General features: G+C 36.1%; 96 protein-coding genes, 1 pseudogene and 2 riboswitches (2 of these 99 running past the window's edge). Of the genes and pseudogenes, 81 read left to right on the top strand and 16 right to left on the bottom strand.

Annotation, left to right across the window (positions count from 1 at the left end; all coding sequences use genetic code 11):
* The 8 genes from D9842_RS16480 to D9842_RS16445 all read left to right on the top strand — a co-directional run.
* Positions 1–580 carry the 3' portion of a lysozyme inhibitor LprI family protein gene (locus D9842_RS16480; protein WP_121663439.1) on the top strand. It extends 65 nt beyond the left edge of the window, so 580 of the gene's 645 nt are visible here — the last part of the coding sequence; its start codon lies beyond the left edge, outside the window; its stop codon occupies positions 578–580.
* 149 nt (positions 581–729) lie between these two features.
* Positions 730–1,044: a hypothetical protein gene (locus D9842_RS16475; RefSeq protein ID WP_121663438.1), complete on the top strand. Its 315-nt coding sequence runs from the start codon at positions 730–732 to the stop codon at positions 1,042–1,044.
* 28 nt (positions 1,045–1,072) lie between these two features.
* Positions 1,073–1,558: a nitroreductase family protein gene (locus tag D9842_RS16470; protein WP_121663437.1), complete on the top strand. Its 486-nt coding sequence runs from the start codon at positions 1,073–1,075 to the stop codon at positions 1,556–1,558.
* Between the two features lie 50 nt (positions 1,559–1,608).
* On the top strand, positions 1,609–2,241 hold the full coding sequence (locus D9842_RS16465; RefSeq protein WP_121663436.1) for an O-methyltransferase: 633 nt from the start codon (positions 1,609–1,611) through the stop codon (positions 2,239–2,241).
* A 166-nt stretch (positions 2,242–2,407) separates the two neighbouring features.
* A complete protein-coding gene (locus D9842_RS16460) occupies positions 2,408–2,803 on the top strand; it encodes a hypothetical protein (protein WP_121663435.1) in 396 nt (131 codons plus the stop codon).
* Position 2,804: 1 nt separating this feature from the next.
* Positions 2,805–3,473: a PspA/IM30 family protein gene (locus tag D9842_RS16455; RefSeq protein WP_162987462.1), complete on the top strand. Its 669-nt coding sequence runs from the start codon at positions 2,805–2,807 to the stop codon at positions 3,471–3,473.
* A 260-nt stretch (positions 3,474–3,733) separates the two neighbouring features.
* The gene (locus D9842_RS16450) at positions 3,734–5,170 is read left to right on the top strand and encodes a glycoside hydrolase family 1 protein (RefSeq protein ID WP_121663433.1); all 1,437 of its coding nucleotides are present in this window, start codon (positions 3,734–3,736) and stop codon (positions 5,168–5,170) included.
* 181 nt (positions 5,171–5,351) lie between these two features.
* Positions 5,352–6,212 carry an EamA family transporter gene (locus tag D9842_RS16445; protein ID WP_121663432.1) on the top strand — a complete coding sequence of 287 codons (861 nt, stop codon included), beginning with the start codon at positions 5,352–5,354 and terminating at the stop codon, positions 6,210–6,212.
* A gap of 69 nt (positions 6,213–6,281) precedes the next feature.
* On the opposite strand, the gene D9842_RS16440 is transcribed toward D9842_RS16445, so the two are convergent.
* From D9842_RS16440 to D9842_RS16430, 3 genes are all read right to left on the bottom strand, one after another.
* Positions 6,282–7,184: a D-alanyl-D-alanine carboxypeptidase family protein gene (locus D9842_RS16440; RefSeq protein WP_121663431.1), complete on the bottom strand. Its 903-nt coding sequence runs from the start codon at positions 7,182–7,184 to the stop codon at positions 6,282–6,284.
* Positions 7,185–7,306: 122 nt separating this feature from the next.
* Positions 7,307–8,032, bottom strand: a complete 726-nt coding sequence (locus D9842_RS16435) for a sensor histidine kinase (protein ID WP_162987461.1) — start codon at positions 8,030–8,032, stop codon at positions 7,307–7,309.
* A gap of 358 nt (positions 8,033–8,390) precedes the next feature.
* Complete coding sequence (locus tag D9842_RS16430; protein WP_121663429.1) at positions 8,391–9,074, bottom strand: response regulator transcription factor; 684 nt, start codon at positions 9,072–9,074, stop codon at positions 8,391–8,393.
* Positions 9,075–9,350: 276 nt separating this feature from the next.
* Between D9842_RS16430 and D9842_RS16425 the strand changes: the two genes are divergently transcribed.
* From D9842_RS16425 to D9842_RS16390, 9 genes are all read left to right on the top strand, one after another.
* Positions 9,351–10,847: a methyl-accepting chemotaxis protein gene (locus D9842_RS16425; protein ID WP_257535888.1), complete on the top strand. Its 1,497-nt coding sequence runs from the start codon at positions 9,351–9,353 to the stop codon at positions 10,845–10,847.
* Positions 10,848–11,093: 246 nt separating this feature from the next.
* Positions 11,094–12,245 carry a glucosaminidase domain-containing protein gene (locus D9842_RS16420; protein ID WP_121663427.1) on the top strand — a complete coding sequence of 384 codons (1,152 nt, stop codon included), beginning with the start codon at positions 11,094–11,096 and terminating at the stop codon, positions 12,243–12,245.
* 129 nt (positions 12,246–12,374) lie between these two features.
* On the top strand, positions 12,375–13,400 hold the full coding sequence (locus tag D9842_RS16415) for a threonine aldolase family protein (RefSeq protein WP_121663426.1): 1,026 nt from the start codon (positions 12,375–12,377) through the stop codon (positions 13,398–13,400).
* Positions 13,401–13,526: 126 nt separating this feature from the next.
* Positions 13,527–14,435, top strand: coding sequence for a nuclease-related domain-containing protein (locus D9842_RS16410; RefSeq protein ID WP_121663425.1), 909 nt, complete (start codon positions 13,527–13,529; stop codon positions 14,433–14,435).
* A gap of 550 nt (positions 14,436–14,985) precedes the next feature.
* A complete protein-coding gene (locus D9842_RS25985; protein ID WP_162987460.1) occupies positions 14,986–15,162 on the top strand; it encodes a hypothetical protein in 177 nt (58 codons plus the stop codon).
* 635 nt (positions 15,163–15,797) lie between these two features.
* Complete coding sequence (locus D9842_RS16405) at positions 15,798–16,511, top strand: 2OG-Fe(II) oxygenase (RefSeq protein ID WP_121663424.1); 714 nt, start codon at positions 15,798–15,800, stop codon at positions 16,509–16,511.
* 212 nt (positions 16,512–16,723) lie between these two features.
* Entirely contained in the window at positions 16,724–17,377 is a 654-nt protein-coding gene (locus D9842_RS16400) for a 2OG-Fe(II) oxygenase (RefSeq protein ID WP_121665098.1), read from the top strand.
* 191 nt (positions 17,378–17,568) lie between these two features.
* Positions 17,569–18,411, top strand: a complete 843-nt coding sequence (locus D9842_RS16395; protein WP_121663423.1) for an aldo/keto reductase — start codon at positions 17,569–17,571, stop codon at positions 18,409–18,411.
* 188 nt (positions 18,412–18,599) lie between these two features.
* On the top strand, positions 18,600–19,517 hold the full coding sequence (locus tag D9842_RS16390) for an aldo/keto reductase (protein WP_121663422.1): 918 nt from the start codon (positions 18,600–18,602) through the stop codon (positions 19,515–19,517).
* A 150-nt stretch (positions 19,518–19,667) separates the two neighbouring features.
* Here the strand turns inward: D9842_RS16390 and D9842_RS16385 are convergent, their stop codons facing one another.
* Positions 19,668–20,606, bottom strand: a complete 939-nt coding sequence (locus D9842_RS16385; protein ID WP_121663421.1) for an EamA family transporter — start codon at positions 20,604–20,606, stop codon at positions 19,668–19,670.
* 109 nt (positions 20,607–20,715) lie between these two features.
* On the opposite strand from D9842_RS16385, the gene D9842_RS16380 reads away from it, so the two are divergent.
* The 8 genes from D9842_RS16380 to licT all read left to right on the top strand — a co-directional run bounded on the left by D9842_RS16380 (position 20,716) and on the right by licT (position 30,674).
* Entirely contained in the window at positions 20,716–21,609 is an 894-nt protein-coding gene (locus tag D9842_RS16380; protein ID WP_121663420.1) for an AraC family transcriptional regulator, read from the top strand.
* A gap of 399 nt (positions 21,610–22,008) precedes the next feature.
* A complete protein-coding gene (gene sda, locus D9842_RS16375; RefSeq protein ID WP_162987459.1) occupies positions 22,009–22,179 on the top strand; it encodes a sporulation histidine kinase inhibitor Sda in 171 nt (56 codons plus the stop codon).
* A 144-nt stretch (positions 22,180–22,323) separates the two neighbouring features.
* Complete coding sequence (locus tag D9842_RS16370) at positions 22,324–23,052, top strand: LytR/AlgR family response regulator transcription factor (protein ID WP_121663418.1); 729 nt, start codon at positions 22,324–22,326, stop codon at positions 23,050–23,052.
* 190 nt (positions 23,053–23,242) lie between these two features.
* Positions 23,243–25,129 carry an ATP-binding protein gene (locus D9842_RS16365; RefSeq protein ID WP_121663417.1) on the top strand — a complete coding sequence of 629 codons (1,887 nt, stop codon included), beginning with the start codon at positions 23,243–23,245 and terminating at the stop codon, positions 25,127–25,129.
* A gap of 167 nt (positions 25,130–25,296) precedes the next feature.
* Positions 25,297–25,941 carry a histidine phosphatase family protein gene (locus D9842_RS16360; protein WP_121663416.1) on the top strand — a complete coding sequence of 215 codons (645 nt, stop codon included), beginning with the start codon at positions 25,297–25,299 and terminating at the stop codon, positions 25,939–25,941.
* A gap of 271 nt (positions 25,942–26,212) precedes the next feature.
* Positions 26,213–28,111: a beta-glucoside-specific PTS transporter subunit IIABC gene (locus D9842_RS16355; protein WP_121663415.1), complete on the top strand. Its 1,899-nt coding sequence runs from the start codon at positions 26,213–26,215 to the stop codon at positions 28,109–28,111.
* A gap of 71 nt (positions 28,112–28,182) precedes the next feature.
* A complete protein-coding gene (gene ascB, locus D9842_RS16350) occupies positions 28,183–29,604 on the top strand; it encodes a 6-phospho-beta-glucosidase (RefSeq protein WP_121663414.1) in 1,422 nt (473 codons plus the stop codon).
* A gap of 239 nt (positions 29,605–29,843) precedes the next feature.
* Entirely contained in the window at positions 29,844–30,674 is an 831-nt protein-coding gene (gene licT, locus D9842_RS16345) for a BglG family transcription antiterminator LicT (RefSeq protein WP_121663413.1), read from the top strand.
* Between the two features lie 36 nt (positions 30,675–30,710).
* On the opposite strand, the gene D9842_RS16340 is transcribed toward licT, so the two are convergent.
* On the bottom strand, positions 30,711–32,105 hold the full coding sequence (locus tag D9842_RS16340; RefSeq protein ID WP_121663412.1) for an amidase: 1,395 nt from the start codon (positions 32,103–32,105) through the stop codon (positions 30,711–30,713).
* 327 nt (positions 32,106–32,432) lie between these two features.
* Here D9842_RS16340 and D9842_RS16335 point away from each other — a divergent pair, with 327 nt between their 5' ends.
* The 46 genes from D9842_RS16335 to D9842_RS16115 all read left to right on the top strand — a co-directional run bounded on the left by D9842_RS16335 (position 32,433) and on the right by D9842_RS16115 (position 91,309).
* Complete coding sequence (locus D9842_RS16335; protein ID WP_121663411.1) at positions 32,433–34,262, top strand: assimilatory sulfite reductase (NADPH) flavoprotein subunit; 1,830 nt, start codon at positions 32,433–32,435, stop codon at positions 34,260–34,262.
* A gap of 27 nt (positions 34,263–34,289) precedes the next feature.
* Complete coding sequence (gene cysI / locus D9842_RS16330) at positions 34,290–36,008, top strand: assimilatory sulfite reductase (NADPH) hemoprotein subunit (RefSeq protein ID WP_121663410.1); 1,719 nt, start codon at positions 34,290–34,292, stop codon at positions 36,006–36,008.
* Positions 36,009–36,218: 210 nt separating this feature from the next.
* Complete coding sequence (locus D9842_RS16325; RefSeq protein ID WP_121663409.1) at positions 36,219–37,196, top strand: ring-cleaving dioxygenase; 978 nt, start codon at positions 36,219–36,221, stop codon at positions 37,194–37,196.
* 155 nt (positions 37,197–37,351) lie between these two features.
* A riboswitch (cyclic di-GMP riboswitch) is annotated at positions 37,352–37,436 on the top strand.
* 58 nt (positions 37,437–37,494) lie between these two features.
* Positions 37,495–38,553 carry a GGDEF domain-containing protein gene (locus tag D9842_RS16320; RefSeq protein WP_162987458.1) on the top strand — a complete coding sequence of 353 codons (1,059 nt, stop codon included), beginning with the start codon at positions 37,495–37,497 and terminating at the stop codon, positions 38,551–38,553.
* A gap of 63 nt (positions 38,554–38,616) precedes the next feature.
* Complete coding sequence (locus D9842_RS16315) at positions 38,617–39,456, top strand: undecaprenyl-diphosphate phosphatase (RefSeq protein WP_121663407.1); 840 nt, start codon at positions 38,617–38,619, stop codon at positions 39,454–39,456.
* A gap of 84 nt (positions 39,457–39,540) precedes the next feature.
* Positions 39,541–40,767 (top strand): MFS transporter, encoded by a 1,227-nt coding sequence (locus D9842_RS16310; RefSeq protein WP_121663406.1) that lies wholly within the window; start codon positions 39,541–39,543, stop codon positions 40,765–40,767.
* Between the two features lie 123 nt (positions 40,768–40,890).
* Positions 40,891–42,285, top strand: a complete 1,395-nt coding sequence (locus D9842_RS16305) for an aldehyde dehydrogenase (RefSeq protein ID WP_121663405.1) — start codon at positions 40,891–40,893, stop codon at positions 42,283–42,285.
* A 36-nt stretch (positions 42,286–42,321) separates the two neighbouring features.
* Positions 42,322–42,495 (top strand): hypothetical protein, encoded by a 174-nt coding sequence (locus D9842_RS25980; RefSeq protein ID WP_162987456.1) that lies wholly within the window; start codon positions 42,322–42,324, stop codon positions 42,493–42,495.
* Between the two features lie 2,940 nt (positions 42,496–45,435).
* Positions 45,436–46,194 carry a hypothetical protein gene (locus D9842_RS16300; RefSeq protein ID WP_121663404.1) on the top strand — a complete coding sequence of 253 codons (759 nt, stop codon included), beginning with the start codon at positions 45,436–45,438 and terminating at the stop codon, positions 46,192–46,194.
* 12 nt (positions 46,195–46,206) lie between these two features.
* Positions 46,207–46,626, top strand: a complete 420-nt coding sequence (locus D9842_RS16295; RefSeq protein ID WP_121663403.1) for a hypothetical protein — start codon at positions 46,207–46,209, stop codon at positions 46,624–46,626.
* Between the two features lie 37 nt (positions 46,627–46,663).
* The gene (locus tag D9842_RS16290) at positions 46,664–46,843 is read left to right on the top strand and encodes a Fur-regulated basic protein FbpA (protein ID WP_121663402.1); all 180 of its coding nucleotides are present in this window, start codon (positions 46,664–46,666) and stop codon (positions 46,841–46,843) included.
* Between the two features lie 239 nt (positions 46,844–47,082).
* Positions 47,083–47,625, top strand: coding sequence for a glycerol-3-phosphate responsive antiterminator (locus tag D9842_RS16285; protein ID WP_121663401.1), 543 nt, complete (start codon positions 47,083–47,085; stop codon positions 47,623–47,625).
* Positions 47,626–47,825: 200 nt separating this feature from the next.
* The gene (locus D9842_RS16280; RefSeq protein WP_121665097.1) at positions 47,826–49,487 is read left to right on the top strand and encodes a glycerol-3-phosphate dehydrogenase/oxidase; all 1,662 of its coding nucleotides are present in this window, start codon (positions 47,826–47,828) and stop codon (positions 49,485–49,487) included.
* A 53-nt stretch (positions 49,488–49,540) separates the two neighbouring features.
* A complete protein-coding gene (locus D9842_RS16275; protein WP_121663400.1) occupies positions 49,541–50,473 on the top strand; it encodes an alpha/beta hydrolase in 933 nt (310 codons plus the stop codon).
* A 149-nt stretch (positions 50,474–50,622) separates the two neighbouring features.
* The gene (locus D9842_RS16270; RefSeq protein ID WP_121663399.1) at positions 50,623–51,822 is read left to right on the top strand and encodes a GAF domain-containing SpoIIE family protein phosphatase; all 1,200 of its coding nucleotides are present in this window, start codon (positions 50,623–50,625) and stop codon (positions 51,820–51,822) included.
* 12 nt (positions 51,823–51,834) lie between these two features.
* Entirely contained in the window at positions 51,835–52,254 is a 420-nt protein-coding gene (locus tag D9842_RS16265; RefSeq protein WP_121663398.1) for an ATP-binding protein, read from the top strand.
* 1 nt (position 52,255) lies between these two features.
* Positions 52,256–52,621, top strand: coding sequence for an STAS domain-containing protein (locus tag D9842_RS16260; protein WP_121663397.1), 366 nt, complete (start codon positions 52,256–52,258; stop codon positions 52,619–52,621).
* Positions 52,618–54,309 carry a methyl-accepting chemotaxis protein gene (locus D9842_RS16255; protein ID WP_121663396.1) on the top strand — a complete coding sequence of 564 codons (1,692 nt, stop codon included), beginning with the start codon at positions 52,618–52,620 and terminating at the stop codon, positions 54,307–54,309. The genes D9842_RS16260 and D9842_RS16255 overlap by 4 nt, the downstream gene beginning before the upstream one ends.
* Positions 54,310–54,453: 144 nt before the next feature.
* Positions 54,454–54,867, top strand: coding sequence for an ATP-binding protein (locus tag D9842_RS16250; protein WP_121663395.1), 414 nt, complete (start codon positions 54,454–54,456; stop codon positions 54,865–54,867).
* Positions 54,868–54,870: 3 nt separating this feature from the next.
* On the top strand, positions 54,871–56,334 hold the full coding sequence (locus tag D9842_RS16245) for a PAS domain-containing protein (RefSeq protein ID WP_121663394.1): 1,464 nt from the start codon (positions 54,871–54,873) through the stop codon (positions 56,332–56,334).
* A gap of 11 nt (positions 56,335–56,345) precedes the next feature.
* Positions 56,346–56,621 carry an STAS domain-containing protein gene (locus D9842_RS16240; RefSeq protein ID WP_121663393.1) on the top strand — a complete coding sequence of 92 codons (276 nt, stop codon included), beginning with the start codon at positions 56,346–56,348 and terminating at the stop codon, positions 56,619–56,621.
* 210 nt (positions 56,622–56,831) lie between these two features.
* The gene (locus D9842_RS16235; protein WP_257535885.1) at positions 56,832–57,284 is read left to right on the top strand and encodes a chemotaxis protein CheX; all 453 of its coding nucleotides are present in this window, start codon (positions 56,832–56,834) and stop codon (positions 57,282–57,284) included.
* Positions 57,285–57,312: 28 nt separating this feature from the next.
* Positions 57,313–57,672 (top strand): response regulator, encoded by a 360-nt coding sequence (locus tag D9842_RS16230; RefSeq protein ID WP_098799710.1) that lies wholly within the window; start codon positions 57,313–57,315, stop codon positions 57,670–57,672.
* 362 nt (positions 57,673–58,034) lie between these two features.
* Positions 58,035–58,475 (top strand): chemotaxis protein CheW, encoded by a 441-nt coding sequence (locus D9842_RS16225; RefSeq protein WP_232273812.1) that lies wholly within the window; start codon positions 58,035–58,037, stop codon positions 58,473–58,475.
* Positions 58,476–58,495: 20 nt separating this feature from the next.
* Positions 58,496–61,054: a chemotaxis protein CheW gene (locus D9842_RS16220; protein ID WP_121663391.1), complete on the top strand. Its 2,559-nt coding sequence runs from the start codon at positions 58,496–58,498 to the stop codon at positions 61,052–61,054.
* Positions 61,055–61,100: 46 nt separating this feature from the next.
* Positions 61,101–64,823, top strand: coding sequence for a methyl-accepting chemotaxis protein (locus D9842_RS16215; protein ID WP_257535884.1), 3,723 nt, complete (start codon positions 61,101–61,103; stop codon positions 64,821–64,823).
* A gap of 115 nt (positions 64,824–64,938) precedes the next feature.
* Positions 64,939–65,745, top strand: a complete 807-nt coding sequence (locus D9842_RS16210) for a CheR family methyltransferase (protein ID WP_121663390.1) — start codon at positions 64,939–64,941, stop codon at positions 65,743–65,745.
* Positions 65,746–65,749: 4 nt separating this feature from the next.
* Entirely contained in the window at positions 65,750–66,787 is a 1,038-nt protein-coding gene (locus D9842_RS16205) for a protein-glutamate methylesterase/protein-glutamine glutaminase (RefSeq protein ID WP_121663389.1), read from the top strand.
* Positions 66,788–66,829: 42 nt separating this feature from the next.
* The gene (locus D9842_RS16200; RefSeq protein ID WP_162987455.1) at positions 66,830–67,171 is read left to right on the top strand and encodes an STAS domain-containing protein; all 342 of its coding nucleotides are present in this window, start codon (positions 66,830–66,832) and stop codon (positions 67,169–67,171) included.
* A gap of 96 nt (positions 67,172–67,267) precedes the next feature.
* Complete coding sequence (locus tag D9842_RS26560; RefSeq protein ID WP_306821489.1) at positions 67,268–69,340, top strand: response regulator transcription factor; 2,073 nt, start codon at positions 67,268–67,270, stop codon at positions 69,338–69,340.
* Between the two features lie 129 nt (positions 69,341–69,469).
* On the top strand, positions 69,470–70,570 hold the full coding sequence (locus tag D9842_RS16190) for a DNA alkylation repair protein (RefSeq protein WP_121663387.1): 1,101 nt from the start codon (positions 69,470–69,472) through the stop codon (positions 70,568–70,570).
* Positions 70,571–70,994: 424 nt separating this feature from the next.
* Positions 70,995–72,191, top strand: coding sequence for a coiled-coil domain-containing protein (locus D9842_RS16185; RefSeq protein WP_121663386.1), 1,197 nt, complete (start codon positions 70,995–70,997; stop codon positions 72,189–72,191).
* Positions 72,192–72,415: 224 nt separating this feature from the next.
* Positions 72,416–73,606: a GTP-binding protein gene (locus D9842_RS16180; RefSeq protein WP_121663385.1), complete on the top strand. Its 1,191-nt coding sequence runs from the start codon at positions 72,416–72,418 to the stop codon at positions 73,604–73,606.
* A 27-nt stretch (positions 73,607–73,633) separates the two neighbouring features.
* Positions 73,634–73,783 carry a 50S ribosomal protein L33 gene (rpmG, locus tag D9842_RS16175; protein ID WP_098799083.1) on the top strand — a complete coding sequence of 50 codons (150 nt, stop codon included), beginning with the start codon at positions 73,634–73,636 and terminating at the stop codon, positions 73,781–73,783.
* A 186-nt stretch (positions 73,784–73,969) separates the two neighbouring features.
* Positions 73,970–74,153: riboswitch (cobalamin riboswitch) on the top strand.
* Positions 74,154–74,267: 114 nt separating this feature from the next.
* The gene (locus tag D9842_RS16170) at positions 74,268–76,094 is read left to right on the top strand and encodes a DUF4430 domain-containing protein (RefSeq protein WP_121663384.1); all 1,827 of its coding nucleotides are present in this window, start codon (positions 74,268–74,270) and stop codon (positions 76,092–76,094) included.
* A 108-nt stretch (positions 76,095–76,202) separates the two neighbouring features.
* Positions 76,203–77,006: a DUF4430 domain-containing protein gene (locus tag D9842_RS16165; protein ID WP_232273890.1), complete on the top strand. Its 804-nt coding sequence runs from the start codon at positions 76,203–76,205 to the stop codon at positions 77,004–77,006.
* Between the two features lie 6 nt (positions 77,007–77,012).
* On the top strand, positions 77,013–77,900 hold the full coding sequence (locus D9842_RS16160) for an energy-coupling factor transporter transmembrane component T (RefSeq protein ID WP_121665093.1): 888 nt from the start codon (positions 77,013–77,015) through the stop codon (positions 77,898–77,900).
* Positions 77,873–79,522 (top strand): ABC transporter ATP-binding protein, encoded by a 1,650-nt coding sequence (locus D9842_RS16155; protein ID WP_121663382.1) that lies wholly within the window; start codon positions 77,873–77,875, stop codon positions 79,520–79,522. Before D9842_RS16160 ends, D9842_RS16155 begins: the two co-directional genes overlap by 28 nt.
* Positions 79,504–80,193: an ECF transporter S component gene (locus D9842_RS16150; RefSeq protein WP_232273817.1), complete on the top strand. Its 690-nt coding sequence runs from the start codon at positions 79,504–79,506 to the stop codon at positions 80,191–80,193. Before D9842_RS16155 ends, D9842_RS16150 begins: the two co-directional genes overlap by 19 nt.
* Before the next feature lie 257 nt (positions 80,194–80,450).
* Positions 80,451–81,593 (top strand): histidine kinase N-terminal domain-containing protein, encoded by a 1,143-nt coding sequence (locus D9842_RS16145; RefSeq protein WP_121665091.1) that lies wholly within the window; start codon positions 80,451–80,453, stop codon positions 81,591–81,593.
* Positions 81,594–81,792: 199 nt separating this feature from the next.
* On the top strand, positions 81,793–82,674 hold the full coding sequence (locus D9842_RS16140) for a 6-phosphofructokinase (protein ID WP_121663381.1): 882 nt from the start codon (positions 81,793–81,795) through the stop codon (positions 82,672–82,674).
* Entirely contained in the window at positions 82,671–84,683 is a 2,013-nt protein-coding gene (gene tkt, locus D9842_RS16135) for a transketolase (RefSeq protein ID WP_121663380.1), read from the top strand. The genes D9842_RS16140 and tkt overlap by 4 nt, the downstream gene beginning before the upstream one ends.
* 95 nt (positions 84,684–84,778) lie before the next feature.
* Complete coding sequence (locus D9842_RS16130) at positions 84,779–85,723, top strand: DNA-binding transcriptional repressor DeoR (RefSeq protein ID WP_121663379.1); 945 nt, start codon at positions 84,779–84,781, stop codon at positions 85,721–85,723.
* Positions 85,724–85,790: 67 nt separating this feature from the next.
* The gene (locus tag D9842_RS16125; RefSeq protein WP_121663378.1) at positions 85,791–86,315 is read left to right on the top strand and encodes a type 1 glutamine amidotransferase domain-containing protein; all 525 of its coding nucleotides are present in this window, start codon (positions 85,791–85,793) and stop codon (positions 86,313–86,315) included.
* 1,331 nt (positions 86,316–87,646) lie between these two features.
* Positions 87,647–88,045 (top strand): GNAT family N-acetyltransferase, encoded by a 399-nt coding sequence (locus D9842_RS16120; RefSeq protein WP_121663377.1) that lies wholly within the window; start codon positions 87,647–87,649, stop codon positions 88,043–88,045.
* A gap of 234 nt (positions 88,046–88,279) precedes the next feature.
* Positions 88,280–91,309, top strand: coding sequence for an efflux RND transporter permease subunit (locus D9842_RS16115; protein WP_121663376.1), 3,030 nt, complete (start codon positions 88,280–88,282; stop codon positions 91,307–91,309).
* Positions 91,310–91,388: 79 nt separating this feature from the next.
* Here D9842_RS16115 and D9842_RS16110 read toward each other — a convergent pair whose 3' ends face one another.
* Together D9842_RS16110 and D9842_RS16105 are read right to left on the bottom strand one after the other, a co-directional pair.
* Positions 91,389–92,450: a sugar ABC transporter substrate-binding protein gene (locus D9842_RS16110; RefSeq protein ID WP_121663375.1), complete on the bottom strand. Its 1,062-nt coding sequence runs from the start codon at positions 92,448–92,450 to the stop codon at positions 91,389–91,391.
* Between the two features lie 27 nt (positions 92,451–92,477).
* Positions 92,478–94,187 (bottom strand): methyl-accepting chemotaxis protein, encoded by a 1,710-nt coding sequence (locus D9842_RS16105; protein ID WP_121663374.1) that lies wholly within the window; start codon positions 94,185–94,187, stop codon positions 92,478–92,480.
* Positions 94,188–94,472: 285 nt separating this feature from the next.
* Between D9842_RS16105 and D9842_RS16100 the strand changes: the two genes are divergently transcribed.
* Positions 94,473–96,524: a methyl-accepting chemotaxis protein gene (locus tag D9842_RS16100; protein WP_121663373.1), complete on the top strand. Its 2,052-nt coding sequence runs from the start codon at positions 94,473–94,475 to the stop codon at positions 96,522–96,524.
* Positions 96,525–96,594: 70 nt separating this feature from the next.
* Positions 96,595–96,672: pseudogene (locus D9842_RS26350) on the top strand (YjcZ family sporulation protein); the annotation flags it as partial.
* Positions 96,673–96,810: 138 nt separating this feature from the next.
* On the opposite strand, the gene D9842_RS16090 reads toward D9842_RS26350, so the two are convergent.
* Positions 96,811–98,718: a LysM peptidoglycan-binding domain-containing protein gene (locus D9842_RS16090; protein ID WP_162987454.1), complete on the bottom strand. Its 1,908-nt coding sequence runs from the start codon at positions 98,716–98,718 to the stop codon at positions 96,811–96,813.
* Between the two features lie 148 nt (positions 98,719–98,866).
* Here D9842_RS16090 and D9842_RS16085 point away from each other — a divergent pair, with 148 nt between their 5' ends.
* From D9842_RS16085 to copZ, 3 genes are all read left to right on the top strand, one after another.
* Positions 98,867–99,157: a DUF3817 domain-containing protein gene (locus tag D9842_RS16085; protein ID WP_121663370.1), complete on the top strand. Its 291-nt coding sequence runs from the start codon at positions 98,867–98,869 to the stop codon at positions 99,155–99,157.
* 126 nt (positions 99,158–99,283) lie between these two features.
* Positions 99,284–99,610 (top strand): metal-sensitive transcriptional regulator, encoded by a 327-nt coding sequence (locus D9842_RS16080; protein WP_121663369.1) that lies wholly within the window; start codon positions 99,284–99,286, stop codon positions 99,608–99,610.
* 13 nt (positions 99,611–99,623) lie between these two features.
* Positions 99,624–99,830, top strand: coding sequence for a copper chaperone CopZ (gene copZ / locus D9842_RS16075; protein WP_121663368.1), 207 nt, complete (start codon positions 99,624–99,626; stop codon positions 99,828–99,830).
* Between the two features lie 44 nt (positions 99,831–99,874).
* Here the strand turns inward: copZ and D9842_RS16070 are convergent, their stop codons facing one another.
* From D9842_RS16070 to D9842_RS16050, 5 genes are all read right to left on the bottom strand, one after another.
* Complete coding sequence (locus D9842_RS16070) at positions 99,875–100,534, bottom strand: PspA/IM30 family protein (RefSeq protein ID WP_121663367.1); 660 nt, start codon at positions 100,532–100,534, stop codon at positions 99,875–99,877.
* Positions 100,534–101,022 (bottom strand): hypothetical protein, encoded by a 489-nt coding sequence (locus tag D9842_RS16065; RefSeq protein ID WP_121663366.1) that lies wholly within the window; start codon positions 101,020–101,022, stop codon positions 100,534–100,536. Before D9842_RS16065 ends, D9842_RS16070 begins: the two co-directional genes overlap by 1 nt.
* Positions 101,023–101,226: 204 nt before the next feature.
* Entirely contained in the window at positions 101,227–102,579 is a 1,353-nt protein-coding gene (locus D9842_RS16060) for a sensor histidine kinase (RefSeq protein WP_162987453.1), read from the bottom strand.
* A gap of 16 nt (positions 102,580–102,595) precedes the next feature.
* The gene (locus D9842_RS16055) at positions 102,596–103,270 is read right to left on the bottom strand and encodes a response regulator transcription factor (RefSeq protein WP_121663364.1); all 675 of its coding nucleotides are present in this window, start codon (positions 103,268–103,270) and stop codon (positions 102,596–102,598) included.
* 91 nt (positions 103,271–103,361) lie between these two features.
* Positions 103,362–104,654 (bottom strand): MFS transporter, encoded by a 1,293-nt coding sequence (locus D9842_RS16050; protein WP_121663363.1) that lies wholly within the window; start codon positions 104,652–104,654, stop codon positions 103,362–103,364.
* Positions 104,655–104,806: 152 nt separating this feature from the next.
* Here D9842_RS16050 and D9842_RS16045 point away from each other — a divergent pair, with 152 nt between their 5' ends.
* The 3 genes from D9842_RS16045 to D9842_RS16030 all read left to right on the top strand — a co-directional run bounded on the left by D9842_RS16045 (position 104,807) and on the right by D9842_RS16030 (position 109,664).
* The gene (locus tag D9842_RS16045; RefSeq protein ID WP_121663362.1) at positions 104,807–105,589 is read left to right on the top strand and encodes a GNAT family N-acetyltransferase; all 783 of its coding nucleotides are present in this window, start codon (positions 104,807–104,809) and stop codon (positions 105,587–105,589) included.
* Between the two features lie 655 nt (positions 105,590–106,244).
* Positions 106,245–108,140 (top strand): endonuclease MutS2, encoded by a 1,896-nt coding sequence (locus D9842_RS16035; RefSeq protein WP_121663360.1) that lies wholly within the window; start codon positions 106,245–106,247, stop codon positions 108,138–108,140.
* Positions 108,141–108,335: 195 nt separating this feature from the next.
* Positions 108,336–109,664, top strand: coding sequence for an FAD-dependent oxidoreductase (locus D9842_RS16030; protein WP_121663359.1), 1,329 nt, complete (start codon positions 108,336–108,338; stop codon positions 109,662–109,664).
* A gap of 40 nt (positions 109,665–109,704) precedes the next feature.
* Here the strand turns inward: D9842_RS16030 and xylE are convergent, their stop codons facing one another.
* Positions 109,705–111,105 carry a D-xylose transporter XylE gene (xylE, locus tag D9842_RS16025; RefSeq protein ID WP_285842938.1) on the bottom strand — a complete coding sequence of 467 codons (1,401 nt, stop codon included), beginning with the start codon at positions 111,103–111,105 and terminating at the stop codon, positions 109,705–109,707.
* Between the two features lie 481 nt (positions 111,106–111,586).
* On the opposite strand from xylE, the gene fumC reads away from it, so the two are divergent.
* Positions 111,587–112,972 carry a class II fumarate hydratase gene (fumC, locus tag D9842_RS16020; protein ID WP_121663357.1) on the top strand — a complete coding sequence of 462 codons (1,386 nt, stop codon included), beginning with the start codon at positions 111,587–111,589 and terminating at the stop codon, positions 112,970–112,972.
* Between the two features lie 45 nt (positions 112,973–113,017).
* Here fumC and D9842_RS16015 read toward each other — a convergent pair whose 3' ends face one another.
* Together D9842_RS16015 and D9842_RS16010 are read right to left on the bottom strand one after the other, a co-directional pair.
* Entirely contained in the window at positions 113,018–114,343 is a 1,326-nt protein-coding gene (locus D9842_RS16015; RefSeq protein WP_121663356.1) for a sensor histidine kinase, read from the bottom strand.
* Complete coding sequence (locus tag D9842_RS16010; protein WP_121663355.1) at positions 114,340–115,014, bottom strand: response regulator transcription factor; 675 nt, start codon at positions 115,012–115,014, stop codon at positions 114,340–114,342. The genes D9842_RS16015 and D9842_RS16010 overlap by 4 nt, the downstream gene beginning before the upstream one ends.
* A gap of 305 nt (positions 115,015–115,319) precedes the next feature.
* Between D9842_RS16010 and D9842_RS16005 the strand changes: the two genes are divergently transcribed.
* Positions 115,320–115,343, top strand: the start of a protein-coding gene (locus tag D9842_RS16005; RefSeq protein ID WP_121663354.1) for a S1C family serine protease. Its footprint extends 1,209 nt past the window's final position; 24 of the gene's 1,233 nt are visible here — the first part of the coding sequence; its start codon is at positions 115,320–115,322; its stop codon lies beyond the right edge, outside the window.

The raw sequence follows: 115,343 nt of genomic DNA, 5'->3' as shown, positions 1-115,343 counted from the left end.
ATCTGATCAAAGTGAAGCACCGACTAAAGAAAATGAAGAAATTAAAGCTGATAGTAATGAGGAAACTCAATCCAATGAGGAGGATAACTCGGAAAAACATAATGATATAACAGAAGAAAGTAATACTGAAGAAACAGATACTACTATGGATAAGGATTCGCAGCAAGCAGACGAGGATGAATCAAAAGACAAAAATGTAAGTGAAGAATCAGATGTGAGTGAAGGAAGTAAACAGAAATACTTAGATAAACTCAGTAGCATAGAAAAGGCAGCAACAGAAATTAGGAATGACAATGATGGCTCAACATTCGGAATGAGGAAATCACAAGAAGAAATCTTGGAAAAGTGGGATCAAGCTTTAAATGAGATCTATCAGGTTCTAGAAAAGCAGCTACCAGCGGATGAGATGGAAGAACTCCGACAAGAACAAAGGAAATGGATCACACTTAGAGATGAAACAGCAGAAAAAGATGCAAGTCAATTTGAAGGGGGAACGATGGAGCCACTGGAATATACAGCTTCCCTAGCAGGTACTACTAAAGAAAGATGCTTTGAATTGGTAGAGAACTATATGAAATAATTGACTTCTTGAATCAATCTGAATTTAATTCAGGTTGATTTTTTTATTTCAAATGAAGTTTAGAAATAGTTTGACAATTCGCATACATTTGTATACATTTAACATATAGATATAAAGTATACAAAAGTATACAAAGGAGTGATTAATTGTTGAAGGAGTTTGATGGTCATAAAAAAGGTGAAAAACATAGAGGTGGTGGCCATAAAGGAAGGCGACATCATTCTGGCGCCCAAACCTTTCGTAGAGGTAGGGCCCTTGAGTTTTTAGAAAGATTACATGTAAAACGTACTACATTAAAACAACAACTAGATGCACCGGAATTTCAGGAAATAAGGCAAGTTGTTCTTGGAGAATTAAAAGCAATTGAGTTAACGATTGATGAGTATACTAGACATTTTGAACTTCATGAAGATGGAAAATTAACACATCACAATACGGATATTAATGAAGAAAATAAAATTTAACAAGCAGATACAAGGAGGAACATATCTTATGAACACATTAGAAACAATTTATTCTCGCCGCAATATCAAAAGTTTTAAATCTGATCCTATTAATATGGAACAGCTTAGCAAATGGCTGCAAGCAGGCACTATGGCTCCGAATCACAAAATGACGGAACCGTGGGAAGTGTATGTGGTTGGTCCTGAAACAAGAGAAAAACTAAATCACAAAACAGATTTCTTTCATGCTCCAGTTGTGCTTGCTATTCTATCAAAACACGGGAACACAAAAGTGGAAACAGTAGAAAATGCGCTTGCTACTGCCTGCTTTGTTCAGAACTTTAATTTAGCCGCATGGGAAGAAGGAGTAGGAACATTTTGGTCTTCCATGGGAAATGCTCAGAAAAACCGTGATATTCTCGGAATTTCGGATGAATATGATGTTATTGGGGTGTTTGGCGTAGGATATCCTGAGGAGATTAACGAACCAAAAGAACGAACATCAATCGAAGAAAAAATAAAACAACTACCATAATTTTATTTATTGATAGAGTGTTCAAATAATCTGAACTCTGGAGGAAACATATGAAGATAGAAGAGTATATTCAATCTTTATTTACGAAGGATGATAGGATTTTAGATGAAGTTTTAGAAAGTATCCAGGCAAACGGTATGCGGAATATATCTGTTCCACCGGAAATTGGAAAGCTTCTTACATTGTTAGTGAAAATTTCTGGAGCAAAAGAAATATTGGAGATTGGAGCTTTAGGTGGATATAGCGGAATCTGTCTTGTTCGTGGTCTTGGAGAGGATGGACAATTAACCTCTCTAGAATTAATGCAAGAATATGCTGAATTAGCACATAAAAACCTGAAAAAAGCTGGATTTGGTGATCGTGTTACATACTATACAGGTGAAGCTTTAAAAAGTTTAGAGCAGCTTGAAGCGGATCAAAAGAAGTATGACTTCATATTTATCGATGCTGATAAGCCAAATTATCCGAATTATTTAGAAAAGGCATTGCGATTAGCTAATCCGGGTACACTAATAGTTGCTGATAATGTTCTACAAAGAGGAAGGGTTTGTGAGGAATCTAGTGAAGACCCGCGTATAGAATTTATTCGTGCATTTAACGAGAGAGTAGCAAATGATCCTAATTTGGAATCAATCATTCTCCCGATCGGTGATGGACTATCAATTGCTCGGGTAATACAATAACATAAGTGCTTGATAAGGATACCTGTCGGTTATTACCGGTGGTATCCTTTTTTTGTTTGTGGGCTCTAGTCAACTTGGATTTTGATAAAAAAGGATTAGTCCTTTCACCGTATTTTCACCAAACTCTACTAAACTAAAAACATCGTAAGTGAAAGGAGGAAAGAAAATGAAAAAAACAATTTTCTGGGGTGCGCTCATGACTCCAATGGTTTTAGGAATCTATTTTCTACTAGGAGGATTTAGTAGTGCCATGGCAGCTGGTGGACCGCATGGACATGGCCCAGGAAGAGTGGGGCCGCGAGAGGGCTTCGGAGGTGGTCAAATGATGAACGTACCACATCACGGAGGGTTTTCTTGGCTAGGATTCCTTATATTCCTGATTATTGGACTAGCTGTTTTGGTTCTTTTAGTAAAATGGCTCAGAAAAAAATCAAAAGCATCTTCTATGCAACAGCTAATTGATACATCTTTAATGAGTTCACATAAACCGGTTAGGAACCAAAATCACAATCTATTAGATCAATGGGAAAATACTGTAACAACTAAAAAGGAGAATGAATAATATGGGTATTTTTAAAAGAATTAAAACAATTGCAAAAGCAGATATTAATGCGTTACTAGATGGGATGGAAGATCCTATTGCGATGTTAAATGAATATTCAAGAGAGATGGAGCAAGAAATGGCAAAAGCTCAGAAAGCTCTTTCTCTCCAAATTTTTGTGGAGAATAAGCAAGCTGCACTTATTATGGAAACAAAACATTTAGTGGACAAGCGTGCGAGACAAGCAAAGCTTGCCATTCAACATGAAGAAAATGCAATGGCTAGATTAGCTGTCCAAGAAAAGTTGCTACATGAAAACCAATTAAGCCTTTATCAGCTGCAATTCGAAGCAATTAAAGGACAAACTCACATTCTTAACGAAAAATTACAAGAGCTGCAAGAAATCTATAACGAGCTACAACATAAAAAAGTTTTACTAGCTTCACGTGCTAACGTTGCACAATCCCTTCAACAAATTCAACATGCAACTGCTTCTTTTAAACAGGATAATATTGTAAGAGGAGTAGCACGTGCGGAAGAACGTATTTTACTAATGGAAGCAGAGGTACAAGCTGGCACTCAGTTTGCAAATCCTATGGCTGTGCATGATACAGCTTATCGTAACTATATTAATGAAGAAGAAGTAAGTCGAGAACTCGAAAAGCTAAAAAGTGAAAAAGAGTCAGTATAAATAAGAAGAATGGAAGCACTAGCTAATCTAGATTTGGTGCTTCTTTTTCTATCTTGAAAGGAGAATGTTGAAGGAAAGAAACACAGTGTAACATATACGTAACAAATACCATTTTGCGTAAAAAAATACTTTAACCTGCTCTTTCATTTACTCGTTTACTTTAAGTAGATAGAATTCTCTTATACTCTTCTTTCTAAGGAGAGTTAAATTATTCTAAATAGCTAATAGTAGTAATGGAGTAAATTCTGGAGGTAATCAAAATGAGTAAAAATCAATTTCCTGAAGATTTTTTATGGGGCGGAGCAACAGCTGCTAACCAAATAGAGGGTGCATATAAAGAAGGTAATAAAGGATTAAACGTTGCAGATGTTCTACCAGGTGGGAAAGAGCGTTATAACTTTCTATTCAATCCTGGATTTGATTTTGAAATACATCCTGATTCATATTATTATCCAAACCATGAAGCGATTGATTTTTATCATCGTTATAAGGAAGATATTGCGTTATTTGCAGAAATGGGCTTTAAAGCATTTCGTATGTCAATTGCCTGGACGCGTATTTTTCCAAATGGTGATGAAGTAGAACCTAATGAAGAAGGCCTGGCATTCTATGATCGAATCTTTGATGAGCTGCTTAAATACGGAATTGAACCGGTTGTGACGATTTCTCATTATGAAATGCCTCTTCATTTAGTAAAGGAATACGGTGGTTGGAGAAATCGTCAAGTTATAACCTTTTTTGAAAGGTATGCTAAAACAGTCCTTACTCGCTATAAAGATAAAGTAAAGTACTGGATGACCTTTAATGAAATTAATAGTGGCTTGGTTATGCCAATTAATGGTCTAGGGTTTGCGATTCAAAACGAAGAAGACCAATATCAGCCTACCTTTCAGGCCTATCATCATCAATTTGTGGCAAGTGCCATTGCCGTTAAAGCATGCCATGAAATCATTCCTAATTCGCAAATTGGTTGTATGATTCTTTTTGCACCTGTTTATTCTTTTGATAGCAATCCCCAAAATGTTATGTACTCTCTACAGGAAGAACAGCTATTTAATTATTTTTGTGGAGATGTACAGGTTCGTGGCGAATATCCAGCGTTCATAAAGAGATATTTTAAAGAACATGATATAAAATTGGATATTCAAGATGGAGACTTGGCATTATTAAAGGAAGGCGTCGTTGATTATGTTGGCTTTAGTTACTATATGTCACGAACGGAGAAAAAAGTGAAGAGTGACGAGGAGTCATCAGAAGGAAATGTAATCGGTGGAGTAAGAAACCCATTTTTAGAGGCTAGTGACTGGGGCTGGGAAATTGACCCTGAAGGTTTACGTATTAGTTTAAATAAATTATATGATCGTTATCAAAAGCCGTTATTTGTAGTAGAGAATGGATTAGGAGCTTATGACAAAGTTGAAGAAGACGGCTCAATTCATGATGATTATCGAATAGACTATCTTCGTGAGCACATTAAAGCAATGGGTGAAGCAATTGAAGACGGTGTTGAATTAATGGGTTACACGAGCTGGGGCTGCATTGATATGGTAAGCATGTCTACTGGTGAGTTTTCAAAGCGTTATGGCTACATTTATGTGGATAAGCATGATGATGGTAGTGGGACGTTAGAACGGAAAAAGAAAAAGTCTTTCTTCTGGTATAAAGATGTGATTGCGACGAATGGAGAAAAACTTTAATTTACTAGTGGAATTTGAAGTAATGATAAAGATAGAGGTCCTTGGTTACTCGACCAAGGGCCTTTTTAAAAGCGTGCGTATACTACGCCGCTTTTTTCATTATTATGAAAGCATGGAATTATAGTAAAGAACAGTTTTTTTCACATAATAAGAGAAATGAAAAGAAAAGAAGGGTCAAAACATGAGTGTTACCTTAGCGTTACTTGCAGCCTTTTTTGCTGCCCTTACAGGGATATTAGCGAAAATTGGTATGGAAAATGTAAATTCCAATTTAGCAACAGCCATCCGTACGATTATTGTATTAATCATGGCTTTTCTTATTGTCTTGATAACAGATCAGCTAGATTCCATCACAGAAATCTCTACGAAAGCACTAATTTTCATTTTATTATCAGGTTTTGCAACCGGTGTGTCATGGTTGTTTTTCTTTAGAGCACTCTCAATGGGTGATACTTCGAAGGTGATACCAATTGATAAATCGAGTGTAGTATTAACAATCATTTTATCTATCCTCATTTTAGGGGAGAAGGCTGTCCCAAATATTATGGTGGGGGGAGCATTAATCGCGATTGGGACATTTGTGTTGATTGGTAAAAGTGAAGAAAAGAAAGGTATTACAGGATCACACACTTATATTCTGTATGCGATTTTAGGAGCTGTCTTTGCTGCATTAACCGCAATTTTAGCAAAAATCGGAATTGAAGATGTAGATTCAAATGTTGCTACCTTTTTAAGGACAATCGTTATTATGGTGTTCTCATGGGCAATTGTATTCTTTCAAGGTACTCAGAAAAACATGAAAACAATCTCTACTAAGGGCTATCTATTTTTAGTTCTATCAGGTATGGCAACAGGCTTTTCATGGCTTTGTTATTTTGGTGCCCTAGCAATCGGAAAGGTTTCGGTAGTTGCTCCGATTGATAAATCAAGTGTTGTGATCACGATGATTCTAAGTTTTGTGATTTTAAAGGAGAAAATAACAAAACAGAAGGTAATAGGAGGTATTGTGATCACAATTGGGACAGTTTTTTTGATTTTCTAAATGAAGTAGAAGTGTTTTTCAGGAGTATTTAGACATAGAAAAGAGGGGGAATCCCCCTCAAGAATGTTGTTATAATGTTGAATCAAAACCACTATTTAATAGCACAATTGAATCATTCCAAACACTTTCTTTCGTTGAATTGAGAATTACAGCAATCAATTCTCTTCCATTCTGTTCAGCAGAGGAGACTAGGCAATAGCCGGCCTCACTTGTATATCCTGTTTTTATTCCATTTGCACTTTTATAATAAAAAGGGCTTGAAGGATCAATAAGCTTATTCGTACTTTCGTAAGTTAAGGTTGGGTCTGAGAATTTCTTCTGACTAACGAGATTCTCGAACCGATCATCGTTCATGGCAGCTCTTGCAATAATAGCTAAGTCATGTGCAGTTGAATAATGATTCGGATGATGGAGACCATGTGGATTCATAAAATTTGTTTCCATTGCTCCTAGTTCTTTTGCTTTTTCATTCATTAACATCGTGAAATAATCGATGGCTGATTGTTCTGATACAAACGAAGAAGCTGAATGTTGTTGGGCGATGTTAATGGCAATTGTTCGAGCTGCATCATTACCAGAAGGAAGCATTAAGCCCGCCAACAATTCCCGTAATGTTAGTGTCTGTCCTTCTCTCAACCAAGCTGTACTTTCCCCTTCTTCTTTTAAGTTTACTTCGTTTCCTACTATGATTCTTTCATCTAAATTTCCGTTCTCAACTGCAAGTAACGCAGTCATGATTTTCGTCGTACTTGCAGGGTATCGTTTTTTACGATCATTCTTGGCAAAAAGCACCTCTGAATTAGCTTTATCGATTAAGATGGCAGCATCAGCACGAATGGAGCTGTCTAATATAATTGAATTTCCTAAGTAAGTTTGTTCTTTTTGAACAAACTCGTTGGCATGATTTCCTTGATTCAAGACGAAGAAGAAAATACATAAAGATAGTATGATAACATATAATTTTTGAATCATGATTCTCACTCCTAGTAAAATAAAGATAGTTTTACACTATCAATACTTTCTAAAGTGGAGTAAAAGGAAACCTAAAGAAAACCTTAAGATTTATAAAAAGCCATGTTCGTTTTAGAAATGGCTTATTTTGGTAATTTAACCACAAATATTGTTTCTTTTTCATTACTTGAAACAGAGATGTTTCCTCGGTGAAGTTCAAGAATTCCTTTTGCAATGGCTAAGCCTAATCCTGATCCTCCTGTTGTCTCAGATCTTGATTGCTCTACACGATACAAACGGTTAAATAAAAGGGGGATAGCTGCTGTAGGGATTTTCTCTCCAACATTCTTTACTTTAACAACAATTGAAAAGTCTAATTCTTCTATCAGCAAATGGATTGTTTGTCCATTCTTTCCGTATTTTATAGCATTAGATATGAGGTTTTCAAAAACTCTCATTAACTTTTCGGGATCAGCGTTTATGATTATTTTTTCGGATGTGCTATTTAGAAATATCTCCATATTATCTTTCCGGAGTTCTGGATAAAACTGAGCTGACAGTTGCTGAAGAAGCTCAATTAAATTGAAATTTTGGATATTCAATTCAAGATCTTGATTATGGATTTTTGTATATTCAAACAAATCATTTACCATTTTGTTCAGTCGTTGTGATTTTTCAAACGCAATATTTGTATAATAACGAAGCTCAACTTCATCCTTATAACTATCTTCTTCAATTAATCGCAAATAACCTATTATGGATGTTAGGGGTGTTCGTAAATCATGAGACACATTTGTGACTAGTTCATTTTTTGATGTAATAGCTCTTCGTTCCTCTTGGATTAAAGAAGCTAATTTATCCTTCATCATGTTTATGTTTCTTGCTAACAATCCAAGCCCGTTTCGGCTTTTAACCGGAAGTGGAATTTCAGGAAAATGACCCTCAGAAAGATGTTGAACTGATTGGTTAATATTCTGAAAGTATAGTGAGAAATTATATAAATATAACAAATAAAAAAGAATGAAAGAACAGAACATGGTAACTATAAATAAAGGGAAAACACCAATATCAATATAAAGATTAGCAATAAAATAATTGATCTCAGGTGGTAGCGGTATTCTAAAATAGAGATACCTAGCGAAATAAAGTAATAGAAAGGTTAGAGTAAAAGAACTGAAAAGGCTATAAATTAGATACTTGACTAATGTGTTAAAAATGGAAAATTGCCTACGCATCAATTTTATACCCTACTCCCCAGATAGTTTTTATTAATTTATATCCTAACTCCCGTTCAAGTTTTTCCCTTAAATTACTCATATGTACCATTACTGTATTATTGGAAGAATAATATTTTTCCCTCCAAACAAGTTGATAAATTTCTTCACCGCTATATACTCTTCCTAAATTTGTTACCATTATTAAAAGGATATCAAACTCTTTTGACGTTAGCTGAATGGGCTTATTTCTTACTTTTACGGTATGAAAAGTTTTATTTATTTCTAATGCATCAACTTTAATCATGTTGTTTTTTTCGTCATCACTTTGATAGAAATAGGCCCTACGTAATAGGGTTTTAACTCGTGCTATTAATTCCAAAGGATTAAACGGCTTTGCGACATAATCATCGGCCCCACTCATTAATCCTGTTATTTTATCCATATCTTCCGTTTTGGCGCTAATCATTAATATGGGAACATGGTAGGTTTCCCTAATTGCCCGACAAACCTCGATACCATCTACTTCAGGCATCATAACGTCTAAAACAATTAGATCAATCTCCTCCTGGTGAAAGATATCTAAGGCATCCTTGCCATTGTAAGCTCTTATTACTTTATATCCTTCATTTTGTAGATAAAAGGATATTAACTGAACGATTTCTTTGTCATCATCCACAACTAAAATTTGCCTCAAGTAATACTCCTCCCTAGTTTTAAAATGTTTCTATTCCTTACAGTATATAACATATAGTTAATTAGCAATATATGGAGGGAATATGTAGTTTTTTTGTTTACTAGGTTCGATGAGATGACTCTAGTAAGAGTAATATTGAACTTAGTAAATGAATAACCTCTCATTGATTTATATATTCTTGTAGAATTTTCGAGAAATATGTCGAAAACTTAGTGATTAATGAGTATAATTTACCTATGACTATACTCATAAAAATAGAAGAGGATGGAGAATAAATTGATAAAAAAAGAAGAGGGATTTTTAAGAGATCATGATCTAACTGACTATGAAAAAGATATGGTTAGGCGTAATGCGATAGTATTTAAGGCTATTTCGTTTGTGACAGCTCTTACTCTTATTGCTATTTTTACAATGGGAGCAGAAATGACAACACCTCAAATGTTAATGGTTTTCATGCAATTAACTGTTTGGGGTCTCTTTGCTGTTTTGCATATAAAAAGGAAATTAGTTATGTATCTAAGTTACTTGGCTGTATTGGGTTCAGCTGTATCAACTAGCATCACACTCTTATTACAACCATCAGCATTAAATGTATTTTCAATATATTATCTTATTATACTGGCTCTTATTTATATGAATAAGAAACTTTCAATACTAACACAAATTTACGGCTTATTTATGTTGTTATATATGCTCTATGCTCAAAGTGAAACTATCTCTATTCCTGAAGAAGATAAGATTACATACATAATTTATTATTTATTAATTACGATTTTAATTTTATCTTTATTACAGGTTACACAGCATATGATGAAGCAAGTAGAAGAGTCAAGAAAGAATACAGAATCTCTTTTAGCCCGACAACAGGAACAAAAAGACTCTATTCTACAGTTGGTTAAAGATGTAAGCAAAAACTTGGAGGTTGTTTCTAGTTTGAGTGAAACGAATAATCACTCATTTTATGAAATGAATACTACTTTTCAAGATATTGCTTCAGGTGCAAATGCACAAAACGAGTCAACCTTGGAAATTAACAACTCTGTAACATCAATGAGAGAAGTAGCAAAAAGAATGCTTGATTCAATAACTAAATTAAAAGACGAAACGGAAGGGGCTAATTATTTATCAGAACAAGGTCAAGAACAAGTCGAACATCTTACTAAAATTATTACTGATTTTAAAGGTGAGATTGATACGATGTCAGAAGAAATTACTCAATTAATTACGAATTTAAAAGAAACGAATAAGTTCAGCGAAACAATTAAGGAAATTGCGAACCAAACCAATCTACTTTCACTAAATGCAAGTATTGAGGCAGCAAGAGCTGGAGAACATGGTCGTGGCTTTTCTATAGTAGCAAATGAAATACGAAATCTTTCTGATATGACAACTAAATCGGCGAATCAAATCTCTGAACAGTTGGAAGAGTTCACTAAGCAATCGGATCAAACTCGTAATCGAATGATTCAAATTGCGGAACAAATGGATAAAAGCTACGCAGTTACTGCAAATACAAAGAATTCTTTTAAAGCTATAAATGAGGCCATTGCTAAGTTGTTACACTTAGCGGATGATAGTAATAGACTCACTATGAAGATGGATCAAACTGTAGAAGTTATAAATAATTCAACTGAAGATTTGGCGGCAGTTAGTGAACAATCCAGTGCATCTCTTGAAGAGTTAATGGCAACCTTAGAAAATATATTAAAGGGAAATACAGCAGGTGTCGATAGTATTAAAGCAGTAGAGAAATCACTTAAGAGTATTCAGTAGAAAATATAATTCTACAATAAAGAGCAACTTTGCCTGAAAAGCAAGTTGCTTTTTGAATGGAAATAAAATAAATATTATTATAGCTTACTAGATGAACAAAAGTAGAAGAAGAATGTTTACTACTACTAGTAATATTCTATTTTCGACAATCTTTCTAATATTTTACAAGAAAAGCATAACTATTCATCTATTATTTGCTATAATATGACTTGATATTGATCAAATGGAAAAAGGAGTTATATTGTTATGCTAAAAGACACGCGTCTTTATTCCCTAGTTTTCGCTTTCATTTTGGTGTTAAGTGCGTTGGTTCCAAGTTTTTCTGCAAAAGCGGCAGATTCTACAACAATTATGGGTCCTTCTCAGTTAACGTCAAAGCAAATGGGAGATTATGTTTTAGTAAACGAATCAGCCCCAAAGCTTACAAGTGTATCAATCTATCAACTTGCGGAGCTATATCTTGAAATTGGTAGAAAAGAAGGAGTACGTGGAGATATTGCCTTTGCTCAAGCTATTCACGAAACCGGCTTCTTTCGCTTCGGAGGAGATGTGATTCCAGAGCAAAACAACTATGCAGGAATCGGAACGACTGGTGGAGGTGTAAAGGGAGCATTTTTTGCTACACCCGAGGAAGGAGTTCGCGCTCACATTCAGCACTTAAAAGCCTATGCTAGTAAAGATACACTGAATACAGAGCTTATCGATCCTCGTTTTCACCTTGTAACAAGAGGGATTGCACCTTTATGGACAGATTTAAATGGAAGATGGGCAGTGCCAGGAAAAGGCTATGGAGAAAAAATACTTCAAATCCATGTTAATATGTCAAAAATGACACTCACCATCCCACATGTTAGTTTACCGACCAATCATAAACAGCCTGTAGCCAGAATAACCATTAAAGCTGATGTTCCAATGCTAGCTCCGAACGGATCAGTTTTCAAAACTCTTAAAAAAGGTGAAAAAGTAAGAGTTTATGGAGTTATTGGAAACAGCTATGATGTTGGCGGAGGATATCGTGTAGATGCTAATAGCAGTAAAATGAGTATATACATAGGTAGAATTTTAATTAAAAATTCAACTACTGTCATGTATAAGCCTGATGGAACTGTTCACCGTGTTTTTAAAAAAGGTGAATCACTGATGGTTTATGATTATGATTCAAGTGTCTATCAAGTTGGTGGCGGCTACTATGTGAAAATCTCAGATAAGCCAGTCTATCATTTAGGGAGACTAGAGCTTTCAACAGAAGCTGCTATGTACAGCCCTGATGGAACTCCTTATAGCAATCTTAAAGCAGGTGGAAATTATCCTGTTTATGGAATTGACGGAGACCGACTTGATCTTGGCGGCGGCTATACTGTTCAATTTAATAAAAAACAACAGAATTATTATAACTAAAATCATTAATCAGGCAGCACTTATTGTGTTGTCTGATTTTTTATTCAGAGTGTCCTTAATGCAATGATCGAAACGGGAAATGCTATACTATCTCTATGACAGACTAACGATACAAAATGGAGGATTACAATGTACAGCTTTAAAAATGATTATAGTGAAGGTGCACATCCAAGAATACTTAACGCATTATTCGAATCAAATTTAGTTCAAGAAGATGGATACGGTGAAGATCGGTTTTCACAAGAAGCTAAGGAATTGATAAAACAAAAACTAGCAAATTCAAATGTAGATATCCATCTATTATTAGGGGGAACACAAACAAATTTAACAGCTATAGCTGCTTTTCTTAGACCACATGAAGCTGCCATTTCAGTTAGTACAGGCCACATTTTTACTCATGAAACAGGTGCAATTGAGGCCACTGGACATAAAATCATCTCTGTTGAAGGTGATAACGGCAAATTAACAGTAGAGCATGTTAAAAACGTTTTAGAATCCCATCCCGATGAACATATGGTAAAACCAAAGCTAGTTTATATTTCGAACTCAACAGAAATAGGAACGATCTATCAAAAAAATGAGCTGATACAGCTACGTCAGCTTTGTGATGAACATAACCTAATCTTATTTATGGATGGAGCGCGTCTAGGATCCGCACTTTGTTCAGTTGAAAATGATCTTAAGCTAAGTGATTTGCCTTCACTTCTAGATGCGTTTTATATTGGAGGAACAAAGAATGGTGCATTACTTGGTGAAGCCTTGGTCATCTGCAATGATACATTAAAGGAAGATTTTCGTTTTCATATGAAGCAAAAAGGAGCACTTCTTGCAAAAGGACGACTTTTGGGTATTCAGTTCCGCGAATTATTCAAGGATGATCTCTATTTCGATCTAGCAATTCATGCTAATTCGATGGCCGATAAGCTTCGTGAAGAAATAAGCAATGCAGGTTTTTCATTCATAACACATTCGCCATCAAATCAAGTATTTCCAATTTTCCCAAATTCTTTTATCGAAAAACTTCAGGAAAAGTATTTCTTCCATCATTGGGAAAAGATTGATAACGATTCCTCTGCAATAAGACTTGTAACCTCTTGGGCAACGAAAGAGGATAAGGTTTTAGCATTTATTGAAGATGTGAAGAAGGGATTTTAAAGTAAATAGGTGTGAAAAGGAAAGCAGAGATGCTTTTCTTTTTTTGAGGACATCTTTTAATTTATCTTGAATAGAAACGTACTAATCCTATAAAATGGTAAATAGATGAAAGAAAGGAAGTGACTCATGCTAATAAAGGACAGGTTAGAGCCAAATGAGTTAAAAATTATGAGGTGTTTAGACAAACGTATGGAATTAACAGAAAAGGAAAAGTTTCGTTATTTCACTCTTCAAAAGGGTTTTGAAGGAGAGATAGAATTCGACAAAATGGCAGAAAGTATCTTAGAAGAAAGGTATATAATTAACGATTTGCTACTAGAAGTCAACAACTCTTATTTTCAAATAGATACATTGATTATTTCGCAAGATATTATTCACTTATTAGATATAAAAAATTATGAAGGTGATTGTTATCTAGAAGGAGACAAACTCTTCTCCGTCACAACAAATCGAGAATATAAGAATCCTATTATTCAGCTTAAAAGAAGTGCAACTCTACTTCGGCAATTACTTCAAAACCTCAAACTAAACTACCTTGTTGAACCCTCCGTTATCTTTATAAATCCAGAATTTACCCTATATCAAGCCCCAATGGATCAACCAATTATTCTTCCAACACAAGTAAAACATTTCATAAGAAGTTTCAATAAAACCCCGTCAAGATTAAATGATCATCATAATAAGCTCGCACAAACATTGCTCTCCTTACACAAAATCCAGAACCCACATACTAACCTCCCTGAATATTATTATGACCAATTACAAAAGGGCATTTATTGCAATTCTTGTTATTCCTATTTAGTTTATAGAAATAACAAGAGCTATTTCTGCAAAAATTGTGGACGACAAGAAGCAGTGGGAGTAGCTATTTTACGGAATATAAAAGAATTTGAACTTTTATTTCCAGAGGAGAGACTTACTACTGAAAGTATCTATGGATGGTGTAATACAGACATTAGTCGAAAAACTTTAATGCGGATCTTGAGGGAACACTATACTGTGCATGGGAATGCAAGACGTACTTATTATAAGTAGGGTTGAGATTGATTAGTTTAAGAGATGAAATCTTGTTGAATACCCAATCTTCTATTGGTAACGGTGAGAATCGGGACAGGAAAAGAGTGGGTAGATTAATCGAGTCTCGATTGTGTATGGATCGGGAGAGGAAAAAGAGTGAGCAGTGAGGATTTATCTCAATAGTGGCCGAATCGGGACAGAAAGAAGAGCTGGTAGTCTTGATAGTAGCAGAATCGGGGCAGAAAAAAGAGCTGGCAGTGAAAATGAGTCTCGATAGTAGCTGAATCGGGACAGAAAGAAGAGCTGGTAGTGAAAATGAGTCTCGATAGTGGCCGAATCGGGACAGAAAAAAGAGCTGGTAGTGAAAATGAGTCTCGAAAGTAGGAGAATCGGGACAGAAAAAAGGTGAGCAGTGAAAATGAGTCTCGATAGTAGCAGAATCGGGACAGAAAAAAGAGCTGGCAGCCAAAATGAGTCTCGATATTGGCCGAATTGGGACAGAAAGAAGAGCTGGTAGTGAAAATGAGTCTCGATAGTAGGGGAATCGGGACATAAAGAAGAGTGAGCAATGAGGATGTGTCTCGATATTGGCCGAATCGGGACAGAAAGAAGAGCTGGTAGTGAAAAATGTGTCTCGATAGTGGCTGAATCGGGACAGAAAAGAGAGCGGTCAGTGAAAATGAGTCTCGATATTGGCCGAATCGGGACAGAAAGAAGAGTGAGCAATGAGTATGTGTCTCGATAGTGGCCGAATCGGGACAGAAAGAAGAGCAGGTAGTGAAAATGAGTCTCGATATTGGCCGAATCGGGACAGAAAAAAGAGCAGGTAGTGAAAATATGTCTCGATATTGGCCGAATTGGGACAGAAAGAGAGCTGGCAGTGAGTATGTGTCTCGATAGTAGGAGAATCGGGACAGAAAGAAGAGTGAGCAATGAGTATGTGTCTCGATAGTGGCCGAATCGGGACAGAAAGAAGAGTGAGCAATGAGTATGTGTCTCGATAGTGGCCGAATCGGGACAGAAAAGAGAGCTGGCAGTTAGTATGTGTCTCGATAGTAGGAGAATCGGGACAGAAAGAAGAGCAGGTAGTGAAAATGAGTCTCGATAGTGGCTGAATCGGGACAGAAAAGAGAGCGGTCAGTGAGTATGTGTCTCGATAGTGGCCGAATCGGGACAGAAAGAAGAGCAGGTAGTGAAAATGAGTCTCGATAGTGACCGAATCGGGACAGAAAAAAGAGCTGGCACCCAAAATAAGTCTCAATAGTGGCCGAATCAAATCAGGAAAACGAGTTACTTGCCTTCAAACCAATAAATAATCATAAAAGAATCAAATATAGTTAAAGATACCATTATATGTAAACAGGTATAAGGAGGTCTAGTATGCTTCATGACATAAAATCACGAGTCGAACAATTAAATTGGGAGTCAATTCAACAAGTATTAGATGACCAAGGCTTTGCAAAAGTTCCAAAACTACTAACAAAAGAAGAATGTGAGCAGCTCATTCAAATTTATTATGAGGAAGAATTATATAGAACAACTATTAATATGCAAAGATATCGCTTTGGGAGTGGTGAATATAAATATTTTACCTATCCATTGCCTGATATGATTCAAAGTTTAAGAGAAGCCTTTTATCCTGAGCTAGCAAAGACAGCAAATCGATGGTTAGGGTACTTAAAAAAACCAGAACAATATCCAGCTGAGCTGCAGGAGTTTATAAAAAGATGTGAGGAGCATGAGCAAACGAGCCCAACACCTTTAATCTTAAAATATGAAGAAGGCGGATTTAACTGCTTACATCAGGATTTATATGGAGATGTTTTCTTTCCTTTTCAAGTGGTTTTCATCTTAAATCAACGAGATGAACATTATACAGGTGGTGAATCTTTATTAGTTGAACAAATTCCACGTGCTCAAAGCAGAGGGCATGTTATTACACTTGATCAAGGAAGTGCATTAATTTTTCCAACAAATGAAAGGCCAGCTTTTGGTAAGAAAGGATATTATAAAAACAAAGTTCGGCACGGAGTGAGTACAGTAACATCTGGAGAGCGTTTTGGACTCGGAATTATCTTTCATGATTCAAAATAAAACACCTAAAACTAGTAAAGAAAAAACATTTTGAAAATGTAAAAATAAAGTAGTAGAAAAGCTGAAATGCTAGGTGTAAAATAAATTCAATCTTAGCATTCTTTTTGAATGAAAAGGTTTTAGTTCATTTGATGAATTTAATAAAAGGCGTGTTCTAATAACAAAACCTAATTTTTAAAAATTTAATAATAAGAGGTTGATGAAAGTTGACAATGGATGCTAATGAATTAACGATTAAAGAACAATCTATTTTTAATCACATTGGTAATAAAATTATGACAGATGATCGGGAAATTAAGATCATTGCACGATTAGAGGAACCCCTAATCGCCATTTTAGGAAATGTTTTAAGCGATGAAGAATGTGATGAACTAATTAGGTTATCGAAAGATAGAATGCGCCGCTCAAAGATTGGAAATTCACGTGAATTAGATGAACTAAGAACTAGCAGCAGCATGTTTTTTCAAGATGGTGAAAATGAACTTGTTACTAGAATTGAAAAACGAGCCTCTCAAATTATGAACATTCCGTATGAGCATGGAGAAGGCCTGCAAATTTTAAACTATCAAATTGGCCAGGAATATAAGGAACATTATGATTATTTTGCTTCAGCAAGTAGGCCTGTAAGTAATCCTAGAATTAGCACACTTGTTATGTACTTAAATGATGTAGAGGAAGGCGGGGAAACATACTTTCCCAAACTGAATTTTTCAGTTTCACCTCAAAAAGGGATGGCCGTGTATTTTGAGTATTTTTATGATAATCAAACATTAAATGAGTTAACTCTTCACGGTGGAGCTCCTGTTATTGTTGGAGATAAATGGGCGGCAACACAATGGATGAGAAGGAGACGAGTGAAAGAGTAAATACTATCTTTTAAATAATAGATGAATAATGAAAAAGCGCATTTCTCTGAAGTGCGCTTTTTGTAATGAATAGACTGATAAACTTTTCCATGAAACACGATTATTTTTTTACTAAGACCAAGCTCAATAACTATGAGTCTTATTGAAAAATATGGTAACCTAAAACTATTATGAAAAAGGAGTGATTAGGTGTGGTTTCAATTCCGAATATAACCCTTAATGATGGTAGTACCCTTCCAGTCATTGGGTTAGGAACATATAAACTTAAAGGCAATCAAGGTGTAAAGTCTATCCAAAGTGCGATTGATGACCTTGGCTATCGACTGATTGACTCTGCTTATAATTATGAAAACGAAGGAACGGTCGGAGAAGCTGTTAGACGGAGTTCAGTTTCAAGGGAAGAATTACGCATTACATCCAAGCTTCCAGGTCGCTACCAGCAATATGAAAAAGCTGTTACAACAATTGAAGAGTCGTTATACCGTGCAAACCTTGATTATTATGATTTATATTTAATACACTGGCCCAATCCGAAGCAAAATCTATATGTAGAAGCATGGCAAGCATTAATAGATGCAAAAAAACAAGGATTGATTCGTTCGATTGGTGTTTGTAATTTTTTACCGGAACATATTGAACGTCTTGAAAAAGAAACAGGGGTGAAGCCAAGCATCAATCAAATCGAACTTCATCCGTTTTATAATCAGGCTGAATTAAGAAAATGGCATGAAGAAAATAGTGTTCAGATTCAGTCGTGGAGCCCGTTAGCACGAGCTAATGACGTGTTACAACATCCTACATTGAAAGAGATTGCTGATAATCATAACAAATCGGTTTCCCAAATTATTTTACGCTGGCATTATCAGCTGGGGGCAGTTAGTATTCCGAAATCAGCATCTAAAGAACGACAACTCGAGAATATCTCCATTTTTGACTTTTCGTTAGATGAGACTGAAATGAGTATGATCTTAGAATTAACTCAACCCAATGGAAGAATTAATAATCAAGATCCTGCTGTGTATGAGGAGTTTTAATTTAAAAGGTGCAAAGAACGATCTGAGGGTGCTTAGTTAAAAAGTTTACAACGAAAACACTGTTTCCTTGTAAACGCTATCCTATTGTGGGAAAATCGGTAAGGATACATATCCAAACCTGTATTGTCGGTTACATAACTAGATAGACAAACAACATAAAGTAGTTTTTAAAAGGAGGATATCCATTCATGAGGACAATGAAACTTGGAAAAAGTACGTTAGACGTGCCTGTTGTCTCAGTAGGTTGTATGCGTATTAATTCACTTGAAAGAAACGAGGCAGAGCACTTCGTCCAAACAGCAATGGAATTGGGCGCAAATTTCTTCGATCATGCCGATATTTATGGTAGAGGAGAATGTGAAGAAATCTTTGCTGATGCCATTCATATGAACGATGATGTTCGGGAAAAAATCATCCTACAATCCAAATGCGGGATTCGTAATGGAATGTTCGATTTTTCTAAAGAGCATATTTTAGAATCGGTTGATGGAATCCTAAAACGCTTAAAAACTGATTATTTAGATGTTTTGCTGCTTCATCGTCCAGATACATTAATGGAGCCAGAAGAAGTAGCAGAGGCATTCGATATTCTTGAAAGCTCAGGAAAGGTACGTAATTTCGGTGTTTCCAACCAAAATCCAATGCAGATTCAACTGCTTAAAAAGTCAGTTAAGCAAACAATTGTTGCGAATCAACTGCAATTAAGTATTACAAACGCAACGATGATCTCAAACGGATTTAATGTGAACATGGAAAATGAGGCTGCTGTGAATAGAGATGCTAGTGTTCTTGAGTTTTGCAGATTGCACGATATTACCATTCAACCATGGTCTCCGTTTCAATATGGATTCTTTGAAGGCGTATTCCTAGGCAACGAAAAGTTCCCGGAACTAAATCAAAAAATCGATGAAATTGCAAAAAAATATGAAGTAAGCAACACAACGATTGCGATTGCATGGCTATTACGTCATCCAGCCCAAATGCAGCCAGTAATCGGTACAATGAATGAAGGCAGATTAAAAGATTGCGTGAAAGCAAGTGAAATCAAGCTTACACGTGAAGAATGGTATAGTATTTTCCGCGCAGCTGGTAATGTGCTTCCTTAATGAATAGGTAGATATAAAAGAAAAAAGCATCCTAAAGTCTTCATTGACTGAAGGGTGCTTTTGCTAATGGCTTGAAACATCTATTTAATCCCGAGTGAAAGTATCTCATTGTTATTCGACAAACTTCGGGGAGTGACAGGCACTCCCTCCCTATCCCACCTTCACTTCTTCAACCTCAACCTCGGCAGAACTCTTTTTTCCTACCGCTAATAACAAAATCATACCGATAATACTAAGAGCACCAATCCATTGAAGAGACCCAAATGGTTCTTTTAGCCAAATGACTGTGGTGATGACAGCTGCAAGTGGTTCTACGCTACTTAAAAGACTTGTTTCTTTTGGAGATAAGCTTTGTAAGCTTTCAATATAAAACCAAAAGGCAAACATTGTGCCAAAGATTATGACAAAAAGAAAGTAAAGATAGGCCTCAAGTGGTAAAGTTGCTAGTTCTATTTTCCATGGTGGATGGATCATAGTTAATGCTAAACCACCTATGATCATAGCCCAACCTACAATGACTAATGTATCAAATTTCTTAAGTAGGGGAACAGCATATAATGTGTAGAAAGCAAGTGCTACACCAGATAGTATTCCCCAAATGACAGCAAGTGGGGGGACAGACAATTGAGAAAAAGATCCATTTGTTAATAAGAAAAATGAGCCCAATAAAGCAAGAAAAACAGTTATGGTATCCTGTTTTGATAGCACAGTTTGTTTTCGGAAAATGTAATAGATAATAATCATAACTGGTGCCAAATATTGTAGGAGGGTGGCGACTGCTGCATTTCCATATTTAATAGAAGCCATGTATGTGTATTGAACGGCTAACATACCGAGTATCCCAAAAATTAAGAGTTGTATGGCTGTTTTTTTGGTTTTCCACACTCCTAGTATTTGTGACCGATCTTTACGAAAGTATTGAACAGATAAAAGTAACATACCAGCAATAAGCAATCGTGTAGTTACGAGCCAGTTAACATTAACGGCATATTGCTGAAAAAGCTTTTGTGCTACCGTGCCTCCAACACCCCAAAAGATGGCTCCTGTTATCACAAGCAAATATCCAATTTTTCTAGAAGATAAGTTCATTTGTATTGACCACCTCAAAATATAATAATAGTGTAATAATAAGCTGAAAAATAACCGAAATATACTTAAATTGAATCAAAAAGTATCACAATATTGAGGTGATGGATGTATGCAGATTAAAAATTTTAAAATAGATAAAAGTTTAAAAGAACTGACGAAGCATCGGACGGTTGAATTACCCATAGCGTGCTATGAAACAACGATTAACAAAAATATTAATGGATATATCCCTCTTCACTGGCATGAGGAACTTCAATTTGTTTTTATTTTAAAAGGTGAGGCCACTTTTCAAATAAATGAAGAAAGTTTAAATGTGAGAGAAGGAGAGGGGCTTTTTATAAATAGTGAATGCTTGCATATGGCGGAGGATAAGGATCATTCAGGATGTGTATATCTTTGCTTGAATGTTTCTCCACATTTTCTTTTACCACAGGAGCTCTATGCAACCTATGTTTCACCTTATCTACGAGCAACCAATCTATCATATTTACTATTAAATTCTGATGAGGTCTGGGGTGAAAATATTTTAAGTGCCATTTTTACCATTCATCAATTGATCCATCAAAAAGCACCTTACTATGAAATGGATATATCTGTTTCCTTAACTTCTCTATGGAAGAACCTCATCGTTAACGGTTTCAAATTGGAGTATGATCAGGTTGAGGTTCAAAAAAATAAACGTATGAAGGAAATGCTAAACTATGTTCATTCTCACTTTGCTGAAAAATTAACATTAGATGATATCGCCAAGGCAGGTCAGTTAAGTCGTTCGGAATGCTGCCGTTACTTTAAACGAACCTTAAAAACAACACCATTGAGCTATGTGACGGATTATCGCATTCAGAATAGCTTGATCTTACTCCAACAAACTGAGTTAAACGTAACAGAAATTGCCTATCAAGTAGGCTTTAACAGCACAAGCTATTTCATTGATAAATTTCGAAAAACAACGAACATGACTCCGTTGGCATATAAAAAATATAAGCTAAGGGAAAAAGGGTAAGGGATTAGTGCAAGTAGCCTCCATTAATAGTGTGAATAAATGGCGTATTTAGCAAAAGCTTCCATGATATCACCCAATAATTTGACTATCATCAATTGGGCCTGAACATAAACAACTCTTATAAAAAGTTAGCAGAATCCTTGAAAGTTAAGAAAGTAAAAATAGTAGAAACATCACCTATTTGGTGGTGTTTTTTTAGCTTGATCACCTTCAAAGTATCTGTCTTATTTTGTAGATTTTTAGTAAAATGCCGTTTATCCTTCCTGAATGTAATAAATTGTTGGTTGTTCTGCCGATTCTCTTGTTTCTACACAGTCTTCTTGAGAGGTATGAATGTTTAATAATAGTAAAATAGAGAATGAGCATACTATGTATTTCTGTTTAAAGGAGACTTTAAAAATGCGGCAATTAAGTTATAATCAACTATTACATGCCTATGAGGATGCTGTTCTTTATGAATTAGATCATAACTTTATCATGATGTTAAGAGAAGAAATTGATCGTAGGAACCCTGATAGGGCGAAAAGTAAGATCATTTCTGAATCAGTGTTTAAAGCAAGTAATACGTAAAAAGCTTCAACTAGTATTGGTTGAATATCGTGTTTATTCATGTAGTTGGTAATATTTCCTACTAAGTAAGCAATTTTATCATGTTACAATATAATAGGAGATTCAGTTAAAAGTAGATGATCAACCGGTGAAGGAGGTCATGTCGTGGATCCCAAAATTAAGGTAGTTATTGCAGAAGACAACTTTGATTCTCAGCAAATCATCAGTGCCTTCTTAGAGCCACTGGATAGCTTTGAGGTTGTTGGGATAGCTGAAGATGGTGAGAATTTATTGGATATTAATATAAATAAAAAGCCTGATCTTATTATTGCTGATATTCATATGCCAAAATTAAATGGTATTGATGCCATTTCATCATGTCTTAAAATTTCCCCTGAATTACAATTTGTTTTTATTACGGCATATGATCAGTATGCTGTAAGTGCTTTTGATTTACATGCTGTTGACTATGTGATGAAACCTATAAAAAAAGAGAGGTTATATATCGCGCTAGAAAGAGCTAAAAACGCATTACTTTCAAATCAAAAGGTAGAAAGAAAACAAATTTTACCGATAACCGTAGACCGTACCTCACATTTTATTCATTTTTCTAGAATCGTTTTAATAGAAAAAGATAGTCGAAAAACCATTATTCATACAGTGGATCAGAAGTATGAAACAAATGAGTCGTTAGATACAATTTTGCAAAAGCTGAATCATGACTTTTTTAGAACACATCGGTCGTTTATCGTGAATTTAAACTATGTATCACATCTAACATTTGAAGGTGATACACATTTTGTGCATTTTCGAAATTATCCCCATTACGCCCATGTATCTAAACTTCAGAAAAACAAGTTATATCATGCACTTTCATTTGAAAACTCTAAATAACTCCATGAGGGAGATACTTAGAGTTTTTTTATGTCTTTTACAGATTAAGAGGCTTATTTGCTGTTCCAATTTATGAATTTATAAGACTTGAAGTTTTTGTTAAATTTATGAACTACTTCCAAAGATATTTTCTTCTACAATAACAAATGATTGATTAACATAGTAACTAGATTAGGACGGGGGATGGCAAATGAAAGAAAGAAAAACAACTAAGTGGGAAAGTGTGCCTTTTTTAAAGGAGTTTACTAATAATTTAGATGGAAAAGGTGCTCACATTTTATATATGTTTAATGATGAGAAAAAGTATCTGGAGCATGCTTATCAATTTATTAGTCAAGGTATACAACATCAGGATAAAATCTTGTTTGTAGAAGAAAAGAGTGTATATAAAACTCTATCTGACCTTTTAGTAAGTAGTGGATATTCAGAAGAAGAAATGAACTTAGTAGATTACATGCCTGTTGATGACTTTTACCTCTCAGAAAAAGGATTTGAGGCAGATGAGAGTTTTAAGCAGTTAAAGGAAATATTGCAGATAAATGTTGAAAAGGGAATAAGAACACGAACTTGGGGACAAGTATTAGCGGATGATTCTTCAATAAGTGAAATAAGGAATTATGAGAGTCAAGTAGATCGACTATTGCAGGGAAGTAATACGATCTCGGTGTGTGCTTATAATGCCTTTATTACACCTGCTTTTTTTCAAAATGAGTTATTAAAAATTCATGAGTATGTCATGGTGGATGAAGCAATTGAGAAGTCCCCTTTTTATCATACAAAATATATTTCATTTTCAGCAGCAGAAAGAGAGAGGGTCCAACAATTAGAAACAGAAAATAATTTGCTGAAAAAGAAAAATGAAGAGCTGTTAATTGGGAATGCCCGTCAAATGGAGCGTGAAAAGTTTCTTGAATTAGAAAAATTAAATGCAGAGAAAGCTAATCTTGCAAAAACCGTCTTTTTATCACAAATGAGTCATGATTTGCGAACTCCTCTTAATACGATTCAAGGTTACTCACAAATTCTTTTGATGAATAAAAATTATCCAGATTTGAATCAAAAAATATCTAGAATCTATAATGCATCTGAACAATTACTGAATTTAATAGAGGAGATATTAGATTTTACGGCTATTGATACGGGTAGAGTGAATATTCACAAAGAAGAAATTCAAGTCAAATCTTTTCTAGAAGATTGTGTAGGCTCTATTCTTGAAACAAATACCTCTGATATCGATATCCATTTAGAAGGTGTTCCATCAGAGCTTTTCATAGAAGCAGACCCAGTTCGTTTTACACAAATTATTACTAATCTATTGGATAATGCTTTGAAGTATAACAGAACAAATGGAACGGTTCATATTTATTGTGATGAGGAAACTGATAGTGAAGAAGTAAAGATTAATGTTAAAGACAGTGGAATCGGAATCGAGCAAGAAGATCTTGATCTTATATATGAGCCTTTTTATAGAAGTAAAAATACGATGAATAACTGGAAAGGTACAGGTATCGGGCTAGCGATTGTATCACAGCTAACAAAGAGAATGAATGGTAACTACGGTGTGACAACAGAAAAGGGGAAAGGCTCAACTTTCTGGGTTTCTTTTAAAAAGTTGAATAAACAGTCTGAAGTATGTGTGCAAAATATAGATGAAGAGCCATTGATCCCATTAAGCCAACCTTTACGAGTTTTATATATTGAGGATAACACCGACAATATTGACGTAATGAGATCAATGCTACGTATCATTCAAACGATCGAATTACAGTGTGTAACGTCTGGAAAAGATGGAATAAAACAAGCCATAGAACTAAAGCCTGATATTATTTTACTAGACATTACGTTGCCGGATATGAATGGGCTAGATGCATTAAAGCATATTAAATCAAACCCTATATCAAAGGACATTCCTGTTATAGCTGTTAGTGCGGATGCAATGGAATCTACGATAAACCAGGCTTCTGAAGAAGGCTGTTATGCTTACATTAAAAAACCAATTCACATAGAAGAAATACGTAATGTTCTTGAGAGTACGATTAAGTATATCGCCTATAATCGAGAGAATACTGTTATATAGTTTATATAGCTAGAAAGCATAGCCATTAAGGTTATGCTTTTTTCTATGTTCTAAGGGTAAAGTATGTTTTCATTGTGACACCATTAGAAGAGGATTATAATGGTCATAATGTCATTATTAGGGTAAAATCTTTCAGAGACCGAGACTGAAAAAGGACGTGTTCATGCATGCTAACTGAAAACAAATTAACTCTTTATTTTGTCCGCCATGGAGAAACTCAATATAATGTAGAAAGAAGAATGCAAGGATTCTGTGATTCTCCACTTACCGAAAAAGGAATTTTACAAGCTAAATCAGTTGGAAAGGGATTATCTGATATTGAGTTTACCGCAGCCTACGCAAGTGACAGCCAGAGAGTACTCGACACAGCTAAATTTGCCATTGGCGATCGTGACATTCCTTTAAATCCAGATGCACGATTAAAGGAAATGAACTTTGGTGTACTAGAGGCTTTATTGGAGGATGAAATTCCTACTCTTTATGGAGATGCTCTTGAAAAATTATTTTCACTTGATATCAATGCCTGTGCTCCTGAAGGTGAAACATATGCACAGTTGTTTGCGAGAACTGAACAAGCAATCAATGAAATTGTAGAAAAACATGCTCAAGATGGTGGAAACATTTTAATTTTTTCTCATGGTGTAACAATTGGTAACTATATCATCCAAGTCACAAACAGCAAAGAGTTTAAGGTTCATGACAATTGCAGTGTTTCGGTAGTCAATTTTGTTGATGGTAAACCTTACGTTGAAAAGATTGGTGACACAAGCTTTAGAGAAAAAGGAAGTAAGCTATTAAAAGCGAATAGTTGAATTTGAAAAAAGGAGGTCATGAGAGATCTCTTTTTTACATTTAGTTCCAAAGTCTAGTAAGCTATAAAAAAAATAAAAGAAAGCGTTGACATTCGAATTTGCCCGTGATAAATTACATATAACAAATAAATAACACATATTCCGTTATAGGAATGTTACCTTAAGTGGGCATAACCTGGACTGAATAGAGACACAATATTCGCGATATTTGTGTACTATTCGGCTCAGGTTTTTTATTTGTCTAAAATTAAGATGAAGGAAGGGACAGCTCATGAAATACGAGCAGTTGGCTAAAGATATACTTTCTAATGTCGGCGGAAAAGAAAACGTTTCCAGTGTCGTGCATTGTATTACTAGATTACGTTTTAAATTAAAAGATGAATCAAAAGCAAATACAGAAGTCCTTAAAAATATGGATGATGTTGTAACTGTTATGAAAAGCGGTGGACAATATCAAGTGGTTATTGGGAATCATGTACCGGATGTGTATCAAGCAGTATTACATGTTGGTGGTTTTCAAGGACAGTCACAAGCTAGTGATGATGAAGAAAAGCAAAAATCAAGTTTAATTGACATTATTTCAAGTATATTCACACCTGTACTTGGCGTATTAGCTGCAACAGGGATGATCAAAGGTTTTAATGCGCTATTTCTAGCATTAGGTTGGTTAGAGAATACATCAGGAACTTATCAAATTTTAAATGCAATTGGCGATTCTCTATTTTACTTCTTTCCAATTTTCTTAGGATATACAGCGATTAAAAAATTTGGTGGAAGTCCATTTATTGGAATGGCGATTGGGGGCTCATTAGTTTATCCAACGTTATCAGGATTAACGGCAGGTGAGCCGCTATACACATTATTTGCAGGAACAATGTTTGAATCACCAATTCATATTACGTTTTTAGGTGTACCTGTTATTTTAATGAGTTATGCATCTTCTGTTATTCCAATTATCTTAGCATCTTATTTCGCAGCAATTGTAGAAAACCGTTTGAAAAAAATTATTCCAAGTGTAGTAAAAGCATTCTTAGTACCATTCTTTACATTATTAATTGTTGTTCCTTTAACATTTATCATCATTGGACCTATCGCAACATGGTTAGGTAATCTTTTAGGAATGGCAACTCTATTTATCTATAATCTAAGCCCGCTAGTTGCAGGGATATTTGTAGGTGGATTATGGCAGTTACTTGTTATCTTTGGTCTTCATTGGGGTCTTGTACCAATTGCGATTAACAATCTTACAACAATGGGAGCGGACCCAGTATTAGCAACTACATTTGCTGCTTCATTTGCACAAATTGGTGCAGTCTTGGCAGTATGGATTAGAACAAAGCAGCAAAAGTTGAAAACATTAAGTATTCCAGCATTTATTTCTGGTATTTTCGGTGTAACAGAGCCAGCCATTTATGGTATTACATTACCGCTTAAAAAGCCATTTATCATTAGCTGTATTGCAGCTGCTGTTGGTGGGGGGATTATCGGTGCAGCTGGTTCAAAGATTTATATGGTAGGTGGTCTTGGAGTTTTCGGAATTCCATCATTTATTAGTCCAACAGATGGTATTACATTTGCTTTTTGGGCAATGTTGATTTCATTCGCTGTAGCCTTTGGTCTAGGCTTTATCCTTACGTATCTATTCGGAATGGGGAAAGCTAAAAATGAAGCAACTGAAAATACTCAAAGTGAAGTAGCAGTAACAACAGCTCCAAATGCTAAAAAAGAACAAATCATCAGTCCTTTAACAGGTGATGTGAAGGTATTATCAGAGATTGAAGACGAAGCATTTGCATCAGGTGCTCTTGGGCATGGTATAGCAATTGAGCCAAGCGAAGGAAAGCTGCTTGCTCCTGCTTCTGGTATCGTGACTGCTTTGTTTCCGACTAATCATGCAATTGGTATCACGACTGAAACTGGGGTAGATATTCTGATTCATATCGGTATGGATACAGTACAGTTAGAAGGAAAGTATTTTAAAGCCCATGTTGCTCAAGGTGAACGTATTGAAAAAGGGCAACTCTTAATAGAATTTGAGATGGATAAGATTAAAGAAGCGGGTAAACCGTTAACAACACCTGTTGTGGTAACGAATCATAAAGAGTTTAATATTAACTTAACACCAGAGAAACAAGTGAAAACTGGGGACTGTGTTTTTACTATCAATTAAATGTTATCTAAGGAGGAGATCGTCTTTTAAGTCGTTCTCTCCCTCATTTTTTATGAAAAGGAGTTTTCTTCATGGCTTTTCCAAAAGGATTTTTATGGGGCGGTGCGATTGCTGCCAATCAAACAGAAGGTGCCTATCTCGAAGGTGGAAAAGGATTAACAACAGTTGATTTACTACCTACAGGAGAAAAACGATGGGATATCATGTTTGGTAATCTTCCTTCTTTCCAACCACTTGAAGGCGAATTTTATCCATCCCACACGGCAATAGATTTTTATCATCGTTATAAGGAAGATATTGCCCTTTTTGCAGAGATGGGTTTTAAAGCGTTACGTGTATCTATTTCATGGGCAAGAATTTTCCCAAATGGTGATGACGAGCAGCCTAATGAAGCAGGGTTAAAGTTTTATGATGATCTTTTTGATGAACTATTAAAAAATAACATTGAACCTGTTGTAACCATTGCCCATTTTGATGTACCAGTTAACTTGGTTGAAAACTATGGAAGCTGGAAAAATCGTAAGCTGGTATCTTTATTTGAAACCTATGCGACAACTTTATTTAAACGTTATAAAGACAAGGTAAAATACTGGATGACATTTAATGAAATCAATATGTTATTACATTTACCATTTGTAGGTGCTGGCCTTGTTTTTAAAGAAGGAGACAATAAAGAACAAATAAAATACCAAGCTGCACATCACCAATTAGTTGCTAGTGCGCTTGCTGTAAAAGCCTGTCATGAAATCAGCCCAGGGGCGATGATTGGCTGTATGCTTGCTGCTGGTATGACTTATCCGTACACATGTAACCCTGAGGATGTTTGGGATGCAATGGAGAAAGATCGTGAATCGTTCTTTTTCATTGATGTGCAATCACGTGGAGCATATCCAGGGTATGCAAAGAGATTTTTTAAAGATCATAACATAACGGTCGAAATGGAAGATGGAGATGAAGAGCTCTTAAAAAATCATACCGTTGATTATATCGGCTTTAGTTATTATGCAAGCCGTGCAACTAGTACAGATCCAGAAGTTAATAATATGACATCTGGGAATGTGTTTGGATCGATTGAAAATCCGTACTTAGAAAAATCAGAGTGGGGTTGGACGATCGATCCAAGAGGATTCCGTATTACAGCGAATCAATTATTTGATCGCTATCAAAAGCCATTATTTGTAGTTGAAAATGGATTAGGTGCTATTGATAAGCTCACTGCGAATGGTGAAGTTCACGATGACTATCGTATCGACTATTTGAAAAAGCACGTTGTGGAAATGAGTGAAGCCATTGATGATGGCGTAGAGATTATTGGCTATACAAGTTGGGGTCCAATTGATATTGTGAGTGCTTCGACTGGAGAAATGAAAAAGCGCTATGGCTATATTTATGTTGACAAAGATAATGAAGGAAATGGTACACTACAACGAATTAGGAAGAAAAGCTTTGATTGGTATAAAAAAGTAATTGAAAGTAATGGTGAAAGACTTTAAGAAGTTGCGAGATCAAAAGAAAAGATTGTTCAAGCATGTAATATGCTAATGGAGAATACTTTCGGGTCATGATGAAATAAGAGGAAAGCTGACAACAGCTTTCCTTCTATTAGTACAGGGTTTCTCCTATAATCTTTAGAAGTGGTCATGGAGAATGGTATAACTTATAATACGGTAAAGTAGAGCTTATACGAGAAAATCTGTTTGACAAATAAACCATAAAAAGTTTAGGTGGTTATATGAAAATAGAAAAAGTATTTAACAATAATGTTGTAAGTGCATTTAATGAAGAAAAGATAGAGCTTGTTATTATGGGAAAAGGTCTTGCTTTTCAAAAAAGACCTGGTGATGAAATAGATGATGACAAAATTGAGAAAGTGTTCACACTGAAAAATAAAGATATGTCGGAACGTTTTAAAACATTATTATATGAAGTTTCACTTGAGCTTATGGAAGTAACAGAAGACATCATTAAAAAGGCAAAAAGTAAGCTTGGAAGAGAATTAAATGATAGCATTTATGTATCTCTTACAGATCATATTAATTTTGCCATTGAACGTAATAAAAAAGGTCTCGACATAAGAAATGCATTGCTATGGGAAATTAAAAAACTCTATAAAGATGAATTTTCTCTTGGAGTAGAAGCATTAGGTATGATTCAGGAAAAGCTTCATGTAACATTACCGGAAGATGAGGCTGGTTTTATTGCCATGCATATTGTAAATGCAGAACTTAATGAGGAAATGCCTAATATCGTAAACATTACAAAAACGATGCAAGACATTTTGAAAATTGTTAAATATCACTTTAAGATGGATTTTAACGAAGAGTCGCTTAACTTCTTCCGATTTGTCACTCATTTGAAGTTCTTTGCTCAAAGACTGTATAGCAAAACTTACATGGAAGGTGAAGACGACTTTCTGTTTGAAGCTGTAAAAAACAAACACAAACAAGCTTATGAATGCACGGAAAAAATTAATGATTATGTGAAAAGACAATTTGATTATGAGTTAACGAATGATGAGAAGCTATATTTGACCATTCATATTGAAAGGGTTATTAATCGATAAAAAGGAAAAGTAGACGATTTTTTCGTCTACTTTCTTCTATATTATAGTAGGTTTTTTATCCTTCCAAGGCCGTGCTTTCTCAAGCTGTCCTGCAAGCTGAAACAGAGTAGCTTCATCTCCAAGCGGTGCCATAAACTGAACACCGATAGGTAAGTTATCTTTATTCCAAAATAATGGAACGGACATCGCCGGACAGCCTGTTGTATTTGCAAGTGGAGTGTAGGGAACCCATTCATTTAGTCTGTTAACGTACCCCTCTATATTACCTGGATAACATAACTCACCAATTCTTAAAGGCGGCTCACTAAGAGTTGGGGTTAACAGGAGATCGTAGTTGTTGAAAAATTGAGCCACTTCTTTAGTTACTTGCTGCATGTAACTAATCGCAGCAAGATATTCTGTTGCTCTGTATGAATTACCGCATTGTAAAGCTTCCCAAGTATAAGGTTCTAGTTCTTCTTGCTTCGGAGCTCTTCCAGTTAAATTTGTTAAAGAATGTATTCCTTGTGAAAAGGATGATTGCCAAAGCACTTGGAATGCTCGGTTATATGTATCAACATTAATAGTAGGAGATCCCTCCTCAACATCATGACCTAGCGATTGACAGAGATTTGCTGCATCTAAAACAGCATCTTCACAATCAGGATGAATCTTTTTACCATTAAAACCGGTTTTTAAAACAGCTATTTTTAATTTTCTCGGTTCTTTGGTTGATTCAGTGACAAATGAATCACTTGGTTGGGATACATAGAATGGATTACCAGGATGGTTTCCATATGTTGCATCAAGAAGTCCCGCACTATCTCGAACAGTCCGCGTAATAACATGATTAACTCCGAGGCCAACCGGATCAGGGTTTTTTGGAATTCTACCTCTACTTACTTTAAGGCCAAAAACTCCACAACAAGATGCGGGAATTCGAATTGATCCTCCCCCGTCCGAAGCATGTGCCATCGGAACCATTCCAGCTGCAACGGCAGCCGCTGCCCCTCCGCTTGAGCCTCCAGCTGTGTAAGCTAGATTCCATGGATTTCTCGTTGGACCATATTGTAAAGGCTCAGTAGTTGGTACTAGTCCAAATTCACACGTATTTGTTTTTCCAATTGTAATAAGCCCCGTTTGATGACGGATTCTTGATGAATATTCACTATCAGCTGGGGCAATAAAGTCTTTAAGATATGTAGATCCTGCTGTGTACGGAGTGTTTGCAAAGAATTCTAAATCCTTCATGAGGAACGGAACACCTGAAAAAGGACCTGATTCAGGTGATGGTAACCTGTTTTCATACAATTTATGTGTGATGGCATTTAATTTGGGATTTAACTCTTCTATTAAGTCAATTGTATAAGAAAGTAATTCTGCAGCTGTAATTTGTTTGGTTTTAATAAGCTGAGCCTGTTCAGTGGCATCGAGCCATTTTAACTGGTGCATAGGTGAAGCCTCCTTGAATAGGTACTTTTTGGCTTAGTACGGGTATTTTTAAGAGAATTTATGTTATAAATTTTTACTTTGACTCTATTATATAACGAACAAAGTTTTCCTTTTAACAAAAAGTATCAAATAATAAACAACATCAATCCTCACAAACTTGTCAAAAACTTTTTCATTCTTCACACAATTAAATTCCAACTTTATTGATAGGAATAATGAGTTGTGGTAAAATGAATTATATTTTTCACTTGTCAGTGAGACTGAAATAATGGAAACTAGTAATTATGAATAATTTGTACAAGTAAATTTTGTGAGGTGTGGATTTTGTTGCAACTTCAGGTAATGAACAGTCCGTTTAATCAGGAGCAAGTAGAGCTCCTAAATCGTCTTCTGCCAACCTTGACGGAATCTCAAAAAGTCTGGTTGAGTGGGTATCTAGCTGCTACACAAGCTGGTTCTGCTAATGTTACGGCTGCTCCCGAAGCGCCGGTAGTAGAAGCTGCTGCGCCAGTAAATGTTAAACCTGTATCTAAAGATGTTACGATTCTATTTGGTTCTCAAACTGGTAATGCCCAAGGTCTTGCAAATAAAGCAGGAAAAGAACTTGAGAGTCGTGGCTATAAAGTAACTGTTTCATCAATGAGTGATTTTAAACCAAACAGCTTGAAGAAGGTAGAGAATCTTCTTATCGTTGTAAGTACACATGGTGAAGGAGATCCACCGGATAATGCAATTTCTTTCCATGAATTCCTACATGGCAAACGAGCTCCAAAGCTTGATGAACTTCGCTATTCAGTTCTTTCGCTTGGTGATAGCTCTTATGAGTTTTTCTGCCATACAGGAAAAGAATTTGATCAACGTTTAGAAGATCTTGGTGGAACTCGTCTTTATCCACGTATTGATTGTGATTTAGACTTTGATGAGCCTGCATCTGAGTGGATTGCAGGAGTTTTAGCTGGTCTTGATGAAGCTCGGGCGGCGGGAGTAGAACCTGTTCAAGCTCAAGAAGCAGCTGCCCCTGCTCCTCAAGCTTTAGAATCAGCTTACTCAAGAACAAACCCTTTTAAAGCAGAGGTGCTTGAAAACCTAAACCTAAATGGTCGAGGCTCTAACAAAGAAACGCGTCATCTTGAGTTATCTTTAGAAGGATCTGGACTAACATTTGAGCCAGGTGATGCTCTAGGTGTTTACCCGGAAAATGATCCTGAACTTGTTGACCTTATTCTTGAAGCAGTAAAATGGGATGCAAATGAAAAAGTTACAGTGAATAATGAAGAAGTAACTTTGAAAGAGGCATTAAGCTCAAGGGTTGAAATTGCCACGTTAACGAAGCCTGTTGTTGAAAAAGCAGCACAGCTTAATTCTAATAAAGATTTACAATCACTTGTATCAAACAGGGATTCTATAAAAGCATATATTGATGGTCGTGACCTACTAGATTTAATTCGTGACTTTGGTCCATGGGAAGTTTCTGCACAGGAATTTGCTGGTATTCTACGCAAAATGCCAGTTCGTCTATACTCTATTGCAAGTAGCTTAGCTGCAAATCCTGATGAAGTTCACTTAACAATTGGGGCTGTCCGTTATGAAACACATGGTCGTCATCGTAAAGGTGTGGCGTCAACCCAAGTAGCAGAGCGTCTACAACCTGGTGATACATTACCCGTGTATATTCAAAAAAATCAAAACTTTAGACTACCACAAAATCCTGATACGCCAATTATTATGGTCGGACCTGGTACTGGTGTGGCGCCGTTCCGTGCATTTATGCAAGAGCGTGAAGAAATCGGTGCAGAAGGTAAATCATGGATGTTCTTCGGTGATCAACATTTTGTAACAGACTTTCTTTACCAAACAGAATGGCAAAAATGGATTAAAGACGGTGTGTTAACGAGAATGGATGTTGCTTTCTCACGTGATCAAGAAGAGAAGGTTTATGTACAGAATCGCATGCAAGAGCACAGCAAAGAGTTGTTCCAATGGCTTGAAGAAGGGGCTGTTGTGTACGTTTGCGGTGATAAAAATCATATGGCGAAAGATGTTAACAATACACTGATCGAAATTATTGAAAAAGAAGGCGGATTAAGCCGTGAAAAAGCGGAAGCCTACCTTGCAGATATGAAACAAAATAAACGCTATCAACGCGATGTATATTGATTTTTTGATTGAAAGGAGACTAGCAACATGGCGAACAAAATATTAAAAGCACCAGAAGGCCCACCAAGTGATGTTGAGGGTATTAAAGAACGAAGTGACTATTTGCGTGGAACGCTTAAAGAATCTATGCTTGAGCCATTAAGCTCAGGTATTTCAGATGATGATAACCGCTTAATGAAGCATCACGGCAGCTATTTACAAGATGACCGTGATCTTCGAAATGAGCGTCAAAAACAAAAATTAGAACCAGCTTATCAATTTATGCTACGTGTTCGTTTACCTGGTGGTGTTGCAACACCAAACCAGTGGCTTGTTATGGACGACCTTGCACAAAAATACGGAAACGGTACGTTAAAGCTAACAACTCGTATGACGTTCCAAATGCATGGGATTTTAAAATGGAACATGAAGAAAACGATTCAAGGTATTCATGCTTCATTGTTAGACACAATCGCCGCATGTGGGGACGTTAACCGTAACGTAATGTGTGTGGCAAATCCGTATCAATCGAACGTCCATCAAGAAGTGTACGAATGGTCGAAAAAATTAAGTGATGATTTATTACCACGTACAAGAGCTTATCATGAAATATGGCTTGATGAAGAAAGAGTAGCTGGTACACCAGATACTGATGAGCTAGAACCAATGTACGGTCCACTTTATTTACCACGTAAATTTAAAATTGGTATTGCGGTACCACCATCAAATGATGTGGATATTTTTTCTCAAGACTTAGGCTATATCGCCGTTGTTGAAAACGACAAGCTTGTTGGTTTTAACGTAGCAATTGGCGGTGGTATGGGAATGAGTCATGGTGATAAAGAAACATATCCACAGCTTGCGAAAGTTATTGGTTTCATTAAACCAGAACAGGCTTATGATGTAGCAGAAAAGATTATTACAATTCAACGTGACTATGGAAATCGTTCTGTACGTAAAAATGCACGTTTCAAATATACGGTCGATCGCCTAGGACTTGAAAACGTAAAAGAAGAGTTAGAAAATCGTCTTGGCTGGAGTTTAGAAGAAGCGAAGCCATTCACTTTCGATCATAACGGAGATCGCTATGGTTGGGAAAAAGGTGTGAAAGGAAAATGGAACTTCACGCTATTTATTGAAGGTGGACGTGTAACAGATTATGACGACTACAAGCTTATGACAGGTATTAGAGAAATTGCTAAAATTCACACAGGTGACTTCCGTTTAACAGCAAACCAAAACCTGATCATTGGAAATGTATCAAGTCAGAAAAAGAAAAAAATCAGTGAACTTATTGAAAAATACGGTTTAACTGATGGTAAGCATTATTCGGCATTACGTCGTAGTGCATTAGCATGTGTTGCTTTACCAACATGTGGTCTAGCAATGGCTGAAGCAGAACGTTACTTACCAAAATTAATTGATAAAATCGATGAGATTGTGGATCAAAACGGTTTAAAAGATAAAGAAATTACCATTCGTATGACAGGCTGTCCAAACGGATGTGCCCGTCACGCATTAGGTGAAATCGGCTTTATCGGTAAAGCACCTGGTAAATACAATATGTATCTTGGTGCAGCACATGACGGAAGCCGTTTAAGCAAAATGTACCGTGAAAACATTGGTGAAGAAGAAATTTTAAAAGAGCTAAATACGATTATCCCTCGCTATGCGAAGGAACGTGAAGAAAATGAGCACTTTGGGGACTTTGTCATTCGCGCAGGTATTATCGGAGAAACAACAGACGGAACGAACTTCCACGATTAATATAGGAAAAAGACAGGGGGATCCCTGTCTTTTTTTATACATTCATGAATTGGCCTTGGAAGTAAGCCGATTATCTATTATTTGAAAAAAAGGTTTTTCTATGATATATTATCTTTAATTCAAGATATTTTATTTAGAGATATTTTGTGAGGAATGTTACTAACAACTTGTAGTTAAAATATAAACAATACAAAATAATGGAGGATCACAATGAATCAATTAAAAGGTATTCATCATGTAACGGCTATAACAAGTAGTGCTGAGAAAAATTATGAGTTCTTCACATATGTGTTAGGAATGCGTTTAGTTAAGAAAACTGTAAATCAGGATGATATCCAGACATATCACTTATTTTTTGCTGATGATGTAGGAAGTGCAGGGACTGACATGACATTCTTTGACTTCCCTGGAATTCCAAAAGGAGTACACGGGACAAATGAAATTTCCAAAACATCATTTCGAGTTCCAACAGATGCTTCATTGGATTATTGGGTAAAACGTTTTGATCGCCTGGAAGTTAAACACACAGGAATTAAAGAGCAGTTTGGGAAAAAATCATTATCCTTTGTAGACTTCGATGATCAACAATATCAATTAATTTCAGATGAAAAAAATGAAGGAGTTGCCTCTGGTACACCATGGCAAAAAGGGCCGATTCCTCTAGAGCATGCTATTACTGGTTTAGGACCTATTTTCATTCGAGTAAATAATGTGGAACAAATGAAAGAGGTACTAGAGAAAGCACTTGGCTTTAAGGAAGTGGCACAGGAAGGATCATTTCACCTATTTGAAGTTGGCGAAGGGGGAAATGGAGCACAGGTCATTTTAGAGCATAATGATGTACTCCCTCATGGAATTCAGGGCTATGGCACTGTTCATCATGTTGCCTTCCGTGTTGAAGACCGCGTAGTGTTAGAAGAGTGGATTAGTCATATGCAAAGCATCGGTTTTCCAACTTCAGGCTATGTGAATCGTCACTTCTTCGAATCACTATATGCAAGAGTTGCACCCCATATACTTTTTGAATTTGCAACTGATGGACCAGGCTTTATGGGAGATGAACCTTATGAAACTCTAGGAGAAAAGCTGTCATTACCTCCATTTCTAGAGCCAAAACGGGAACAAATTGAAAAGCTGGTTCGTCCAATTGATACTGTTCGTAGTACAAAGGAGATCGTAAAGGAATAGGAAAAAAGGAGGAGAACCTTTATAGGTTTTCCTTTTTAAAATTAGCTATAAACAAAGAATTCATATTACTTGTAGATTTATCCATATTAGTATAGAATAGGTTTATAGGTAAAAAGTATCAAGGAATATATTCCTGTATTTCTCAACTCCAACTAAATAGTTAAGGGCAAATCTACTGAAAGGTAGAGACGCAAAGCTACAGGGGCTAAGTTCTGAGGAATATGCTTGCCAGTTACCGATTTAATATAAAGAAGAACTAATCGGTGGATTAGTTCTTTTTTTAGGAGCGATGACGGTCTTGTATAGTGATCTATCAACATTTGAAAATCAAAAACGAAAGCTGTATTTATATGTCATACCTATTGTTTTACTGTCTCTATTATTTGGTCTTCATAGTTGGAATGAATTTAACTTTCTAGATAGAACTATAGTAGCTTCATACTTAATCCTTTTTATAAGTTCCTACTTTTTAATCTTGAAGAGAATTTTCTTTAGAGTCGTTGAACTTACAATTTTTATATCAGTGTCTATTGTTCACTTATTGCTAACATACTGGTCTTTACATGTGGAAAGTGTTCAGAGTCAACATTATTCGATTAGTGATGCTGCAGTTTGGACACCGATGATTTATATTTATATTTTTATTACATTCTATGGAATTTACGGAATCGTGTTATCCATTGTTTTATGGTCTATGACAACAGCAATCATTCTATCTTCTTTGAGCATTATACAGGTTGATATGATTAACTCACTTATAAACTACCAGTTAGCAATGTTTGTTTATATTGTTATACTTTTTTTCGCTAGAAAAGGCCTTGATGCATCTGTTAGGACTTCAATGCTTGAGCAAATGGCTTTTAAGGATATGTTAACCGGTATTGAGAATAGACGGGCTGTTCACCAGTTGTTTGAAAAGCTTAATTCTGAAAGTAAAACGTATTCTATTATCTTTTTTGATATTGATTATTTCAAAAAAGTGAATGATCAGTATGGACATAGTGTCGGTGATTCAGTTTTAATAGAAATTTCTAGGATCATTAGTTGTGGTTTAAACAAAAGCGATTTTTTTGCTCGGTGGGGTGGAGAAGAATTCATTGTCATTACAAAAAAAGAGACGATTGATAAAACATTAAAGCTAGCTGAAAAGCTAAAACTCTTAATTAGCCAACATCAGTTTAAGGTAGTAGGAAAACTTACTGCAAGCTTTGGTATATCCGAGTCTCAACCAGGCCAACTAGCTGAACTAGTATTAGAACAGGCAGACCAAGCTTTGTATTCAGCAAAGGCTAGTGGGCGAAATAAAATTATGATGTTTGGTGAGCAAGGCGAAAATAAAAAAGAGATTCCCTCCTGACAATTTTAACGTTATACTTACTTTTGTGGTTTAACGATTAAAAGAATGATAGGAGCTTACAAGATGGATATTCTTACACTCTTAAAGGCTGTTATACTTGGCTTAGTAGAAGGGTTAACTGAATTTGCACCCGTTTCTTCAACTGGTCATATGATTATTGTCGACGATATGTGGTTACAATCGGAAGATTTTTTAGGTAAATATGTAGCAAATACGTTTAAAATTGTTATACAACTAGGCTCCATTTTAGCTGTAGTGGTCGTCTTTAAGGACCGCTTTATCCAAATGTTGGGTTTAGGTAGATTGAGCAAAAAAACAGCTGAATCTACGGAAGGAACAAGACGTTTAAAGCTTACTCAAGTCATTGTAGGCTTAATCCCAGCCGGTGTGCTAGGTGTTCTTTTCGAGGATTATATTGATGAACATTTATTTTCTATTACAACTGTGTTAATCGGTTTAGTTGTTGGGGCAGTCTTAATGATCGCAGCCGATCTTTTTGGTCCAAAGGAAGTAAAAATTGAGACAGTTGATCAAATTACTTATAAACAAGCATTTTCTGTTGGATTAATACAATGTCTTTCATTATGGCCTGGATTTTCACGTTCTGGATCAACCATTTCAGGAGGAGTTCTACTCGGAATGAGCCACCGTGCTGCAGCTGATTTTACTTTTATTATGGCAGTACCAATCATGGCGGGAGCAAGCGCGATCTCTCTTTTGAAAAACTGGCAATACTTTTCTATTGAAGCCATGCCATTTTTTATCGCAGGATTTATTAGTGCCTTTGTATTTGCTCTTCTTTCAATTCGCTTTTTCCTAAAGCTCATTAATAAAATCAAGTTAATGCCCTTTGCGATTTATCGAATTTTATTAGTTATTGTGATATGGATTGTATACTTTTAATTTTTGTAGCCTGTTCTAGAGAAAAATGGAACAGGCTTTTTATCATTTAAAAATATGTGAAAAAAAGATAACATACATATAAGGATGAAAGTTTGTTTTAGGAGGTATCGTGTTATAAGCGTTATTAAAGTTTCAGTCTATGACCATATGTTATTTATTATCATAACCTTTATCTATTGGTTCTCTCTGTATATTTATGTTCCAGTGTTTGTTTCTTATTTGGACTTCTTAGGTGGGACTTATACATTAGTAGGGTTTATCGTTGGCAGTTATGGGATCATGCAAATTTTACTACGTCTTCCGGTAGGGATTATTTCAGATCGACTACAAATTCGAAAGCCGTTTGTCATGATCGGACTCATTACAGGGGTTATTAGCTGCTTTGGTTTTGCTTTGACAGAAAGCCTTGGCTTTGCGTTATTAGCCAGGTTTGTTTCAGGAGTAACTGCTTCGATGTGGGTGGCTTTTACTGTATTATATGCTAGTTATTTTAAACAAGAAGACACAACAAAGGCTATGGGTAATGTCCAGTTTATAACTGTATCATCCCAACTAATTAGTATGGGGCTAAGTGGTTATCTTGTTAGTCATTGGGGTTGGAAGGCACCTTTTTGGTTAGGTGGAGTTATTGGTACGATAGGGATTATACTTTCCTTACAAGTGAGAGAGGTAAGTGGTGAAAAGAATACTAAGAAGATTGAAAAACACGAACTGACAGAAGTTTTTAGAGAAAAGATTGTGTTAAAAGCAGCCATTTTATCTGCAATTGCTCATGCAGTCTTATTTATTACGATGTTTGGCTTTACCCCTGATTATGCTCTAACAATAGGTGCCGAAAGTGAAACATTGCTTTTTCTTGTGTTTAGTTTCATGATACCACATGCTATTGCACCGATTGTGACAGGTAGCTATTTGATTGCTCGTTTTCAAAAATGGACAATATTAATGATAGGCTTTTTAGGTACATGTATATTTTCTGCTATAATACCGTTTATCAGCAGTCTACCTATTCTATATGTATCTCAAGCTTTAAATGGATGTGCACAAGGAATGACGATACCATTATTAATGGGCATGGCCATTCAAACGATTCCAAACAATAAACGTGCAACTGCAATGGGTCTCTTTCAAGCAATTTATGCGTTAGGTATTTTTCTTGGTCCATTTATTGCGGGTCTGTTTAGTCATGAAGGTGCCTATGTTTCAGTGTTTTTAACGGCTGGTGGAGCTGGATTCATAGGGATGATCTTATCAATGAAATGGGGACTTATGAACACTACTGTGCAAGGCAAGCGAGCACAGTCACTGTAATAAAAGGCTTAATCACAAGATTAAGTCTCTTTCTATAGCATTAGGCACACCTCTTTTTGATACTAAGAATGTAAGATGTCTATATTAACAATAAGTGATGAAGCGTATTAGGAGGACTTTTTTATGACACAGATAAAGGAGCAATCACTTACTACAGTCGAAAATACTGTAAGAAGGCAAAAGGAATTTTTTCGCAAAGGACAAACAAAATCAAAAGATTTTCGAGTGAATATGCTAAAGAAGCTTGCTGAACAAATTAGAAAAAATGAAGAGAAGATATGCATCGCTCTCAAACGGGATTTAAATAAATCAGAAACAGAGGCCTATGTCACTGAGATCGGATTTCTTTTAGAGGAAATAAGCTTTACATTAAAACATATTCATAAATGGATGAAGCCGGAAAAAGTAAAAACAGCCAAAACACATATTGGCTCAAAGGGGTTTAAAGTGGCAGAACCATATGGAGTAACGCTTATTATAGCTCCATGGAATTATCCTTTTCAGCTACAACTAGCTCCTTTAATTGGTGCAATTGCAGCAGGAAACACAGCGGTATTAAAACCTTCAGAATTAACCCCGCACACTTCAAAATTGCTTGCTGAAATGATAAAAGACACCTTTTCTTCTGAATACATAGCTGTACTTGAAGGTGGTGTTGAAACGACGACTTATTTACTAGATCAAGAGCTTGATTATATCTTTTTTACAGGAAGTGTCCCTGTTGGAAAAGTCGTAATGGAAGCTGCTGCAAAACGATTAATTCCAATTACACTTGAATTGGGTGGAAAAAGTCCTTGTATCGTAGATGAAACAGCAAATATTGAATTGGCTGCAAAACGGATTGCCTTTGGTAAATTTATTAATGCAGGTCAGACCTGTATTGCTCCTGATTATTTATTTGTTCATAAGAAAGTTAAAGATTTGTTCCTAACTGAAATTAAGAAGGTTATTGTAGATTTTTATGGAGATAAACCATTAGAAAATGAGGAGTTTACAAGAATTGTAAATAATCGTCATTTTCAACGATTAAAGAACTATTTGTCTGACGGCTCACTATTATTTGGAGGCGACACTGACGAGACAAGCTTGAAAATAGAGCCAACCCTGTTAGAACCGAAGAGTATGGCTTCTGGTGTTATGACAGACGAAATCTTCGGACCAATCTTCCCTGTGCTTGAATATGAAAATATCCGTACTGTGATTGATTTTGTAACAGATCGTCCTAAGCCGTTAGCTTTGTATTTATTTACGACATCTGAAGAAATGGAGAAGAAGGTAACAGAATCTATTTCATTCGGTGGTGGATGTATTAACGACACACTTATGCATATTGCCACCCCGTATCTTCCTTTTGGAGGTGTCGGAGAAAGCGGTATGGGTACCTACCATGGTCAATCGAGCTTTACAGCATTTTCACATTATAAAAGTGTCCTCAAACAAACAAATCGATTTGACTTTCATTTTCGATATCCTAATGCAAAAAATGGGTTGAAATTAATGAAGAGGTTAATGAAATAAGCGAGACTCTGACTTCGGAAGGGAGAGGTCTCTTTAATGAAAGTTAACAAACAAGAATTGCACGCAGAAAGACAGAATCAGAACAAGGATCAGTTCTGGAGTGCAAACCTTGTCTCGATAGAAGAGGAATCGGGACAAGAAACCGGTCGTGGGATTAAAATGTGTCTCGATAGAAGAGGAATCGGGACAAGAAACCGGTCGTGGGATTGAAATGTGTCCCGATAGTGGAGGAATCGGAACACAAATCAGGTTATGGGATCAAGATGTGTCTCGATAGTAGAGGAATCGGGACAGAAATCAGGTCGTGGGATTGAAATGTGTCCCGATAGTGGAGGAATCGGGACATAAATTAGGTCGTGGGATCAAGGTGTGTCTCGATAGAAGAGGAATCGGGACAGAAATCAGGTCGTGGGATCAAGATGTGTCTCGATAGTAGAGGAATCGGGACAAAATACAGGTCATGGGATCGAAATGTGTCCCGATAGTGGAGGAATCGGGCCACAAATCAGGTCGTGGGATCAAGATGTGTCCCGATAGAAGAGGAATCGGGACAGAAATCAGGTCATGGGATCAAGATGTGTCTCGATAGAAGAGGAATCGGGACAGAAATCAGGTCATGGGATCAAGGTGTGTCTCGATAGTAGAGGAATCGGGACAGAAATCAGGTCATGGGATCGAAATGTGTCCCGATAGTGGAGGAATCGGGCCACAAATCAGGTCGTGGAATCAAGATGTGTCTCGATAGAAGAGGAATCGGGACAGAAATCAGGTCATGGGATCAAGGTGTGTCCCGATAGTAGAGGAATCGGGACAAAAAACAGGTCAATTGATCAAGATGTGTCCCGATAGTAGAGGAATCGGGACACAAATTAGGTCGTGGGATCAAAGTGTGTCCCGATAGAAGAGGAATCTGGACACAAATTAGGTCATGGGATCGAAATGTGTCCCGATAGTGGAGGAATCTGGACACAAATCAGGTCATGGGATCAAGATGTGTCTCGATAGTAGAGGAATCGGGACAGAAATCAGGTCATGGGATCAAGGTGTGTCTCGATAGAAGAGGAATCGTGACACAAATCAGGTCGAGGGATCAAGGTGTGTCCCGATAGTAGAGGCATTGGGACACAAATCAGGTCGAGGGATCAAGGTGTGTCCCAATAGTAGAGGAATTTGGACACAAATTAGGTCATGGGATCGAAATGTGTCCCGATAGTGGAGGAATCGGGACACAAATCAGGTCGTGGGATCAAGATGTGTCTCGATAGTAGAGGAATCGGGACAGAAATCAGGTCATGGGATCAAGATGTGTCTCGATAGAAGAGGAATCGGGACAGAAATCAGGTCATGGGATCAAGGTGTGTCTCGATAGTAGAGGAATCGGGACAGAAATCAGGTCATGGGATCGAAATGTGTCCCGATAGTGGAGGAATCGGGCCACAAATCAGGTCGTGGAATCAAGATGTGTCTCGATAGTAGAGGAATCGGGACAGAAATCAGGTCATGGGATCAAAGTGTGTCCCGATAGTAGAGGAATCGGGACAAAAAACAGGTCAATTGATCAAGATGTGTCCCGATAGTAGAGGAATCGGGACACAAATTAGGTCGTGGGATCAAAGTGTGTCCCGATAGAAGAGGAATCGGGACAAAAATTAGGTCATGGGATCGAAATGTGTCCCGATAATGGAGGAATCGGGCCACAAATCAGGTCATGGGATCAAGATGTGTCTCGATAGTAGAGGAATCGGGACAGAAATCAGGTCATGGGATCAAGATGTGTCTCGATAGTAGAGGAATCGGGACAGAAATCAGGTCATGGGATCAAGATGTGTCTCGATAGTAGAGGAATCGGGACAGAAATCAGGTCATGGGATCAAGGTGTGTCTCGATAGTAGAGGAATCGGGACAGAAATCAGGTCATGGGATCGAAATGTGTCCCGATAGTGGAGGAATCGGGCCACAAATCAGGTCGTGGAATCAAGATGTGTCTCGATAGTAGAGGAATCGGGACAGAAATCAGGTCATGGGATCAAAGTGTGTCCCGATAGTAGAGGAATCGGGACAAAAAACAGGTCAATTGATCAAGATGTGTCCCGATAGTAGAGGAATCGGGCCACAAATTAGGTCGTGGGATCAAAGTGTGTCCCGATAGAAGAGGAATCGGGACAAAAATTAGGTCATGGGATCAAAATGTGTCCCGATAGTGGAGGAATCCGGACACAAATCAGGTCATGAGAACAAGATGTGTCTCGATAGTAGAGGAATCGGGACAGAAATCAGGTCGTGGAAACAAAATGTGTCCCGATAGTAGAGGAATCGGGACAGAAATCCGGTCATGAGACCAAAATGTGTCCCGATAGTAGAGGAATCGGGACAAAAAACAGGTCGAGGAAACAAAATGTGTCCCGATAGAAGAGGAATCGGGACAAAAAACAGGTCGTGGAAACAAAATGTGTCTCAATAGTATAAGAATCGGGACACAAATCAGGCCTTGAGACCAAAATGTCTCCCGATAATAGCCGAATTTCTCTAAGCCGATCATAAAAAGTGAAAAGAAACGTGAAACCAACAGTACACAAAGACTACTTGCACCTAGTGCTCTCCATCAATAAACAAAAAAAACTAATAAAATTAATAAAAGCCATTGACAATGATATTGAGAATCATTATCATATGATTATAGAGATAATCAATTACACCTTACTTTACATAGTCGTCACTAAGCGGTCGTTCAAAGCAGGGTTGCCTTGATTCATCTTGAAACTCGATTTTCCCCAACCCCCTATATAGTGAAAAAGCTTGGCTGGTCACCAAGCTTTTTTGTATGCCATTAAATGTTTCCACGAAAACATTTCTGTTCATTTTTCTCATGTATTACGTCTAAAAACAAAGTCATAAGATCTGCTTGACATTGAGAATTGTTTTCATTTAAAATATCCTCAAAGGATAATGATAATCATTTTCATCTACAAGGAGTGTATGATGGAACAGACAACGCCCATCATTATATTTAATTATTGTGCACTTTGCGGTTTTCTCGAATGTACAGAAAATCATGATGATCCGGTCTGTCCCTGCTGTGGAGCAGGTCTACTTGATTATGATTAACAATGAGAACGAATTTCATTTAGCGGAAAAAGGAAGGGATTCTAAATGGTACATAAAAACAACCAGACTTATATAAGTCCGATGACTGATGAGCATTTAGAGTCATTTATTAAATGTCCATATAAAATTTATTACCAGCAAACTCTAGAGGGAAAAGAAAGTGATATAAGGTGGAGACAGATTGTTCAATTACTTATTAATGGAGTTGTTCAGGCTTATTATCAGTTGCCAGTAAAAGAACAGACAAAGTTAATGGCCTTTAAGTTAATTGATCGTTATTGGAGTAATGTTAGTCTTCGCTACTTTCAGTCTAAAGAGAAATATTATATGGTTTTGGCCAAAACAACTGATCATCTTTTGCAGTTTCTTTCTACCAAAGACCATGACATACCACCTTTGATTTTATATGAGAAGCTTCATACATATATGAAGGGATTGGAGATGCAGTTTTCCATTACACTTGAATTGGTTGAATGGTCAATAAAGTCATTTACTATTAAAAAATTCCTTGTGGATGCAGACCAGGAATTAATAGATCTTTACACTCATTTACTAGCCGTTTTCTCTTACGAAGCTTTTGGCATTTTACCAGAAAGAATTGAGATTTACTCTTTAATGGAGGGAGAAGTATTTGTTACAACTCCTTCTGTGAAGGATATTCCAAAAGGTGTTATGTATTTGGAATATATGAAAGAATTGGTTCAAAACGGTTCATTAAGTGATTGTGTTAATTGTCCATTTACTGACAGATGTCAGGAGGATCATCCGGTAAGACCGAACAGAATTAAAAATAACTGGCATTAAGGAGGAAAGTACATGCATCATCATTATTTAATTGTAACCAAATCGTTTGAGCATATAGTTGATTGTTTTTGTCCGGACGGAGATCACTCAGATGTTCTTGAAATTAAAAAAGAGGACTTTATTGAAGTGACAAATGATAAAAAATTTCTTTTTGATACAGGGTGGTATATTTTAGTCATCTTAAATAGACATTGGCATTTTTATATGGCTCTGGACGATTTAGATAAATATTTTACGAAAGGTTATCTAGCTTCATTAGTGGATATTGAATTAAAAATAAATCATTTAAAGTTTCAAATAGATCAGTCGCTGGGGAAAGGTGATGAACCCTCTTTTTTGCATAGCACAAAATGCTTAAAAGAGTCATCGGAACTTAAAGTAAGATTAGAGCACTTTCTTCATCAAATGGAGATTGAAAGTCAATTTTTGTAGATTTTCCTATCATTCTTTAATAAAGGAGTGGACGAATATGGGTGAAATCTTTAAAAAAGCAATTCGCTTGAAAAAGGAACAGGTCATTCAGCAATTGTTAAGGCTAGATTACTATAAATCTTCAGATAATCGTCAATTATATGAACTAACTCTTAGTGAGTTGGAGAGTGAGTATAAAGCAGTAACGGGACATCATGTGCATAGCGGATTAAGGTGAAAATAACGATCGTGGGATTGGGTATACCACGGTCGTTTTCTTACTACTAAAATGCTAGAAAGGGGAAAAGTTCTTATAAATGAAAGTTAGTAGAAACGTGACTTTTCCTTATAAACTAACGAAATCATATCCCTATCCATTTTTTGCTTTTCAGATTCATGCCAAAACCTTTTATTTACAAATCCGTTATTTAAATTTAAGCTTGGTATAGAACTTTTATTTAAAGGAAAGGAACTACCATGCAAAAAATTTTACCGGCTTTTTCCTCAATCAAACAGTTTGAGAAATTTTTACAAAGTGATTATGAGATCGGAATATTCCTTGAAACTCACATTTCTCAATTAGGCAATTTTCATAAATTAGCAGAGCAGCATCATAAAAAGTTGATTTACCATGTTGATTTAATACATGGGCTGAAAAATGATGATTATGCTGCTGAATACATATGCCAGGAGTTTGATCCGTATGGTCTTATTTCTACAAAATCTAATGTGATTTTAAAAGCAAAGCAAAAGGGTGTTGTCGCCATTCAACGAATGTTTTTAATTGATTCACATGCTTTGGAAAGAAGCTATCGTTTACTTGAAAAAACAAAGCCTGATTACATTGAGGTGCTCCCAGGGGCAATGCCGTGGATGATTCAAGAGGTAAAGGAACGAACAAAAACAAAGATTCTTGCCGGAGGTCTTATTCGGACACCGGAAGAAGTGGAAAAGGCACTTGAGGCGGGTGCTGATGCGATTACCACTTCTAAAAGAGAGCTATGGAAATTCAGCAAGTAGACTGTGTTCGTATTGAACAGAAATCTTTCCATACCGCACGGAAAATGCTACAATAAAAATAAGTTAATAAGACGGTTAGAGAATCGGAGAGACCAAACTACATTATAGTCACTTGTCTATGATGTTGTTTGGTCTCTTTTTTGTTAGTAATCCGTCCTTTTATTAAGCCTTACATTTGACGCTAAGGGGATGTCGAAATGATGAAGTTTTCAAGTATAACAAGAGGTGCACTTCTTGAAACGATGGATAAACAGGAATACGACTTGCTCGTTATTGGGGGAGGAATTACAGGGGCTGGGATTGCGTTGGATGCTGTCCTTCGCGGGATGAAGGTCGCAGTTGTTGAAATGCAGGATTTTTCTGCAGGAACATCGAGTCGTTCAACAAAACTTGTTCATGGTGGATTAAGATATTTAAAACAATTTCAAGTAGCGATGGTGGCTGAGGTTGGGAAAGAACGTGCAATTGTGTATGAAAATGGACCACATGTCACAACCCCTGAATGGATGCTGTTGCCGATACACCAAGGAGGAACCTTTGGCACATTCACTACCTCCGTTGCGTTACGATTTTATGATTTTTTAGCAAGTGTAAAAAAGGGAGAACGCCGTAAAATGTTGTCTGCAAAGGATACATTACGTAAAGAGCCGTTACTTAAGAAAAAGGGGTTAAAAGGTGGGGGCTATTATGTTGAATATCGAACAGATGATGCAAGGTTAACGATTGAAGTATTAAAGGCAGCTGTTCAAAATGGAGCTCATATCGTAAATTATGCAAAAGCAGTTGATCTTTTATATAAAGATAATAAAGTGTCAGGTGCGACAGTGATGGATATGCTCACACATACGCAATATACCATCTCAGCCAAGAAAGTTGTAAATGCAGCTGGTCCTTGGGTGGATGATGTACGGAACAAGGATTATTCGAGAAATAACAAACAGCTCCGTTTAACTAAAGGAGTTCACTTAGTACTTGATCAATCTGCTTTTCCCCTTCAGCAAGCTGTTTATTTTGATACACCAGACGGCCGAATGGTTTTTGCTATTCCACGTGATGGGAAAACGTATGTAGGGACAACAGATACATTTTTCGAGGAAGACACAGCCAATCCAAAAATGCTTGCAGAAGACCGAGATTATATTTTAAACAGCATAACGTATATGTTTCCGAATGTGAAATTATCAAAGGAAGATGTTGAATCAAGCTGGGCTGGAGTGCGTCCATTGATTTACGAAAAAGGAAAAGACCCTTCTGAGATTTCTCGTAAGGATGAGATTTGGGAAGCTGACAGTGGGCTTATAACAATTGCTGGTGGAAAATTAACAGGCTATCGAAAAATGGCTGAGTCAGTAGTGGATCTCGTTTCAAAGAGAATCAGTGAATCCTCACAGGGCGTTTCCTTCAAACGTTCTCAAACGAAAACATATCCAATCTCAGGTGGTAATGTTGGCGGTTCGAAGGGATTTATGGCTTTTATTAAGAAAAAAGAGGTAGAAGCAGTTAAATACGGTTTTACGAAAGAAGAAGGTCATTTTTTAGCAAAGCAATACGGATCAAATGTGGATTTAGTTTTTGAGTACAGCAATAGCTATCATAGTCATGAGGAAATGGGTTTATCAAGGGGTGTATATGCTCAGCTTATGTACGCCATCGAGCATGAAATGGTGGTGAAGCCGGTTGATTTCTTTATCCGCCGGACAGGAGCTTTATTTTTTGATCGTAACTGGGTGATTACCTGGAAGGAAAAAGTGATCCTGTTCATGGCAAAAAAATTAAATTGGACGGAAGATCAAATGAAGTATTATCAGGTACAATTAGATCAAGAATTAAAAGATGCTGTTACACCGGTAGATGAAAGGTAGGCTGTGAAGGGGGGAGGAGAGTGCTATAACTCCCTTATTAAGGAGTGGATGAGTTGAAAAAAGAATACTGGTTACCAATGAAAGATGGACATGAAATTTTTGTTGTGAAATGGTCGGATGAAACAAAGAAACCAAGAGCAGTTATCCAGTTGTCACATGGAATGGCTGAACATATTAAACGTTATGAAACATTTGCTCAATTCTTAGTTTCTAATGGAATTTATTTGGTTGGAAATGATCATCGGGGACATGGACGAACAGGAGAAAAAAGTGGAAATAGTGGTTACTTTGCAGAAAATAATGGGTTTGAGAAAGTGGTAGAAGATTTAAAGGAAGTTTATGATCATGTTCGTGAGCAGTACCCCTCTATCCCTATATTTTTAATGGGTCATAGTATGGGCTCTTTTTTAGTTAGACGTTTTCTACAACGCTTTCAAACGGATATTCACGGTGTAATCTTGTCAGGTACAGGTGGGAACTCCCCCATTGCATTATCAATTGCGAAACTCCTTGCAAAGTCACAAATTAAAAAGTATGGTAGCCAGGCTGAGAGTAAATTGTTAAATCGATTAACAACTGGCAGTTATAATAAAAGGTTTGTAAATGCTGAAACAGAGTTTGAATGGTTGTCCCGTGATTCTCAACAAATAAAGAATTACATGGATGATACTTATTGTGGAAAACCGGCAACAACAAGCTTTTATTACGATCTATATGATGGACTTAAACGCATCCAGGAAGATAAAGAAGTAAAAAAGGTTCAAAAGAATATACCATTTTATCTTTTCAGCGGAGATATGGATCCTGTTGGAAACTATTCAAAAGGAGTATCAGGATTGATAAAACAAATGAAAAAGCATGGAATAGTTGAAATTGATTGTAAAATCTATAAAGATGGTCGTCATGAAATGTTAAACGAAGTAAATCGTGATGAAGTGTTTAAAGATCTTTTACAATGGCTGCAAAAACAATTGAATAAAAAGTGAAGATGAAATGTTAGTTTGTAAAACAAGCTAACATTTTTTATTTTGACAAAAACATAAAAAAATGTAGAATTATGTCGATATAAGAAGAAAGACTCTTTATTGTTATCTTAGTAAACAGCATGTAAAATCCACAGGAATAAGGGAGATCTATGAGTAAATTAAAAAAGTTTGAACAAGCTGCTTTAAACGTCATGCAATTAATGAGTAAAACGATAACGGCTCGTTCATTTTTTGTCGCATCTACTAGAAATAACCGATTTAAAATACTAGAAAAATTCAATCTGGAAGGCGGATGTCCAATTCCTCGTCATGTGGACGAACCAGTCGAAATGTCGTACTGCCATATTGTGGCTAACAATAAAAAACCTTTATTAGTAAAAGATGCAGAAAATAAAGAGCCGTTTAAAAGTATGGCTGTAACAGATGCCTTTTCAATTGGATCATATGCAGGAGTGCCGATTTACATGCAAGATGGATCCGTATTTGGAACATTATGTGCCCTAGATCCCCTTCCTAATAGTTTAAGTGAAAAGGACATCTCTGTTTTGGAGATGTATGCAAGCTTTATCAGTAATACCATTAGTCTGGAAGAGGCATATTCAAAGCTAAAACAATATGAAGAACAAATAACACTAGAGCTGCAGTTAGCGAAGAACATTCAAACTTCTTTTTTAAGTGAAAAAATAGATGATGAACGGATAGAGATTGATTTCCTTTACACTCCTTCCTCCCATTTATCGGGAGATTTATGCCGATGGTGTAAAGTAAAGGATGGTGTGTACACAGCGATTGTCCTGGATGTTATGGGACATGGAGTTTCATCTGCAATGATTGGAATGGCGATTACACCTATTTTAAAAAATATTGTAAATGATGTGAACTCTCCTTATGAAGTAATGTGTGAGTTAAATCGTTTAATAAAAGAGTGGTTTCAGAATAATTCCAAGGTTACCACCTTTATAACAGGTATTTATCTAGTAATTGATACGAACAACAATGTGATTAAGTATTATAATGCCGGACACCCCGCAGGAATGCTAGTCAATCATAACGGAACTTCTGAGATGTTGGAGGAAGGTGGCGTACCATTAGGAATATTGGATGAGTTACCCTATGTAGAAGCGAGTGTAACCTATCAAAATCCATGTGAAATTCTCCTTTACTCGGATGGAGTACTTGATCATTTAATCGAAAAAAACGATTCGCAGCAACTTATTTTAGCATTAATGGATCGATATAAAGAGTATGTTAGCAATCAAGTATCCATCATTCCGTTGCTGAAGGACCAAGTAAGTCGATTAAAAACATTAAACGACGATATTTGTGCGGTATCAATTTCGGTTAAATAATGTGGGGTATTTATGTTTACGTTAAATGTTAAAATTCCATGTGATTTAAATGAAATTGAGAAACTAGAGCAAAAAATTAGGGAGCAACTATCACTTTATCAATGTTCTGTAAGAGACCATATTTGCTTTATTGCTCATGAACTACTAATAAATTCTTTTGAAGCAACGGTGAAAACCTTTTCTGCTCCGTCATCACTTTATTCTATTTATGCACATGTTGAAATGACTCATTCAGAGTACATCATCCATATAACTGATGAATGTGGTGGCGTGAAAGGTGAAGTCTTTACTCATGAGCTTGAAGATATCCTTTTACAGGAACGTGGACGGGGACTGCTTATGGTAAGAGAGCTAGTAGACAGTATCTCTTTTCATCAAAATGATGAAGATGGTCTATTTACGGTTTTAGTTAAGAAAGAAAGGGGCACCTAAATTGGACGAAACTAGAAATGAAACAATAGAAATGGAACAAACAAAAGAATATCAGCTTTTCAGGTTATCAGGAAAACTAACATATGGAAATACGCAGGAATCGAAGGAAGCTATCCTTGAAAAAATCAATCCAGAAGCCACAAACTATGTATTCGACCTTACAGCTGTAAAAATGGTTGATAGTACCGGCATGGGGTTATTTATTACCTTCTTGAATTACATCGATTCTGATAAAACGACCTTTTTAATTATTGAAAACAGCTTTATTCGAGAGCTATTTACGATTGCTAAGCTAAATAAGTTATTTATTATTTGTTCGAGTTTAGAAGAAGCGCAAAGAAAAGTAAAGGAAGGAAGAGAGCTATGAAATTAGGTGTAAAAGGAAAGTTAACTCTTTGGTTTCTCATTCTTTTCCTTATTGGCACGTCAATCTTAATCTTTCAATCTGTTTATACGGTTAAAAAAGAAGTACTAGATCTTGCTGAAGAGAATTTAGATACTGATTTAAAAGTAGCAAAAGGACTAATCGATCAACAATACCCTGGTGAATGGACATTAAAAGGTGATGAGCTATATAAAGGCGATACAAAGGTAAACGATAACGAAGAGATTGTAGATTCCATTGGTGAACTAACTAGTAATGCTGTGACGGTCTTCCAAGGAGATACAAGGGTTACCACAAATGTTAAAAATGAAGCTGGAGAGAGAGCAGTTGGAACAAAGGTTTCAGATGCTGTTGCTGCTGTGACATTAGCCAAAGGTGAAACATATATCGGAGAAGCTAATGTAGTCGGGAAAAATTTAGTTACTGTTTATGAACCTATTAAAAATTCTGCAGGCGAAATCATTGGAATGTTTTTTGTTGGTCATTCTACTGAAGCTTACGAAACAATGACCTCTAACTTTCAATTTCAACTATTGGTTGAGGGGGTCGTTGCATTAATCGTTATTGCTCTTATTATGTGGTGGGTGATTCATCGTCAAATTCAACCATTACAAAAAATGACTGTACTTTCTAAGCAAATTGCTGATGGTGACTTAACCGGTAATGAAATTAACACTAAACTGAACGATGAAATTGGTGAGTTATCACAATCAATCAATCTAATGAAAACGAATCTGAAGAACCTTATCGCAAAGGTGATTGAAACAGCTGATCAAACAGCAGCAACTTCAGAGGAGTTATCAGCAAGTGCAGACGTAACAGGGGAAATGAGTTCTCAAATTGCTAGTACAACAACAGAAATTGCAGCAGGAGTTTCGAAGCAATCCTCTGAAGCTAATAATATATTAGATAGAATGAAAGAAACAGCAAGTCATGTTGAAGTGGGCGGTCAAATTATTGATGGAACTCTCGAATTGGCAAAGCGTTCAACAACAGAAGCTGGTCAAGGAAATATGGCAATCAATGAAGCGATACAGCATCTTGGGAAAGTAACGAATACTGTTGAATTTGCTACAGAATCCATCCAAAAGCTTGGTAAACGTTCTGAGGAAATTGGTAGTATTATTACAGTGATTTCAGACATATCTAATCAAACAAACTTACTAGCATTGAATGCTGCGATCGAAGCGGCAAGAGCCGGTGAAAATGGGAAGGGATTTGCTGTTGTAGCAGATGAAGTTCGTAAGCTTGCAGAGCAATCGAATAACGCAGCTAACCAAATTACAACACTAATTGAAGATATTCAGTCAGAAACAAAAGTGACTGTAAATACAATGGAAACAAATCTTGTCTCCGTAAAAGAACAGGTCGGATTAATCGAAAAAGGTGGAGAATCTCTTCATAGAATAGTATCCAATGTACAGGAAACGGAGCAAGGAGTTTCACAGGTGAAAAACATCTTTTCAGAACTAAGAAATTATACAAGCTCTGTTCTTGAGTCAATTGAAAAGGTTACAGAAGTGATTGAAGCATCAGCAGCTTTATCTGAGGAAGCTGCAGCGTCCACTGAAGAGCAAAGCGCGACGATAGAGGAAGTGTCAGAAAGCGCAAGAGAGCTAGCAAAGATGGCTGAACAATTAAAGCAAGAGCTTACAGTCTTTAAATTGTAAAATAGAAGCACGATACTTGAAACTAAGTATCGTGCTTTCCTACATAATGCTATTTCTGCATACTTACAAGAAATTAGGAAAAACTGTTTTTAAAAAATAAACATATCTTACCAGAGAAAATAAACGATACTAGGGGATTATTTTATGAAAAAATCATTTGTTTTTACTGATCACGACCAATTTCAGCAAAGCTTGCCTGACATCGAGGCATTTATTGAAAAATGTGCAAGGGCAAAAAAAACAGTGATTATTTTTTCAATTATGGAAGCAGTTAACAATGCGTTAGAGCATGGAACGAAAGAAAACCAAGCTATTCCAATAACTTTAAATTTAGAAGTGAAAGAAAAATGTTTCTCTGTTGAATGTGATCATAAAGGAGAAGGATTTGATTATAAAGAAAAGTTAGAACATATCGGTAATCCTGATCAGTATTTTGAAAATAATATTAGAAGTATTAGAGGCAGAGGAATAGCCATCATGAAAAAATGTTCAGATATGATAAGCTATTCCGATAACGGACGTAAAGTTTCTTTGGCCTATCACCTGGATAAGGGCTAACAAATGAAGGAACAAACTATTTTCGAGAAACTATTTAAACATTACCCTGAGATCGTTTTTGTCATGGATAAAAAGGGGAGATATGTTTACGTTAATGAAAAAGCTCAAAATGTTTTGGGCTACCATCAAGATGATTTTACAGGTAAACATTACTCGGAGTTTCACTTTCTAACGGAAAAATCCCTTCAATTGTTAAAAGAACAGTACCCAATGATGCAGGCTGGTGATATTCATAAGGATATGATCATCACAGCCATCTCAAGTAATTCAAAAAAGCATTATTACAGCTTCTGGTTTGATACAATCATACATGATTCAAAGGAATACATATGGTTTGTCCTAAAAGATGTTGGAAATCTAATGGCCTTGAGGAATGAAAAAAAGCAATTGCGGGAACAAAATTTTCTATTAGCGGAGGCTGTTCATCAAACAGGTGTTGGAATCATTATAACGGACCCTAATCAGCATGATAATCCTATTATCTTTGCAAACAAATCTTTTCAGGAGATAACAGGTTATAGAAGTGAAGAAATAATCGGTCAAAACTGCCGATTTCTCCAAGGACCGGAAACTAGTGAACATACGATATCTAGTCTAAGAGAAGCGGTTGAAAAGAAGAAGGAAATTCACTGCGAAATTCTTAATTACCGAAAAGATGGCTCAACCTTTTGGAATGAACTAACGATTAGTCCAGTTTTTTCACCAAATGAGGAGCTTACTCACTTTATTGGTATACAAGTTGATATAACAAAAAGAAAAATGATGGAGCTAGATATTTCTATTGATTTAAGTTTAGCGAGAAATTTGCAGCAAATGCTCCTTAGTCACCCTTTAACGAACAATCTAATTGAAATTGAGGGCTTTTATCGTCCTTCTAATAAATTAGGAGGGGATTATTACAAATGGCATCAGATAAATGAGGATCAATATGTCGTGATGATCATGGATGTAATGGGACATGGAATAGCGCCGTCTCTAATTACAATGTCTATTAACGCAGAAATAAACTTTCTCCTTGAGCAGCAGATAATAGATCCTAAAGAGGTCTTAGCGAAATTGAATCATCATCAAATTAGCTTGTTTTTAGAAAAGAATGAAGAATTTGGAAAATTTTACTTTACATGTATCTACCTTTTGATAGATACTAAAAAAAGAAGAATTGATTATATAAATGCAGGTCATCCCGATTTTTATTTGAAAAATGAACATACTGTGAAATTGTTCGATTCTACTTCTATTCCAGTAGGCATTCTAAAGAACTATGATTTTAGGATGAGCACCATATATTATCAATCAAATAGTGAACTGTTTCTGCATACTGATGGAATGAATGAAATCCTAGCGGAAAATGGAAGCGGTTTTTCCGCTGAGTTTATTGAACGTAAGAATTTAGATAAAATAAAAAAACGCCTAATGTTAACGGAACATGAAGATGATGTTTGCTTTATTTATGTAAAATTATCATAAGGAAGGTTGTTATGGACACATTTTATATTGAACATTCAGAATTGAATTTCAGGAATAATCAAAAGATATTAACTGCTCTGCTCGATACATTGAATAAGAGTAAGCAAGGTTTACTAATTGATTTGAAAAATGTCGACTATGTAGACAGTATTGGTATTTCTATTTTTGTTTCCGTCTATGAAGTGGCAAATGCACAGAAAAAGAAAATGGAACTATTAAATGCAAATGATAAAGTTCAAAAACTGTTACATATCACAAAGCTTAATACACTTTTTAACTTAAAGTAATCATATAAAATTGCGTCCAAATTTTCGGGCGCAATTTTTTTAATAAAAATCCGCAAATTTCTACAATAACTCCACCTTATTATTGAGCCATTCCTAGGAATGATGTACTATATAATAAGAAAAAAGTCTTAGATATAATTTAAGTATACCAGTTAATAGAATAAAAAATTAATAGTGAGACCAACAACCAATAAACAGGAGGTGTTTTTATTGAGTACGACTGTATCATCAACATTAGAAGACTTACAGGAAGGAATACTCGACTCGATTAAACAGATTGTTCCTATTCCATATGAAGATGTTTCAGTACCTATCGTGCAAAAAGAATTATCCTTACAATATGGAGTTCTTGTTGGGGTAACAGGGTCTGTTAAGGGAAAAATCCTGTATAAAGCAGATGCTGATGTTTTTGGCTCAATTGGAGAAGTAATGTTTGGAATGGCACTAGAGGGTGAAATGTTAAAATCTTTTTCTGGTGAACTAGGGAATATGCTATCTGGCGGGCTCTGTACGCATATTTTTTCAAAAGGTGTGACCATTGACATTACCGCTCCAACCATTATGGACGGAAATTCAACACTTTCGGGATTTAGAGAAGCAATAGAAGTAGAGGTAACATTTCAAAATGGTAACAAATTAGCAGTTGGCTTAATGTTAGACTAAGGCTGCTTTAAAGGAAGGGGCAAGACAAATGGCAAGAATACTAGTAACAGATGATGCAGCATTCATGAGAATGCAGCTAAAAGATATGATCACAAAAGCAGGACATGAAGTAGTTGGTGAAGCTGAAAACGGTGAAGTAGCTGTACAAAAATATAAAGATCTTAAGCCGGACTTAGTGACTATGGATATCACAATGCCTGTTATGGATGGAGTCCAAGCTGTTCGCGAAATTAAAGCTTTTGACCCAAATGCAACAGTAATCATGTGCTCGGCAATGGGACAGCAGCAAATGGTTGTTGAGGCAATTCAAGCAGGAGCAAAAGATTTCTTAGTGAAACCATTTTCTCCAGATCGAATTACAGAAGCACTTCAGAAATTTTGTTCCTAATATACGGACGTAGAAAAAGCCATACCCTTTGGGTCTGGCTTTTTTCTGTTAGAAAAGAATTATATGATGTTGGTGTTTTTCATAACCTCCCTAAATTTGAGTTTTAGTCTCCAACGTATAATCCTCAATCACATTTGGCGTAAAAATAAGTTTTAGATAGATAATCCTATAAAAATACAGGAAACAATTCCTATAAAATGAAAGAGTGAAACTTTGAAACTATATTCTTGATCCTTTAATAGGTCTCAAATCCTATATAAGCATGTCGACTTTTGTAGAAAAATAGGAATCCACTCCAATACTCATAATCTAATACATCCCTCACAATAAGGCTATCAAATAAATACAAGGAGGCGATCAATTTGGCGGTTGCTTCTGACATAGGCAAGGTTCAATTTGTCGTATTTTCCGTAAATCAACAACTTTATTCATTATCCATAGAAGAAGTGGTTGAAATTCTACGAGTTCCAGCCATTACAAGCATTCCTGGAATTAATGAAATGATTGAAGGAGTTATTAACTTACGCGGAAGCATTATTCCGGTTGTTAGTATTCATAAGCGTTTTGAATTACCAATTTCAGAAAGAAACAAAAAAAATCGGATTGTTATTGTTCAAGGCAAAAATGAAAACATAGGATTAATGGTCGATGAAGTAAGAATGGTGACGAAATTTGAAGAGGAAAACGTAGAACCCCCACCTGGTTTGAAAGTAGATGAAGATATCTTTACTGGCTTTGCAAAGCTTAATGAGCAAGTTATTGGGATTCTTCATTTAGAGAAAGTTCTATATGAGCACTCATAGAACGTTATAAGGAGGTCAATATGGCTGATTTTGACTTATCTGCCTATCTGGGAGTATTCCTTGATGAGGTGGATGAACAATTACAAATACTAGATTCAGAGATATTAGTGCTAGAACAGCACCCTGAAAAAATTGAAACGATTCAGAATATATTTCGAGCCGCTCATACACTTAAGGGGTCATCGGCATCAATGGGCTTTGAGCAAATGAAAGAATTTACTCATTATCTAGAAAATGTTTTTGATCAGGTTCGAAACCAAAAGCTAGCTGTTACACCTAAACTAGTTAATGTGATTTTTGAAAGCATCGATTTTATCCAAGTTTTAAAAGATGGCATTTTAAATGGAAATCTTGATGAAATTAACATTCAACCTTATGTTGATAAGTTGAATGAATTTCATCCACAAGAAATGAACGATGAAGAAATCCAAAATGCGAAACCTTCAAAAGATCAAATCATAACCGAGTTAGATGATTACACCAAAAATGTAGTGATTAGTGGCCTAGCCTTTGGTCATAATGCATTGGAGGTCTCGATTAAGCTCTCAAATGAAGCATTGATGAAAAATGTAAGAGCACTTTTAATTCATAATAATTTAAAAGAAGCAGGGGAGATTGTTGCTGCTTTTCCTTCTATTGATGAGATGGAGAAGTCTGAAGGCTTTGAAGGTGAAATGATTTTTATTCTTCTCACCATGCAAACAAAACAAGAAATTCTTGAAATGATTAACCAAATATCTGATATCAAGCATGTGAACATCAATCAAATAACAGAAGAAAATATGAATTTACATCAAAAAGAGCTGGCTGTTCCGATTCAAAAAACACAATTAGAACAAGTGCTGGAAGAAAAGCCTGTAGGAAACCAAAAGGCAAAAATTAATCCTACCGTTCGAGTAGATGTGGATAAGCTTGAACACTTAATGAATTTAGTAGGCGAATTAGTGATTGACCAAACAAGATTAGTTGATGTTCGTGGTCGATTGGCAGACCGTGATACGCGTCAAGAAGATGATATGGAAACACTCGACGAGGTAACAAATCATTTAAGTCGTGTGATCACTGAACTTCAAGAAGGCATGATGAAAACAAGAATGCTACCAATTGAACAACTTTTCAATCGGTTCCCCCGTATGGTGAGGGACACAACACAAAAAGCAAATAAAGAAATTGACTTTGTTATGACTGGAAAAGAAACAGAGCTTGATCGAACTTTAATAGAAGAAATTAGCGACCCAATCATTCATTTGCTTCGGAATTCAATTGACCATGGAATTGAACCAGCTGATGAACGTGAACGCTTAGGCAAATCAAGAAAAGGTAAAATTGAACTTCGTGCCGCACATGAAGAAAATCATATTGTTATTTCAATACGTGATGATGGAAAAGGAATTGACCCAGATAAGATCAAACAAACAGCCATTAATAAGGGAACAATTTCTGAAGAAGAGGCAGCTAAATTAGATGATAAAGAGGCAATGTTCCTCATCTTTAAATCAGGTATTTCAACAGCTGAGAAAATCACAGACATATCTGGTCGTGGTGTTGGGATGGATATCGTTCGTGCACATATTGAGAAGCTAAATGGCTTAATCGATATTGATTCAACAATTGGAGCTGGGACCACTTTTACAATTAAGTTGCCACTTACATTGGCTATTATTAGTTCCTTATTAGTCAAGTTTGGACAAAAAACATTTGCGATTCCACTGGTAAATGTTCTTGAAATTATTCGATTAAATAAAGAAGATATTCAAACAATTAAAGAAAAAGAAGTTGGCCTTGTGAGAGGAAGGGTCCTGCCACTTGTGAGAATGAAGGAAAAACTAGGGTTGGATCCATCTGAAGAGGCGGCGGAAGAAAAGAAACGTGAATTTGTCATTGTTGTAGGAATTGCAGACAAACGAATTGGCATTATAGCTGATAAAACAATTGGTAATCAAGAAATTGTCATTAAATCACTTGGCCCTTATATTGGTTCACCACCATATATAGCTGGTGCAACGATCATGGGTGATGGAAGTGTTGCACTCATTTTAGACGTTTCCTCAGTCGTACGTGAACAAGGTACACAAGATACTGAAACAGCTACAGATAATAAACGAAAAGAACTAGAAGACGAACGTCAATTTGTCACCTTTAAGCTAGATACAGAGGAATATGGAATTGACATCCAACGTGCTAAAGATATTGTCTCCGTTCCTGCTATGACAAAAGTCGTCAATGCACCTAAGGATCTATTAGGAATCATTAATTTAAGAGGAAAAATGCTCCCTGTTATTGACTTAAGGAGAAAGTTTAATTTGCAAGAACAGTCACAAACAAAGAAATCAAGAATCATCGTTGTTGAAAATAACCAGCATGATGTTGGTTTCCTTGTAGATGAAGTAACACAAGTGTTAAAAACAACAAATAGTCTTATTGAACAACCACCGTCAGGTAGTCAATATAATCATTCAAATCTCATTAAAGGAATAAGCAAGCTAGAAGATAGAGTTGTTATAATTCTTGAATTTAATGAGATCTTACAATCAATTAATCTGCAAGATCTTCCTGCAGAGCTAGTATCACAGCCATAAATGACAAAAAGTAAGAATCTATTAAACGACTAGGAGGCCTTTGGCTATGAGTTTCTTTAAAAAAACAAAAGTACCTATGGAGCAACTAACGAGAGTATCGTCAAATTTAGAGCAAGATATTATTCAATTAAATAATGTTATGACACAAATTTCAACCGGAAACGATCAACAGGCAGCATCTTTAAATCAAACAGGGAACATGATGTCGACGATTTCTAGATCAATAAATGGTGTTGTTTCAAATGCAGAAAACCTAAGAAAGTCTACTGCAAAATCTTTTTCTTCATTAGAAGGTATTCTTCATTCAATCAAAGGTTTGGATCATAATGTAACAAGCAGCTCAAAATCACTAAATGAAATTACTGCTGCAATGGAAGAAATGGCTAGCCAAATTACCGCAGTTGCACAAAATGCAAATATACTAACAGGATCTGCAAAAGATGCATCACACTCTATCCAGGAAATTGCTGCATCAGTTGAACAAGTATCAGGAAATTCAGTTGAAACATCAAAATCTATTGAAAATGTTTCAGCATCGATGGAACAAATGAGCAAATCGATTGTAGGAGTTGCAACAAATGCTGAAAGTCTAACTGATTCTGCAAAAAGCACGAGTGAGGCTATTCAAGAATTAGCAGCATCTATTCAGCAAGTATCGGGGAATTCTGAGAAAACAGCAGCTTCTGTAGAACAAATTTCCGTTTCAATCGAGCAAATGGGGAAATCAATTAAAGGTGTTGAAGCAAACGCAGAAAGCTTAACATTGTCTGCTACAGATACGACTGCGGCAATTCAAGAACTAGCTGCATCTATTCAACAAGTTGCTGGGAATACACGCAGTACATCAAATTCTGTTGAAGAAGTATCCGCAGCAATAGAAGAGATGGCTGTTTCAATTGAGCAAGTGGCGAATAATGCTGTTAGTTTAACAGACTCAGCTAAACAAACAAATGATGGACTCCAAGAAATGGCTGCATCCACTCTGCAGATGTCAAAAAATGCAGAAAGTACTTCTGCATCAGTTGAAGAAGTGTCAGCTGCGATCGAGGAAATGGGTAGTCAAATTAAAGGAGTTAATCAAAATGCTGAAGTTTTAGCAGTTTCAGTTGATTCTACTAGTGCTTCTATTCAAGAAATGGCTGCATCTGTTCAACAAGTTTCAGGGAATTCACAAAGCGCAGCAAGTTCTGTTGAGCAAGTTTCTGTTTCAATTGAGCAAATCGGTGATTCGGTTAAAGGTGTGGCAGCAAATGCAGTTAGCTTAACAAATTCAGCAAAAGAAACAAATGATGCAATTCAGGAGATGGCCGCGTCGATCGAACAAGTGGCTGGTAATTCAAGAAGTACAGCAATGGCTGTTGAGGAAGTATCTGCAGCTATTGAAGAAATGGGTAGTCAAGTACAAGGTGTTTCAGTGAATGCAGAAAGCTTGAATAAATCAGCTGAGGAGTCAGCAGCTTCTATCCAAGAGCTTGCAGCGTCAATACAACAGGTAGCAGGAAATGCACAAAGTACAGCAAGCTCTGTTGAGCAAGTATCTGCCTCTATTGAGCAAATGGGTAAATCAATAAAAGGCGTTTCCGTAAATGCAGAAAGCTTAACAAGTTCGGCAAAAGAAACAAATCAGTCTATTCAAGAAATGGCTGCCTCTATTGAACAAGTGGCAGCAAATGCTGAAAATGTTAATTCACTAACAGTAAACGTAGCACATGAAGCACAAAATGGTCGTGATGCCGTTTTACAATCAGTCGATGGGATGAAAGAAATTGGAATAGTTGTTAAGCAAGCTTCTACGGTTATGCAAAGTTTAGGAAAAAGCTCAGATGAAATTGGTAGCATTATTGAAGTGATAGATGATATTGCAGAGCAAACAAATCTACTTGCGTTAAATGCTGCGATTGAAGCAGCTAGAGCTGGTGAGCATGGAAAAGGGTTTAGTGTTGTAGCAGATGAAGTTCGTAAGCTAGCAGAAAGAACGGCATCCGCGACAAAGGAGATTGCTACGTTAATTAAAGGTATTCAAGGTGAAACGTCTGATGCGATAAAGGCAATTGAAATTGGTGAAGAAAAAGTTGAACAGGGCTATAAGCTATCAGACAGTGCTAGTGATGCCATTATTCGAATTGTAGATGGTGTTGAAAATATTACTACAGAAATTTCTCAAATTACCACTGCAACTACTCAGCAAGCTGTACAAGCACAGGATATCGTAAAATCTGTTGAAAATGTAACAACACAAGCAGATTTAGTAACAAAAGCAACGGTTGAACAAACAGCTGGAGTGGAAGAAATTATTAAAGGTGTTCTGAATGCAAGAAACCAAGTAAGACAAATTACAGATGCAACATCAGAACAAGCGAAGCAATCTCAACATATTGTTGGCTCAATAGAAAGTATGACAAATCAAGTTGAACAAGTTACTCAAGCAATAAAAGAACAAGCAGCAGGAGTAACTGAAATTATTAACAGTGTTGTTAACGCACGTGAGCAAGTAAAGCAAATCACAACAGCAACGGAAGAGCAAGCACAGCAGTCTCAAAGCATTGTAAAATCGGTTGCGAATGTTACAAAGCAGGCTGAGCTTGTGACAAATGCAACGAATGAGCAAGCTATTGCTGTGGATGAAATAATCGAGGGTGTTCGTAATTCAAGAGAGCAAGTAAGGCAGATTACAGTAGCAACAGAGGAACAAGCAAAACAATCTCAAATGATTATTACTGAAGTTAGTAGTATGGTTGAGCAAACAAAACAAGTAACAGATTCAATGAAAGAACAAGCTGCTGGAGTAGAAGATATTATCAAAAGTGTGCTCAATGCTCGTGAGCAAGTGAAGCAGATTACTACAGCTACAGTTGAACAAACAAAGCAATCTGAAGAGATGGTAAAAGCAATGGCAAATGTTACAAATCAAGCTGAGCAAGTTACAACAGCAATGATTGAGCAAAAAGCTGGTGTAACAGAGATCATTAAAGGTGTAACGAATGCCCGTGAACAGGTGAGACAAATCACGTTAGCAACTGATGAGCAAGCGAAAAAAGCACAAGATGTTGTAAATGCAGTTGAATCCATTACGAACCAAGCAAATCAAGTAACAGAATCAGTAAAAGAACAAGTAACAGGAGTAGAAGAAATTATCACAGGTGTTGTAGAAGCCCGTGAACAAGTAAGACAAGTAACAGTTGCAACGGTTGAACAAGCAAAACAAGCGGAAAGCGTAGTGCAATCTGCTCAATCTATGGCAAATCAAGCAGAAATGGTCACAAATGCTACGATTGAACAAGCAGGTGGAGCTGAAGAAATTACAAATGATATCCGATCTGCAAAAGAGCAAATGCTCCAAATTACTTCAGCAATTGAAGAGCAAACAAAACAAACTAGATCAATTGTTTCAATTACAAGTGATGTCACAAATCAAGCTGAACTTGTGACCCAATCAACATCAGAGCAAACGGCACTGATCAAAGACATTACAAAGAGTATTGCCAATATCGCGGATCAAATGACAATTGTTACGACAGAAACAAAAGGATTGACTACAGAAAGTGATGATGTTGTAAAGCTTATTCAGGCTGTTAAAAATCAATCTGAAGAAATAACTGAAGCAACAAAGCTACAATTAAATGAAATTCTTGAGCTAGAAAAAGTAATGAATGAAACTAGTGCTATGTTTAAGCAAAGTGCGAAAGATATTGATGGAGTAACAAGACTATCATCAACCATCAAGGATACGAACAAGGACATGCAACGTACACTTCAGTCAGTAAACTAATAGTAAAATAAGGGTCAGATCTTACAGTTGAATATATTCTATCACACTGTTTAAAAGTGTCTGACCCTTCATACTATTTATGCATCAATAGATTAGGAAAAGGGAGATACTCACTATGGAAAATTTTGCGCTAAAGCAATTAGCTCAATTAGTTTATGAGTATTGTGGATTAAATTACTTGAATAATATTTCTTCTTTAGAAGCAAAAATTTCAAAACGGCTCGAAGAATTAAATGTAACATTATGGAGTTACATGCGTCTTTTAGAGGAAACCCCTAAAGAGTGGGATATTCTTGTAGAACTGTTAACGATTAATGAAACTTATTTTTATCGTGAAGATAAACAGCTCCATGTTTTCCAAAATAAAGTAATACCAATACTGAAAAAAGAAAGAGTACTTGAACAACCAATAAAAATTTGGAGTGCTGCCTGCTCCACAGGGGAAGAACCGTATTCTCTTGCAATGATGTTAAAAGAGCTCGGTATTTCAGTAGAGGATAGGGTCACGATCACAGCAACAGATATAAATAAAAAGGTTCTACAAACAGCCACTAACGGAATGTACCATAAAAAATCACTATCCTTTAGACGGATTCCTCAAAGATGGCTTGACACCTATTTTGAAGAAACTGAAACTCATTATAGTGTGAAAAAGGACATAAAAGATATGATCACTTTTAAGTACTTAAATCTACTTGATGAAGAAAATATGAGAAATGAAGGTTCGTATGACGTTATATTTTGCCGGAACGTTTTAATTTATTTTGATGCTGAAACGGTTAAAAAGGTGGCAACCTCATTTTATCACTCACTTAAAAAAGGAGGATTTCTCTTTCTAGGTCATGCAGAAAACATATCTACAATGGGGATAGGTTTTGAGACAATCAGTACAGATGGGACCTTCTACTATCGAAAGGGGTAACAAAATGGATGGGAAATATGGAGTGTTAGTTGTGGATGATTCTGCTTTTATGAGGAAAACTATTTCCACTTTAATAGAGGCAAGCCCTGATTTTTTTGTCATTGGAAGAGCAAGAAACGGGTTGGATGCAATCGAAAAGGTAAAGCAGCTAAAGCCTTCTATTGTAACACTCGATATTGAAATGCCGGAATTGGATGGACTTCAAACGCTACGAAGATTAATGAATGAAAATCCAGTACCAGTTGTAATGCTAAGCAATGGGGCAGATTCTACACTTGAAGCCTTTGAATTAGGAGCTGTAGATTTTGTTATAAAAGAGGTACTAGTTAATCATACATCTTCTGAATTTCTTGACGATTTTTATCAAAGATTACTTGTAGCAGTTTCAGCGAAGTTACCAGTCCTGATACAAAAGGAAGAAGTTGTTCCAGACAATAAAGTGCACATAGAAGAAATGATCGAAATGAGCAAAGACCTTCTTTTTATTGGTACTTCCACAGGAGGACCGTCAGCATTACAAACGATACTAACGAAATTTCCGTCTGATTTTCACCTTCCTATTGTGGTTGTTCAACATATGCCACCAGGCTTTACGAAGCCTTTGGCAGATCGTTTTGATTCATTATGTCACCTTAAGGTAAAAGAGGCAGAGCATAATGAAATACTTAAGCCTGGTACAGTATACATTGCTCCTGCGGGGCTACAGACAACAATTTATAAAAATGAAAGAAACTTATATCAAATAAAATTAAAGATTTCAGCAGGTATGGAAACATTATATAAGCCTTCTGTAGATGTTACATTATTATCAGCTGCTCATCTATACAAAGAACGATTGCTCGCTGTCATTTTGACTGGAATGGGTGATGATGGGTTGCGCGGTTGTCGGAAGGTGAAACAACTAGGAGGACTAGTCCTTACTGAATCAAAAGAAACATGTGTTGTCTATGGTATGCCAAAAGTGATTGATGAAGCTGGATTATCAGATGAACAGGCTCCATTGTTTAAAATGTACGATAAAATAAGACATGCATTGTTGTAAATATTGGTAGAAATAGCAACTAATAAAGAAAGGATGGTCATTGTGGAGTTAATTCATAAAGAACTCGTGGATATCTTAAAAGTTAAGGATACCGAAATTACAATTAAGAATAATGAATCATTTAAAGAGGATATCCAAGCACATTTATTAAAATCACGTCAGCATGTTATCTTGGATTTAGAAAACGTAAAATACTTAAATAGCACTTCATTAGGTGTTATTGCGGATGCAGCGATAAAGGCAAAAAAAGAAGGAAAAGAGTTAGTTATATCAGGTGTAAATCCCCCATTGGATGAGATTTTTACTATTGTAAGATTTCATACTTTTATGGGGTTATACAAAACACTAGAAGAGGCGGAAAATTATTTTCAATCATTAATATAGCCAATATAAATAAAGTGGTTAGAATTACCATCAAGAAAAGGATGTTTTTTACCGAAATATATAGTAGAGAGTTGTGTTTTGTTGGGGGTTGGTAAAATGAATATGTTCAAAAATTTATTGCAAATATTCTCCACATCCAGTGGATTTCCGATATCCGTTATTGATCAGGACGGGCAAATTTTGATGTCAGTGAACAGAGTAGATGAAACACCATTCTATAAAGTTAGCGATGTTGATTCTTTTCAAAAAGAAATAATTAACACAGGACAGTTGATTTCGAAATCAACTATTTTTTCTTGGAGTGAAGAAACATTAAATTTAAAGTTTATCTTATCCCCAGTTATTTCTTCTACCAAAGCAAACTATATACTTGTGGCAGGACCATTTTTGGAAGGAAATAAGGAAAGTAACTTAGTAGATCTTTCTATAACTTCGATAAATCAAGAAGAAAAGACAGAGTTAGTCAATAAAATAGATTCAATCTCCTTCGTGATAAAAAGTTTTGAGGAGAATGAAAAACAAGCCCAAGTTCAAAGAAAAGTAATTGATATTTTAACACATTTAAGACAGTCAAAAGGGAATTTGAGTGAGAATGACCACTTTTTATCTCATCTTTTTACACAAATTCTCCAATTAAATAGAATAGATTTTATTGGACTATCAGAAAAAATAGATCATGCCAAATTTATGATCAAAGCTGTACAAGGTCAGAGTATTGAAAAATTAAAAGGAAATACATTTTATATCGGGGAAGGCTTGTTGGGGAAAGCTGTTGTTATGGGGGAAAAAATGTTTTTGTCCGATATGGGCCTTACAAATCGTAGTGATTTTTTTCAACAATTTCACTTATATCCAAATCAATTATTTATTTTTCCTATAAAGAAAAACGGTATTGTGGAAGGTCTTATGTTTGGCGGATCGACAGAAGACCGAATGATTAGTCAAGAGCTGCTTGATATTCTTCAGTTTATTGTTTATCTCTACTCAGAACGGAAAGCAAGTGACGAAGCCCTACAGCAGGAAAAACAACTGCAGCTTGCTTTTTATGGTTTATTAGACCTGTTAGAGGTTGCACTTCATACAGATGATGTTAAAAATATCATGTACAAGGTTCTTGATTTTTGTCAGAACATAAACAATCATAACTTCTCGAGTTTTACAGTAGAAAATGGGGAAACAATTAGTAGAGGTGCTTTGAATGACCCACTACTTGAAGAGCATAAAAAGGTTTGCCATGAGCTTATTAGTGAAGGAAGCAACCTTCAACAGCTGAAGCGGATAAATGAACAGAGTATGGTCTTTCATCAACCAATCTATGTTGAGAAGAATTGTATTGGTATATTAACAGTAGAAATTAAGGATAGAAAAAAGTATGAAGAAGTGTCAATGAGTCTACACATCATTGCTCGGTTATTGTCTAGGTGCATCAAAATAGAGCAAAATAACGATGAAGAACTACTAGATAATAACCATTTAGAAACAATCAATTTACTTCACTCTAGTTTAGAGGAATTAAATAAACAAAATTACTTGAATACATTAGAAGCGATGAAAATGGTAAGACAACTTTCACAATCACTATCAATACCTGAAACATCTGTGGAACAACTTATGAATGCTTGTAAGGTTATGACATATCGCTTGGAGTTCTTGAAAAGTAAATTAAAGAATTCAAAAGTACTTCATTTGTTAGAAAAGTGTATGGATGTTTCTACAAAACAAGTGAATACAAGTATAGAAGTGAAAATGATAACATTTATTTACCAGACAATTGTTAAAAGAATAGATAAAAATTTAGCTCTATCTTTTCTTGATGATGAAATGAAAATGGCCATTCAGCAGGTAAGTCCTGATTTAGAAGCAAGAATGGAACTGAATCACCTATCTAATTTAAAACAGGTAGGGGAAATGGAACTTGCTGATGAACAACAAATTAATGATCTTGTTGATATAAAAAGCGTCATTCTAGAATTAAAATTAACTTCAAGAGAGAAAGAAATTCTTTTTTTAATACTAGAAGGTTTAAACAACCAGGAAGTGGGCAGCTATTTAAATATAAGTGTTCATACTGTGAAAAACCATATAACAAATATATTTAAGAAACTAAACGTTACGGATCGGGTTCAAGCAATGGCTAAGATTTACCGAATTAAATATGGAATGGAGTAAGGACAGGTGGTGAAAGATTACCTGTTTTTTATTTTGTTTGTGGACTTCCATTTTTACTTATTTTAACTCTAATAAATCTCCATGATATAATTTTTTATACGAACAAACAAAAGGGTGAAGGAGTTATCCATGGCAGAAGAACTTCGAGCTTTATTTAATGAACAATTTATGAAGAAGCTGAGTAAGGAATTACAAGAATATGATCCACTTTTTAATCAAGTAGAATTTTTATCATCTGTTTATGCAAAAGGTTGGGATGAACTGGCATTAAAACAACGTGTCCGTCGTATTACTTTGAGTTTATCTCAAAGTTTACCTCAAGAATTTGGTGAAGCTGTGGCACTATTAAAAAAAGTGGCTCCTTCTTTTCAAGGAAGTCTTGGTGGTATCATTTTTCAGGATTACGTAGAGGTTAATGGATTACATAGTTGGGAGAAATCGATGGAAGCACTTGAGTATTTCACTGTGTTTTCAACTTCCGAATTTGCAGTAAGGCCTTTTGTGATGGAAAATCAACCTAAAATGATGGAGCAATTTTTAGAATGGAGTTCACATGAAAATGAGCATGTCAGAAGGCTCGCAAGCGAGGGTTCTCGTCCAAGGCTTCCGTGGGGGATTGTCTTAACAAACTTGAAAAAAGACCCTTCACCCATCTTTCCAATACTAGAAAATCTAAAGGAAGATCCTTCTCTATATGTAAGAAAAAGTGTCGCCAATAATATAAATGATATTTCAAAAGATCATCCTGAGCTTGTCCTTCATTTAGCAAAAAGATGGCTCGGTACAAATGATCGAACGAATTGGATTGTTAAAACGGGATTACGTACATTATTAAAGAAAGGTGTTCCAGAGGCACTTGAATTATTTGATCTGGGGAAAAATGAGCATATTCATGTCTCAAATTTAACTGTTACAAAAAAAGTGGTAATAGGAGAAGCTATTACATTTTCGTTTCATGTTATATCAATGGATAAAGAACCAAGAAAGCTTAGACTTGAATATGCGATCGATTTTGTAAAAGCAAATGGAAAGCATTCGATAAAATCATTTAAAATATCCGAAACTTCCATCTCACCAGGAGAGGAAAAAATTTATACAAAAACACATTCTTTTAGGGATTTATCAACAAGAAAACATTATGGTGGAGAACATATACTACATATTATAGTGAATGGTGAATACAAGGCCGAAGAGAAATTTGAAGTGATGAAGAGGACACAAGAAGAATAATCATGTGTCCGCTTCATGATAGTGGATAAAGTAGTGAAAAAATTGTCACAATCTGGGAGAGGAGAAGAACTAACTTAAATTGAGTTTAGGTAAGATTCCTCATTGATACACTTCTTTTCTCCCTCCTTTTAACCTACTACAATCAATTTATCTCTTTTTTTATACATTTTTAGCCCTATTAATTCTATTAATAGATAAATACTAGAATTAGGATATGAACTATGTTACAGTTGTAAATGTGCTTTTTTGAGGCGAAAAAAAGCTACATTTTGTTACTTTTGAAATATAAATGTAATATTAACAACATAGTTTTGTCATTTTTTGATGATATACTTCTAATTGTGGCTAAATAAGTAAAATAGTATTGTATAAAAATAGATACATAGAATGATTCATGTACGAGAAACGAAAGTAGGGGAAGAGAATGTCGAAAAAGAAACTAGTTATCATGAATTTAGCTGTCATGATTGGATTAGGCAGTTCATTTGCAATTCCTTCGGTTAACGCTGAAACAAGTACAGAAGTTCAAAAAGAAATTAAAGATCATACTCAGGATGTACAAGAAGTACAAGCAGAGTTAGAAAATTTAAAGAAACAAAGTGAACGCGTTGATGCAGCAATAAAAGATAACGAAGCTAAGATTAAGCAAACAGAAGAGCAGATTCAAACTTCTCAAGACGAAATAAACGCTATGGATTCTGAGATCGCTAAACTAGAAGAAGCTATTAAAGAACGTACAGAAATTTTAAAGCAACGTGCAATTTCTTACCAACACAGTGGTGGGAATGTTGAATATATCGATGTTTTACTAGGATCTACTAGTTTCGGTGATTTTCTAAACCGTGCACTTGCGGTAGGGAAAATTGTAGAAGCAGATCGTTCGATGATCTCACAGCAAGAAGCTGATGAAAAAGAGTTAAATGAAAAGAAGGTTGCAAAAGTGGAAGTGCTTTCAGACCTTGAAAACTTAAGAGCAGATTTAGAAGGCATGCAGGCTGATATCCTGGCACAAAAGCAACAAAATGATCAATTAAGAAAAGAACTTCAAGATGAAAAAACAGCAAAAGAAGCTGCAATTAACAGCTTAAAACAAAAAGCAGCAGCATTAGCAGCTGCAGAAGAGGCTGCAAAGGCAGCTGCTACAACCACAAACTCATCTAATTCTGTTACAACGGCAAAAGGTACTTCAAATAATACAGTTACATTTGAAGACACACCTGTAAATCCTAACGGTACTGTTAATGATTTAATTAGTGCTGGTTATAAATATATTGGAAATTCTGTTTATGTATTTGGTGGCGGAAGAAATTCTTATGATATCGCTAATGGTCGATTTGATTGCTCTGGATTCGTAAGCTGGGCATTCTCAACTGTGGGAGTAAGAGTTGGAGCAAGTACGGAAATTCTTAAAAATACTGGTACAAGAGTTCCAACAAGCAGCATGCAACCTGGAGATATGGTATTCTTTGATACATATAAAAAAGATGGACATGTTGGTATTTATGTAGGTGGCGGTAAATTCATTGGTTCTCAAAGCTCGACTGGTGTTGCAATCGCTAATATGTCTAGTGGTTACTGGGCACAAAAATTTAATGGTCGCGTTATGCGTGTGAATTTATAATAGAAACAGAAAGGCTGGCATTTAGGTGTCAGCCTTTCTTATTTATGTTATTCCCGAAATTCTCTTTTTAAAACTTTTTTATTAAACTTATTGCATATCGACGGAAGATAGTATAATATATAAAACGTAACTGTTACGATTTGTTTTTTGTGTTTTTTTCTGATAAGTTACATAAAATTATAAATTATAAATCGTAATCATTTTGTTTTGTGTAGGAGGATGACATGGAAAATAGAAAGATACCAGTAACGGTCTTAAGTGGCTATTTAGGTGCTGGAAAAACGACATTATTAAATCACCTCTTAAGTAACAAAGATAATAGGAGAATAGCCGTTATAGTTAATGATATGAGTGAAGTGAATATTGATGCCTTACTTATTAAACAAGGTGGATTTTCCCGTACGGAGGAGAATCTTGTTGAGCTTCAGAATGGCTGTATATGCTGTACACTGAGAGAAGACCTCATTATAGAGGTGAAAAAATTAGTGAAACAAGGGCATTTAGATTATCTGGTTATTGAATCATCCGGTATTTCTGAGCCTATTCCTGTAGCCCAGACATTCACATATATAGATGAAGAATTAGGGACAAACTTAACTGAAATATGTGAACTAGATGCAATGGTAACTGTTGTAGATGCTTATCGGTTTTGGCTTGACTATTCCTCTGGGGAGAGTCTGCTTGACCGTAACGAAGCAATAGATCCAACAGATACAAGGGAGGTAGTAGATTTGTTAATTGATCAAATAGAATTTGCTAACATTCTTGTATTAAACAAATTAGATTTAGTAGAGCGAGAAGATATAGATGAATTAAAAGCGGTTCTCCATAAATTGAATCCTGATGCCACAATCATTGAATCTATTTTTTCAAAGGTACCAATCACAAGAATTTTAGATACGAACCTTTTTGATTTCGAACAAGCTAGCCAATCCGCAGGGTGGATACAAGAGCTTATGCACGAACATATACCTGAAACAGAGGAATACGGAATCACCTCTTTTGTATATAAGAGGAAAATACCGTTTCATCCTGAAAGGTTTATGACTTGGCTTGAAAATTGGCCTGTCGACGTCGTTAGGGCTAAGGGGTTTTTCTGGCTTGCTTCACGTAATGATATAACAGGACTTCTCTCACAGGCTGGTCCCTCTATTATCATTCAGGGAGCAGGAAATTGGATTGCTTCTTATTCAAAGGCAGAGCAGGATCAATTTTTAAAAGAAGAACCTGAGTTATTAGCAAAGTGGGATAACACATACGGTGATCGATTAACAGAGCTTGTTATGATTGGGATCGGCATGAACCGTGAATTGATTGAAAAAGCTCTAGATGAATGCTTATTAACAAACGATGAAATGAAACAGGATTGGTCTTCTTTTAACGATCCTCTTCCAGCTTTTACTGCAGAAAATTAATTTTATTTTTCCAAGGAGGAAATCTTAATGAGAGTAAAAATTACATTAGCATGTACAGAAACTGGTGATCGGAATTATATTACAACAAAAAATAAGCGTAATAACCCCGATCGAATTGAACTTAAAAAATATTGCCCACGATTAAAGAAATATACAGTGCATAGAGAAACAAAATAAGCGAAAAAGTCATGATCATGATTCAAAGATCATGGCTTTTTCTTTTTGAGTCAACCAGGGAATAAATAACGCTATATTATATGAATGAAAGGAAAAATGGATTTTTTGTAGTTTCTACCATATATATGCAGACTCCTACATATATTGACACCATTTTCATACTAGACTATGATTAAAACAGTTAAAATGAATATGATAAAAATAGGTTGGTAGTATTATCCTATCATGAAAAGGGAAGTCTGGTGAAAGTCCGGCGCGGTCCCGCCACTGTAAATGAGAGTCTTTACAAATTTGCCACTGTCTATAAGATGGGAAGGCTGTGAGGATGTTGATCATAAGTCAGGAGACCTGCCTATTTTTTTACCTCGTACTACGCGGATAGGAGGGTGTTAAGAAAAGACATTTTTTTCTTAACGACTGCAATCCTCTTACATAGAGGCTTTTTTTTTGCCTCAATAAATTTTTATAGATAGGAGAGAACACGTTGTTCAACAAAGTAAAGCATATTATATTATCTGTCCTTTTCGTTTCTACCTTATTCGTTAGCACCTTTCAGACAACTGTATTTGCTGCAGAAGGGGAAACAATATCAGTTGTTGGGAATAACAATGAACTATTACTAGATGAAACAAACTATACATTTGCAGAGGATACAACTGCATTTGATGTACTTGTTCAAGCTGTTGGCGAGAGCCAGATTGAGTATACTGAAGGGGAATATGGAGTTTTTATCACAGGTATTAACGGATTAAAAGCAACCGACCCATATTATTGGGCATTTTATGTTAATGGTGTTCAAGCACAAGTTGGCGCAGACAGTTATGTTGTACAAGAGGGTGACGAGATAAGCTTTCGTTATACTGATTGGACAAAGCCTTCTGAAAATAGCGTGTCACTGCAAATAGTTGGTAATAAAGATCATGTGATTTTACCTGAGCCTTCATCAATTGCGTTCATTGATCAACCAACTGCATTTGATTTATTAAAGATTGGTTACGGACAAGAAAACATCGAATATGAAACATCTGAATATGGCGTGATGATTACAAGTATCGGAGGATTAGCTGCTGAAGGTACTTATTATTGGGCATTTTATGTCAATGATGAGATGGCATCAGTTGGAGTTGACAGTTACAAGCTTCAAAAAGCTGATAAAGTAACATTAAAATATGAATCTTGGGAAACACCGGCAGAAGAACCTACAGAGGAAGAGCAGCAACCTGAAGAGGAACAACAGCCAGTTGAGAAATTTGATCAAGCTGCCCTTAATAATGCAATAAATGCAGCGAGTCAATATGTTTTAAAACAAGAGGTTGGAGACTGGCAGGCAGTGGCTTTGAAAAAGGCAGGAAAAACATTGCCGGCTAGCTATCTAGCAAACTTGAAAAAACAATTAACCGAACGTCAAGGAAGTTTTTCAAAAATTACAGATTATGAGCGACTAACATTGGGTGCTTTAGCAGCAGGTGAAGATCCAACAAATATCGAAGGGTATAATCTTGTTCAAGCTATCTATAATGGAAATGTAACAAAGCAGGGATTAAATGGGGTAGCTTATGCCCTTATTGCATTAGATAGTGCTAACTTTGAAGTTCCATCTTCAGCTAAATGGACGCGAGAAGCATTGGTCAATGAATTGCTGAAGAACCAAAACGATGATGGTGGCTGGACATGGAGTGGTGAAGCAACGAGTGACAGTGATACAACGGCTATGGTATTAACTGCACTTGCTCCATATGTTGAATCAAACGCGGATGTGAAGAGTGCCGTAGATGAAGCTGTAAAATATCTATCAGCTCAATACAAAAATTCAAAAATTGATAACAGCTCAACAGCTGCACAACTAGTTATTGCGCTATCGGCATTATCAATTGATTCACATAGTAGTCTGTTCTCAAAAGACGGTGTTAGTTTAATCGACTTTTTGCTTTCCTACCAAAATAATGATGGTGGCTTTGATTGGCAAGGTGGAGACACTAGTGACTCATTTACAACAGATCAAGGCTATAGAGGAATTGTTGCGTATCAATTATTTTTAAATGGAAAAGGATCTTTATATAGCCTAAATCTTGAAAAGAAAAACACAGAGACTCCTGCTGACAACAATGAAACTCCTGTTGTAGTGAAGGACGATGTTGATAAAGATACATCTGAAAATATTAGTACGACTAAAAATGATCAACCAGAAAAAACGAAAGGTTATCCTCTACCAAATACTGCTACCCAAAGCTATAACATGGCATTAATTGGTCTTGCTTTACTTATTATAGGAATAACTAGTTTGTATGTTAGAAAAAGACAACAACAATAACGAAATGAAATATAACGAAATGAAATGCCCTCTCCATTTGGAGGGGCGTTTCCCATTTATGGATGATCGTATTAGAAAAACAATTGGAGGTGTAACGCTTTGTCAAAAATGAAAACCTTTCTGCTGATCGTGTTCTCAACAATTTTATTCTTTACTGCAGCATGTGAAAAAGACGAAGTATCACCGGTATTAAATGAAGAAGCAAGTGAGGAAACGCAGTCAAACGATAAGAGTGATCAAGAAGCTGAACAACTAGCTGATTCCACAAAAGAAGTCGAATCGGAAGATAAACAAGAAGTGCAAACGGAAGAGAAAACTACAGAAGAAACAACGGCTGTTGTTAAAGAAGATAAAAAAGAAGAAACAAAAGAACCATCTTCTACATCATCACAAAGCAAGTCTTCTAATACAACGACTAGTACAACAAACACTTCTGAAAAGAAAGAAACAGAAAAAGTACAAAGCACTACTCAAAAGACTGAAACAACAACAAAAAAAGCTACAAATGAATCAACGAGACAAGATACAACGACTGCTACAAAAGAACAATCAACCACTCCACCACCGAAAAAGGAAGAACCAAAGCCTACGGTTACCATTTCAATTGTAGGTGATAGTGAAAAAGGAACCATTCTTCCTGCTACAAAGGTTGTGATGAGTGAAGGAAACACAGTTTTGGATGTGACATTAACGATCTTAAAACAAAAAGGTATACCTGTTAGTGTAACAGGAAGCGGTTCATCTGCGTATGTGGAGGGTATTGATAATTTATTTGAATTTGACAGAGGTCAATTTAGTGGCTGGACTGTAAAAAGAAATGGTTCGACGTTAAACCGAAGCGCAGGTGTTATTGCAGTCACTAATGGTGATACTGTTCAGTGGATTTATACAACAAATTATAATGAGGATTAATTGATCATGAATAGAGGAATTCATAGCTTTCATCCTTTTGTTAGTTTTTTTTATTATGTGGGCGCAGCAGCACTGGTCATGCTTTATAAGCATCCGGTGTTTTTATTTGTTGCAGCTCTTTTGTTCATTTTTTTTCATTTACAGCTTGATAAGGGGAAAACATTAAGAAGCTGGCTTGTTATGATGTTTTTTCTATCTATTTTCTTTCTAATTATTAATCCTTTAATCAATCGAAGAGGAACTCATATTTTATTTTATTTATATCATAATCCTGTCATGTTAGAGGCAATTATACAGGGAGTGATTTTAGCATTATCAATCTTTACGCTATTGGTTTTATTTGCTTCGTATAACCTTGTGATCACAGCTGAGAAGTTTTTATTTCTTTTCTCTAGGATACTTCCTCAATGGGCTTTACTAACGATGCTTTCTATGAGATTTGTGCCATTGTTAAAACGTAGATTAAGAGAAATAGAATCGGTACAAAAAGGGAAGGGTTTGTCTGTTTCAGAGGGGAAAATTCGAACTCGTGCAAAGAACGGTATTTTACTTATACAAATTTTATTAACATGGTCTTTAGAGGAAGCCATTCAAACCGCAGATTCTATGGCCGCACGTGGGTACGGTCTAAAAAAAAGAAGCAAATATACGCCTTTTAAAATGAAAATACAAGATTGGCTTGTACTGTTTACGTTACTATTGATAGGAAGTGTAGCAGTAGCAGGCTGGTGGCTGGGAGATGGGGTGTTAAGCATTTATCCTATTTTAGAATCACCAGTTATCCAAGGAAGAGAATGGTTTTATCTTGGCGTTTTCACTCTATATCTTGCCATCCCACTATTTATTGAGGGGAGGGATACAGTTCGATGGCATTTTTGGAAGCAAAAAATATAAGCTTTACTTACCCTGATGAAAAAAAACCTGTATTAAAGGACGTTTCATTTTCAGTTGAACAGGGGGAATTTATCGTTCTTTGTGGTCCATCTGGAAGTGGAAAATCTACTTTACTCCGGCTTATTAAGAGAGAAATTGCTCCACACGGAGAAAAAAAAGGTGATTTCTTCATAGAGAATAACTCCCTTTCAACTATTGAAGCAGAAGAAGCTGCAAAAAGGATCGGCATGGTCTTTCAAGATCCAGAAAATCAAATCGTGATGGACAAGGTTTTAGAAGAACTTATTTTTGGGCTAGAAAATATGGGAGTATCGACAGAAGAGATGAGAAAGCGAGTAGCAGAGATTGTCCATTTCTTCGGTATAGAAGGTTTACTTGATAAAAAAACATATGAGCTTTCTGGAGGACAAAAGCAGCTTGTTAACTTAGCGGCTGTTCTGTTAACGGAGCCTAAGGTATTATTACTTGATGAGCCAACGTCTCAATTAGATCCTGTTGCAGCAAGAGAGTTTATCGGAATGCTTCAAACGATGAATGAAGAATTTGGCATCACAGTTATTATTGCAGAGCATCGGTTAGAAGAGCTATTTGCGATTGCCGACCGAGCAATGGTGTTGGATAAAGGTGAAATGCTTTACTTTGATCATCCGCGTAGTGTTATTCAAAGGCTTGGACTAGATAAGAATCATGCGATGTACAATTACTTACCAAGCCCTGCAAGATTATTTTTAGATCAAAGCTCTGAAAAACATTCTGGTTTGATCCCCTTGTCTGTTAAGGAAGGGAAGAAGTGGTTAAATAATTTGCAAGTTAAAGTTACAAATGAAACCACAGAGAATATACCCTACCAAAATGTACTTTTACAGGTAAAGCACCTTGACTTCCAATATTCGAAGGACACGAACAAAATATTAAATGACTTATCCCTAAGCGTATATGAAGGGGAATGGCTAACAATAGTCGGAGCTAATGGTACTGGAAAATCTACGCTCTTAAAGGTGATGGCAGGCTTAGCTAGAACACAGAGAGGTTCAATTTATTACAAAGGTAAAAAAGTGAAAAAACAACTTCCTAATGAAATAGGCTTTCTCCCACAAAACCCTAAGTTATTTTTTCTACAAGATACGATTGAAGATGAGCTAAAAGAGATTATTTTATATCATCATGTAAATGCTGGAGAAAAAAGGATGCAAGAGTTGCTCGATCTTTTTAACCTAGAGCATCTTTTAATGCGGCATCCATATGACGTTAGTGGAGGGGAAATGCAAAAGGCGGCCCTAGCTGGGGTGCTGTTGCCACAGCCCTCCTTACTTCTTGTGGATGAACCAACGAAAGGGCTTGATCCAGATTCTAAACAGCAATTCGGAGAGCTGCTAAAAGAACTACAAAAACAAGGTTTAACGATCGTAATGGTTACACATGATATTGAATTTGCGGCAAGTTATTCAACAAGATGTGCCATGATGTTTCAAGGGTCTATTACAACAGAAGCCCCTTCTAAGCGTTTTTTTCAAGGAAATGCATTTTATACAACGGTCGTAAATCGAATGACAAGAGGCAGTCATATTCCTGATGCCTTAACGGTTGAGGAGGCTCGATTGTCTTGGGACGTCCAAAAATAATACTACTAATTTCTGTCTTAATCATCACCTTCATCCTACTCTGCGGAACACTCATTGCGGAGCAGCAATTTCTTCTTGTTAGTGTACTATTTATGCTAGGTACATTCCTTCCTTTTATGATTCGTTTTGAACGAAGAAAGGTTATGGGAAGGGAGCTTGTTATTTTAGCCATTCTTGCAGCGATTGCTGCGGTTAGCCGTGTCCCGTTTGCTTCAATTCCAAGTGTGCAGCCGACAACGTTTGTGATCATTGTTACAGGGTTCGTTTTCGGAGCAGAAAGTGGGTTTGTCGTTGGTGCACTTGCTGCTTTGGTTTCGAACCTATTTTTGGGTCAAGGACCATGGACTCCTTGGCAAATGTATGCCTGGGGAATGATAGGGTTATGTGCTGGATTTTTACGCGGGACATGGATACAAGTGTCACCAATTGGAAGAGCAATCTTTGGATTTATAACAGGGATATTATTCGGATGGGTGATGAACCTATGGTATTTTGTTAGTCTCGGTGATGAAATAAAACTAGTGGAGATTTTGGCGTATTATGGAGCAAGTTTATATTTTGATTTAGCTCATGCTATCTCAAATGTATTTTTCTTGCTACTCTTTGCAACAGGCTGGATGAAAATTCTCCAGAGGTTCAGGAGAAAGTATGGATTATTAGAGGGTAAGTAATATGTAAAGCGTAGAGCATTGAATATTCAATGCTCTTTTTTAGCGTCATTTGATAATCATCATTTAATCTCATTCAAATGACCTATTGAAAGGATAAGACAAAATTCCCTTTGGATTATGGTGTGATTAAATTAAAATCAAAAATAATCAATCATCCTTAAAAAAAAATGAAAAATAGAAAGGGTTTTTATCGTTTTTTGTCTAATTTTTTATATAGGCCTTTGACTCATTGAAAGCGGTGATAAATATTGAACTCTATGTCTGGATCGACTCTTTCTGTTGTAGAGAAATTAATTAAGTTTCTTGAGGAAACAGAAGAGGACTTTTTATCATTATGGAAAGAAAGCATCATTTTACGCGAAGATGATATTTTTAAAGATAGAGTGAGTGGGAACGGACATCAAATGTACTTATTGGTGAAGAAATCATTGAAAAGCTCTATCGAAGATGAAGAGATAAAAGAGCTAGCCTATAGAGTGGCGAAGGAACGGGTCCTTAGTAAGAGTAATATTGGTGAGTTTGTTTACAATGTAAATGTTGGGAGAAGCACGGTAATAAAGTATATTATTAAATCTGGAATTTCAATTAACGATTTACAACCAATTATTAACCAAATAAATGATCACTTTGATCGTTATTGTTATCATGCTGTTACTAGATATACTGAACTAAAAGATATTGAGATAAAAGAGAAAATGGTGTTTGTTAATCAATCTCATAAAGACAGGTTATCCCTGCTTGGGCAAATGTCCTCTAGTTTTGTACATGAATTCCGTAATCCCCTTACATCAGTTATGGGCTTTGTAAAGTTGTTGAAAAATGAAAATCCCGCTTTAAAGTATATGGACACTATAGAGCATGAGCTTGATCAATTAAAATTTAGAATCACTCAATTCTTACATGCTTCTAAGTTGGAAGTAGCTGATAAGCAGAAAGAAGAAATAGTGGTTAAGAAGCTTTTCGATGAAATCACAGCGTTTCTTTATCCTAGCATCGTCGATGGTGATGTTAAGTTATCAATGACAATAGATCCTACTTGTACAATCGTTGCAGTAAAAGATGAAATCAAACAAGTATTAGTGAATATTATCTTAAATTCTATAGATGCTTTAAAACATAATAACTCAATAGATCGTAAACTATGTATTAAAAGTGAAACAAGGCAGGGTTCTATCTTGTTTAACATTACAAATAATGGACCAGAAATTCCGGAAGAAACAAAAGAAGCAATCTTTGAGCCCTTTTATACGACTAAGAGTCTAGGCACAGGAATTGGATTATATGTGTGTAAATCTCTGATTGAAAAGCACAATGGAACGATATATTGTGAGTCATATAAGAATAAAACATCTTTTATCATAACACTTCCAATAAATGAAAAGAAACCGACCGTAGATTAAATAGAGAGGTCGGTTTTTTGTTGTTTTTAAAGTGATAAGAATTCAATGCGTTGTAAAGCGTTTACAATATAGAAAAAGTAAAATTTCTAATAATTTAGTGTTTTATATATTTATCTTTACAACTATTTCGTGTATACTAGTCATTGTTACAAATGTTCATTATGAGTTGAACGAAATTTCTTGAGAAGGGGTAACGATAATGAAGATAGGTGTAGTTCATTTTGGTTGTGCTTCAGCAGGTGCAACAGAGATCGTTCGTACCCTAGTAGAAGAAGCATCTAGTCAAGGGGATAAGGTTTACGGCATTGAATGGAATGCTTCAGCAAAAAAAATACAACAAACTGAACTTGACAGAAATTCACTTCATACATTTGGCTTTAATCGGTATAGATTGAATCGATTTTCTATTAATATATGGAACGAACAGCTAGATAAGATTGCGAGTGAATTATCTGAGCTTGATCAGGTTATTTTATTAGGGGACACAAAAGCTAATCTGGACCATTTTACATCTAAATTATTAGTAGTACCAATTAGCTATTACAATAATATAAATGGTTCACAAGCAACATTAGGTTATGATACTGCTTTAAATTCAATTGTTGAAAGCATTGAAAGTGTTAGGGATACAGCTAGTTCATTATCGTATGGTAAGGTTCGCGTTTTTAATGTGCAAATACCTGGATTTGAGTCTTCACGGTTATTAAACGACACAGCATTAGCAGTAGATGCAGAGGTTGTGGATCAAGTGAACGACGATGTGATTAATCGATTAAAACAGCATATTAGGAACAAGGAAGCGAATAAAGAAGGATACACCTTTTTTGTAATGGATAACTCTGTAGACCCAGAGGAATTAGGAAAGCATTTTGAAGAGTTTGATCTTGATTGGAAGGCTGTTGTGATCGATGAGTCACAATGTGGTGGGCCTTATCCTACTGCCGTTGATCGACTTCTTGCTAATCAATTAAAGAGATCAGTTGTAGAATGGGTTAGGTCAAATCACAAATCAGGTCAATTACTTATCCAAGATAATAAAGTCATTATAAGTGAATTGAAACAATCGGAGGGAATAAAATGAGTGAATTAACACAAACAGAAAAGTTATCAATTGAAACAATCCGTACTTTGTCAATCGACGCGATTGAAAAGGCTAATTCAGGACATCCAGGAATGCCAATGGGTGCAGCTCCTATGGCTTACACATTATGGACAAAATTTATGAATGTAAATCCATCAAACCCAAGCTGGTTTAACAGAGATCGTTTTGTTCTTTCAGCAGGTCATGGCTCTATGTTACTTTACAGCCTTCTTCACTTAACAGGTTATGATGTAACAATGGACGATTTAAAAGAATTTAGACAATGGGGAAGCAAAACTCCAGGACACCCTGAGTTTGGTCACACACCAGGTGTAGATGCAACAACAGGTCCTCTAGGACAAGGTATTGCAATGGCAGTAGGTATGGCAATGGCTGAGCGTCATTTAGCTGAAACTTACAACAAGCCTTCATATAATGTAGTGGATCACTATACTTACGCAATCTGTGGTGATGGAGACTTAATGGAAGGTATTTCTTCTGAAGCAGCATCATTAGCAGCTCACTTAAAACTAGGTCGTCTAGTTGTATTATATGATTCAAACGATATTTCATTAGATGGTGACCTTGATCGCTCATTCTCTGAAAATGTTGAACAACGTTTCACAGCACAAGGCTGGCAAGTTATTCGCGTTGAAAACGGAAATGACTTGAACGAAATTTCAGCAGCAATTGAACAAGCGAAACAAGACTTAGATCGTCCAACATTAATTGAAGTAAAAACAACAATCGGATTTGGTTCACCAAACAAATCAGGTAAATCAGCTTCTCACGGTTCTCCACTAGGTGCCGATGAAATTAAATTAACGAAAGCAGCTTACGACTGGACATTTGAAGAAGACTTCCATGTTCCAGGTGAAGTTTATGACCACTTCAACAAAACTGTTCATGAAGCTGGAAAAGCGAAAGAAGAAGAGTGGAATTCTCTAGTAGCTGCATATGAAAAAGAATTTCCTGAGTTAGGAAAACAATTTAAACATGCAGTGAGTGGTGAGCTTCCAGAAGGTTGGGATCAACACATTCCAGTTTATGAAGAAGGCTCAAGCCTAGCATCTCGTGCTTCTTCTGGTGAAGTGTTAAACGGAATTGCACAAGGTCTTCCATCATTCTTTGGTGGTTCAGCAGACTTAGCAGGTTCAAACAAAACAACAATTAGCGGTAGCGGTGATTTCACAAGTGAAGATTACAGTGGCCGTAACATTTGGTTCGGTGTTCGTGAGTTTGCAATGGGTGCAGCATTAAACGGTATGGCATTACACGGTGGTTTACATGTATTCGGAGGAACATTCTTCGTATTCTCAGATTACCTACGTCCAGCTATTCGTCTTGCAGCTCTTATGAACTTACCAGTAACATATGTGTTTACACATGACAGTATTGCTGTTGGTGAAGATGGCCCTACACATGAGCCAATCGAGCAGCTTCCATCATTACGTGCAATGCCTAATCTTTCTGTTGTACGTCCAGCTGATGGAAATGAAACAGCAGCAGCTTGGAAAACTGCAATTGAGTCAACATCTACTCCAACTGCGCTTGTGTTAACTCGTCAAAACTTAAAAACAATCAAAGGTACGAACGAAACAGCTTATGAAGGTGTGAAAAAAGGAGCATATGTGATTTCACCAGCTAATAAAGAAACAGCAGACGTTCTTTTACTAGCATCAGGTTCAGAGGTTGGTTTAGCAATAGAAGCACAACAAGTATTAGCTCAAGAAGGTATTGAAGCAGCTGTTGTGAGTATGCCAGCTTGGGATCGCTTCGAGGCACAATCTCAGGAATACAAGCGTTCTGTTCTTCCAAAAGAAGTGAAGAGACGTCTTGCAATAGAAATGGCTTCACCACTTGGTTGGGATCGTTACACTGGAGACGAAGGAGATATTTTAGCAATCAATACATTTGGTGCTTCAGCTCCTGAAAAACGTATTCTAGCTGAATACGGCTTTACAGTTGAAAACGTAGTAGCGCGTGTGAAAAAGTTAATCCAAGAATAAGATAGAACATGAAGAGGCTGACTGACGGAAATGGATGTCAGCCTCTTGTATGTCATTGTCGCAAGAAAAAAAGTCTAATTAATTAGGTGCAGAAAATGGAAAGAGATAAGCTTAATAAAATCATTGAAGCTGCTAGACTTTACTATCAATTAGATTATAGTCAGCAAGAGATTGCAAAAAAATTAGACGTTTCCAGACCAACTGTTTCCAGATTGCTAAAACAAGCGAAGGATTCCGGAATTGTTGAGATTACCATCCATAATCCTGTAGAGGCTGGTGAACAATTGACGGAACGATTAAGAGACAAGTTCGGCCTAAAAGAAGTGATTGTTGTCTCTATGTCTGAACATGACAATACGAATATAAAAAAACAGCTAGGTGAGGTTGCAGCTGACTATCTAAACAAAATTGTAAAAGATTATGATGTGATTGCAACATCATGGGGTACGACAATTTATGAAGTTGCAACAAGACTGAAGCAAAGACCCTTAAGCCATACAACAATTGTTCAGCTGAATGGCGGGGTTAGCCATTCAGAGACAAAGACATATGCGTCAGAAATCATTCATTTGTTTGGTGAAGCATATAATACCCAAACATTTTTGTTACCGTTACCAGCAATTGTAGATCATATTGTAGTAAAGCAAGCAATTGAAGCTGATCGACATATTCATAAAATTCTCGACCTTGGTAAACAGGCAAATATCGCCATATTTAGTGTTGGGACACCTGTTGTAGACTCTGTTCTTTTACAAGCTGAATATCTATCAAAGGAAGACCAACATTTAATTCAATCAAGAGCAGCTGGAGAAATTTGTTCTAGATTTTTTGATAAAAATGGTGAGATTTGTGTAGAAAGTCTAAACAATCGAACAATCGGTATAGAACTCCACGAATTAGCCAAAAAAGAGAAATCAATATTGGTTGCGGGTGGATCCAAAAAACTGGAAGCTATATACGGAGCACTAAAAGGGAAATATGCCAATGTGTTAATTACAGATCAACATACAGCAAGCCTGTTAATCGAAATGGATGTCTAGTTTAATCATTTGTTTTATTTGGATTGTTAAGGTATCGTGAAACTATGTATAAGAAGGGGGAAAGGATATGAGACTTTCAGGCAAAAAAATACTAAGCTTTGTTCATGAAGATTTTGAAGACTTGGAGCTTTGGTACCCAATTCATCGATTACGTGAAGAAGGAGCCACTGTTCATTTAGCAGGTGAAGATGCGAACTTTACTTATAAAGGAAAATACGGTGTTCCGGCTACTTCTGATTTTCAATTTCAAGATATTAATCCAAGCGATTATGACGCATTACTCGTTCCGGGCGGCTGGGCTCCTGATAAGCTTCGACGCTTTAAGGAAGTAATCGAGATTGTTCAGCATATGGAAGAAAATCAAAAACCAATTGGTCAAATCTGTCATGCTGGCTGGGTATTAATCTCTGCGAAAATTTTGAACGGAAAAACTGTGACAAGCACACCTGGAATCCGTGATGATATGGAAAATGCCGGTGCTAAGTGGCTTGATGAACCTGTTGTTGTCGACGGTCACCTAGTGTCAAGTCGTCGTCCACCTGATCTACCGGACTATATGAGAGAATTTATTAAGGTGTTAGAGAATAAATAATGTAAGGTGAAAAGCCCCCTTTTTGTTTTAAAAAGGGGGCTTTGTTTGTATAGGACTAGTATTGCTTACAGTCTCTATGGGGACAGGAATTGTTCTAAATAAATTGCGTCTCGAAACAGAGAGAATCGGGACAAAAATCGAAGTGGGGAGAGAAAATGAGTCTCGATAGTGGGTGTTTCTGGACAGAAAAACAGAAGCGAGCAGTTAATTGAGTCACGATAGTGGCAGTATCGGGACAGAAAGCAGAGCGGGAAGAGAAAATGAGTCTCGATAGTGGCAGAATCGGGACAGAAATCAAAGCGAGCAGAGAAAATGGGTCCCGATAGTGAGGGAATCGGGACAGAAGCCAGAGCGAGCCAGAGAAGATGAGTCCCGATAGTAGGTGAATCGAGACAGAAAGCAGAGCGGGAAGAGAAAATGAGTCTCGATAGTGGCAGTATCGGGACAGAAAGCAGAGCGGGAAGAGAAAATGAGTCTCGATAGTGGCAGTATCGGGACAGAAAGCAGAGCGGGAAGAGAAAATGAGTCTCGATAGTGGCAGTATCGGGACAGAAAGCAGAGCGGGAAGAGAAAATGAGTCTCGATAGTGGCAGTATCGGGACAGAAAGCAGAGCGGGAAGAGAAAATGAGTCTCGATAGTGGCAGAATCGAGACAGAAACCAAAGCGAGCAGAGAAAATGGGTCCCGATAGTAGGTGAATCGAGACAGAAAACAGAGCAAGCAGAGAAAATGAGTCCCGATAGTAGGTGAATCGAGACAGAAACCAGAGCAAGCAGAGAAAATGAGTCCCGATAGTAGGTGAATCAGGACAGAAAACAGAGCAAGCAGAGAAAATGAGTCCCGATAGTAGGTGAACCAGGACAGAAACCAGAGCAAGCAGAGAAAATGAGTCCCGATAGTAGGTGAATCAGGACAGAAACAAGAGCAAGCAGAGAAAATGAGTCCCGATAGTAGGTGAATCAGGACAGAAACCAGAGCGAGCAGAGAAAATGAGTCTCGATAGTAGGTGAATCAGGACAGAAGCCAGAGCGAGCAGAGAAAATGAGTCTCGATAGTGGCAGTATCGAGACAGGAAGCAGAGCTGGAAGGATCAAACTTGTGTCTCGAAACAGTGCCTCAATCCAGACAAACATATCCCTCGCCAGCAAGATCATGTACAAATACTTCCTTATTTGAGCTGATTTCTCCTGTCTTTCAAAGCGCCTAACACTACAAACCTCGCCGAATAGTAAGTATCCCCACAACCGATTAAAGAGAAATTTTCCCAAAAACCGCTTTTATAACGATTCGCTTCATTATATACTTAGAAAAAACACAAAGGGGAGATGTAGATGAATTATACATACAAAGTCCATGACAAAATTAGTGCAGCTGAGCTTTCACAAGTTTTTAAAGCTTCCGGAATACGACGACCTGTTGATGATTTAGACCGACTCCAAAAAATGATCGAACAGGCAGATGTTATCATAACGGCACGAACAGACAATCAAGTCATTGGTGTTGCTAGAGCGATTACAGATTTCAGTTATTGCTGCTATCTATCAGATCTTGCAGTCGATAAAGATCATCAAAAAGCTGGAATAGGTAAGAATCTTATAAAATTATTACAAGAGGAAATTGGGGAAGAGGTTTCTCTTTTATTGCTTTCTGCTCCTGAAGCAATGGAATATTATCCGAAAATCGGATTTACTTCTTTTGATAATGGGTTTAGTATCCCTAGAAAAAAATAATATAACAATGCGTTGAAAAAGGCAGACACTCGTCTGTCTTTTTTTATTTTTAATCATAATACGTCTCAAGTCGTAGATGATTTTACACCTCAGGTCATTTAACGCTTCCACTTTTTGTTATTAAAATAATGACTGTAGTAACTAACGGGATAAGACGAATTTTACTTATGAGTAGGAAGGAGTTAAGAGAGTTTACTCGTATTCACCAAAAATATGAAAAGGGAGTTTTATATTATGTCATGGTTTACAAAATGGTCATTTAAAAACAAAGCAGCTGTTTTCTTAATGTCGACGTTGATTTTAGTGATGGGAGTTTTAAGTTATTTTCGCTTGCCTATGGAATTTTTACCCTCAGCAGATCAGCCGTTTATCTCAGTTGTAACGATGGGGAACGGAATGGATGCAAGCACGATGGAGGATCAAGTTACCACCCCAATAGAAAATGCGATAGACGGAGTAAATGGCAAAAAAAATGTATTTTCAACGACTGGTGATGGCTATTCATCAGTTGATATTCATCTAGAATCTAGTGTTGATAAAAAAGAAGCAAAGCGTGAAATTGAGGAAGCGTTGGCGAATGTTCAATTACCTCAGAATGTAATGAAGCCCAATATAGTCCAACTTAATACATCAATGATTCCGGTATCATACATTGCTTTAACATTTGACGAGGGTATTAATCCAGAAACCATACAATATGCACAAGATGAAATTGTTCCTTACTTTAAAAACATTGATGGTGTAGCAGATATTCAAACAAACGGTATTATTCCTTCTTTTGTATCCGTTGAATTAGATGAGAAAAAGATGGCTGAAAAGCAGGTGTCCATTGAGAGTGTGATGACATTGCTTCAGGGACAGATTGTTTCAGCAGCCATTGCTGAGAACACTATTGATGGAAAAGCATCTAACATTAAAGTGATTGGTGATGTTGATACAATTGAAAAACTAGAAAATACAGAAGTTATCATAGGTGCTCCTTTAAAAGATATAGCAGAAATTAAAATAGAAAAACAAGATAACAATCTTACAAAAGTAAATGGATCTGATGCTTTAACATTTGTTATAACAAAAGACAGTCAATCGAATGCTGTAACGATCAGTAAAGAAGCGGAGAAAGTATCAGAGGAAATTAACGAGAAATATGATCAGTTGGAAACAACCGTTGTTTTAGCCTCAGCAGATATGGTTGAATCATCTGTTCACAGTATGATTAAAGAAGTTTTATTAGGTGCACTTTTTGCCACAATAGTTATAATGATCTTCTTACGTAATTTACGCTCAACATTAATTACAATCGTATCGATTCCATTGTCATTAGGTTTTACACTGTTTCTACTGGCGCAATCGGGTGTTACATTAAATATTTTAACACTTGGTGGTGTGGCAGTTGCGGTAGGGCGTTTAGTAGATGATAGTATTGTTGTGATAGAGAACATCTTTAGAAGAGCACAAACGGAGAAGTTTTCAGTCAAAATGGTCATAGATGCAACGAAAGAAGTAGGATCTGCCATCACTTCATCGACGTTAACAACAGTTGCTGTCTTTTTACCGATGGGATTAATAGGAGGTAGCTTACAAGATTTCCTATTACCATTTGCCTTAACAATCACTTATTCATTACTAGCATCCTTAATCGTTGCTTTAACAATTGTTCCGGTTATGAGTGCAGGATTATTAAAGAATGCACAAATGAAAGAGCACAAACCTTCTGTTAAGTTTACTAGATTTTTAACTTGGTCACTGAATCATAAATGGGTTGTTCTTTTAACATCATTTATTCTGTTCGCGGGGTCAATCGGGGGTTATATGTTACTTCCTAAAGGCTCTGTAGATAAAACAAAAGCAGATTATGTTTATGTGTCGTTAAAATATCCTAATGAAACACCAATAGAAAAAGTAAAAGAAGAGTCGGCAAAGCTTGAAGAATTTGTAATGGAACAAAATGAGCTTGAAAATGTTTATTTACAACTTGGGAACTCAGCGGATTCTGCAAAATATGGTGAGGTAGGAGATCCAACCCAAACTCAGATTATGGCAATTCTGAAAGAAGATGCAGATATGCAAGCATTTATAGACAAGGTGAACACACAGAAAGAAGAATATAAAGATGCTACATTAGAAGTGACGGAAGCATCTATGATGAGTGGCGGTTCTACATCGATTACCGTAGATGTGATTGGTGAGGATGTTGAGGAATTAACGGATCTTTCAGAAAAGATCACTGCAGAAATTAAGGATATTGATGGAGTTGAAAAGGTTTCATCGAACCAGGATGAAACAAAAACTGTTTATTCCTTTGTTGTTGATCCTAGTCTGGCTAAGGCTGATCAAATCGCTCAACAGGCAGCTGTTATGCTGAATCAAACGCCGCTTGGTTCAATTGAAGTGAATGATCAACAAACAATGGTCATGCTTGAGCCTGTTTACACACCTGACACGGAAAAAGAATTATCTGAAGTTCCGATTATGACAGCAAACGGAATGACAACTATTTCGAAGGTTGCCCAGCTTCAACAAACTGAAGAGCCGACTAGCACATTCCATAAAGATGGTGAGCAATATGTGAGGGTAACAGCTAATGTAAATCCTGAAAAACTTTCAGAAATTTCTACTGAAGTAAATAGTAAGATTTTTGGAGATAAAGAAACAGAAGGAATAGACATTCCAGATGATATTGACGTGTTTGTTGGCGGGGCTAGTGCAGACCAAGCAAGTGACTTTAATGACTTATTTATGACAATGCTCGCTTCCATTGGAATTGTGTTCTTAATCATGGTGATTACGTTTAAAACAATTCGTGCACCGATTGCTATTCTGTTCTCACTTCCACTAGCTGCAATTGGTGCAATTCTAGGAATTATGATTAGTGGTATTTCCGTTGATGTAACAGCATTACTTGGGGCACTTATGTTAATCGGAATTGTTGTAACAAATGCGATCGTCCTACTTGATCGAGTGAAGCAAAATGAGAAAACGATGATTATTCGTGATGCAGTAGTTGAAGCTGCAACCATTCGTATGAGACCAATCATTATGACAGCAGTAGCTACTATTTCAGCTATGCTACCACTACTATTTAAAGAAGCAGAGTCAGGAAACTTAGTTTCTGCAAGTCTTGCCATTGTAGTAATTGGGGGACTAAGTGTAGCTACACTCTTAACTCTTGTAGTGATTCCAGTTGTTTATGAGCTTCTTTATTTTAGAAAATCAAAAAAGCAAAGAAATCAAGTTAAGAAGCAAGAAGGTACAATTGCAGTTTAATAAAAATTAGAAAAAACGCTGGTAGCTTTACATTTCAGGTCACCAGCGTCTTTCTGATTATAAAAAGTTTCCTATAACCTTACTTTCCATAAATATCTTCTTTAGCTAAGTAGCCATCTTTCACAACAGTTGAATCAATTGTCTCCTTCGTTACGGCAGTAGGCTCTAATAGAATCGTAGGAACTTCTATTTTATTATTATTAATGGTAGTATCCGTTTTTGGATTTTCTCCTTTAGCAACCTTAAACGCCATTTCCGCTGCCTGGGTCGCAATCACATTAATCGGTTTGTAAACCGTCATCGTTTGAGTGCCTTCAACAATACGTTTAATACCGTTTAATTCAGCATCCTGTCCTGAAACGGGGATTTTGCCTGCTAGCCCGACAGCTTCTAGTGCTGAAATAACTCCACCTGCAGTTCCATCATTTGCAGCAACCACTGCATCTACTTGATTACTTGATTTTTTTAATGCTTCTTTCATATTTTGTTCAGCAACTTTCGGATCCCATCCATCTGTATACTGATCTGCTATTAAGGTAATGTCTCCCTTATCAATTAATGGCTGTAGAACTGACATAGCGCCTTTTCTAAACAAAATAGCATTATTATCTGTTTCTGCACCACCAATATACGCAAACTTCCCTTTTGAGGTGTTCTTTACAATTTCGGTTGCTTGTAAAACACCTACTTTTTCATTATCAAAGGAAATATAGTAATCTAGGTTACTCTTAGTAATAAGTCGATCATAGGATATGACTTTTATATTATTTTCATGAGCAAGTTCCACAATCTTTGCCGCTTCTTCTGCATTATGTGGGACAACAACTAAAACATCAACGCCTTCTTCAATTAACAATTGAGCTTGTTTTAGTTGAACAGCATCATGACCATTGGCTGCAAGAGTTTTTACTTGTCCACCTAATGACTTAATATGTTCCTCAAATAATTGCTTATCTTTGTACCATCTTTCTTCTTCAAGAGTATCTAATAAAAATCCAACGTAAGGGACATTGTCATTTGTAATAAGTTTACCTGCTGTTTTTGTTGATGTTGCTTTTTCTGTTGACGAGCAGGCTGTAGTTATGAGTACAACAAAACAAAGGAGCAGACTTAAGCTTGTTTTTTTGTAGTATCTAAGCACCTTGTGACCTCCATCTTTTAGTTTGACTTAAACCTTAAATTTACCAATCATCTCATTCATTCGAACCACCATTTTTGATAGCGTGCTTGCACTTGTTGAAATAGTATCAATTGATTGCGTTTGTTCGAAGATAGCAGCAGAGATTTCCTCTGACCCTGCAGCTGATTCTTCAGATATGGCTGCAATTTGTTCAACGGATTGATTGATTTCTTGACTTGTTTGTTCAAAATAATGAAAAGCTGATGAGATATTTTTTACACGATTTGTCATATCGTAAACTTTTTCCTTAATATCTGAGAAGTACTTACCTGTTACTTCAATTTGTTCCGTTCCTTCATTTACCTTTTGAAACCCACTATTTAGTTCATTTGATATTGATGTTGTCTCCTCTTTAATACTAGTAACAATAGAAGTAATGTTTTCAATTGAAGCTGTTACTTCGTTTGCGAGTTTCTTAACTTCTGAGGCTACAACAGCGAAGCCTTTCCCGCTTTCTCCAGCTCTTGCTGCTTCAATTGAGGCATTAAGTGCGAGAAGATTTGTTTGCTCTGCAATTGATTTAATGACTGTAACAAGCTCTGTGATTGATTCCGTTTTCAATTCAAGGTTTTTCACTTTTTCAACCGATCGTTCAACGATCATATGAATAAGCTTCATTTGCTCTAAAGAACTCTTCATCTGCTGATCGCCGTTTACAGATACTGTTAACATGTCATCGGAAAACTGCACCAATTTGCTTCCGTCCTGATTCATTTCAATTAAACGATTACTGAATTCCTTAATATGTTCAGAGATATCTGATACTTCGTTTGCTTGGTTGTTAACACCTGAGGCTAATTCATCAATTGTATTTGCCACCTGTGTGCTGCCTTGTTTTAGTTCTGAGGCAGATTCAGCAAACGCGGAACTTTGATGATCAACATCTGAAGCGATATGAGAAACTTCTAAGATCATTTCTCTTAAACGACTACCCATGTGATTAATTGCTTGAGACAGCTTTCCAATTTCATCATTTCCATCATTCGTTAGAGGTTCAAACGTTAGGTTACCACCTGCAATTTCTTCACTTGTTAAAACCAATTGATTTAAATGTGATGAAATTTTTCTGCTAATGAAAATGAGTAAGATAGTTGAAACGATAATCGCTACGGCGACTGAGATCATTAATAATTTGATCGTAGTAGATATGGCATTTTGTGATTCTGTTAAAGAAGTTCTGTTAGATTCTGTTGCGATTGTTTTTAACTGTTCGCTTAATTCACTAGTTTCATTTTTTAATGAGCTAGCATCTCCTTGTAGCTTGTTAAATTCTTCTGAATTAATTTGTTGGACATTCGGTACAATCGTACTAAAGAAATAATCATCTAATTTATGATTGTTTTCGATGATTTTATTAAAAATGTCAATTTGTTCTTTGTTTGTTAATTGAGCTTTTAACTTTTTTGCAATGTCAACAAATGTTCGGCTGTCTTCTAAATAATTCATTAGTCTTTCTTCATCAGCAAGAAGTAAATATTCTGGAATTTGACTGTACTTCTCATGATAAAGAGAAGCCAAGTCTGAACTATATAAAGCTATTTCATTTTTTGCTAATGAATGGTCAATTGTTTGACTTGTTTTATTAAGCAATCCGTACGTAATAAAAATTGAAACTAGAAAGGTAACAATGACAACTAAAAATACGTAAAAGTACTTGCCTCCAATCTTGGTGTTTTTCCATCTAAGATGATTGAACAAAGAAATCCCCCCAAAAAATGTTTTATATTAGATTTTATCGACAGTATTCTACAATTGTTTATAGGAATAGAGTACTACAGACAGTTATGCGTAAGTTTAAGCGTAACCATGATAATTCTCCTAGAAAAGAGAGAAAATATTAAAATATTATGAAAAATTTGGTCGAAATATAGTATAATTGAAAGCGAATACATAATTGTTAGAAAAAGATTAGGAATTTTGTCTTTGTAATAAATTTTACATGTCTTTTCCTAACAATTTAAATTAAGAAGGGGGGAGAAAGAGATGATGGAACGAATAAAGAGTAGAATAAAGCGGACGTCATCAAGAGAAGAAGCTTCCAAGAAAAAGAGAAAGAGTGTAATAAAAACGCCTCATTTTTTGAATGGGATGACACTTAAATCAAGAATTATCATGTTTTTGCTTTTATTTACGATTATTCCTAGTTTGATCATTGGAAACGTTGTTTACTTTGTATCGAGGAATACAATTGAAGATAAAGTTTCTACTATGAATGAAGATATTAGTGTACAGGTAACAAAAAATGTGAATAACTCATTAAAAGAGATTGAAAATTTAACGTTAGTGCCTTTTTCAAATTTAGAGCTAATGGAAAAATTTGAATCAGTAGAAGGATTAACAGATTATGAGAAGTTCCTTTTGCATAAAGATGCGGTAGTCTTTTTTCTAAGCATTACTTCAACTAATAACAATGCAAAAGCCATGTTTTTTATTAATGAGGAAAAAACGATCTTTGGAGACGAGGGTCATGCAAAAGATACTAATATTGAGAGTATAAATTCTACTCTTTCGGAAGAAGTTCAAAATCTATCAAGAGGTGTACTTTGGAAGTCAGGTATAGATGGTAATTACGAAAACGTATATTTATTTCGTAAGTATAACCGCACGGGAACTCTAATCCTTGTTGCTAATGGAACACTTTTTGAAAAGGTGTTTGAAAGTGACCTTGATGTCTCTTCGAGAGAAATAACGATCTTCAACGAAGATGGTATGGTGATTTCAAGTAATAAAGAAGAATTAATCGGAACAAAATTTGAAGATCATAAAAATGCACAAGACAATTTAATTTCTATTAAAGAAACTGAAAATGGCTGGAATGTAGCAGTATCCACTTCTAAATCTTATTTAATGAAAGAAATTCAAAACGTACTTTATTTGGTATATATCATTATTTTTGCGTTTGTCTTATTATCTGTTTTTGTTAGTATCTTTTTAGCAAGAAGCATGATTAAACCAATTCATCGAATCGTCGAGATTATGAAGGAAGCTGAAAAGGGAGACCTTACCCATCGTGCGGATTATTTATATAAAAACGAAGTAGGTCAGCTTGGAACGAGCTTTAACAATATGATTGATAATATAACAATCATGATAGAAGAAAATAAAAAGGTTTCTGCTTATGCTGTTAACCGTTCGAATGATCTAAAACGTATCGCTTCAGAATCTGCATCCGCCTCAGAACAAATTGCAACAGCAATTGATGAGGTGGCTAGAGGAGCAGTTAGTCAGGTTGATTATTCAGAGAAAACAAATCGTGAAATGAAGGAGCTATCAAGTGAAATCAACGAGGTAGCAGGAAATATGGTTAAAGTTTCATCGATTACTGAAACAACGAAAAAGTTAAGTAGTCAGTCAATCGAAACGATTAAAGAATTAACAAAGAAAAGTGAAGAAATGGGCACAAATATTGGCCAGGTTGACACAACGATGGACAAATTAAATATAGAAATAGCCCAGATTAAGGACATTGTCGAAATGATTAAGAGCGTAAGTGAAGAAACCAATCTACTCTCACTAAACGCAAGTATTGAGGCTGCAAGAGCAGGAGCAGCAGGTAGAGGCTTTGCAGTAGTAGCTGAGGAAATCCGTAAGCTTGCTGATCAAACGAAAAGCTCTTCTTTACGAATTGAAACTGTTATTACTAGTATTTTAAGTCAAACGAAACAATCAGTTGAGCTTGTCAAAACGACGATTGCACTATTTAAGGAGCAATCGACTTCCATCCATGATACTCAACAAGCATTTGAAAATATTTTATCTGGTACCGACTCAATCATAAATGAAATTGATTATATTGAAGAGTCAATCAGCAAAATTAATAGTAATAAAGAAAAAGTTGAAAAGGCAATCAGTGAAATGGTCGGAGTAGCTGAAGAATCTTCTGCCACAACGGAGGAAGTAACGGCTACGACGGAAGAACAAGCAGCTGCAGCTGAGGAATTGGGCGATCTTGCCTCATCTTTATCCAAAACAATTCACGAGCTTGAGAACACGATTCATAAGTTTAAAGTTAAAGAAGCAAAAGAAGACTACTAGTCAAATGCCTAGATCACTTTTAGACGTTTTACATATTGTATTAAGGTAAATCATCTGGAGGTGAACTAGAATGAGTGGTACAGTAGGATATGGCGGCGGCTTTGCTTTACTAGTCGTTTTATTTATTCTTTTAATTATTGTTGGAGCTGGTGGCTTCACTGGTGGATACGGTGCAGGTTATGGTGCGGGTTATCCAGGTTATGGATATGGCTGGTACTAATTAATGGAAAGGGGCTATTAGGCCCCTTTTTTCTATGCCTTGAGCTCAACGGTATATTAGTTATCTTTATTCAACACCGGCAGCTATACGGATCTTTTCTTGGTGGTAAGGATCAATCTTACCATCTTTATGTCTTGTGGAGTCTTTAAAATGAATATCAAAATGCCCATTAATGCCATTATTTCGTACGTAGTCTACATCATGGGGATAAAAGCTCATACTTGCAGCAATTTTACGGCCGTCAACTTCAACGATTACAGCACGTGTGGACCAGCTAAAGCCTCCCCATATACTTTTGGCTATATTTGTATCAGTTGTTGTTAGTGTTTCACTGTCAGCATGATTGGCTCCAACTGTACGCTTTACTTTAAAAGATTTGCCTGTCTGAAAATCAATGACTGTTGCAACCTTGCCAATAGGAAAAACATATTGTGCCTCTGTCCACCACGTTAAATATTCTCCATGTCGTTCACTAACTGTATTTTGCACTGCAATTTGATGTACAGGAATTTTTAGTTTTTGCCCGATTGATAATCTACTTGATGTTGTTAGATTATTTGCTCTTAAAAGCTCTGCTTGAGGTATGCCATATTTTACACTAAGGTTCCAAATATTATCACCTGACTGAACAATATGTGTACGATAAGTAATGGAGCTTTCGGGTGTTGCAGAAGCGGTCCCGTTCGTGCTGTTAATGGTAAGAACTTGACCAACAGCAAGGTTTGTACTATTTAAATGATTTATTCTAATCATTTCTTCTGTTGTCGTACCATGCTCTTTAGCAATTTCAGAAAGAGTGTCACCACTTTTAACTACATAGTTAATCGTTGTTGGCTGCTTTTTTAATTGTAGAGTTTGCCCTAAGTAAATCGTATCAGATGTTAGGTTGTTTATTTCTTTTATAAAGGAGACTGATAGCCCAAATGCTTTTGCGATACCGGAAAGAGTATCACCAGCCACAACCTTATAGGTACCAGAGGCTGTTTCATTTTCTACAGTTGACTTAGCTTCACTTGATTTAGCTTCACTTGATGACGGAATGAGTAGCAATTGACCAAGATAAATGATATCTGTTGTTAAAGAATTTTGTTTTTTTATAGCCTCCACATTAGTATTAAATTTTTTTGCAATAACAGATAAACTATCACCACTCACCACAGTATATTTTGTTATTTCTTGTGATGGTTGGGTTGTTACTGGTGGGAGTTCAGTTGCTTTTCCTGGTACATTTAATGTTTGTCCCACTCTAATGATGTCAGTTGTCAAAGAATTAGCTTCTTTTATAGATAAGACAGTTGTTTGAAACCTTTTAGCAATTACTGACAAAGAATCACCTGACTGAACAATGTAGGTGCTTGTTTCTGACTTATTGGTTGTAGACGATGGCAAAGTTGATACTGTATCGGATACAGGAACATATAAAGATTGTCCAAAGTAGATCACGTCTGATGTTAGGCTGTTGAGTTGTTTAATTCGATCAATTGTTGTTCCAAATTGCTTTGCCAGTCCCGAAAGTGAATCACCTGATTTTACATCATATTTAAGTAGCGGAATTATTAATACTTGTCCAACTTTGATGGTATCAGTTGTTAATTGATTAAATGATTTTATTTCATTTGTTGTTAAATGGTACTTTTTTGCTATAAGACTTAATGAGTCACCACTTTTAACGGAATACGTTAGAGTATTTAGCAAAGTATGATCTTGAGTTGCAGCTTTAACAGTTGTTTTAGATTGTGTTAAAGATGTAAAAGAGAACATCCCTATAAGTATTCCACCTGCAACGATTTTGATGGCATTAATCTTTAAATTAGGAAACCGTTGCTTTGCATACTCACTGATTTCATCTTGATGTGTTGCTGTACCTGATGTTCCTAACTCATTTGCAAACTCAGTATCAAAATCTGAAACATAAAGAGTGAGGATAACACCTTCACTTTGTTTCTCAATACCATATTTATGTAAAAAGTTCATAGAAACACACCTCCCTTTATAGTATGGAAAAGGAAAAATTTCTTTATCCATAGAACAAGCAATGTTATGAAATTGTCAAACTTAATACCCTTATTTTTCCTAAGGACATGTATAATGGAACTATGTTGTAGAAAATGGAGTTGAGAGAATGTTTCATACCTCTTTAGGGTTACTACGTTTAACAGCAATTTTGGAAGGGATTTCATATTTGGTTCTTTTACTCATCGCTATGCCTTTAAAATATTTCTTAGACTTCCCATTTGCAGTTACGTTAGTAGGCGCAGTCCATGGATTTCTATTTATTGCTTACCTGCTTATGGTGGCAATTGTGAAGTTTAGAAAAGGGTGGTCCATCCTATGGGCATTGTGGGCTGTGTTGCTTGCCTTTATCCCATTCGGAACGTTTTATTTAGATAAGCAGCTACAAACAAAAAAATAGTACATAAGATAAGGCGGGCACAAATGGTGTCGGCCTTTTAATATAGACTTTTGCTAAGGGATTAACTAAATGATTTGTATAGTCCCTGGGGGTATAATAGAATAAGATACATAAGGAGGAGATTGGATGAGCTCAGAGAATGATTTTCAGGATTCGTGTCATCTTAATGAACAAAGGAACAGTCATCACTCAGAGAAAGTAAAGAAAAATTTAGTTACTCGTTTGAACCGTATTGAAGGACAAATTAGAGGCATCAAGGCACTAATTGAAAAAGATACTTATTGCGATGATGTGATTACTCAGATTTCTGCAACCCAATCGGCATTAAATAGTGTTGGGAGATTGCTATTAGAAGGTCACTTACGTACATGTGTTGTTGAAAAAATTCAAAATGGTGACGAGGAAATTATTGATGAGTTGTTAGTCACAGTTGGAAGGTTAATGAAAAAATAAGGAGTGTTTCAAGATGGAAACTGTCACAATTAAAGTAGAGGGAATGTCATGTCAACATTGTGTAAATAGCATAGAAGGCAGCGTAGGTAAATTAGAAGGGGTATCTACTGTAATGGTGGATTTGGATAGAGGTACAGTAAGTATTGATTTTGATCCGGAAAAAGTAACGAAAGATAAGATGAAGGATGCTATTGAAGATCAGGGGTATGATGTACTGTAATTGTAAAAAGTAAAGGGGCCTGTCGATAGCGGCCCCTGTAACTTTTACTCACTTTTTTTGTTCAGTGCTTCTTTGGCTTTAAGAAATTCTTCTTCAACTTCAATAGAACTGCTTTTTTCATATAGGGCGGTCTTTTCTGATAAGTAATCATGTGTTGCTGCTACAGCTTCTAGGTGTAAGACCTTGTCTTCCATTCTAGCAAATTCGTTCGCAATATTTTTAGACTGAAAAGAATAGACTTTACTATTAATTGTATTTGTTGTACTAGCAACATTTGCCCTAGAGATTAATAAGGACTGGCGATTTTTTAGATCTGCATAAGTTTCTTTTAAAGTAATGACTTGAGCTTTTATTTGGTTTGTTTGATTTTGAATGAACAAAAATTGATCTTCTAAAAGGGCTAGCTGCTTTTCTGAATCTAGACGATCTTGAATCGCTAGTTTAGCCATGTTGTCATTGTTTTTTTCTAGAGCTAATTGCTCTTGTCTTTTACGGTCTTCAATTGTCTGTTTCACTTGTTTAATTTGAGCCTCAAGCTTCTGCTCTAAGTAAAGTTGATTCGCTAATGCAGCCTGTGCTTTCTCCAGCTCAACTTCAAGGTCTCTACTATATTGCTTGACCATTTTAATAGGATCCTCCCGCTTGTCCAACACATCATTCATATCTGCTAAAGCAATCGTTTTTACTCGTTTAAAAATACCCATTATTTGTTTTCCTCCTTTTTAGTCGAGCGTTCCCATTCATCAAGAATGTTATTTGTTGAGGGGTAAGTTGAGTACGTAAAAATAGTCGGCTCATACTTGTAATCTGCAGTTGATTTCTTATTTTTTGTAGTGAAATAAACGGCAATGAATAAAATTGGAACTGCTAAAAGCAATGGTAGGATTGAAAACAATCCAATCGTTAGCAAAAGAATTCCAACCCACCTCTTGACGGTTCTACCATCTGCTTTTTTCCAAATCCACCAACCAATCATCATTAATCCTATGTGAAAAAGGAAGGGCAAGAAATTCAGGTTATTTAGGTAACCGTAAAACCAAAAAGTATGAGATCCACCACCACGTCCATATCCCATATGTGGTTGTATATAATGTAAGGTATGAAAGAAATGACCAATTACATTCAATACAATCGTGACAGAAACGAGAGCTAGAATACTTAATCCTATCCAAAATAAAGGACTCTTTTTCATATCCATTCACCTCCTTTTGATGTGTCATGCCTTGCTATGAATATTAATTTAATAGAGTTTGGTGAAAAGACGGTGAAAAATAGAGCCGAGAGGAATTTTTTTTATGCAAATCGAATCGTGGATAAACCATCAAGACTACAATGCAGGGTAAGTGGGGGGGATTTTAGTCAAATAAATAAAAAGCAGCTTGCAGGAGTTTCCACCCTACATGCTGCTTTTTAAAGGTAATTTCACGATAAACGTGCTTCCATCATTCAATTTACTTATAACAGAAATCTTTCCATTATGTAGATCAACAATCCATTTCGCAATGGATAAGCCTAGTCCATGACCTCCATGCTGTCTTGTTCTTGCTTTATCAACTCGATAAAAGCGTTCAAAGATATGTGGGAGTTCTTTTTCATCCATACCAATCCCATCATCTGAAACAGAAATGACGGCAGAATCCTTTTCAGAGGAAATCGATAACTGAACCCTGCCATTTTGCTGTGAGTATTTTATAGCATTATCAAGAAGTATGTAGAGTAACTGAGTTATTCGTTCTTTATTACCGAAAATTGTAAGAGAGGACACCCCTTCAAATTCAAGCTGTATATTTTTCTCAAGAGCATGAGGCTCAAAAGCTTGCACAGTTCGGTCCGCAACAGGCTGTATATCAAAAACCTCAAATGAAATCGCGTGTGGATCATCTGTATCAGAGCGCGCTAACAGAAGGAGATCGCCAACCAAGCCTGTCATTCGTTTTACCTCATCCTTTAGATTGCCGATCATCCTTGAGGACATATTGTTTCTCTGATCATCCTCCATTTCAAGGATGTCAAGAGAAGACATCATGACACTTAACGGAGTTCGGAGCTCGTGTGATGCATCTGCGACAAATTCCTGCTGCCTTCTAAATGCTGTGCTGATCGGCACCATTGCTCGTCTTGACATAACTCGGCTAAAGTAAAAAGCAATACCAGAAAAAATAAGTGCAGTGATTCCCAAGATAATAATTAAACCCCTTAATAGATCTGATAAATCCGTAATATTTTGACCGATATAAAGATATCCAACTAGCTGATTACGATCGTAAATTGGCATAGCAATCATCATGACTTTCAGATTTTGCTCCTTAGGAGTATAAGCTGAAAATTCCTCTTTATCTCGACCTCTACTTTCTCTGATAAATTTCTCATCAATGTTCACGGCCTCTGTCTTGATTTGCTCATCATTAGGATGCCAATCATTTATTAAAGGAAGAAATTTACCTTTAAGTAAAGAGAGCTGCTCATTTTGCAAAATTAATTCTCCTCGATTATTTACAACATAAAAGAAGAGTTGATTACTGTTTACTGACATAAACTGTGATTCATCTATACGAGTATTAGGACCATTGTTAAATGAAAGAAGCTGTTCAATGATGTCCTCCTCTTGAAGAGCCATTTCCCTTAATTCATTTTTCTCAGCTGTTGTTGACCATACATACACAATAGCATATAAAATGGTAATAAACAGTAGTAAGAACAGAAGGATAAGTAAGCTGTATTTTACCGTTAAGCTTTGTTGTGTTTTCATAAATAGATCTCTTTTATTACGTTTCAAGCTTATAGCCAACTCCTCTTATGCTCTGCAACCAATCGCCTTTTCCAAATGAAGACAGTTTTTTACGAAGCAGCTTTACTGTTGCATCTATCGTTTTATAGGAAACATCTGTTTCGGTTCCCCAGATTCGATCATAAATAATGTCTCGTGTAAGAACTTGTCCTTTATTTTGCACTAATAAATCCAGTAGCTGATACTCACGAGGTGTTAATTGAACAATCTGTTGATCAACTTGAAGTGTTTGACTTGTGCGATTAAGAATAAGTTCATCCAGTTTAAGAACTTCTTCACGTATTGGAGAAAAATTGCGGCGACCTAATGCTCTTATTCTCGCTAATAATTCCTCAATTTCGAAAGGTTTAACAAGATAATCATCTGCACCTGCATCAAGTCCCATCACCCTGTCCTGAATCGCATCTTTTGCTGTTAACATTAAAATGGCCCCACCATAACCTTCAACACGTAACTTTTTACAAACCTCAATTCCGTCTCCTCTAGGCATCATCCAATCTAAGATAATGACATCATAGTGTGAAGCTATTGCATAGTCATAAGCATCTTCACCATTCTCCACCCAATCAACTTGATATTTTCCCTTTTTTTTTAACATATATGTAGTAAGCTCACCAAGCTTTACATCATCTTCGGCTAATAATAAATTCACTTATGAAACTCCTCTCAAGAAAGCATTTTAACGTATTTTAGCATGATAAGGTGAAAAATAAGTGAAAACCCCCCGTAAAAGGAGGGATGTTTTAGTTCGTGAGTTGCTTCTTTACAGGTTGCTTAGCAGATAAAGAGGCAATTACTGCGACAATAGGTAATATCAAAGTAAATAGCAAGATTTCCTCATAACCTTTGAAAAAATCAAAGGCTACACCAAAAGGGAGGGGACCAAAAGCTGAGCCAATGACCATTACAGTCATGGCAAGACCTTTAATACTTCCAATATGTGTCCGACCATAATAGGATGGCCATACAACAGCAAGTGTAATTCGTTCAAGTCCACCGGTAATTCCCCAGATTACTCCGAAAATGATAGCCATTAAAAAGCTATCAGTAAACAGAAGAAGGATAATCATAATCACTTCACCAATAAAAACAGCTGCTAACAAAATATTAACCTTTACTCGTTCTAGAAGAAAGCCGGATATAAAGGAAATAGGAAAGCCGATAATGGCCATTAAGCTTAAAATCATTGCCGCTGTTGTTGGTTTTATTCCACCCTCCCCAAGAATTGAAACAAGATGAAACGTTAACCCGGTATTCACTAAAGCGGGAATGGCCACACAAAAAAGCAGGAGCCAAAAGGAGAGTGTTTTCCTTGCCTCTTGCAGTGTCCAATTTTCTTCGAGCTCAGGTTGATTCTCACCAGATGAACGTTGATTTTGGTTTATAATACTAGTATGGTCGGGTAACATCCCGATGTCCTCCGGTTTATTGCGAATAAAGAAAAAGGCAAGCGGTATAAAGAAGATTACTAGTAAAGTCCCCCAAACAAGCCATGTTGTATTCCAATCATAGTGTTTAATTAGCCAAGCATTAAGAATCGGAAAGGAGGCAGAGCTGATAAAACCGCCGATTGCCATGAAGCTAAAGGCACGTCCCCGATATTTGATAAACCATTGTGCGACTAATGTGTTGGGTAGCAAGGTCATGGACCCTTGACCAAATAAACGGATAAGAAAAAATCCAACAAAAAGCATAAACATATTAGTAACATTTGCGTTCCAAAAACATGCGATAGCTAACATAATCGAAATAATAACCACCATTTTTCGCTGACCATATTTATCGATTAAACGACCAATAAGAAATAGTAAAAGTCCTGCAAGTAAAGTGGCGGCCGAATAAATAGAAGAGACTGTCGAACGACTCCAATCAAAGTCCTTTATGTATTCATCAATGAAAAGAGATATGGAATAAGTTTGGCCAGGTCCTGAGAAAAAAACGCTGACCGCAGCAATGGCGACAATCACCCATCCATAAAAGAAACGCGTTTTAATCGGTGCTTTCTCAGATTGAGAAACTTGTTGTAAAAAAGACATGAAGATTCCTCCTTTGATAACGCTTTAAATTATACCAGCTTTAATAAGGAGTTATGAGTGATGTGATCAAAAAATCAGTAGAATGTTTCTATTAAAAGCTATATGATGAGGATAGCGACACCTTAATTTAAATGGAACGTGGGGAATATATTATGATCGAAACATATATTCATCAACTGGATATAGCTTATCTATCATCTTTTTCAACGAAGCTTGAGAAGAGCTGGGGCTATCTTTTTTATAATGAAAATCAACCAACCTATTATGATGCGAATCATGCAAATCTTTCATCATATGAAGGTAATACAGAAGAGATCATAAATGAAGTCATTGATTTTTATCAAAGCAAGAACATTATTCCAAGATTTTATTTAACAAATTATGAAAAGCAGGAAGCATTTTTAACTGTATTAAAAGAAAAGGGTTTTAGATTTGAGGAATTTGAGAGTCCTGTTCAATTATGGAAGAGAAATGTTGAGATTGCTGTTGATCCAAAAGTGACGATTGAAAAAGTAACAACGAAAAATATGCAAGCTGCTATTGAGATCGAGTGCCAAATCCAAGAGTTAGGTGGCAGTATTCGAGAAAATGCCTTTAAAGAGGAATTTGCACAAAAGTGCTATACACATTATCTATTAAAATATGATGGAGTTCCTTGTTCAACAGCTTGTGTATTTTTTCATGAACAAAATGCAAGGCTAGAGAGTGTGGCTACATTGAAAGAATATCGTGGAAAAGGTTTAATAGGGCAGCTTATCCATTACATTCAGGAAGAAGTAAAAAAGAAAAATGTTGAACGTTTTTGGGTTTTCCCAATAAACGAACAAGTAGAGAAAGTTTATCAAAAATCAGGTTTTGAGACAATCATGAATATAAAAGCTGGTCACGCCTTCCTAGGTGGAAAAAGCGTGGAGGAAATTCGAAAAGGGCTTTAATTAAATAACCTTATATTGACAATTCACTTTAGATTCTGATATTTTATAAGTAATTATATTTTAGGAGATGTGTTTTGTGAGGGTTTCTGTTCTTAACTAATCGAAGTAAATACTTCATCTACATGTAAAAGCTTTTAAAAACTTTTCAAATTGAAAGGTTTATTAAAGTGTACCCATGTAGACAGTTAAGAACAAAAACGGTTATGTACACAATTTACGATCTCTTAGCATAGTGCTCGTGGATAAATCCGTGCTTGTTTAAGTACGGATTTTTATGTTTACAAAAAAACAAATGGCATTAAGTCATTTGTTCTTAAGTGTAGACTCCTAGGCCCATGCAGAGGTTTTAAGAGGTGTTGAACAACCATTGTTCATCACCTCTTTTTTTATTTTGGCTGTTTTTAGCAAAGATGTTGTTTTAGTAACTATTTTTAAAATGAGAGTGGAATGGAGCGGAAGACACTTGACTCCTGTGGGAGGTAGAGGAAAGACCGAGACCCCGCAGGCAAAGCCGAGGAGGGTTGGCTTCCTCCCCGCGGAAAGCAAGTGTCTGGAGCAAAATGGAACGACCAAGTTCTCACTTTTAATAACATTAAAAGCCCAAAAACAGCTTTTACTTTAATTTAAAATAAGAAATATACGGAGGTTCAAACCATTGAACAACAAAACAATTGAAGTTTTAGAATTTAACAAAGTCTTAGAACTACTCAGTAAATTTGCTATGAGTGAAAAAGCCAAGCAAAGAGCTAAAGAACTAACACCGATCACTGATGAAGGAAAAATAAAAAGATGGTTAAATGAAACAACAGAAGCTTGCACTATTATTGAAAAATCATCGAGTATCCCTGTGCATTCCCTCCACGGTGTTGAACAAATCATTACACTAGTTGATAAAGGATATATGCCAACTCCAGAGCAATTTGAATTTTTAGGAGCTTTTTTAGACAGTGTGAAGAAAATCAAAAGGTTTATGATAAAGCAGGAATACCATGCACCCACAATAAGTTCATATGCCTATTCTTTGTATGAACTGTCTGATTTGGCTGATGAAATTTCACGTTGTATAAGAAACAATCAAGTAGATGATTATGCTAGCCGTTCATTAACAAAGATCAGAGGCAAGATCATCACAATTGAAGAAAAGATTAAATCAAAACTAACGCAAGTCATGAAATCTTTTTCAACTTATCTTCAGGAACAAGTTGTTAGCGTAAGGAATGGACGGTATGTTGTCCCAGTGAAAAATGAATACAAGCGGAAGTTTTCAGGTGCAATAGTAGATCAATCATCAAGTGGGCAAACCGTTTTTATGGAGCCGCATGATCTAAATAAACTTCAAGATGAGCTTGGCTATTTAAAAGTTGAAGAAGAGGTGGAGATTCAAAAGATTTTGGGCCACTTAACAGATCTTACTGCCTCATACAAACAAGAACTTCTAATTAATATAGAAGGAATGGTATCTTATGACTTTATTTTTGCTAAAGCAAAGTTAAGTCAATTGATGAAAGGAAGTGAAGTCCAAATAAAGCAGTATGAGGGCTTCGAAATTATCAATGCCAGACATCCTTTATTAGGGTTGAATGCTGTACCTTTAACTTTGTCATTAGGCCAAGAATATATGGCGCTTGTTATCACAGGTCCTAACACAGGAGGTAAAACAGTCACAATAAAAACGGTGGGCTTGTTATCAATGATGGTTCAATCAGGTCTTCATGTACCAGCTGACTCTTTTAGTACTTTTAGCATTGTTAAAAACATTTTTGTTGATATTGGTGATCACCAAAGCATTGAGCATTCATTAAGCACGTTTTCATCACATATTCGAAATGTGATAGATATTTTGAGACAATCACGTGAAGATACTCTTGTTATTTTAGATGAGATTGGCTCAGGTACAGATCCACGTGAAGGAATGGGATTAGCCATTTCTATACTAGAAGAAATCTATAACTCAGGTGCTATGCTAATTGCTACAACCCATTATAGTGAAATAAAAGATTATGCCGAAAAAGCAGAAGGCTTTCAAAATGGATCAATGGATTTTGATATTCATACTCTTCAGCCTCTTTATAAACTGATTGTAGGTAAAGGAGGGGATAGTCAGGCATTCTCTATTGCGCAGAAGCTTGGTATGCCCGCCAATATTATTAACCGAGCAAAAGAGATTTCCAGCTCCCGTTTAACAGAGAAAGTAACGATTGTTCCAAAAACAAAGAATAGGAAAAAATCTGAACGTAAAATAGACAAAGTAAGAAGTGAAAAGCATACAGGGAAGTATCAAATAGGGGATGCAGTTTGGATTCCTCACCTTCAAACAAAGGGAATTGTTGAAATGACAGCCAATGCTATTGGAGAAATGAAGCTAATTGTAAAGGGAGAAAAAATGACGCTTAATCACAAGCGAGTTCAGCCTTTTATCCAAGCGGAGGAACTGTATCCAGATGAATATGACATGGACCAGGTTTTTGATGCAAAAGATGTAAGAAAGAAGAAAAAGTTATTGAATCGTAAGTATGTCGAAGGGTTAACAATCGATCTTGAGCAGGAATAGAATCAAAAGTTTAAAAAGGTGCAACCTCACTAAAGCAGGAGGCTGCACCTTTTTAAATAAGATTGTGAAAAACTTCACAAAAAAAAGTATTGTATTTTTGAAATAAGTAAAATATAATAAAGACATCAAGTGAATGTGAAATATTTCACAAACACATGTGAAAAACTTCACAATATAATTTAGGAGGAATACAAAATGAAAATTGCTGTTATTGGATGTACACACGCAGGCACTGCTGCTGTTTCAAATATGATGAAGCTTTACCCTGAGGCAGAGATCACGGTTTATGAAAAAAATGACAATATTTCTTTTTTATCTTGTGGGATTGCTTTACATGTTAGCGGAGTAGTGAAAGATCCTAATGGTTTATTTTATTGTTCTCCTGAAGAATTAAAAAAGCACGGCGTAAAGATGAAATTGAAGCATGAAGTGTTAGATATTAATATTGAAAAGAAAACAATTGAGGCTCGTGATCTTACAACGAATAAAAAAGTTGAAGATACGTTTGATAAGCTTGTCATGACAACAGGCTCTTGGCCAGTCATACCGAAAATAGAAGGAATTAACATGGAGAATGTCCTTTTATGTAAGAACTTCCACCATGCCAACACAATTATTGAAAAAGCAAAGGATGCACAAAACATTGTTGTTGTAGGTGCAGGATATATTGGGATCGAGTTGGTTGAAGCTTTTGAAATGAGTGGTAAGAATGTAACACTTATTGATGGAGAAGAAAGAATTTTAAGCAAATATTTAGATGAACCATTTACAAATATAGTAGAAAAGGATTTTCAAGATCGAGATATCCGTTTAGCGTTAGGAGAAACAGTCACACGATTCACAGGAAAAGAAGGAAAGGTGGCTGCTGTTGAAACAACTAAAGGTCATTATGACGCTGACTTAGTTATCTTATGTATCGGATTCCAGCCGAATACCGGATTAGTAAAGGGACAAGTCGATATGCTTACTAATGGTGCAATAAAAGTTGATGAGTATATGAGAACAAGTCACAAAGATGTGTTTGCTGCTGGAGATAGCTGTGCCATTCGTTACAACCCAACAGGTGATTATGCCTATATTCCACTTGCGACAAATGCAGTTCGTATGGGGACATTGGTGGCAAAAAACCTAGTGAAACCTACGATTAGATATATGGGAACACAAGGAACTTCAGGTATAAAAATCTATGATCAAAACATTGCAACAACAGGATTAACTGAAGCTTCAGCATTTCGTATGGGATTGAATGTGAAAAGTATCACAATCTTAGAGCATGACCGCCCAGAGTTTATGCCTACATTTGAAGACATTATGCTGAAAGTAGTGTATGAGGAAGACACGAAACGAATAGTCGGGGCTCAGGTTATGTCTAAAGTCGATGTGACACAGTCTATCAATACGTTATCTGTTTGTATTCAAAATAACATGACAATGGATGAGCTAGGCTTCGTCGATTTCTTCTTCCAGCCGCATTATAATAAACCTTGGAATTTCTTGAATCAAGCTGGTTTGCAGGCGATTTAAAGTCAAAAAACAGGCGTTGGTCTGAGCCAACGCCTGTTTTTTATGCACTATATTTATCTTGCTTTGTAATCCATATATTTTCCATATCTTCTAATGTTCTACCTTTGGTTTCAGGAACAAACTTCCAAACAAAAATTGCAGAAAGGATACTCATTAGGCCGTAAAACCCGTATGTTAAACCACCACTATATTCCATCATCATTGGATACGTAGAAGAGATAAAATAATTGGCAGCCCATTGCGCTGCAACTGCAATAGCAACTGCTTGCCCACGAATTTTGTTAGGGAATATTTCAGAGATTAATACCCAGCAAATAGGTCCCCAAGACATCATGAATGAAGCAGTATATATTATAATGAAAATAAGTGTGCTGATTCCGATTACACCTGTAAATGCCATAGTAGAAACACCCATCATTCCTAATGCCATTCCGATTGATCCAATAATCAAGAGTGGCTTACGTCCCCACTTATCAACCGTTAAAATGGCTATAACCGTAAACACTACATTAACAAGTCCCATTACAATGGTTTGTAACATAGAAGCATCTTTAGCAGCACCCATACTTTCAAAAATACGAGGAGCATAATACAAAGCAACATTGATTCCAACAAATTGTTGAAATATAGATAATAAAATCCCAATAACAATGACTAGTTTTCCATATGAAAATAGCTTATCTTTAGGGATCGTAACCGTTTTCTTAATTTCAGATAAAATTGATTTTGCTTCAGATGATCCGTTAATTTTCTCTAAAATTTGTAAGGCTTTACTATCTTGTTTTTTCATAGCTAAGTAACGAGGTGTTTCTGGAACAAATAATAAAAATACGGCAAATAGTAAAGCTGGAATTGCCTCTGATGCAAACATATATCTCCAGCCAAGATCGTTAATCCATGCTAATGATTGACCTTTAGCAATTCCCCAGTTAACAAAGTATACAACTAGCATCCCAAAAATAATGGCAAATTGATTAAATGAAACTAATCGACCACGAATATTCGCTGGAGCGATCTCACCGATGTACATCGGACAGATTGCGGAAGCCAGGCCAACACCAATACCTCCAATAATTCGGTAAATGTTAAAAGTAACTAATAAAGATATAGACGGTTCACCTTTTGTGAAAAATAAAAATTCAGGGTAAGCTGAGCCTAATGCCGAAACGATAAACAGTGCTGCTGCGATTAATAATGACTTCTTTCGGCCAAAGGTAGAAGCAAAATAGCCAGAAATAAGTCCACCAATAATACAACCAATTAGTGCACTAGATGTTGTGACTCCATGTACAAAGGTATCAAGTCCGAGGCTATCAATAAAGTACGCTTCTAGAGACTTTTCAGCCCCAGATATAACAGCTGTATCATAACCGAAAAGTAAACCACCGAGTGTAGCTACAAGAGTAATAGCAATTATATAAATTGAATTTTGTTTTTTCATAATAATTTTAAGAGGAATGATAACGCTTTAATTAGATCGTATAGATAATTAATTTTTATCTATATATTCCTCTATTCTCCTTTCTTGAAGGTTGAAATTATGTAGTGAAATATAAAAAAATTTTCATAGAACACAAAATTTTAAGATACTACATGGCTAGATTAGTAGATTGAATTACGATATTTGCTCTATTATTGGACTCCCTTCTGTTTGAGTATGGTCGTGCTGTTATCGCTTTCACAACATGGCGAACTTAGTAAATGATCATTAACTGTTTTTTATTATAACAACCAAATCTTAGTTTGTCTAATGGATAAACTAAGATTTAAGAAAAAATTTATTTAAAATTTAATTCATATGAAATAACATTAAATTCTTTGCTTACTATATGAAACTAACAAAAAGTGTCATTACTTTTAAAATAACCTAAAAACCCATAAAATAGAAAGTGAAGTGAATTTATTTTTCGGAGGTGTGTTAGTTGGATTATCGTGTAGAGAAAGACACAATGGGAGAGATTCAAGTACCAGCTGAAAAGTATTGGGGAGCACAAACTCAGCGCAGCAAGCAAAATTTTAAAATTGGTGGAGAAAAGATGCCGAACGAGGTTATTACTGGGTTTGCCATTTTAAAAAGAAGTGCTGCAATTGTAAACGATTCACTTGGAAAATTACATAAAGAAAAGGCAGAGGCAATTATTAAGGCTTGTGACGAAATCATAGAAGGAAAATTAAATGATCATTTTCCCCTTGTTGTATGGCAAACAGGTAGTGGCACACAAAGTAATATGAATGTTAACGAAGTTGTAGCCAGAAGAGGAAATGAGCTTTTGAAGGAAAAAGGAATAGAAGAAGCTATTCATCCAAATGATGATGTGAATATGAGTCAAAGTTCAAATGACACATTTCCCACTGCTATGCATATAGCCGGAGTTTTAGCAGTAGAAAGTAAGCTTATACCAGCAATTGATAAGCTGCATGCTACGTTAATTGAAAAAGAGAAGAGATTTGTGGACATTGTGAAAATTGGACGTACTCATTTGCAAGATGCGACACCATTAACGTTGGGCCAGGAAATCAGTGGCTGGACACATATGCTTTCGCAAACGAAGGAAATGATTCAGCAAGCCACATCCTATATGAAAAATTTAGCTATAGGTGGAACAGCTGTTGGTACTGGTATTAATGCCCACCCTGAGTTCGGTGATCGTGTGGCAAAAGAAATAAGTGATTTTACAAATGAGAGATTTCAATCTTCAATTAATAAATTTCATGCCTTAACAAGCCATGATGAAACGGTATACGCTCATGGAGCGTTAAAGGCATTGGCTGCTAACTTAATGAAAATTGCAAATGATGTTCGTTGGTTAGCTAGTGGGCCAAGATGTGGAATTGGCGAAATTACAATTCCAGAAAATGAACCAGGAAGCTCTATCATGCCGGGAAAAGTAAACCCAACTCAAAGTGAAGCGCTAACGATGGTTGCTGTTCAAGTAATGGGAAATGACGCTGCCATTGGGTTTGCAGCGAGTCAGGGGAATTTTGAGCTGAATGTTTTTAAGCCGGTTATCATTTATAACTTTTTACAATCAGTACAACTCCTTTCAGATGGAATTGTTTCGTTTCATGATAATTGTGCAGTTGGGATTGAGGCCAATATCCCAGTCATCGAAAAGTATGTGAAAGATTCATTAATGCTCGTTACCGCGCTAAACCCTCATATTGGCTATGAAAATGCAGCAAAAATTGCTAAGCTAGCTCATAAAGAAGGATTAACATTAAAAGAAGCTGCTTTACAATTGGAGCTATTAACTGAAGATCAATTTGATCAATATGTGAAGCCAGAAGAAATGACATACCCTAAATAAATCCAAAAGGAGATCTAACATTTGAGTTAGATCTCCTTATTACGATCAGCCTATAGGAATTTCTATATAGAAAGCAGCTCCATTTCTCTCGTTTACTGCCCACACCTTAGATTCATGCAAATCTGCAATACGTTTAACAATGCTTAATCCGATTCCAAATTCTCCTTTTTGTCCTTTTTGAAAAGGTTCAAAAAGCTGTCCAATGATCTCTTTGTCAATAGGCGGTCCATCATTCCATAAGCTTAAAGTAAGATAATGTTCTGATTTTGACATTGATATTGAAATGGCTGTCTCAGCATAACGTAAGGAATTTTCAAGTAGATTTTCCAGCAGCTTTTCCCACTGCTCTGAATCCCCCATAATTGTTGCGTCTTCAACATTTAAATTCCAAGTAAGTTCGGGTTTTGCCCATTTAATTCGCTCCACTTCCTCGTGTATAAGCATATCGAGGCGAAACGGAGCTTTTTTCGGTTTTCTTGTGGATAGAAAATCAAGCTTTGTTAAGTAAAGTAAATCTTTTATTTTTTTCTCAAGCTTTTCTGATTCATCTTCAATAACATCCATTGTACTGGAAAGATCACCTTTTGGGAAAATTCCGTCATTAACAGATCTTGCATACCCTCGGATAACCATAACAGGTGTTTTTAAATCATGTGAAATATTTTGAAGCAGCGTTTGCTGGGCTTCATCTTTCCTTACAAGGTGCTGACGCATCTTTTCAATCATGTGTCCAAGCTTTCCAATTTCATCGTTTCGGTCTACTTCAACTGGTTCGTGCCAGGCTTGCTCAGAAATATCTTTTACATGCTTTTCAAGCTTAACAAGTGGTTTTGATAAATACCTTGCAAGCCAGATCGATGGTATCCAGCTCAATAAAAAGACAACGGCCATTACAATCATGAGCTGCCGAAATAGGGTAAATACGAGATCGTTCCGATAAGAATCCCATGAGTAGGATAATAAGTAACTCGGCTCACCGTTGATCGTTAGCTTATGAATCACATAAAAAAGTGTTTGATTCCGTAGATTCTTTTCATATCGTTCACTAGATGCTGTTTGCTGTGCAGCTAAATCTTGTGTTTGACGGATAAAATCAGCTGGAAGCTCCTCACTATATAAATAGTATCGACTTTGGACAGGTAAAAACAAATGAGAAACGGTACGATCTTTTTGTTTGTTATTTTGGAAACTATTTCCAGGATTACCGTATTCCATCAGGACAAGCTGTTCATTTTCAATTGTTTTATAGATTTCTTTTGTGAAAAAGCTCCGTAAAGTGGTTGGGAAAAAAATCACTAATAATAAAGAAATAACTAAAAGAATGCCTGAGAATACTACCCAAATTTGAAAGGCTAACGGTTTATTTTTCATCCTTTTAGCATCCTGTAGCCAAATCCATAGATTGTTTCTAGTTTTAGTTCCGGCATTTTCTTTCTTAGTCTTCGGACTAAATCGTCAACAACTCGATCTGTTCCGAAATAATCTTCTCCCCAAATGTTCGTTAGAATTTGCTCTCTAGAAAAAGCCTGACCTTGATTGTGTAAAAACAATTGAAGTAAATCAAATTCTTTTGATGTTAAGTTAACTTCTTCTTTATTTAAGTAAACGATTCTTATTTGCTCGTCTATTTCATAGGGAGTAAGAGTAATGACTTTACTAGCTTCATTTGATTCCTCAATATATGTTCTTGATAATAGCTTTTGTGCGCGAATGACTAGTTCTCTCGGTAAAAAAGGCTTTGAAATATAATCATCACTACCAAGCTCCAGCCCTAAAACACGATCAATATCAGCATCTCTAGCAGAGATAAAAATAACAGGAACGTTAGGTGTTGCTGCTTTTATTTCACGAATTAATTGATAACCGTCAATATCAGGAAGCATAATATCCAGGATCCATAAATGAGGTGGCTTGTCTATTAGCTCTCTTGCTTGGGACCCAGTTAGGCAAGAGGTAACAGACCATTTTTCATTTTTGAGATACATGGTTAACAATTCATTTAAGTTCTGTTCATCCTCGACTAGGTATACGTTGTAACTCATTGTGTCACTTCCTTTCATCGCTATTATACAACGTTCAATTTGAAACGTTGATAAATTTCACAATTTCCCACAATTCTCTCATTATTATCCCAAACTCTTGTCATATAGTTAGGTTAAGCAAAAAAGCGAACACATGAGGTGTACGCGATAAAAGGAGATAATGAAATGAGAGCTCTAATTTTTACAGGTGTTTCCCTTCTGTTTGTTTTACTCATTATTGGTGGGTTTGTAAGTTCTCAAGGTATCTAAAGCATTTCACTGATTTATATAAAAGAAAACGATTGATTATTATAGGAGGAAAGAATATGGGATATTATGATCAAACAGAA

The organism is Metabacillus litoralis, assembly GCF_003667825.1.
GTDB classification, from domain to species: domain Bacteria; phylum Bacillota; class Bacilli; order Bacillales; family Bacillaceae; genus Metabacillus; species Metabacillus litoralis_B.
Note: the sequence above shows the minus strand (reverse complement) of the source record. Positions and strands in the feature narration are given on the sequence as shown.

Coding starts and splice junctions, on each gene's coding strand:
- D9842_RS16470 (WP_121663437.1), top strand. CDS start 1,073: ATGAACACATTAGAAACAATTTATTCTCGCCGCAATATCAAAAGTTTT.
- D9842_RS16465 (WP_121663436.1), top strand. CDS start 1,609: ATGAAGATAGAAGAGTATATTCAATCTTTATTTACGAAGGATGATAGG.
- D9842_RS16460 (WP_121663435.1), top strand. CDS start 2,408: ATGAAAAAAACAATTTTCTGGGGTGCGCTCATGACTCCAATGGTTTTA.
- D9842_RS16455 (WP_162987462.1), top strand. CDS start 2,805: ATGGGTATTTTTAAAAGAATTAAAACAATTGCAAAAGCAGATATTAAT.
- D9842_RS16450 (WP_121663433.1), top strand. CDS start 3,734: ATGAGTAAAAATCAATTTCCTGAAGATTTTTTATGGGGCGGAGCAACA.
- D9842_RS16445 (WP_121663432.1), top strand. CDS start 5,352: ATGAGTGTTACCTTAGCGTTACTTGCAGCCTTTTTTGCTGCCCTTACA.
- D9842_RS16440 (WP_121663431.1), bottom strand. CDS start 7,184: ATGATTCAAAAATTATATGTTATCATACTATCTTTATGTATTTTCTTC.
- D9842_RS16435 (WP_162987461.1), bottom strand. CDS start 8,032: ATGATGAAGGATAAATTAGCTTCTTTAATCCAAGAGGAACGAAGAGCT.
- D9842_RS16420 (WP_121663427.1), top strand. CDS start 11,094: ATGCTAAAAGACACGCGTCTTTATTCCCTAGTTTTCGCTTTCATTTTG.
- D9842_RS16415 (WP_121663426.1), top strand. CDS start 12,375: ATGTACAGCTTTAAAAATGATTATAGTGAAGGTGCACATCCAAGAATA.
- D9842_RS16410 (WP_121663425.1), top strand. CDS start 13,527: ATGCTAATAAAGGACAGGTTAGAGCCAAATGAGTTAAAAATTATGAGG.
- D9842_RS25985 (WP_162987460.1), top strand. CDS start 14,986: ATGAGGATGTGTCTCGATATTGGCCGAATCGGGACAGAAAGAAGAGCT.
- D9842_RS16405 (WP_121663424.1), top strand. CDS start 15,798: ATGCTTCATGACATAAAATCACGAGTCGAACAATTAAATTGGGAGTCA.
- D9842_RS16400 (WP_121665098.1), top strand. CDS start 16,724: ATGGATGCTAATGAATTAACGATTAAAGAACAATCTATTTTTAATCAC.
- D9842_RS16390 (WP_121663422.1), top strand. CDS start 18,600: ATGAGGACAATGAAACTTGGAAAAAGTACGTTAGACGTGCCTGTTGTC.
- D9842_RS16385 (WP_121663421.1), bottom strand. CDS start 20,606: ATGAACTTATCTTCTAGAAAAATTGGATATTTGCTTGTGATAACAGGA.
- D9842_RS16380 (WP_121663420.1), top strand. CDS start 20,716: ATGCAGATTAAAAATTTTAAAATAGATAAAAGTTTAAAAGAACTGACG.
- sda (WP_162987459.1), top strand. CDS start 22,009: ATGCGGCAATTAAGTTATAATCAACTATTACATGCCTATGAGGATGCT.
- D9842_RS16365 (WP_121663417.1), top strand. CDS start 23,243: ATGAAAGAAAGAAAAACAACTAAGTGGGAAAGTGTGCCTTTTTTAAAG.
- D9842_RS16360 (WP_121663416.1), top strand. CDS start 25,297: ATGCTAACTGAAAACAAATTAACTCTTTATTTTGTCCGCCATGGAGAA.
- D9842_RS16355 (WP_121663415.1), top strand. CDS start 26,213: ATGAAATACGAGCAGTTGGCTAAAGATATACTTTCTAATGTCGGCGGA.
- ascB (WP_121663414.1), top strand. CDS start 28,183: ATGGCTTTTCCAAAAGGATTTTTATGGGGCGGTGCGATTGCTGCCAAT.
- licT (WP_121663413.1), top strand. CDS start 29,844: ATGAAAATAGAAAAAGTATTTAACAATAATGTTGTAAGTGCATTTAAT.
- D9842_RS16340 (WP_121663412.1), bottom strand. CDS start 32,105: ATGCACCAGTTAAAATGGCTCGATGCCACTGAACAGGCTCAGCTTATT.
- cysI (WP_121663410.1), top strand. CDS start 34,290: ATGGCGAACAAAATATTAAAAGCACCAGAAGGCCCACCAAGTGATGTT.
- D9842_RS16325 (WP_121663409.1), top strand. CDS start 36,219: ATGAATCAATTAAAAGGTATTCATCATGTAACGGCTATAACAAGTAGT.
- D9842_RS16315 (WP_121663407.1), top strand. CDS start 38,617: ATGGATATTCTTACACTCTTAAAGGCTGTTATACTTGGCTTAGTAGAA.
- D9842_RS16310 (WP_121663406.1), top strand. CDS start 39,541: ATGAAAGTTTGTTTTAGGAGGTATCGTGTTATAAGCGTTATTAAAGTT.
- D9842_RS16305 (WP_121663405.1), top strand. CDS start 40,891: ATGACACAGATAAAGGAGCAATCACTTACTACAGTCGAAAATACTGTA.
- D9842_RS25980 (WP_162987456.1), top strand. CDS start 42,322: ATGAAAGTTAACAAACAAGAATTGCACGCAGAAAGACAGAATCAGAAC.
- D9842_RS16300 (WP_121663404.1), top strand. CDS start 45,436: ATGGTACATAAAAACAACCAGACTTATATAAGTCCGATGACTGATGAG.
- D9842_RS16295 (WP_121663403.1), top strand. CDS start 46,207: ATGCATCATCATTATTTAATTGTAACCAAATCGTTTGAGCATATAGTT.
- D9842_RS16290 (WP_121663402.1), top strand. CDS start 46,664: ATGGGTGAAATCTTTAAAAAAGCAATTCGCTTGAAAAAGGAACAGGTC.
- D9842_RS16285 (WP_121663401.1), top strand. CDS start 47,083: ATGCAAAAAATTTTACCGGCTTTTTCCTCAATCAAACAGTTTGAGAAA.
- D9842_RS16280 (WP_121665097.1), top strand. CDS start 47,826: ATGAAGTTTTCAAGTATAACAAGAGGTGCACTTCTTGAAACGATGGAT.
- D9842_RS16270 (WP_121663399.1), top strand. CDS start 50,623: ATGAGTAAATTAAAAAAGTTTGAACAAGCTGCTTTAAACGTCATGCAA.
- D9842_RS16265 (WP_121663398.1), top strand. CDS start 51,835: ATGTTTACGTTAAATGTTAAAATTCCATGTGATTTAAATGAAATTGAG.
- D9842_RS16255 (WP_121663396.1), top strand. CDS start 52,618: ATGAAATTAGGTGTAAAAGGAAAGTTAACTCTTTGGTTTCTCATTCTT.
- D9842_RS16250 (WP_121663395.1), top strand. CDS start 54,454: ATGAAAAAATCATTTGTTTTTACTGATCACGACCAATTTCAGCAAAGC.
- D9842_RS16245 (WP_121663394.1), top strand. CDS start 54,871: ATGAAGGAACAAACTATTTTCGAGAAACTATTTAAACATTACCCTGAG.
- D9842_RS16240 (WP_121663393.1), top strand. CDS start 56,346: ATGGACACATTTTATATTGAACATTCAGAATTGAATTTCAGGAATAAT.
- D9842_RS16230 (WP_098799710.1), top strand. CDS start 57,313: ATGGCAAGAATACTAGTAACAGATGATGCAGCATTCATGAGAATGCAG.
- D9842_RS16220 (WP_121663391.1), top strand. CDS start 58,496: ATGGCTGATTTTGACTTATCTGCCTATCTGGGAGTATTCCTTGATGAG.
- D9842_RS16215 (WP_257535884.1), top strand. CDS start 61,101: ATGAGTTTCTTTAAAAAAACAAAAGTACCTATGGAGCAACTAACGAGA.
- D9842_RS16210 (WP_121663390.1), top strand. CDS start 64,939: ATGGAAAATTTTGCGCTAAAGCAATTAGCTCAATTAGTTTATGAGTAT.
- D9842_RS16205 (WP_121663389.1), top strand. CDS start 65,750: ATGGATGGGAAATATGGAGTGTTAGTTGTGGATGATTCTGCTTTTATG.
- D9842_RS26560 (WP_306821489.1), top strand. CDS start 67,268: ATGAATATGTTCAAAAATTTATTGCAAATATTCTCCACATCCAGTGGA.
- D9842_RS16190 (WP_121663387.1), top strand. CDS start 69,470: ATGGCAGAAGAACTTCGAGCTTTATTTAATGAACAATTTATGAAGAAG.
- D9842_RS16185 (WP_121663386.1), top strand. CDS start 70,995: ATGTCGAAAAAGAAACTAGTTATCATGAATTTAGCTGTCATGATTGGA.
- D9842_RS16180 (WP_121663385.1), top strand. CDS start 72,416: ATGGAAAATAGAAAGATACCAGTAACGGTCTTAAGTGGCTATTTAGGT.
- rpmG (WP_098799083.1), top strand. CDS start 73,634: ATGAGAGTAAAAATTACATTAGCATGTACAGAAACTGGTGATCGGAAT.
- D9842_RS16165 (WP_232273890.1), top strand. CDS start 76,203: ATGAAAACCTTTCTGCTGATCGTGTTCTCAACAATTTTATTCTTTACT.
- D9842_RS16160 (WP_121665093.1), top strand. CDS start 77,013: ATGAATAGAGGAATTCATAGCTTTCATCCTTTTGTTAGTTTTTTTTAT.
- D9842_RS16155 (WP_121663382.1), top strand. CDS start 77,873: ATGGCATTTTTGGAAGCAAAAAATATAAGCTTTACTTACCCTGATGAA.
- D9842_RS16145 (WP_121665091.1), top strand. CDS start 80,451: ATGTCTGGATCGACTCTTTCTGTTGTAGAGAAATTAATTAAGTTTCTT.
- D9842_RS16140 (WP_121663381.1), top strand. CDS start 81,793: ATGAAGATAGGTGTAGTTCATTTTGGTTGTGCTTCAGCAGGTGCAACA.
- tkt (WP_121663380.1), top strand. CDS start 82,671: ATGAGTGAATTAACACAAACAGAAAAGTTATCAATTGAAACAATCCGT.
- D9842_RS16130 (WP_121663379.1), top strand. CDS start 84,779: ATGGAAAGAGATAAGCTTAATAAAATCATTGAAGCTGCTAGACTTTAC.
- D9842_RS16125 (WP_121663378.1), top strand. CDS start 85,791: ATGAGACTTTCAGGCAAAAAAATACTAAGCTTTGTTCATGAAGATTTT.
- D9842_RS16120 (WP_121663377.1), top strand. CDS start 87,647: ATGAATTATACATACAAAGTCCATGACAAAATTAGTGCAGCTGAGCTT.
- D9842_RS16115 (WP_121663376.1), top strand. CDS start 88,280: ATGTCATGGTTTACAAAATGGTCATTTAAAAACAAAGCAGCTGTTTTC.
- D9842_RS16100 (WP_121663373.1), top strand. CDS start 94,473: ATGATGGAACGAATAAAGAGTAGAATAAAGCGGACGTCATCAAGAGAA.
- D9842_RS16090 (WP_162987454.1), bottom strand. CDS start 98,718: ATGAACTTTTTACATAAATATGGTATTGAGAAACAAAGTGAAGGTGTT.
- D9842_RS16085 (WP_121663370.1), top strand. CDS start 98,867: ATGTTTCATACCTCTTTAGGGTTACTACGTTTAACAGCAATTTTGGAA.
- D9842_RS16080 (WP_121663369.1), top strand. CDS start 99,284: ATGAGCTCAGAGAATGATTTTCAGGATTCGTGTCATCTTAATGAACAA.
- copZ (WP_121663368.1), top strand. CDS start 99,624: ATGGAAACTGTCACAATTAAAGTAGAGGGAATGTCATGTCAACATTGT.
- D9842_RS16070 (WP_121663367.1), bottom strand. CDS start 100,534: ATGGGTATTTTTAAACGAGTAAAAACGATTGCTTTAGCAGATATGAAT.
- D9842_RS16065 (WP_121663366.1), bottom strand. CDS start 101,022: ATGAAAAAGAGTCCTTTATTTTGGATAGGATTAAGTATTCTAGCTCTC.
- D9842_RS16060 (WP_162987453.1), bottom strand. CDS start 102,579: ATGAAAACACAACAAAGCTTAACGGTAAAATACAGCTTACTTATCCTT.
- D9842_RS16050 (WP_121663363.1), bottom strand. CDS start 104,654: ATGTCTTTTTTACAACAAGTTTCTCAATCTGAGAAAGCACCGATTAAA.
- D9842_RS16045 (WP_121663362.1), top strand. CDS start 104,807: ATGATCGAAACATATATTCATCAACTGGATATAGCTTATCTATCATCT.
- D9842_RS16030 (WP_121663359.1), top strand. CDS start 108,336: ATGAAAATTGCTGTTATTGGATGTACACACGCAGGCACTGCTGCTGTT.
- xylE (WP_285842938.1), bottom strand. CDS start 111,105: ATGAAAAAACAAAATTCAATTTATATAATTGCTATTACTCTTGTAGCT.
- D9842_RS16015 (WP_121663356.1), bottom strand. CDS start 114,343: ATGAAAAATAAACCGTTAGCCTTTCAAATTTGGGTAGTATTCTCAGGC.
- D9842_RS16010 (WP_121663355.1), bottom strand. CDS start 115,014: ATGAGTTACAACGTATACCTAGTCGAGGATGAACAGAACTTAAATGAA.